Below are 115,343 nucleotides of genomic sequence, written 5' to 3'. Positions count from 1 at the left end.
ACATATTTAAACTCATATATAGCATCTTTAACTAAATCATAAGTTGCCTTAAAAGTTCCATTTTTCAACTTACTTAAAGTTCCTTCTTCAATATTCCAGTTGTTAAAATCTCCAACTACAGCGGCTGAACCAGCGTCTTTCGCTTCAATTGCAAATGTTACTTTACAAACTGGTTTTGTTTTTACAAATTGCTTTTTTAAAGACATAACTATTTCATTTTTAGATTTATACTCAAAGTTCGCAAATTCATTTGAGTAAACAATGTCCTTTAATACGATTTATGATTATAGCAATTAGAAGCGTTTTTTTTACAATATCACCAATTTAGACCTTTCCAAATTTATTAATTCGGATTTAAGGGCTGTTTTGATGTAATAATATTTATTCTAAGATAGCATGTTTTCAAAATAAATTATAACTTTATAATCTATTAGAATTAAATTATGGAAAAAGAAGTGCATGAACAATACGAGTATGCCCGTAAAAGAATCAGGCAAAAAAAAGGATTATATTTTCATTTTGTCCTTTTCCTGTTAGGAAGCCTGTTTTTATTTGTTGCTGATCATTTTTTTGGTTTTAGAATAGGAACTGAACAAAATTGGTGCATTTGGATTATTACTTTGTGGTGTTTTATTTTTATTTTGCACTTTATAAAAGTTTACATAACGGATAGATTCATGAACAAAAAATGGGAAAGAGAACAGATTGACCGCTTGGTTGCCCTTCAACAAAAAAGAATCAATCAATTGGAATCTTCAATCAATGATAATCCCGAAAATAAAATTTAGTTTTAGCATACTATGATTATAATAATAGCGGCTGTTGCCGAAAACAATGCTCTGGGGAAAAAAAACAAATTAGTTTGGCATCTTCCCAATGATTTTAAAAGATTTAAATCGCTTACCACAAATCACCATATTATCATGGGAAGAAAAACTTTTGAAAGTTTCCCAAAACCATTACCCAACAGAACACATATTGTAATCTCCCGTCAGGAAAATTATAACCCAGCGGGTTGTATAGTTGTAGATAGTATTGAAAAAGCTATTGCACTTTGTCCTGAAAATGAAGATTCGTACATCATTGGCGGAGGGGAAATTTATACTTTAGGATTACAATATGCTGATATAATTGAAATAACACGTGTTCATCATACTTTTGACGCTGACGCTTTTTTTCCTAAAATTAATGAGAGGGAATGGCAATTGGTAGAATCCGAACCCAATTTTAAAGATGATACCCATCTTTATGATTATACGTATGAAACTTACATCAAAAAATAAAAAAACATCCTCAATTTCTTGAGGATGTTTTTATTTAAATCCAATGATTAGAGCAATGACCTACTCCAGAAACAGTATTTGATAACATAAAATAAAAATTACAAATATTAAAAACACTCCTGAAAGAAATATTATAACATTTGATATTTTTTGAGAGTACATCTCAAAAAAACCCTTAATACCAAATACCACGAAGGTACTAAAGGCAAAGAAAATTAAAATTTCCAAAAACAAATTTAATCCTAAGAACGTATTTTGCGCTTTAAATATAATACTGCTCTCAAAAACAGTACTTTCAAAACAGCTTACAAGAACAAATGAGATGCTAAGCGCAAGGAGCACCCATTTGATTTGGGTCATTGTATCTCTATTTATCATTGAAAAAATATTAACATTTTTACAATGCTAAATTGACCATTAAATAGTTTACGCGCAATACCCACTTTTAGTGATTTTACAAAATAATTCCAGATGCCTGAAAAAAACATTTCTAACCTAATTAAGAAACACAATTGCAGTTAAATACTTTATGTTATATTTGCGTAAATAAAAAAAATGTCTGAAAAAATAACTCCATACAAAAACTCAACATTAGGCAAAAAAGAGCAGGTTGCACAAATGTTCGATACTATATCAGGAAATTATGATAGTTTAAATCGTGTAATTTCGTTTGGTATAGATGTAAAATGGCGTAAAAAAGTTTTGAAAATAGTTTCTGATTCAAAACCAAAGATAATACTTGATATTGCCACCGGAACTGGAGATCTTGCTATTTTAATGGCACAAAGCAATGCCGAAAAAATTATTGGTTTAGATATTTCTGCCGGAATGCTGGAAGTTGGCAGAAAAAAAATCGAAGATAAAAAACTATCAAATATTATTGAATTAGTTTTGGCTGATTCTGAAAACATGCCTTTTGAAGATAATTATTTTGATGCCATAACAGTTGGTTTTGGTGTTCGGAATTTTGAAAATTTAGAAAAAGGTTTTGCGGAGATTTTAAGAGTTTTAAAACCTAATGGTGTGTTTGTAATTCTGGAAACTTCGGTTCCTGTTAAAACACCTTATAAACAAGGATATCGTTTTTACTCCAAGTACATACTTCCAATTATAGGAAAATTATTCTCTAAAGATAATTCAGCTTATGGATATTTATCAGAATCTGCAGCTGTTTTTCCTTTTGGGGAAGCACTGAACAATATTTTGAGAAAAATTGGGTTTATAAATGTTGTGGCGATGCCTCAAACTTTTGGAGTTGCAACCATATATTCTGCTTCTAAAAAATAGTATGAAAAAAACAGTAGTCTTAATTTTATTAGTATTATCTACACAAGGATATTCTCAATTTGCTAAAGGTATATTTAGCAAAGATCCTATTATTAATCTGGAAAACTGGCAAAAACAGCGCCTATACTTCGGATATTATTTAGGTTTTAATAGCTTTGACTTTAAGATTGACTATAAAGAAGTTGTGCCACAAGATATTCAGGTCAAGAAAACGACAGGTTTTAATGTCGGGATTGTAGCAGATTTAAGACTTCAGGAATATGTTAATTTGCGTTTTGAGCCTGGTTTATATTACACAAAACGTGATCTGTACTTCCCTAATTTTACTTCAGAAAATGATTATTTAAGAGAAGTTAGCAGTACATATATTCATTTTCCCTTATTATTAAAATTTTCAGCTTTACGTACTGGAAACATCCGTCCTTTTTTGACAGGAGGACTTTCTACAACTTTAAATTTATCCAGCAACTCAAAATCTAAAGATGATAATTTCGAAGGAAAGTTCAGAGTAAAACCCTGGACCTCTGCTTATGAAATTGGTTTTGGTATAGATATTTTCTCTGAATACTTTATTTTCTCCCCTTCCATAAGAGGTATGTTTGGTATAAGTGATGAATTAATACGTGACAATAAAACTGCTCAAAATCCAAATAGTCCATGGACTGATAATATTGATTCTATGAAATCGAGAGCGATTTTAATAAATTTTACTTTTCATTAAAACAAAAGCCTAACTATTTCGTTTAAACTCACTAAGAACAATAGCGGTGGCAGTAGCTACATTTAAACTTTCCGTTTTTTGTAGTTCACCAAATCTGGGAATTGTGAGCCGGCTTGTTACCATTTTTTCAATTTCTGCAGAAATTCCATTGGCTTCATTACCCATAATAATGATTCCGTTTTGAGGTAATGCGGATTGATAAATGTTTTCACCATTCATAAATGTTCCAAATACAGGCAATTTTGTTTTTGCGATTAAAGCTTTTAAGTCAAGATAATTTACATTAACTCTGGCAACAGAACCCATTGTAGCCTGCACTACCTTTGGATTGTAAATATCAACAGTTTCTTTTGAACAAACAATTTGTTGAATTCCGAACCAATCGCAAAGCCTTAAAATGGTTCCTAAATTTCCCGGATCCCGGATGTCATCTAACGCTAAAATTAAACCCGAGTCAATTATCGGATTTTCGTCTGGAATTTTAAATACTGCCAGACAGGAATTAGGAGTTGACAAAGCACTTATTTTTTTAAGCTCTTGTTCTGTAATAGAAGTACGTTTTGAAAATTCGACCTTCTCAAAATCATTTTGTGTGGTGTATAAATGTTCTAATTCAAAATTGGATTGCAACAATTCCTGAATTACTTTTACTCCTTCTGCAAAAAATAACTGATTAGCAAAACGTTGCTTTTTTTGATGTAAACCTGATATAAGTTTTATTTGGTTTTTACTAATCATAAAATATAATGTACTTTTGAATTAAATATTTAAAAACACTTGAAAAAGATTTTTACAAAAATAACAGCATTTATTCTAATAGCAATATTTATTTGCGCTTGTAATGCTGTAAAAAGAGTTCCGGACGGAAAAAAGCTGCTTACAAAAAATGACATTATTGTAAACGGCAAATCTACAAATGACGAGGTAGCCTTTAATCAGATGTATCAAAAACCAAATGGTACTTTGTTAGGTTATCGCCTGCGTCTGAATTTATATAATCTGGCTAATTTAAATCCCGACTCAACTTATCAGGCAAAATTTAAAAACAATCCAGGCAAATATGAACGTCAATCCAAAATACTATCTGCTAAACAGGTTGATCGTCTTGGACAGTCTTTTTGGTATAAAGGAATTCACGAGTTCTTAAAAAGAACCGGAGAAGCTCCTGTAATTATTGACACTTCGAAAACAAAAAAAACGCTGCTACGCTTAAAATCGTATTATTTCAATAATGGTTATTTTAATGTCGCAACAAATTACAATATTGACACTACAGGATATAAAAAAGCAAAAATAAATTATAATATTACAACAGGAACTGTTTACACTTTAGATTCTATCAGAAATACTATAAGCACTCCGGCTTTAGACTCTTTGTACAAAAAAAATCCTGAAGCTTCTGTTTTAAAATCAGGCAATCAATATAAAACCAGTGATTTTGAAGAAGAAAAAAACCGCATTACTACCTACTTTAGAAATCATGGTGCTTACTTTTTTCAACCAACTTATGTTACTTTTGATATTGATACTATTGGCAAAAAAAACAAAGCTGATATCAATTTAATCATCAAAAACAACAGTATTCAGGAGAAAGATTCAAGCAGGACTGAACCTTTTAAATTGTATAAAATAAGCGACGTTAACATCTATACCGATTATTCTCCTACCCGTGCGAAAAGCCAGGTTAAAGACAGTACAACTTACAACAACTTTAATCTGTACAGTTATGATAAATTAAAATACAAACCACGTGCTATTACAGATGCCATTTTTATCACAAAAGGTAATACGTATGCTGATTTCAGAACTACACTTTCATCACGTTATTTAAACAATCTGAAAATTTTCAACTATCCTTCAATACAATATGAAGTTGATAAACGTGACCCAACAGCACAATCATTAATCGCAAATGTTTATTTAACACCCAGAAAAAAATATAGTTTTGGAGCTACTTTTGATTTAACTCATTCAAATATTCAGGATTTTGGAATTGGAGCCAGTATTTCAGAAACTATCAGAAATGTATTTAACAGAGCTGAAACTTTAGAAATTTCAACCCGTTTAAATATTGGTTCTTCTAAGGACATGGCAAATCCAAACAATAATTTCTTTAATGTTTCTGAATATGGGGTCGATTTAAAACTAAACTTTCCAAGAATCTTACTGCCTTTTGGAACTGAGAAAATTATTCCAAAAAGCATGATTCCTTCTACGGGTATAACTTCAGGTTTTTCTAAACAAAGGAATATTGGTTTAGACAAAGAAAGTTTTACAGGAGGCCTGTCCTATCTTTGGTCTCCAAAAAGATATAATTCTGCAAAATTAGATTTGCTTAACGCACAATATATTCGTAACCTGAATCCTGATAATTATTTTAGGGTTTATACTTCGTCTTATGATGAATTAAATAAAATTGCTGGTATTTATAACACTAATCCTGCTTATATTGAAAATGGAAATTTAACTATAAATGGGGGAACTACAGGCTTTACGAATGATGTTTTATCGGGAGTTATTCCTGCGTTAAAACCTGGAGATGAAGACTACAAAAACGTAAAAAGTATTGAAGAAAGAAGAGTCAGACTTACCGAAAACGACTTTATTTTAGCTTCCAGCTATACCTTTACTAAAACCACTAAAAAAGATTTAGCAGATAATAATTTTTATCAGTTCAAAACAAAATTAGAAAGTGCCGGTTCATTGTTATCCTTAATTTCTTCTGCCGGAAATTTTGCGAAAAATTCTAATAATAAGTACGAAATATTTAACCTCGAATATTCAGAATATATAAAAACCGAATTCGATTATATCAAACATTGGGATTTTGGTAAAGAAAAGGTATTAGCGGTAAGGTCCTTTTTTGGCATCGCAATTCCTTTTGGAAACTCAGATTACATTCCGTTTTCACGAAGTTATTATGCAGGGGGATCTAATGACAATCGTGCCTGGCAGCCGTATGCTTTAGGCCCGGGAAGCACTGATGCAGTAAATGATTTTAATGAAGCAAACATGAAAATCGCTCTTAGTGGTGAATTTAGATTTAAAGTTTTCGGAGATGTAAAAGGTGCCATTTTTGCAGACGCCGGAAATATCTGGAATGTACTTGATAATGTAACCGATGAAAAAGCAAAATTTAACAACTTAAACGATTTAGCTGAAATTGCTTTAGGTTCAGGATTTGGTTTACGATATGATTTAAGTTTTTTTGTTGTTCGCTTAGATTTAGGCTTCAAGACTTATAATCCGGCACATGAGCCGGGTAATCGCTGGTTCAAAGAATACAATTTTGGGCACTCGGTTTTAAATTTTGGGATAAATTATCCTTTCTAATGCTAATTAATTCTTATTTTTGCAACCTAAAAACCTAAAAACAACTAAAAAAAATTACAATGGCACACAATATTAAACCAGGAGTGGCTACAGGAGATCAAGTACAGGAAATCTTTAATTATGCAAAAGAAAAAGGATTTGCGCTTCCTGCAGTAAATGTAACAGGCTCAAGTACAATCAATGGAGTTCTTGAAACTGCTGCAAAACTTAACGCACCGGTTATCATTCAATTTTCAAATGGAGGAGCACAATTTAACGCTGGAAAAGGATTATCTAATGCAGGTGAAAAAGCAGCAATCGCTGGTGGAATTGCAGGAGCAAAACATATTCATACTTTAGCAGAAGCTTACGGCGCAACAGTAATTTTACATACTGATCACTGTGCAAAAAAATTATTACCTTGGATTGATGGTTTGTTGGATGCTTCTGAAAAACATTTTGCAGAAACAGGAAAACCATTATTCAGTTCTCATATGATCGATTTGTCTGAGGAGCCAATCGAAGAAAACATTGAAATCTGTAAAGAATACCTGGCCAGAATGAGCAAAATGGGTATGACACTAGAAATCGAGCTTGGTATTACAGGTGGTGAAGAAGATGGTGTTGACAACTCTGATGTTGACAGTTCAAAATTATATACGCAGCCGGAAGAAGTAGCTTATGCTTACGAAGAATTATCTAAAGTAAGTCCAAAATTTACTATTGCTGCAGCTTTTGGAAACGTTCACGGGGTTTACAAACCAGGAAACGTTAAATTAACTCCAAAAATCTTAAAAAATTCTCAGGATTTCGTTCAAAACAAATTCAAAACTGGTCATAATCCGGTAGATTTCGTTTTCCACGGAGGTTCAGGTTCTACACTTGAAGAAATCAGAGAAGGAATCAGCTACGGAGTTATCAAAATGAACATCGATACTGATTTACAATTTGCATTTACTGAAGGTATCCGTGATTATATGGTTAAAAATATTGACTATTTAAAAACACAAATCGGTAACCCTGAAGGTGCTGATGCTCCTAACAAAAAATATTATGACCCAAGAAGATGGGTTCGTGAAAGCGAAGTGACATTCAACGCAAGACTTGAACAAGCTTTTGCAGATTTGAATAACGTAAATACATTATAAAAAGTGATCAGTATACAGTTTTCAGTTTTCAGTTCAAAAATGCTGAAAATTTAAAACTGTTTATTAAAAACTGAACACTGAAGTTGATTACTGAACACTGAATACTATAAAGATGGCTTGGTTTAAAAGACAGGAAAAAGGGATTACGACCGCTACAGAAGACAAGATGGACGTTCCGAAAGGATTGTGGTACAAATCTCCTACCGGAAAAATTATTGATGCTGACGAATTGGCCAGAAACTTATTTGTTAGTCCTGAAGATGATTTTCACGTTCGAATTGGAAGCGCTATCTATTTTGAGATTTTATTCGACAACAACGAATTTGTTGAATTAGATAAAAACATGACATCTAAAGATCCTTTGCATTTTGTGGATACGAAAAAATATGCAGAGCGATTGAAAGATGTAATGGAGAAAACTCACCTTAAAGATGCTGTTCGTACCGGAGTGGGTAAATCTAAAGGAAAAGAACTTGTAATCTGCTGTATGGATTTTGCCTTTATTGGCGGATCAATGGGAGCTGTTGTAGGTGAAAAAATTGCCCGGGGAATTAATCACGCGATTAAAAACAAACTTCCTTTTGTAATGATTTCTAAATCTGGCGGAGCCCGTATGATGGAAGCTGCTTATTCGTTAATGCAATTGGCTAAAACGTCAGTAAAATTAGCACAGCTGGCAGAAGCTGGTTTACCATACATTTCCTTATGTACAGATCCAACTACCGGAGGAACAACTGCATCATATGCCATGTTAGGAGACATTAATATCTCTGAGCCAGGTGCTTTGATTGGTTTTGCCGGACCGCGTGTGGTTCGTGACACTACAGGAAAAGATTTACCGGAAGGTTTTCAAACTGCTGAGTTTCTTTTAGAGCATGGTTTCCTTGATTTTATTACGCCAAGAAAAGATTTAAAAGACAATATCAATTTGTATATCGACTTGATTCAAAATAACGAAATTAGATAGTTTCTAACTTCTAAATACACAAAATCCCATTTGCAAAAGTAAATGGGATTTTTTTATATCTTTATTTCAAATCTTAGTTTATGAAAAGAGTTTTTATTGGTTTTGTAATTTGCCTGTTTCTTTTGAATTGTACAAAAAAAGAAAAAAAGATTATCAAAAATAAGCCTTATATAATTTCATATGAAAACCAAAAACTTCAAAAATATAAAGACTCATTAAAAGAAAGTAAAAGTAAATTAGTCCTTCCATCAACAAAAGGATTTTATGGTGAAAGTCAGCTTATAATTGATAAAAAAGGTGATTTATATTATTATCAAAAAGAATATATTCAAATCCTATGTAATTACGGCCAAGAAAATGATACACTTCCCCATTTTCTAAATTTAAAACCAAAAGATATTGTCAAAGTTCCACAAAAAAGTTTAAATGATTTTATTTCAGAAAACATTCTAACAAAAGAGAAAAACAGACAAATTCTAATAATTGCTTCCCAAAATGACACTATTAAAAATGATTACTTATTAAATTTCTTAAAAAGCAACATCATTCAAACATATCACATTAGAAAAACCACCCAAGAAGAAGATACTGTTTTTAAATACAAGAAAAATGGTGAGTATTATGATTTTGAAAATATTAAATGGGATAAAACAAAAATCAAACTACCAAAATATAAAACTTAGAGCCTTAGCAACTCAGTATCTCAGAACCTCAGAAATTACATCCCTGTTCTAATCGCTTCAACCGGATCTAAATTCGCAGCTGAAATCGCAGGTAAAATTCCTGAAATTAATCCAATAAGGGCAGCCAAAGTTGTTCCCAAAACAATGTTTCCAAAACTCAAAACAAATTCAAAATCGAGTACTTTTGTCAAAATCAATGCAATGCCCCAAACCATCAGCAATCCTATAATTCCTCCAATTACAGAAAGAATGATTGCTTCGAATAAAAACTGAAATAAAATAAATCGGTTTTTAGCGCCAAGCGATTTCTGAATTCCTATTAAATTCGTGCGCTCTTTTACAGAAACAAACATAATGTTAGCGATTCCAAAACCTCCAACCAAAAGAGAAAATCCACTGATAATCCATCCTACAACATTCATCTGACCTAAAATTCCATCAATAAAATCAGTAAAACCTGAAAGTACATTGATGAAAAAATTATCCATCTCTCCTGCTTTCATTCCACGAATGGCTCTTAGTTTTTGTGCCACTTCGGCTTTATAAGCATCCATATCGATTCCTTTTACAGGTTTTAAAACAATTACAGGTGTCATTGCGTCGCTATCACCATACATTCTGCGTAAAAAATTAGCCGGAAAATAAACAGAAGTGTCATTACTATCACCAAAAAAACCTGCCCCTTGTTTTACCATCACACCAATAACGGTAAAACGTTGACCATACAAACGAATACTTTTCCCGATGGGATCGCTTTCTCCAAAAAGTCCATTAGCAATATCATATCCTAAAACAATTACAGGAGTTCCCGAATTTGATTCAGATTCATTGTAGAATCTTCCTTTTTCAAAACTTAATCCATCAATATCAACCATTTCAAATGAAGACGGAATCATATTTACATCTGCTACAGTTTTCGAATCATATTTTAGACTTTCATGATTTACAAAAAGCTGATAGCCGACCTGATCTGTGTTATTAAGAGAATTTTTTAAATTAATGTACTCGTCGTATTTTACATTCGGGAATTGTTCTCTTTTCCATTGCGGAATTTCCGACGGTCCAAAACAATATTTCATCAAATAAATCGTATTTTTATCTAAACTGCTCAAATCTTTAGAAATCTTTCGATCTAAAGAATCGACTGCTGCTAATACGGCAATAATCGAAAAAATACCAATAGTCACACCTAACAATGACAACAGAGTTCTCAATTTGTTATTTCGTAAAGCATTTATGGCAAAACTCAGACTTTCTTTTAATAACCTTAGATAAACCAGCATATAATCGTATTTTTCAATAAAGTAAAATTCAATAAATTAAAAACAAAAACCTAATAAAAGTTAACTTACTCATCAGTAGATTTTTTTAGCATAATGTTACAAGAATTCCTTTAAATATATTATCAAAAAAAACTACTTTTGCAGTCTGAAAATTATAACTACACAATGAGCACAACTAAAACAATACAATCAGCATTAATATCTGTTTTTTCGAAAGATGGATTAGAGCCTATCGTTAGAAAATTACATGAACAAAACGTTACACTTTATTCAACCGGAGGAACTGAAGATTTCATCAAAAACTTAGGGATTCCTGTCGTTCCTGTTGAAGATATCACTTCTTTTCCTGAAATTCTTGGTGGAAGGGTAAAAACATTACACCCAAAAATTTTTGGCGGAATTTTGAATCGTCAGGATAATGAAAGTGATGTACAGCAAATGAAGGAATTTGATATTCCGCAGATTGATTTGGTAATTGTTGATTTGTATCCATTTGAAAAAACAGTTGCTTCAGGTGCAAGCGAACAAGATATTATTGAAAAAATTGATATTGGCGGAATTTCATTAATCCGTGCCGGTGCAAAAAATTTCAAGGATACGGTAATTGTTGCTTCGGTAAACGAATACAGTTTGCTTTTAGATTTGATTACAGAACAAAACGGAGCAACAACTCTTGAAAACAGAAGATTATTTGCTACAAAAGCTTTTCACGTTTCTTCTCACTATGACGGAGCTATTTTTAATTATTTCAATACAGATGAAACTATCTATAAAGAAAGTATTGACAATGGCCAGGTTTTACGTTACGGTGAAAATCCTCACCAAAAAGGATTCTTTTTTGGAGATTTTGATGCAATGTTCAAAAAAGTTCACGGAAAAGAGTTATCTTACAACAACTTACTTGATGTTGATGCTGCTGTAAACTTAATTAATGAGTTTAAAACTGACGGACCAACATTTGCTATTTTAAAACATAATAATGCTTGTGGCTTAGCTTCAAGAAAAACAATCAGCGAAGCTTATTTAGCTGCTTTGGCTTGCGATCCAACATCTGCTTTCGGTGGTGTTTTAATTGCAAATACTAAAATAGATTTAGCTACAGCCCAGGAAATAAATAAACTATTTTGTGAGGTCGTGATTGCTCCAAGTTATGATGACGATGCAATTGCTGTATTACAGGAAAAGAAAAATAGAATTATATTAGTTCTAAACGAAGTTGAATTGCCATCACGACAAGTTAGGACATGTCTTAACGGATTGTTAATTCAGGACAGAAATAATATTACAGATACTAAAGAGCATTTAAAAACCGTTACAATTACAGAGCCTACCGCTTCTGAAATTGAAGATTTAATATTTGCTTCAAAAATTTGTAAAAACACAAAATCGAACACAATTGTTTTTGCAAAAAACGGAACATTAATTTCATCAGGAACTGGTCAGACTTCAAGAGTTGATGCTTTAGTCCAGGCTGTTGATAAGGCAAAAGCTTTTGGATTTGATTTAACCGGAGCTTCTATGGCAAGTGATGCATTTTTTCCTTTTCCTGATTGTGTAGAATTAGCCAAAAAAGCAGGAATTACAGCAGTAATTCAGCCCGGAGGTTCAATAAAAGATGAATTAAGCATAAATTATTGCAACGAGAATAATCTTGCAATGGTATTTACAGGAACACGTCATTTTAAACATTAATTTGTTTAACTTTGTTGGATAAATTATTTATAACATTTTAAACCCCTAAAAAACTTATGGGATTTTTTGATTTCATGACCGAGGATATTGCGATAGACCTTGGTACCGCAAACACTTTAATCATACATAATGATAAAGTTGTTATTGATAGTCCGTCGATCGTTGCACGTGATAGAATATCAGGCAAAATCATTGCTGTTGGTAAGGAAGCCAATATGATGCAAGGTAAAACACATGAAAACATCAAGACCATAAGGCCTTTGAAGGATGGTGTAATTGCTGATTTTGATGCTTCAGAAAAAATGATCAATATGTTCATTAAAAGTATTCCGGCATTGAAAAAAAGAATGTTTACTCCAGCTTTAAGAATGGTAGTATGTATTCCGTCCGGTATTACTGAGGTTGAAATGCGTGCAGTAAAAGAATCTTGTGAGAGAGTAAACGGAAAAGAAGTTTATTTGATTCATGAACCAATGGCAGCAGCAATTGGTATTGGTATCGATATCATGCAGCCAAAAGGAAACATGATTGTAGATATTGGTGGTGGTACAACTGAAATTGCCGTTATCGCATTAGGCGGAATTGTATGTGACAAATCTGTAAAAATTGCAGGTGACGTTTTTACAAACGATATTGTTTATTATATGCGTACACAACACAATCTTTTTGTTGGAGAAAGTACTGCTGAGAAAATAAAAATCCAGATTGGAGCTGCTATCGAAGATTTAGACGGTCCTCCAGAAGACATGTCAGTTCAGGGTAGAGATTTACTTACCGGTAAACCAAAACAAGTAGATGTTTCATACCGTGAAATTGCCAAAGCGTTAGATAAATCGATTCAACGTATTGAAGATGCCGTAATGGAAACTTTATCTCAAACTCCTCCTGAATTAGCAGCAGATATTTACAATACAGGTATTTATTTAGCTGGCGGTGGATCTATGTTAAGAGGTTTAGACAAACGAATTTCGCAAAAAACAGATTTACCTGTTTACATTGCTGAAGATCCATTAAGAGCAGTTGTTCGCGGAACCGGAATGGCACTTAAAAACATTGCAAAATTTAAAAGTATCTTAATTAAATAAGATTCTAAAAATACAATCAATATCTTTATTAGAGTTGAATCTATCCATTTGACTCTAATAAACTTTGAACCCAAAAGCATATCCTGAAACAAAATAACCGAACAAGAAATGCAGCAAATTTTTAATTTCATTATAAGAAACAGTAATCGATTGCTGTTTTTGCTGCTTTTAGGTATTTCGTTGGCACTCACAATCCAATCCCACTCTTTCCACAAAAGCAGAATTGTAAGCTCTGCTAACTTTATAAGTGGCGGTGTTTATGAAAAAATCAACAACGTTAATGAGTATTTGAATTTGAGAACCGAAAATGACGAGCTGATACTTGAAAACGCAAGATTAAAAAGTCTTTTATTTAGTATAGAAGACACAACCAAAGCACCAATGATTGATAGTCTTAAAGGTGTTAAACCTGCTGACATCATTGTTTCAAAAGTAATTCATAATACATACAATACGCACGAAAACTACATTACTTTAAATTCCGGAGCAAAAGAAGGAGTAAAACAGGATATGGGTGTAATAAATAGTTTAGGTATTATTGGTATTGTAGATAAAACTTCTGCTAATTATTCCACAGTGGTAAGTATTCTGAATATGGAATCGCATATCAATGCTAAGATCAAAAAATCAAACCACTTTGGGTCATTAACGTGGAATGGAAAAAGCACGGGATTTGTTCAATTAGTGGATGTTCCAAGGTTGGCTTCGATTAAAAAAGGCGATACTATTGTTACTGGTGGACAATCTGAAATTTTTCCTGAAGGAATTAATATCGGGACTGTTGAGAAGATGTATACACAGGACAAAACAAGTTTTTATGTTATAGATGTTAAATTATTTAACGACATGACCAATTTAGGACATGTATATATTATTAAAAGTAAAGACAGAGAAGAACTTATTAATTTAGAAAAAAAGGAGAAAAAATGAATAGCGCATTGTTAGTCAATATTTTTCGATTTATTATGTTCCTGACAATTCAGATTGTTATTTTTAATAATATGAATTTTTTAGGTTACATAAGCCCTTTCCCATATATTTTATACATCATTTTATATCCTGTAAACAGTAACAGGTCAGGTTTAATAATTTCCAGTTTTTTATTAGGCCTTACTATGGATATGTTTTGCAATTCAGGAGGTGTTCACGCTGCAGCCTGTGTATTATTAGCCTATTACAGACCTTATATTTTTAAATTTTCTTTTGGATTAAGCTATGAATACCAAACAATCAAATTAAACGAATCACTAACGCCCGAGCGCTTTTCATTTATTTTGGTTTCAGTTTTATTACATCATATCGTTTTATTTATTCTGGAAGCTTTCCAATTTAAATATATTTGGGATATTTTACTCCGAACTTTATTCAGTTCTGTTTTTACAATACTCACTTCAATAATAATCATATATCTTATTAAGCCAAATAAACGATGAGAAAAGTCCTGCTGCCCACTTTAATTATTATTGCAGCATCTTTGCTAGTGATCAGGATATTTTATTTACAGGTTATTGATGATTCTTTCAAATTAAAATCAGAAAATAATGCCATCAAAATAAAATACGATTATCCTGAGCGCGGATATATTTTTGACAGATACGGAAAGCTCCTTGTCGCAAATCAGCCTTCTTATGACATCATGGTTATTCCCAGGGATATTAAAAAAGATTTGAATGTTGCCGAATTTTGCGAATTATTAGATATTACAAAAGAAGAATACAACAAAAGAATAGCTAAAGCAAAAGTTTATAGTCCGAGATTACCATCTGTTTTTTTAGCACAGCTTAACAAAACTGAATTTGCTGCTTTCCAGGAAAAAATCAGAAAATTTGAGGGTTTTTATTTCCAAAAACGTTCCCTTCGTGATTACGAAGTAGATTACGGTGCAAATATTTTTGGATTTATAACGCAGGTAAACGAAAGTCTGATTGCCAAAAACCCTTATTACAACAGTGGTGATTTAATTGGAAAACAAGGTGTTGAACAAAGCTACGAGGAAGTTCTAAGAGGTATAAAAGGAGTAAAATACATTCAAAAAGACAAATACAATCGTGAGATTGGTTCTTATAAAGATGGAAAATACGACACTATTGCTGTACAGGGAGAAGACATTAATTTGACTATTGATGCTGAACTTCAAAAATATGGCGAAGAATTAATGATTAATAAACGAGGTGGAATTGTAGCCCTTGAACCAAAAACAGGGGAGATTTTAGCACTTGTAACTGCACCATCTTATGATCCCGCTATTCTGGTTGGAAGACAGCGTTCTAAAAACTATACGCTTTTATATCATGATTCTATTGCAAAACCACTTTACGACAGAGGACTGTTAGCAGAATATCCTCCAGGCTCCCCTTTTAAAATTATGACGGGGCTTGTAGGCCTACAAGAAGGAGTTGTAGATGAAAGCACTACTTTTATTTGTAATCATGGTTTTGCGTATGCTCCCGGCAGATTTCAAAGATGCCATTGTGGTGGTGGCGTTCGTGATCTCCACGTTGGAATCTATAAATCATGTAATGCCTATTTTTCGAATGTTTACTTACGAACTATTAGTAAATACCCAAGTGCTCCTAATGCCGTAGATGTCTGGAGCAATCATATAAAAAGTTTTGGACTCGGACAATTTATGGGCTATGACTTACCAATTGGTAAAAGGGGGAAAATTCCAAATTCAAAAACCTATAAAAAAATGTATCCTGATTGGGGTTGGAGCGGAAAAACAATTATATCTAATGCCATTGGTCAAGGAGAAGTCCTTATGACTCCAATTCAACTTGCGAATATGATGTCGGCTGTTGCCAATGAAGGTTATTATTATACCCCTCATATCATCAAGAAAATTAAAGGCGAAAAAATTGATGCCCGGTTTACAACAAAGCACGTAACCACAATTGACAAAAAATATTTTAAACCTATGATAAGTGGTTTATTTGATGTTTATAATTTTGGAACGGCTTATGCGCTTAAAGTTGAAGGCATTGATATTTGTGGAAAAACAGGTACAGCAGAAAATTTCGCTAAAATTAACGGAAAAAGAACACAACTTAAAGACCACTCTATCTTTGTGGCTTTTGCACCAAAAGACAATCCAAAAATAGCCATCGCTATTATGATTGAAAACGGTGGTTTTGGAGCAACAATTGCAGGACCAATTGCCAGTTTAATGATTGAAAAATATTTAAAAAGAAAAATTTCAAGAACGGATTTAGAAGTTAGGGTTTTAAATAAGAGCCTGGCGTCTGAATATGCCAAATTAGGAGGTCTCACCGAAGCTAGTCTTATAGAATCTACTCCAAAGGATTCTGTTATGAAAGCTAAAATAGTGACCCCAAAAGTCATTACGCCAAAAACAGAAATTAAGAAGACAACAATAGACACTACAAAAAAACCATAACAAGGATTATTTCAAATGAAAAATCAAAGTGTAAAAAAAAATATTGATTGGATAAGTGTTATTATCTACAGTGTTCTGGTGATTCTGGGCTGGCTAAATATATATTCCTCTTCCTTATCCTCAACAGAAGGAACTTATGAAAAACAGCTTATATTTATAGCCTGTACTATCCCATTAATTTTTATTGTCTTATTTGTAGATGGAAAATTCTACGAAAAATATGCAAGTATTATTTTCGGAGTCTCTTTATTATCACTGGCAGGTTTATTTCTTTTCGGAAAAACGATTGCCGGACAAAGATGCTGGTATGCTATCGGAAGCTTTACTTTACAACCTTCAGAATTTGCAAAAGCCGCAACATCATTAGCATTGGCTAAATATCTAAGTGATACACAAATTAACCTTAAGGAAGTTAACCGGCAAATTCAGGCGCTTGCAATAATATTTTTGCCTGTAATTTTAATTTTACCGCAACCGGACCCGGGAAGTGCCTTAATTTATAGTATTTTCATTATTGTTCTGTACAGAGAAGGATTACCTTCCTGGTATGTGTGGACAGGTTTTATAACTATTTTATTATTTGTTTTAACACTTATTTTAGAACCATATGTAGTAATTCTGATCGCATTGCTGGTGTTGATAATAATACATTTTAAAGGGCGTGTTGTAGATAGAAACATTATTTTAAGCGGAATACTGCTTGCCATAATTTCTGCTTTTGTTTTTTCAGTAAATTATGTATTTGAAAATGTTTTTAAACAACATCACAGAGACCGTTTTAATATTTTGCTTGGAAAAAGTGTCGATATGAAAGGTATCGGATACAACACCAACCAATCTGAAATTGCAGTTGGTTCCGGTGGATGGATTGGAAAAGGTTTTTTAGAAGGAACACAAACAAAAGGAGGATTTGTACCGGAACAACATACAGATTATATTTTTACAACTGTTGGTGAAGAATGGGGCTTTGCAGGATCATTTATTGTTATTGCCCTTTTTGTCGGATTGCTTTTAAGAATAATTTATTTAGCCGAAAGACAAAAAACAAAATTTAGCAGGGTATATGGATATTGTGTTGCCGGAATTTTATTCATCCACTTTTTTGTTAATATCGCAATGGTTATTGGTATTTTTCCAACAATCGGCGTACCTCTTCCCTTCTTTTCTTACGGAGGTTCAGGGTTATGGGGGTTTACAATTTTATTATTTATCTTTTTAAAAATGGATGCTAATAAAGTAAATGAATGGTAGCTTAAAATATGTAAAAAAAAATCCGAAGATAACTTCGGATTTTTTTTTACATATAACTTAAAATTTCTTTTTTATAAGTATCATATTCTCCTTGAAGAATCAAACCGTTATCTAGTAACTTTTTATAATTCTGCAATTTATCAAAAAGCTCTTCTTTCGACAACTCACTTAATTTACGTTCACCAGTCAAAGTTTGAGTTTGTTGGATTGGTTCAAATGTTTCATATGAAGTTGTTGCCGGCAATATTTCAGCAAAATTTGTTACTTCTTCTGTTTCAATTTCTTCTACATCATCAAAATCATTTTCTGTCTCAATTGAGTTTACAACCTCAGGAGCAGAAACTATTGTGCCGGTTTCAGGATTTTTAAGCAAATCTAATTGCTCTTTTGCATAAGTATATATTTTTCTTGCCTGAATTTTCGGAATGTAATCTATGGAAATAGACAAATCTGTATTAGTGTTAAATGAAAATTCAGAACCCAGGATATTTTCCTTTACAAAAGTGGCTGCAATATCATCCCAGGTATAATCCGTAAAATCCATAGAAAGTCCAAGATTTTTAGGCTTACAGATGATAATTCGTTTGTTTGTTAAGATAATACTATCCGGAAAAACAGTAATTGCTGGCTTTTTCTGAACTGCAATATATCCAATTTCTTCATTTCTCATCAATAAATCATTGAGTTTTGAAGTGATTTTCTCAATAGCTTTTGGGTCTTGTTCCTCGTTCAGAAATTTTTTAAATTGTTCTTTCATGTTTTTATAAGTTGCTAAGTTACACTGTAACTGAGTTGCTAAGTTTGTTGTCTTACTCTACAAATGTAATGCCTAATTTTCTAATTCAATAATTTCATTCTGAATTTTCTTCGTCAAACTTTTGAAAACCAATTCATAGGAATGATCGATCAATTCTTTTATAAAACTTGTTGGTAAATTTCCGTTTAAAGCTATTGTATTCCAGTGAACCTTACTCATATGAAATCCCGGTTTTATCTCTTCATATTCGGCTCTTAATTCCTGAGCACGTTCGGGATCACACTTTAGATTAACAGAAGGTTCGTTTTTTTCCCATTGTAATAATGAAGATAACGCAAACATTTTTCCTCCAACTTTAAACACTAAAGTATCTTCATCAAACGGAAAATGTTCAGTAACTCCTTTTTTCGAAAGGCAATATTCATAAAAAGTTTCTAAATTCATAATTTAAAATTTATTTTTTATTCAATTTCTCAAATATTCAATTTCTCAAATATTCAAATTAGTATTAAAGAAATAAATGGCAAGGTATATTAAAACTTATTTTTTACCAATTTCACCAAGATGAGTGTATTTAAAACCTGTTTCATATTTTAAACCATAGCCAAAAATACGATCCATAGCAGCATGCGAAAATAAAATTATGCCAATTAACTGAACAATTTCAATCCTTAGATAACAGCCTAAAATATAAACCAAAACGGCAACTCCCCTATGATGAAATAAATTATACAAAAATGCCCCGGTTTTAGTATTAATTATATAGCCAAACATTGATAAGTCCGGAGCTAAAATCAAGATCAGAAACCACCACCATTGATAATTCAGCAGACTGAATAAATAGACCCCGAGAATAAATAAACCTAACTCTTCTAATTTGATAACTGTTTTCATTTCACTACTTTTTCCATCATTTTTTCAGGATGATTTAATACTGTAAATCCAAATTTCTTATATAAAAAATGAGCATCGGTCGTTGCCAATCTCCAGATTTTAATTTCTTTTAATTGTGGTTCATTCATCATATTTTCAATTAAAATAGAAGAATAACCTTTTCCTCGATGTTCTTCGGCAATAAAAACATCCATAACATAACCAAAAACCACATAGTCGGTTATCACTCGTGCAAAGCCAATTTGCTTGTCATCAAGATAAATTCCAAAGCAAACTGAAGCATCAATTGTTCTTTGCACTTCTTCTATTGTACGTCCCGCAGCCCAATAAATATCTTTTAAAAAATCTTGAATAAACGGAACATCAAGTTTACTTTTATCAGTCGAAACAGTAATCATATTTTATATAAAACAGGTTTTGATGGACTTGCGTCATTCTCAAACGAAGCAATTTGTAAATTCAGAATATAATCACCGTCTTTAACTTCGTCGATAACAAAAATCATTTCAGTAATTGTTGCATTTAGGCGTGCATCAGGATTTAAATGAAGCGTGTCTTGTACATTCCAGAATGCCTTATGCGCCAATAATTTTCCTTCGTCATGTTCTTTATCAACACTTGGCAAATCGATTAATAAATGCTCTATTTCGCTTTCTCGGATAAAAATAGCAGCATCTTCAGACAAATAAGGTGGATTTGTATTCGAATATTTTCTTGATTTCTTTTCTTTTTGATTCGGAAGCGTTCTAATAATTAAAGCTTCGACTATAATACCAGCCGAAGTTGTCACATTGTGCGAAGTCAAAATGCTCATTGCTTTTTGAATTTGATCTTTAGTAATAACCAAGTCTTCTCCAATCGTTTCAGGTTCAACAGTAATCAATCTGGCCAAAAAGAAAAACTGTTTTAAAGATTGATTAATACTGTAAAAATCATTTGTAATATGTCCTAAACATTCGGTGTGCGTCCCGTGTCCGTGTGGATTGAAAAAAATATTATTAAAATTCGTTGATGATTTCCCTTCAGAAACTTTCCCGATCCAATCTCCAAAAACTACAGGTTCAATAATTGGTTTTTCAATATACCAGGCAATCGGATTTTCATCAGTATTCGTTAACGGAATCGAAATATCAATGGGTTTTGATAAGTCAATTTCGAATATTTGATTTTTATGTTGAATCGTAGCTTTCACAAATTCTGGTTTTAATTTTCTTCCTTAATATACTTTGTGGTAAAAATCTATTCCAAATTTAGATAAAACAAATCACTTGCTATTCCATCAGTCAAAAATTTTCCTTTTGCAGTTGGTCTTAAAATATTATCTGAAATATAAACTAATTCGTCATTTAAGAATTTCTGTGCTTGTTTATTCAGATAATCTAAATATTCAGAACCAAACTCATTTTCGATTCTTTCTAAAGAAACACCCCAAATAGTTCGTAAACCCGTCATAATATATTCGTTATAACGATCTGATTTAGATAATATTTCAGTTTCTATTGGCAGAATATCATCTTGAATAGATTTTAGATAAAGTGAATTATTTGCTACATTCCAACCTCTTTTTTCGCCATCGTAACTATGTGCCGAAGGACCAATTCCGATATATTTTTTGCCAAGCCAATAGGCAGAATTATTTTTGGAGAAATAATTCTCTTTACCAAAATTGGATAATTCATAATGAATAAAACCATTTTTTTGAAGTGTATCAACTAAAATCATAAAATGATTCGAAGCCACCTCGTCTTGAGGTTCAGCAATTTTTCCGGTATCAATCAGTTTTTTTAAAGCTGTTTTAGGCTCAACCGTCAGGGCATAGCTTGAAATATGCGGAATCCCGAAACTTAAGGCTGTTTCAATATTTTGTTTCCACATTTCATCGTTCATTCCGGGAATTCCGTAAATTAAATCGAGTGAAATATTATCAAAATATTTAATGGCTTCTTGTAAACATTTTATGGCTTCCGCCGAATTATGAGCGCGATTCATCATCTTTAAATCTTCTTCAAAAAAAGACTGAATTCCGATGCTTAATCGGTTGATTCCTATTTCACGATAATTTTCAAAAATAGTTCTCGACTCCGCTCGAACTGACAAATCAGTTAAATCATCAGGATTGGCTTCAAGTGTAATTTCCGGATTTTCAGAGACTTTATAATTTTCATAAACTGTATCAATCAAAAACTTCAACTCCGAATTCTCCAGGACAGAAGGAGTTCCGCCTCCGAAATAAATGGTTTCTACAATTTCGTTAGCGAACTCATTTTTACGTAGCTGGATTTCTTTGGCTAAAGCCAAAACCATCTCATCTTTCTTTTTCATCGAAGTCGAAAAATGAAAGTCACAATAATGGCAAGCCTGCTTGCAAAAAGGAATATGAATGTAGATACCGCTCATTTTTTTTAATTAGAAAATGTGTCAATTAGAAAATTAGATACTATCATAATTGGTCAATCAGAGAATGAAAAAATTAAAAGAATATTGAATATTTTTCATAAAATATCAATTCAAGGATTATCAAATTTTCTAATTGACACATTATCTCATTTTCTAACCTTATCTTCATTCTGTTTCACAAAAGCATCCCAACCCGAATAACTTTTACCGGCCACAATTTTTCCGGAATTAAAAAAGTGACAAACGGCTGCCGCCAAACCGTCTGTAGAATCGAGATTTTTAGGTAACTCTTTTAAGCCTAAAAGCTGTTGCAACATTTTGGCTACCTGCTCTTTACTGGCATTTCCGTTTCCGGTAATAGCCATTTTAATCTTTTTAGGTTCGTATTCCGTAATCGGGATATCTCTCGAAAGTCCTGCAGCCATGGCAACGCCTTGTGCGCGTCCAAGTTTCAGCATTGATTGTACGTTTTTACCAAAAAAGGGAGCTTCGATAGCAATTTCGTCGGGATGATGTGTTTCGATTAATTCGATAGTACGTTCAAAAATGATTTTAAGTTTCTGGTAATGATTGTCATATTTTGACAATTGCAGTTCGTTGAGCTGCAAAAATTCCATTTTTTTATTGGTGACTTTAATCAATCCAAAACCCATGATTGTTGTTCCCGGGTCAATCCCTAATATGATGCGTTCTTTTGTCATTTTTTATTTGAGTTACATAAAGTATCACCAAGTTACACACAGAGATTCACAAAGTTTTTTAATCTCGCTGACTATCTTTGTGACTGCTTCGTGAATCTTTGCGAAATAGCTTTTTTGCAATAGTTTCCTTTACTTTGCAGCATGATTTCAATTCCTCACAAAGCTAAACAATTCCTCGTTCTTCTGGTCAAACTTTTGATTGTTGGCGGCGCATTTTATTTTATTTATGATCAATTGGCACACAATGAAAAACTCGACTGGCAGAAATTCATTACTTTATTTCGTAAAAACCAATCCGTTTTAGGAATTTCATTCATTTTGCTTTTGAGTGTTCTAAATCGGTATTTCGAAATCCTGAAATGGCAGAATCTTGCCAAAGTTATTAATGAAATTTCAGTTTCAGATGCAACAAGAGAAGTTCTGGCAGCTTTGACAGCAGGAATTTTTACACCAAATGGTTTGGGAGAGTATGCAGGAAAAGCATTATTTTACCCAAAATCAGAAGCCAAAAAAGTAGTTTTCTTAAATTTGATCTGCAATGGAATCCAAATGATTTTAACGGTTGTCTTCGGAACAATTGGCTTATTAATACTCGGATACTGGAAATGGGTTTTAGCAATAATCGGAATATCTATTCTCTTTTTTCTATTTTCTTTCTTTTTTAAAAAAATAAAAATCAAAGGTTATTCGATAGAGAAACTACTTCATAAGATTAATGAAATATCAAAGCCAATTCATCAAAAAAATATTCTTTTGGGCATTTGCCGTTATTTGGTTTTTTCACATCAGTATTACTTTTTGTTTCTGGCTTTTGATGTTGATTTGTCTTATTTTACGTTAATTGCTACAATTTCGGTAGTTTACTTTTTAGCTTCTTCATTACCTACTTTTCAATTTTTAGATTTTGCAGTAAAGGGAAGTGTTGCCATTTATTTCTTCGGAATTTTAGGCGTAAACGAATGGATTGTCGTTTTTATCTCGACCTTAATGTGGTTTTTAAATGTTGTTCTACCGGTGATTTTTGGAAGTTATTATGTGTTGAATTTTAAAACTAAAATTGCAAAATGAGTCTGGTTTTGTTCATCATATTAAAAATTTACGTGATTACAATCGGCCTGCTTGTTTATGGTTTTACCAGAGTAAAAAAATATAAAAAAAAGGGTTTGGAACCTCGAACCAGCTTCACGATTATAGTTCCGTTTAGAAATGAAGCAGAAAATTTACCTAATCTTTTAATCAGTTTTTCCAAGCTTAATTACCCAATCGATTTGTTTGAAGTAGTTTTGGTTGATGATGATTCTCTTGAAAAATTTCAAGTTTCAAATTTCAAACTTCAGATTACAATAATTGATAATATCCGAATTTCATCTTCTCCAAAAAAAGATGCTATTTCGACTGCGATGAAATATGTAAAAACCAATTGGGTTATTACAACAGATGCCGATTGTATTGTACCTGAAAATTGGCTATTGACTTTTGATAATTATATTCAGGAAAATCAGGTTTCTATGCTTGCCGGCGCAGTTACTTATAATTGTGAAAATTCATTTTTGCATCATTTTCAGCAATTAGATCTTACTAGCCTGCAAGGCGCAACGATAGGAAGTTTCGGAATCAAAAAAGCTTTTATGTGCAACGGGGCTAATTTTGCTTACAAGAAAACATTGTTCGAAAAGCTAAATGGTTTTGAAGGAAACAATAAAATTGCCAGCGGTGATGATGTTTTTTTACTGCAAAAAGCGGCAAATTTATTCCCAAATGAAGTTCATTATTTAAAAGCCAAAGAATCGATTGTCAGTACAAAACCAACTCAGGATTGGAAATCATTATTTCACCAAAGAGTACGCTGGGCTGCTAAAACGAGTTCCTATCAAAGCAATTTTGGTAAGTTGTCAGGATTGATTGTTTTCTTTGGAAACTTGTGTTTTGTGATTGGATTTATATTTTTTCTTTTTGGAATTTGGTCCTGGCAGCTTTTAGCCTTATTCACTTTTTTGAAGTTTGTCGTTGATTTTATATTACTTTATATTACAAATCAATTTTTGAAAAACACCCGAATAAAACACTTTATTTTAAGTAGTCTGGTGTATCCTTTTTTTAGCAGTACGGTGGCTTTGTATAGTTTATTTGGTTCTTATGAATGGAAGGAACGACGTTTTAAAGTGTAATTTTCTTGTGAAACCAAAGCCCTAGCCCAGATGGAAGCGGCATCCTTTTTATTTTTTCTTTAAAAATAAAAAGATATAGCGGACAGCTGGAAATAGCTCCTCATAGACAGACTGATTGCAATTTAAGATAATCTATTTGTCGCTTTTTTCTTTTAGGATTACAGGCAGAACAAATTGTGTTTTTACCGGAATTCCGCGTTTGATAGCAGGATTTACTTTTGGGAAATCAACTAAACGAGCATGAAGGATACTGTCTATTTTTATGGTATCGTAAGCCACAGAATCTTTAGGAAATAGTGGTTCGAATTTCATCGTAGAGTTTGGAAACACAGTCACTTTAACTTCTATAGTATCTAACTCAGGATATAAGATAGAAAGTGTATCGAGATCTAATTTTTCCTGAATAAGTTTCGACATAACCTCAAAAAAACATTGTTGACGCTGTTTTTTATCACTGACCTTTTCGCAATCTGCAACAGAGGGGTATTCATCAACTTCATTCCAGTTGATAGATTTTAATTCTTTTTGAAGTAATACTTTTTCAGAAGGAACCTGCTTGTCAAAATATTGACAAGAATTAAAAAATAAAAAAGCTAAAAGAGGAAAAAACTGTTTCAAGATCTTGATGTTGATTGACTAAACTAATATTATGGTATAAAAATACGATATATTTTTTGGAAATTTTAGTATCTCAAAAATCTTCAGATTTTTCTGTGAAATTTATTTTCCCTTGGAAAGAACATTATAATCATTATTTTAATTCAAAAAAGTGGTATCAATTTTCTTGCTATAGAAATTACAACTTTTTTCTTATTACTTTTATAAATGCTGTTCTAAATAGAGCGCTAATTTCAAATTTACAAAAAATATTATGGATTTACTGTTAGTATTATTAGGTTTTATATGCATGATTATTGGCATTTTTGGCAGTTTCATACCTGTTTTACCGGGTTTATCCAGTTGTTGGGTTGGTTTATTATTACTGTATCTGACAAAAGCAGTTGAAAATAATTACTGGGTTTTAGGTATTACTTTTATAATTACGATTGTTATTACGATTTTAGATTATACCATCCCGGCAAAAGGAACAAAACACTTTGGTGGCAGTTCTTACGGTGTTTGGGGGACTAACATTGGTTTAATTATTGGTATTTTTGCTCCTATTCCGTTTGGAGTAATTATTGGACCTTTTGTTGGTGCTTTTGTTGGGGAAATAATTTACGATTCGAAAAATCACAAAAGAGCAATAAAAGCAGCAACGGGATCATTGCTTGGTTTTTTAGCATCGAGTTTTATAAATTTCTTATTTTGCATTGTTTTTTTAGGGCTTTTTCTGAATATAATTTGGCAAAACAGAGGTTTTTTGTTTTAATTACTTCAACTAAATTTAAGCTTTTTCCTATTTTTTAAAAACTTTACCACAAAGTAAAAAATATTTTTTAAATCATTACTGCTCTCTTTTGAGTACTAAGCAGTTATATTTATTGAATATATATTTTTTTGCTCATTAAATTGCAAAAAAACACGAACCAAAATATTTAACTTTATTTTTGGATATGTTAATAAATTTTATATTTTTATCCCGATAAACGATAAAATACCACATTTAATCGATTATTTACAGCGAATATTAATTAATCCAGTAATACAATTATGACCCCAAATCTACAAATTGAACTACGCCGCTTTATTTCTTCAAATGTCATTTCTAAATTAAACAAATTCTATTATGAAAATGATGCTTTACTTATCAAAGCAATTGATGTTTCATTAGGAACTGTTTTAATGGGATGTTACAATAATTTTGATGAAAAATCATTAGAAGAAATGACTGAACTTGTCCAGAATTCGATATTTTACAAAGAAATCGATTTTACTTCTGCCCGAATTTTATCTGTCGATGAAAACTACAAATTAGAAGGAAATTCATTTTTAGAACAGATTTTCACTAATAAAAAAGCCAGGATTACCGAAATGATTTCGAATGAGGTAGGTATAAAAAGTGAAACAGCCCGTGAAGTTCTAAATTTTTCAACCCTATTAATTATATCTTATTTAAAATGTAACGCACAGCTAATTTCAGGTTTAAAATTACTTTTAGACGACCAGAAAAGGGATATCTTAAACAGTATTCCTCCCGGGATTAAAATTATTTTAGGTTTTTCATATTATGAAACTGTAGAAGAAAAAAGCAATACTACTACAACACGTTTTACCAAATCTATTTTTAATCTTTTCGGAAATATTAATTCTTAGTTTTCAATAAATTAAAAACTATATTTTTTCAATTGGTCTTTTCTTTAAAAGTTTTAATAAAACAGGGAATGTCGAAATGATTACGATGATAACAATAATATATTCAATATGTTGTTTCAAATCAATTCCTTGTTTTAAAAACACGCCGTATAAGTAATGCCCGGAGAAAATCAATACAAATGACCATAAAAAGGAACTCAAAATATTGTAAAACATGAATTTCTTTTTATCCATAGAAACTATGCCTGCAATGATTGGAGCAAATGTTCTGAAAATTGGTAAAAACCTTGCATAAATAATTGCTTTACCTCCATACTTTTCGAAAAAATCTTTCGACTGTAAAAGGTATTTCTTCTTGAACCAGAAAGTATCTTCTTTTTTAAACAAATAGTAACCACTTTTTGCGCCAAACCAATATCCTGTCATATTACCAAAGACTCCCATTATTGCTACAGCAATTGAAAGCAAAAGCACATTTAAAAAATCACTTGGAATATAAAAAACATTCTGAATTAAGTCACGGCTGTAAATTCCTGCCAAAAAAAGCAAACTATCTCCCGGTAGAAAAAAACCTGCGAAAAGTCCTGTCTCAGCAAAAACAATAAACAAAACAATAAAAAGACCAATTTGAAAACCTCCGATACTTAAAGTAATATAAAATTCAGGGTTAATTAATTGAGACCAATCAAAATTATTCATAAAATGGTTGGGTTACATTTATAGTTGGTGAAAGTAACAATAATTTACTTTAACCACAATAAAATACGGTATTTTAAAGATAAATTAACTATTAAAAAAGCCCAGGTTTGATAACTTGGGCTTTAGATTATTAATCTCTTTCGTATTTACAACAAGTATGCAAATTATCATAATCTGCCTGAGTCGCTTTGACTTCTTTTGTATCGTGACCAACTTTGGCAATAGCCATATTTAAATCAGCCGGTGATGATTTTTCTTCGTTTAAAATTACAGATAATTGATGTGAAGTAATATCCCAATTGGCTGTTTTTACACCGGGAACGCCATAAGCTGCTTTTTCAATTCGCTTTTTACATTGTTCACAATTACCGTTTACTTCTGTAGTATATTTTAAATTCTTATTTTTTTTACTTTGAGCCTGAGCGGAAAATCCTAAAAAAGTTATCATTGCAATTAAAATTAAATGTTTCATTTTATTAATTATTTATTGTTATTGTAATTGATTTTTGAAATTGATATTGTCTTTTTATTTTATTTTAAATCGTAATCCTGCATAATACATTTGCCCAAAAATTGGAGCGTATGCTATTGAAGCATCAAAGTTAGGGCCAAATGGGTCTTCAGAACCCAAAATAGCTTTTTGCTGTTTATAATTACCTATATTTTCTCCTCCAATATAGACTTCAAAAACAGGCGAAAAAACTCGTGTAACCTGAACATTCATTACAGCATATGAAGGCGAAAAATCAGAAAATTGATCTTCTGGAGAATTTGAAGCCGTATATGGCAATTGTTGTTTTCCTGACCAGTTAAAAGTATAATCAAATTTCCATTGTCGGTTATTATTCAAATTGGTTTCATATTCAAGATTTCCTAAAAAACGATGCTTGGCCTGTAATGGACGCTGAAAAGTACCTCTTAAATAATCAGTCTGAATATCATAATATTTGTAAGCTGTTCGCAAATTCAGATTATGGATCAACTCATAGTTAAACTCAACCTGTAAGCTATTTGCAAATGAATTCCCTTTTAAATTATAGAACAAAACTTCCTGAGGACTTTGCATCAAATCAACAATCGCCTGATTTTGAAAATCAGTTCGATAGAAATCAAAACCTGCTTCTGCATTTTTATTAAAAAGTTTAAATTTCTGAGAAAAACTCAAACCGTAGTTCCATGCAATTTCAGGATTTAAACCATAAATTTTTCCGTTATTATCTAAAATCGAAAAAGTTCTTGAACTCGCGAATAGCTGCTGATTTTCTGCAAAAATATTAGCTGAACGTTTTCCTCTTCCTGCTGAAAAACGAAGTACCCCATCTTTCCATGGATTATATCGCATGCGCAGGCGTGGCGTTACAAAAAAACCTAATCGGTTATGATTATCAACTCTTCCTCCTAATATTAGACTAAAATTGTCTGTGTTGTCATAAGTGTATTCAAAAAATGCTCCAATAGAATTATCAATTCTGTTATAATCATTTGCATTCACAAATTCCTGATATTGATCATATGTAAAATTTAATCCTGTCGTAAATTTATGCATCGTATTATTGATAATCGAATTAAAAATTAAATTCGAATAATAACTGTTTTGCTTAATATTATATTGGTTTAATCCAAAGTAAGATTCCTGGTTATGACTATTAAAAGCATTCTGAAAACCAATGCTCTGATATGGCATATCCTTAAAAACATACCCGATTTTTGTCGAAACATCAAACCGTTCTGTATTGATTTCTGAACCCCAATAATTAGTTGTGCCTTTGTCTCTGTCTTTATCAAAATCAACTTCACCGGTTTGCTTTTTATCATTCATATATCTGAAATTGATAAAACTCACCAAGCCACTTTCCGGATCATAATATTGATACCTGTTTAAAATGTTGATTTGTTTGCCTAATGGATTATCCAAAAACCCGTCATTATTCATATCATTCTTTGCAACACGGGTATTTCCATGAAGAAACAGGCTCGTTGCCCATTTATCAGATATTTTTTTGTTGAAATGTGTATTCAATTCAAAACGGGAATCAGTGGATCCGTAGGCGTTCAAAAAAAATGGAATATCGCTTAAAGGCTTTAAAAGTTCTGTGTTTATTTGGCCTGAAATACTTTCGTAACCATTAATAACACTTCCGGCCCCTTTGGTTATCTGAACACTTTCGATCCAGGTTCCGGGGGTAAATGATAATCCGTAAGCCTGTGAAGCCCCGCGAACCGAAGGAATATTCTCTTCGGTAATCATTAAATAAGGACTCGTCAGCCCTAACATTTTTATTTGTTTTGTTCCTGTTAAAGCATCTGAAAAATTCACATCAATGGATGGGTTTGTCTCAAAACTTTCAGCCAGATTACAACAAGCCGCTTTTAGTAATTCTTTACTTGTAATTACAGTCGTGTTAGCTGTAAGCGTATAGGATTTTTTAATTCCTTTTTGCTTTTTTGTGATTTTCACTTCCTCCAGATTTTCTTGTGAAAACACAGAAACAGAAAGCAAAAACAGGACAAAAAGCACTATGTTTTTTTGCATAAAAAAGATTTTAATGTTATTAGAAACTGTTCTTGAAAATTCTTACTAAGAATAAACAAGCAGCATATACAAGCCATAATTACAACTTGATTCTAACCATTAAAAATCAGGAATAAAAAATATATTGATTATATAACTTAAATAAAGGAGGCGCATTCGCATCAGAATAATACGAAATGATTTGATTTCTCTTGAAATTTGAAATTGCAGGTGAGGTAATTGGTTTGAATTGCTGAATTCCTGCAAGGAAAGCAATTTGAAAAAAGAATATTTTAAAAGTAGCATCATCAGATTTTTTTTCAAAATGAACTACTTTGTCTTTGCAACAAGATGCTTTTTTTTCAGATACACCGCAACATTTTTTTTCAGGAGAAGCTGAGGCTGTTGTATTTAAAGATACTGATGCAATTTTTCCTCCACAATAATGCACATCAAAAGCAAATCCAATGTTGGAAACCAACAAAAGGAACGCTAAAAATAATCCGGTGCATTTTTTTAAATTCATACTGCAAAATTATCTAAAAAAGCTTCAAAAAATATCTAATAAAACGTTATTTTTTTTGATTTTGTTGCTGATAATAAAAAGCCGGAATAAATAACAAGACAAATACTGGCTGAATTATAAATCTTCGGACATAAAAAAGAAGCCAGCTTCCATCAGGATAACATTTAAGGATTAAAAAAAACATCCCGAAAAGTATCACTAAAAAAAACAGATACAAAAATACCGTGAACCTGATAATTTCAGTATCCTTAAACAAAGCGTAGATAAGGGTTACTGATAAAATACCATTTAAAGCATATCGAAATAAAAGTCCTCCAAAAAGTTTAAAAAAATCAACCTCAGGAAAAGGTAAACTTTTAAAATCTGAATCAAAATAAATCAAAAAAGGGTCATAAAACAGCTCTTTTTCAAAAGCCCTCACAGCTCCAAAGCAGATTACAATAAAAATTGCAATTATAATTTTGAATTTATGCTCTCTGATTTTATTTAGCATATTTTGAAAATTTATTTACCCATATAACCCATAAAATAAAGACCAGTCCATAAATAATTAAAGGAAAAAGAACTCCGTGTAAAATATGTTCCTTTTCAGGATAACGAAATAATAAAACTGTCAATAAAGCAATTCTAATCACATTTAAAACATAAATAAAAAGAACTCCTGACAAAATAAAAAGCAATGTGGTTTTAAATTTTCCTGAAAAAGCAATCACAAAAGAAATAAATAAAATAATGACACTTACAGCATTGCAGCCTTCTACGATTTTTAAAATGAAATGTTTATTATACCAAACCTCTAAATATGGCTCCGATAAACTTTTCTGAATTAAGATATCACAATTAAACAAATGCATCAAGGAACCAACATTATGGCCAACAACATTTGTTATTCCATCAATATCATTCGTCGAAAAACTGTTCAAATAGAGCTTATAAACTACTGTAAGCAAGATATAAGCGGCAAAAAAAGTACCTATAAAAATAAGGAATGGCTTAAATTGTACTAAATATTTTTTCAAGAGATTTTTTTTTCAAATTTATGTATTTTTTGAGTTCAGCTTTAAATACTTTTGTATAAAATTTTCATATTATGACTTTTCAGGAATTACAACCAAAAATAAGCACTATTGTAGCTGATACAAATAGCAACAGAGATGAAAAACTACTAGCTATTTGCCAATTATTAAACGAAAACGTAGAATATTATAATTGGGTAGGTTTTTATTTTGCCAATCATGAGAACAAAACTTTACATTTAGGTCCATACGTAGGTGCTGAAACAGACCATACCGTAATTCCTTTTGGAAAAGGCATTTGTGGCCAGGTTGCAGAAAGTAATGCAAATTTTGTAGTTCCGGATGTTGCTGCTCAAGACAATTACATCGCATGCAGCTTTACAGTAAAATCTGAAATCGTAGTTCCTTTATTTGTTAACGGAAAAAACATTGGTCAGATTGATATTGACAGTCACGTTATAGATCCTTTCACGGAAGCTGACGAGCGATTTTTGGAGTTTGTTAATCAAGAAGTTGCTAAGTTATTCCAGAAGACCTATTTTTAATGTATAAAAAATAGATCTGAATGAAAAAAAATATATTCATCATATTTCTTCTTGTAAGTTCAGTCAGTCTATTTGGGCAAATTAATATTGTTTCAAAGAAAATTTTTCTTGACTCATTAAATCGTGAAGCTACACCCGAAAATTATGTTTATACCAGAGTAATTAGTAATTATTCTCAAAAAAGCGAACGCTACGTTGTAACCGATTTTTACAAAAACGGAAGAAAGAAAATGACGGGCTGCACTTTAGATAAAGATATTTTAAAAAAGGATGGCGAATTTATTTATTATTACAAAAACGGATCAAAGGAATCTGTTGTAAATTATTCAGAAGATCATAAATCAGGCAAAGAAATTAATTGGTATGAAAACCAAAGTAAAAAGTCTGAGAAACAGAATATCTGGAATCAAAAAACGAAAACTTCTCAAACTTTAATTCTTAATTTTTGGGATGAAAATAAAAATCAAATCGTAACTGATGGAAACGGAGAATATGAAGAAACAGATAAATTTATAACACAAAAAGGATTTCTTAAAAACGGTTTAAAACAAGGTATCTGGCAGGGAAATGATACTGCACGTAAAATTTCATTTACAGATAATTATGATCGGGGAATTTTAATTACGGGAGAAAGCATAGACGAAAACAACGTAAAATTGTCCTATTCTTCTTTAAATGAAAAACAAACTGGCAAAAAAGTTCAGAAATTAAAATAAATTGTCGTTTGAAATTAATCTTAAAAACCACTACAAATAGGTGTTTTTAAAAATCAAACACCCTTAAAATCAACAAAAAAGGATTAATTTTATCTAAAATTGTTTAATCTTTAAATTTTTCAATCTTTAAATTTATTTTTTCGAAAAAAAGATGTATTTTTGCACCCGTCTTACAAAAGTTGTATGACATACATAAAAATCATTAAATAATATTGGAATGTATTTAACTAAAGAAAAGAAAGAAGAGATTTTCGCTCAACACGGTGGAGCAACAAACACTGGAAGCGCAGAAGGTCAGATTGCATTGTTCACTTACAGAATTTCACACTTAACTGAGCACTTGAAAAAAAATCGTCACGATTACAACACTGAGCGTTCACTGGTACTATTAGTAGGTAAAAGAAGAGCTTTGTTGGATTACTTGAAAAAGAAAGAGATCAACAGATATCGTGAGATTATCAAAGTATTGAATATCAGAAAATAATCAATATAAAAAAGAGGTGCGAGAGTGCCTCTTTTTGTTTTTACATTACAAGCATTTTACACTAAAAAAAGTTTGGTTTTTCATTGGGTTTTAGAAACAACAACTACACACAACAACTACAACACAACTAAAACCCATTTATAACCAATAAGGAAAAAATTTATGATTCCACAATTATTTGTAGAAAAAATCGATTTAGGTGATGGCAGAAGCATCACAATCGAGACAGGACGTTTAGCCAAACAAGCTGATGGTTCTGTAGTAGTAAGAATGGGCGACACGATGATACTTGCAACTGCAGTTTCAGCACGTAGCGCCAACCCAGCGGTAGACTTTTTACCATTAACAGTAGATTACCGCGAAAAATTTGCAGCCGCTGGTCGTTTTCCAGGTGGTTTTTTCAAAAGAGAAGCTCGTCCAAGTGATAGCGAAGTATTAACAATGAGATTGGTAGACCGTGTTTTACGTCCGCTTTTCCCAGACGATTATCATGCTGAAACACAAGTTATGATTCAGTTAATGTCTCATGACGAAGAAGTTATGCCGGATGCATTAGCTGGTTTAGCTGCATCAGCAGCATTAGCAGTTTCAGACATTCCGTTTTATAACTTAATTTCTGAAGTACGTGTTGCACGTGTTGACGGGAAATTTGTAATCAACCCAAGCAGAGAAGACTTAGCAAAATCTGATATCGATATGATGATTGGTGCTTCTATGGATTCTGTGGCAATGGTTGAAGGTGAGATGAAAGAAATTTCAGAAGCAGAAATGGTTGAGGCCATCAAATTTGCTCACGAAGCTATTAAAGTTCAGATTCAGGCACAACTACGTTTACAGGCCGCTTTTGGTAAAAAAGAAATTCGTACTTACGAAGGTGAGAAAGAAAACGAAGAAATCTACAAAAAAGTAAAAGCTGCTGCATACGATAAAATATATGCTATTGCAAAAGTCGGTTCAGCTAAACATGAAAGAACTGCAGCATTTGCTGAAGTTAAAGAAGAAGTTAAAGCTTTATTTACTGAAGAAGAATTAGCTGCTGATGGAGATTTAGTTTCTAAATATTTCTACAAAACAAACAAAGAAGCTGTTCGTAACGTAGTATTAGAATTAGGCGTTCGTTTAGATGGCAGAAAAACTACAGATATCAGACCAATCTGGTGTGAAGTTGATTATTTACCAAGAGTTCATGGTTCTTCTTTATTTACTCGTGGAGAAACTCAGGCTTTAGCAACAGTTACTCTAGGAACTTCCAGAGAAGCTAACCAAATTGATTCTCCATCTGAACAAGGTGAAGAGAAATTCTACTTACACTATAACTTCCCTCCTTTCTCAACTGGTGAAGCAAAACCTCTAAGAGGAACTTCAAGAAGAGAAGTTGGTCACGGTAACTTAGCTCAAAGAGCTTTGAAAAATATGATTCCTGTTGATTGTCCTTATACTATCCGTATTGTTTCTGAAGTTTTAGAATCTAATGGTTCTTCTTCTATGGCAACTGTTTGTGCCGGAACAATGGCTTTGATGGATGCTGGGGTTCAAATGGTAAAACCGGTTTCCGGAATTGCTATGGGATTAATTACTGATGGCGAGAAATTTGCTGTATTGTCTGATATTTTAGGTGATGAAGATCATTTAGGGGATATGGACTTTAAAGTAACAGGAACTGCTGACGGTATTACTGCTTGTCAAATGGACATTAAAATTGATGGTTTACGTTATGATATTATGGAGCAGGCTTTAGGGCAGGCGCGTGAAGGACGTTTACATATTTTAGGAAAATTAACTGAAACTATTGCTGCACCAAGAGCTGACGTAAAAGCACATGCGCCAAAAATTATTACCAGAACTATTCCTGGAAACTTTATTGGAGCATTAATTGGACCTGGTGGAAAAGTAATTCAGGAATTACAAAAAGCTACCGGAACTACTATTGTTATCAATGAAGTTGATGAACAAGGTGTTATTGAAATCTTAGGTACAGATCCTGCGGGAATTGAAGCGGTATTGGCAAAAATCCAATCTATTACTTTCAAACCTCAAATGGGAGAAGCTTACGAAGTTAAAGTAATTAAAATGCTTGATTTTGGAGCTGTAGTAGAATATACGGCTGCACCAGGAAATGAAGTATTGCTTCACGTATCTGAGCTAGCTTGGGAACGTACTGAAAATGTTACAGATGTAGTTAATATGGGTGATGTTTTTCAAGTTAAATATCTTGGTCTTGATCCAAAAACCAGAAAAGAAAAAGTATCAAGAAAAGCACTTCTTCCAAGACCTCCACGTGAGGAGAAAAAAGAGTAATCAGATCTTAGTTTACTAAAGGTTTATTTATAGAAAACCCCAATTCAAATTTATGAATTGGGGTTTTTCGTTTAAAAAAACAAATCGTTTTATTACAATTTAACAGAAATACACAAAATTTATAACATTTTTTTAATACTTTTGAAACAGCCAAAACAACTATTAAAACCATAAATCTTTGAAAAATTATCAAAAAAAATCTACATTACTTGTTTTATTTGGATTATTCTTAAGCATTTACTCAATTCACAGCCAAACCAATAATGACATTACTACCTATAATTGGTTTGATAAAACAATAGGGAGAAAAAATTTAGATATTGTTAATGGCATACCACATACTAATCCTTACAGAACTGTTGAAGGCAATCATTTGTATTATATTGATCAATATGAATTAGGAAATATTACCTATGAAGGACAATCTTATTATAATGTAAAACTGAAATATGACATTTACAGAGACATTTTAGTTTTGAATCCTTTTGGTGAATCAGAAAATATTGGAATCAATGTTATTACTGCTAAAGTGGAATCTTTTTCTATTAAAGACAAAAATTTCGTTAACATCGACAAAAAAGATCCTACTGTTCCCGAATTTACACCTGGTTATTACGAAGAAAATAAAATCGCCCCTGATTTTATATTTTATATTAAACATCATAAAGACCAACAAAAAGTTGTTACTGAGGGGATGTTATTTTATACATTTAAAGAGAATACTTCATTTTATCTGAATCTAAAAAATAAAATATATCCAGTCAAAAATAAAAACAACATTATTAAACTGTTTCCGGAACAAAAAAAACAAATCAATGGGTTTTATTTAATGAATAGAGAACTTAAGAAATCTGACGAAAATCAATTTATGGGAAATTTGATGAAATACATTAACAATTCTCTTTCAGTTCAAACCAAATAAAACAAATGAAAAAATTTATACTTGCTTTAGTTATTTTATTCTCATTTCAATTATCGGCTCAAAACTCGAATGAGAAAATATCAATTACATTTAAAGATGACACTTTAGAAAGTGCCCTAAAGGCAATCGAAGCCTCAACTTCTTATAAATTCTATTTTGATCCGACTTGGGTTGGCTCAAATAAAGATTTGATCACTGGAACTTATACTGATATTAAAATTGATGAGTTATTGGATAAAATTTTAAGCAAAACTGATTTAAATTTTATTATCCTGAAAAGCAAAGTGATACTGACATTAAACAGTACAATTCACGATGATCTGCCAGCTAATTATTTTCCTGATGCTCCAATAGAAACAATAAATAATGAAGCCAATTCTACTGATAATCCTATTTTTTATCAACAGTATGATTCATTAAACAGTTACAGCGTTACAAAAAAAACTTCTATAATTTTTATTGGCAAAGAAAATAAAAACTTAACGAAGAAAAATTTCACCATTTCAGGATCTGTAAAAAATGCCGAAACAGGAAAACCTGAAGCTAATATCTATATTAAAGTAAAAAACAAAAACATTAGTACTTCTAGTGATTCTTATGGAAATTATACCTTACAACTTCCTCGCGGAATAAATGTTATCGAAATAAAATCGCTAAGCCATAAAGAAGTAACAAAAACTTTAATGGTTTATGACGATGGTACTTTTGATGTTAATGTAAATGACAAATCAAATCAGTTAGATGAAGTCGTAATTAATAAGAAAGGAAAAAAACAAACCGAAACTACGGTTTCAGGTTTAGTATCAATTGACATTGAAGGAATAAAAAATGTACCGTTAATTCTTGGTGAAAGAGACATTTTAAAAGTTGCAACTACTTTTCCCGGTATTAAAACTACCGGTGAAGGATCGGCTGGATTTAATGTTAGAGGTGGAAAAGATGATCAGAACCTGATTCTTTTAGACAATGCTGTACTTTATAATCCTCAGCATTTTTTAGGCTTTTTCTCTGCTATAAATCCTTATACAGCAAAAAAAGCTGATATCTACAAAGGGAGTATTCCTGCCGATTTTGGAGGAAGATTATCTTCTGTTTTTGATATTACAACAAAAAATGGGAATCCGGAAAAATTTTCGGGTGAAGGAGCTATAGGGCCAATTACATCAAATCTTACACTTAGTTTACCAATCCAAAAAAACAAATCGAGTATTATTTTTGGTGGACGTGCAACATACTCTGATTGGATTTTAAAATCTTTGGATGATGAAAACCTAAAAAATAGTCAAGCTGGTTTTTATGATGGAATCCTTAAATACAACAATGCAATTAATAGCAATAATAATATTGAGGCAACTGCCTATTATAGTCATGACCGTTTTAGTTTAAGTTCAGACTCTATTTACAAATACAGCAATAGACTTGCATCTTTAAAATGGGATCATACTTTTAACAAAAAAAGCAAAGCTTCCTTGATTTTTACAAATAGTGAATATAAGTTTAATATTGATTATGATGCAGATGATATTAATGCTTTTGATTTTGGTTACAAAATAAACGAATCACAATTGCAGTTAAAATTCAATTATTTACTTACTCCAAAACATACTTTATCGTACGGTATTGCCAGTAAATTATACAATATTTCCCCAGGATATCAACATCCTAAAAATCCTGATGCTACCTTAATTTCGAGAGATATTGAAAAAGAAAGAGCTTTGGAATCAGCTGTTTATTTAGCAGACAGTTTTAAATTTAGCGATAAATTACTGATTGATTTAGGCTTAAGATATTCTTATTACGCAGCTTTGGGAGAGGCCAATGTAAATACTTACCAAGATGGTTTGCCACTTAGCGACGAAACTATAACAGGAACAGAACATTATAAGAAAAATGAAGTTATAAAAACCTATGGTGGACTTGAGCCTCGTTTGGCGGCACGTTATTTTATTACCGAAGATTTTTCGATAAAAGCCGGTTATGATATGACGAGACAATACATTCATCTTTTATCAAGTAATACAACACAATCACCAACAGATACCTGGAAATTATCTGATACAAACGTAGCTCCTCAAACAGCACAACAGGTTTCATTAGGTCTTTTCAAAACTTTAAAGGATGAGGAATATGAAGTTAGTTTAGAAGGATATTACAAAAAGTCTAAAAACATTCTTGATTATAAAGTTGGGGCACAAATCGTATTAAACGAGAATGTTGAAACTGAATTATTACAAGGTGAAGGAAAAGCGTACGGGATTGAATTTTTATTAAAGAAAACAACAGGAAGATTAAACGGTTGGATTGGATATACCTATTCTCGTACAATGATTAAACTTAACAGTCAATTCAGTTCAGAAATCGTAAATAATGGTAATTTTTTTCCTGCGAATTTTGACAAACCTCATGATTTGAGTGCTATTTTGAATTATAAATTTACAAGACGTTATAGTTTATCGACTAACTTTTTATACCAAACCGGAAGACCTATAACGTACCCAATTGGAACATTTCATTATGGAGATGCAGATTATACATTATATAGTGATCGAAATGCTTATAGGATACCGGCCTATATTCGTTTAGATATTGGAATCAACATTGAAGGAAATCACAAAATAAAAAAACTTGCACATAGTTTTTGGAATATATCGGTTTATAATGTTTTAGGAAGAAATAATCCATATTCTATTTATTTTGTTACTGATCAAAGCGGAAAAGTGAAGGGATATAAAACATCTATTTTCTCAATACCTGTACCAAGTATTACGTATAATTTTAAATTTTAACAACATAACAAATGGATTTAAAAAAAATAAAAACCATCTATATATATCAAACATTTCTATTATTGATTATAAGTTCAATTGTTGTTGGTTGTAGTGAAACATATAATTTACAAACCAATAATTATGAAGAATTATTAGTCGTAGAAGCAACGATAACTAACGAACTAAAAAAACAAGAGATAAAAATTACTAAGACATCTAAGTTTGAAGATGAAGATGTTAAAGTAGAACTTGGAGCAAGTGTAAATGTTTATGACAACAAGGGTAATAATTATATATTTAATGAAGAATCCGGAATTTATGTCTCTGAAAATGAATTTCAGGCGGAACCCAACACACTATATAAACTTAATATCATTACCTCCAATGGAAAAAGATATGAATCATCAAACCAAAATTTAACTACAGAAAACGAAATAGAAAGTATTAACCCAGAGATTGTTAACAAAAATGAAGGAAGAGGTGTAGAAATAAATATAAAAAGTTATGACCCCACAAACACTTCAAAATATTACAGATATAAATATGAAGAAACTTACAAAATAATTACTCCAAGATGGAGTGATAAAAAAGCAGTTGTAATTGGTCCACAAGAAATTGCCTTGGAAGAAAATTCCCTAAATACTAAAACCTGTTACACTACCAAAAAATCAAATGATATAATTTTAACAAATACTGTAAATTTAAATGAAGATAGAGTGAATTTTCCCGTAAGATTCATTAGTGATCAAAACTATATTATTAGTCATCGATATAGCATACTTGTGACACAGTATGTACAAAATTTTGAATCTTACAATTTTTATAGAATAATGAAAGAAATATCAAGTAATGCTAGTGTTTTATCACCAAGACAGCCTGGCATACTTAATGGTAATATTAAATGTCTAACTAATAATGATGAAAAAGTAATAGGCTTTTTTGATGTTTCATCTGCGTCGTCGAAAAGAATATTTTTCAATTATAAAGACTTATTTCCAGGAGAAGAAATTCCTCCATACTTCACTGACTGTACATTATCTAATTACAAATTTTGTTTTGGTTTTGGAGATCCTCCTTGTATGGGGTATGCATTAATTAATGGATTGAAGAGTAATAGTATAACGTATTTTTTTTTAAATCCTGAAATAGACTATATTATGGCACCAGTAGAATGCGGGGACTGTACATCATTTTCATCTAACATAATACCACCATTTTGGACAGAATAAAACACCTAATTGTATTGTTTGTACTCGTAAGTACACAATTCAGCAGCGCACAACAAACCATCACTTTAGATGAAACTGTTTTCATTCACGCCAATGCTACTACATTTGTTTCGGGTGAAACTTTATTGTATAAAATTTATTGTTTAAAAGCAACAGACAAAACGCCAAGTAATATTAGTAAAGTTGCTTATGCAGAACTTGTAGACAACAATAAAAAATCAGTTTTTAAGACTAAAATTTCCTTAGAAAATGCAAATGGTCAGGGTGATTATTTTATTCCTACGACTTTAAAAACCGGAAACTATAAGTTAATTGGTTACACTAACTGGATGCTTAACAAACGCGTTTCTGAACTATTTCAAATAGACATCAATATCATTAATCCTTATAAAACAACAGAAAAAGATTTAGGTGAAAATATTTTAAATGTGAATGCTGAAGCATTAGGCAATACTGAAAATACGCCTATAAAAACAAGCACCACTAATGAAAACATCAGTTTTAAATTCAATAAAAAAACATTTACAAATCGTGAATTAGTCGATTTAAAAATTGAATCTTCAAATGTGACTTTCGAAAATGGGAATTATTCTTTGTCAGTAAGAAAACTAGACAACATCCCATCAAAAAGTCAAATCTCTGCTATAGATTTTAGCGAAAAATTATCCTATCCAATAGTATTGGATTTACAGAATAACCAAAAAATAATTTTACCTGAACTTAGAGGAGAAATTATTTCAGGAAAAATTTTGTCAAGAAATAATAATGTTAAAATTGAAGACGTGAGCGTTTGTTTATCTCTTCCTGGCAAATCGTTTGCTTTTAAAGTAGTTAAAACAGATCATGACGGAAATTTTATTTTCAATATAAGCAAAACTTATTATACGCCAGATATCGTTGTTCAGATTATTGATGAAAAAGCCTCCAATTACGACTTGATAGTAAACAATGCGCCTGCAATAGACTATGCACAATTATCTTATGGGCAAAACAAAAATTTATCATACGCCATTAAAGAAAGTCTTTTAGACAGATCGATTTCCAGTCAGGTTGAAAATGCATATTATCATAAAAAGGCAGATAATATTAAGAAAACACCAACACTTGAAACTTTTTACTATCCTCTTGCTAAAGAGTATGTTTTAGACGATTTTACCCGATTTAAAACTTTAAAAGAAACTATAACTGAAGTTACTACAGAGATTTATCACAAACAAAAAGATGATAAACTATATCTGCATGTAAATGATCCAAGTGTTTTTCCTCAATTACCTGAACCTGCATTAGTTTTGGTTGATGGATTATACTTAGAAAATCAAAATGATTTGATTAATTATAGCATGAAAAATATTTATAAAATTGATGTTATCGTTGGAAGATATTATGCAGGTTCAAAATCTTTTAATGGTTTAATTAGTTTTACCACGTTTGATAAGGATTTTAAGAGCACACAAAGCGGAAGTTCAATAGCAAAACCTATTGTGTTAAGACCGCAACCAAAAAAAACATACAACAAAATCGAATATAGTAACTTAGCTGATAACGCAAGAATTCCTGATTTTAGAAATCAATTATTCTGGAATCCGGAAGTTAAGTTAAATAGCCAAAGCAATAATTCATTTTACACTTCGGATCTTTCCGGAACATATGAAATAAGACTTGAAGGTTTCGCAAACAATGGATTGCCGGTTTCTTTAAAAGAAATTATTGAAGTGAAAGATTCAACTTCAAATTAAAACTCTAATTATTAAATAAAAATTTCCGTTTCAATCCTATCTGATATGGGAATTTTTATTTTTTTCTAAACCGTTGTAACTTTTTAGACACTTCTTACGTATAACCATTTGTACACTTTAAAAAATAGGGAGACAACAACATGAGACAACTTAAAATCACCAAGCAGGTAACCAATCGTGAAACTGCATCGTTAGACAAATATCTACAAGAAATTGGAAAAGTTGACCTAATTACCGCTGATGAGGAGGTAGAATTAGCACAAAGAATAAAGGCCGGTGATCAAAGAGCTTTAGAAAAACTTACAAAAGCCAACCTACGTTTCGTAGTATCGGTGGCTAAACAATATCAAAATCAAGGATTAACTCTTCCAGATTTAATTAATGAAGGAAACTTAGGTTTAATTAAAGCAGCACAACGTTTTGATGAAACTCGTGGTTTCAAATTCATTTCTTACGCTGTATGGTGGATTCGTCAATCGATTCTTCAGGCTTTGGCTGAGCAATCACGTATTGTACGTTTACCATTAAACAAAATTGGTTCTATCAATAAAATCAACAAAATGTATGCTTTATTAGAACAATCTAATGAGCGTCCACCTTCTGCTGAAGAAATTGCAAAAGAACTTGACATGACCGTAAATGACGTAAAAGAGTCTATGAAAAACTCTGGCCGTCACTTATCTATGGATGCACCTCTTGTTGAAGGTGAAGATTCTAACCTTTATGACGTATTACGTTCTGGAGAATCTCCAAACCCGGACAGAGAATTAATCCACGAATCATTACGTACTGAAATTGAGCGTTCATTAGAAACATTAACTCCAAGAGAAGCTGATGTTGTTCGTTTATATTTTGGTCTTGGTGACCAACACCCAATGACATTAGAAGAAATTGGAGAAACTTTCGACTTAACCCGTGAACGTGTACGTCAGATTAAAGAAAAAGCAATCCGCAGATTAAAACATACTTCAAGAAGTAAAATTCTTAAAACTTATTTAGGTTAATAAACCTTAAAGTTAGAAAGTTTTTAAAGTCTAAGGTCTTTTGGCTTTAAGACATTTGACTTTCAACTATACAGTAAACAACAGTTTGATTGACTGTTCGTTTTTTGATTGATGATTGAAACTCCGGCTGATTACCGGAGTTTTTTATTTTTTATAATTACCTTTGCAAAAAACAAACTACTAGACACACTGCTGTGTGCCTCTACATTAAACAACTACACAATGAAGAATACACTTATAGCTCCTTCTGTTTTAGCAGCTGATTTTGCCAATTTACAACGAGATATCGAAATGATCAATAACAGCGAGGCTGATTGGTTTCACATTGATATTATGGATGGAGTTTTTGTTCCTAATATTTCTTTTGGAATGCCGGTTTTAGAAGCAATTTCAAGACATGCCAAAAAAACAATTGATGTACATTTAATGATTGTTGATCCTGATCGATATATTAAAACTTTTGCTGACTTAGGCGCAAATATTTTAAGTGTACATTACGAAGCCTGCACACATTTGCACAGAACATTACAAGCCATCAAGGCAGAAGGAATGAAAGCAGGAGTAGCTATTAATCCTCACACCAATATTGACTTGTTAGAAGACGTTATTAACGACATCGACCTGGTTTGTATTATGAGTGTGAATCCTGGTTTTGGAGGACAATCCTTTATAGAGAACACTTACGATAAAGTAAAAAAACTAAAAGCTTTAATTACACGTAAAAATGCTTCAACGCTTATCGAAATTGATGGTGGTGTTACTAATAAAAATGCAAAGCAACTAGTAGAAGCCGGAGCAGATGTTTTGGTTGCAGGAAGCTTTGTTTTTAAAGCAGAAAATCCAATAACAACAATTGCCAACTTAAAAGTCCTTACTGCTTTTTAAATTTTTTAAATTAGGAAAGAAATCAATTTTCGTCATTTTTTCGATAGTTTCAATAGGAACTACAAAATCATAAATTGACTTATCGCTATTTTCATTCGGAACCAAAAAAGCAATTGCCTTATTTTCCTTTCCTGATTTAGCTAAAATGATTTTATAAAAATATTTAGGAACAGCAACTTCTTCTGTTCCTATTTTTTTATCTGAATCTTTCAAAACCCCACCTGTCACAACATAAATATCATTATATTTTCCTGCCCAATAGCGCGTTTTTTGTTCTATTCTATTCCAAATCCCACTATTGAAATCGTGCTTTTGTGGTGAAATATTCGATGTATAAAAAGTATCATTATAAGCTTTTTCATCAAATTCCATATCACCTGCAGGGCAAAGATGACCTTTATCATAACCTGACTTTTTGTAATTTCTCCAATCAGCTGAACCAGTTGTCACTTTTGGATCTTCAATAAAATAAGGCCTTTTAAAATCATTATTTTTTAAATATTCTTTTTTCAACTCATATGCTACCCATTCAGCCTGTTCAAATTTTTCATTATATGAAAGTGTATAATAATCGTGTTTTATAATTTGATGTGTTGTCGATATCGGCAAGTAATTTGTTGAAAATTTAGACTCAGTTGTATTTTGATATTGCCCGACAAAAGTATTTGTTCCCTGAATTATTTCTTTTTTTTCATTCTGATCTTTTTTGCATGAAAAAAGCACCAGACTAATCAAACCAAAAATGATATAATTTTTCATATTTTCAATAAAATTCAAAAAAAAAAACGTTCCAAAATTTTTGATTATGGAACGTTTGATCTTATTTGTTTAATTATGATTTTGCTAACTTATCTCTTTTCATTTTAGGAGTAATAGCGCTTCTTGAATTACCTTTAGTCTGCAAGTCATCTAAAACATTTAAAGCTTCTTCAACATATACATCTTTAGATAATGCCTGATGCCAAATTGAGCGTTTTTCTTTTAAAACTCCATCATTAGCCATTTCAACTTCTTCATAAGGCAAAGATTTAAAAACCAAATTATTTTTATAATCCGCAATTGGTTTGTATTTTTTTCCTTCGCTTTCTACTTGTTCTTGCGTTGCCTTAAAGTTTTTAATATTTAAGCTATATGTATTTTCTTTGCTTTTAACATCAATCCATTTTGCATTATCTTCAATTAATTTAAATTGAGGATTCCCGGCAATTCTCAATTTACTATTTGTCAATGCCTGATTAAAATTTTCATTAGAGCTCCATACATTATACTCTGCCGGATCTATTTTATCCCATGGCATTGCATTATCAATATCACGCTCTCCCATTTTTAAATATGCATAACGGTCAGGCATTACAATATCACTTTTCACACCTTCTAACTGAGTCGAACCACCATTAATTCTATAAAATTTTTGGGCAGTAGCTTTCAAGGCTCCAAAATCTCCAAATTCACTATTACGAACAAACTGATTTAAATCAATAACTGTTTGCACAGTACCTTTTCCATAAGTTTGTTTACTGCCAATAATAACACCACGTTTATAATCCTGAATTGCTGCGGCTAAAATTTCTGAAGCTGATGCAGAAAAACTATTTACCATTATTACAAGTGGTCCGTCCCATTCAATTTTTTTATCTTTATCATATAAGACTTCTTTCTTTTTTCCAGCTGATTTCACCTGAACAATTGGTCCTTCTTCAATAAATAATCCTGCTATATCGACTACTGTAGAAAGTGAACCTCCTCCATCATCACGAACGTCAAGCACTATACCGTTTATATTTTCTTTTTTAAGTCTTTCAACCTCTAAAGCAATATCTTTACCGGCATCTCTTCCGTCTTTATTTTCAAAATCGATATAAAATTTAGGTAAATAAATCACCCCGTATTTTAGTCCATTTTTCTCAACTATACTTGACTTTGCATAAGTTTCTTCAATTTCGACAACATCTCTGATTATTGAAATTACTTTTATGCTTCCATCAACTTTTTTCACTGTAAGTTTGACTTCAGTACCTTTATGTCCCTTGATTTTTTTCACAACATCATCCAGACGCATGCCTACAACATCTACAGGTTCTTCATTTCCTTGTGCCACTTTCAATATTAAATCTCCTGCTTCCAATTCTTTTCCTTTCCACGCAGGGCCTCCGGAAATCAATTCATCTATCTGAGTAAAATCATTTTTCTTAGTCAGACGAGCACCAATTCCTTCTAGTTTACCACTGATATTTACATCAAAACGATCTTTTTCTTCCGGAGCAAAATAACTTGTATGTGGGTCAAAACGAGCCATAATTGAATTTACATAAACAGAAAACCAATCCTCTTTATCCAAATCTTTTATTAAACTAAAATTATCGTCTAACGATTTTTGTGAACTTTCACGTGTTTCTTTTTCTAAAGCCTCAAAAGATTTCATTTTATATGCCGGATCATTTTTCTTTTTATCTTCCTCTAACTTTTGTTTTGTTACAAGAGATGAAAGCGTAGACAATTTAATTTGTTTTCTCCATCTTTCATTTATTTCTGCAGTATTTTTTGCATAAGGAATCTTATCATAATCTGCATTAAAAGTCTCATCAATATTATAATTGAACGGCTGCGCTAAAAGAATTTTATATCTTTTTTTACTTTCTTCCATACGTTTCATCAATCTCGTATAGGTAAGATTAAAGAACGTCAGGTCTTTATTAATGAACTGATCATCAAGCATTAACTCATATTGCTTAAACTCATCAATATCAGACTGCAGGAAAAAACGCTTAGAAGGATCTAATGCATCAATATAATCTTTAAAAATCCCCTTAGAGAATGTATCGTCTATAGGCGGAGGACTGTAATGCCCTTTTTCGATAACAAATGCCAGTAATTCTAAAAGCATTTTATCTTTATTAGGGTCTGGATCTATTGTTTTATCTGCATTTATTTTGAATGCAAATAAGGTTACAGACAAACATAATATGGCTATGAGGATTTTATAATTTCGTTTCATAAATTTAATAATAGCATTCATCAATTTTTTAATCTAAGTTATGGTAAAAACCGAGCCAAAAAAGCCAAGTCTACTATAATTTTTTGTTAAAGATATAAAAATCTTTGGATCACTAAAAACTTAGATAATTTAGTTGACAAATTTTAATTTATTTGTTAGTATTCTAAGAAAATCTGTACCTACATTTGTTCTGAAAAATCTATATTCGTAATTAATCCTAATTTATGAAAAACCAAAAACCCTTAATATTAGTCACTAATGATGATGGTGTTTCTGCTCCCGGCATAAGAGCCTTAATAAATGTTATGGCAACCATTGGCGAAGTCATTGTTGTGGCTCCGGACAAACCTCAAAGTGCGATGGGCCATGCCATAACAATAAACAGCACCTTGTATTTAAATAAAATTTCGAAAGAAAACGATATTATAACAGAATACAGCTGTTCCGGAACTCCTGTAGATTGCGTAAAATTAGCAGTCAATGAAATTTTGAAAAGAAAACCTGATTTATGTGTATCAGGAGTTAATCATGGTTCAAATTCCTCAATTAATGTAATTTATTCCGGAACCATGAGTGCTGCTGTTGAAGCCGGAATTGAAGGGATTCCAGCTATTGGTTTTTCGCTATTAGATTACAATTGGAATGCTGATTTTGAACCTGTAAAGTCTTTCATTAAAAAAATAGTTTTAGAGACCCTTGAAAAAAAATTACCGGAAGGAGTTATTTTAAATGTTAATTTTCCTAAATTGAAGGAAAAAGAAATTAAAGGCATTAAAATTTGTCGTCAGGCAAAAGCACTGTGGGTAGAAAAATTTGACAAAAGACAAACACCATTTGGAAAGGATTATTATTGGCTTTCCGGAGAATTTGTTAATCAGGACAAAGGAAACGACACCGATGAATGGGCATTGGAAAACGGATACATTTCTGTGGTACCTGTTCAATTTGATTTAACAGCACATCATGCTATTCAACAATTAAACAGCTGGAATTTATGAATAAAAAAGACATTTTTTTAGGTTTTATAATCGGGATTTTCACTTCTTTACTTGGGAGTTATATGTTTATTACTTTCTTTACCAAATTTGATATTTCTTCCGGAATTCAAACTATAAAAGAAAATGGCTATTTAGGAAAAGTAATAACGTTAGGCACAACTTTAGATCTTGCCGTTTTTGCTATCTTATTAAAAAAAGATAAAGAATATATGGCCAGCGGAATCATTCTGGCTGTCATTGTTTTAGCAATTTCGACTTTGCTAATTTAAATCTTATCTTTGTGTCGCAATTTTGACCTTTACCAAATCAAAGGCAAATTCTCAAAACCACGATCTAAAATCACTATAATTCCTAATATTAGAATTGTGTGATATAAAAAAGAAATATTAGCTACGTATGAAATATTACATTATTGCAGGTGAAGCTTCCGGAGATCTTCACGGGTCTAATTTAATGAAAGCCTTATATGAGGAAGATCCTCATGCGGAAATTCGTTTTTGGGGCGGTGATTTAATGCAAAAAACCGGTGGTACTTTAGTTAAGCATTATCGTGAATTGGCATTCATGGGATTTATAGAAGTGGTTTTTAATTTGAAAACTATCTTAAATAATATTAAATTCTGCAAAAAAGACATTTTAGAATTCAGACCGGATGTTTTAATTTTTATTGATTATCCGGGATTTAATATGCGGATTGCTAAATGGGCAAAAGCGTTACATTACAAAACACATTATTATATTTCGCCTCAAATTTGGGCCTGGAAAGAAAATAGAATTACAGCAATCAAAAATGATGTTGATAAAATGTTTGTGATTTTACCTTTTGAAAAAAGTTTTTACGAAGACAAACATCACTTTCCTGTCGAATTTGTAGGGCATCCATTAATTGATGCTATTCATAATCAGCCCGTTTTTGATGAAACTGTTTTCAGAAAAGAGAATCAATTGAGCGAAAAACCGATTATAGCTGTTTTACCGGGAAGCCGTAAACAGGAAATCACCAAAATGCTGAGTGTAATGCTTAGCGTTGTTGACGATTTTAAAGAATATCAATTTGTAATTGCTGGTGCTCCAAGTCAGGATTTTGAGTTTTATCAAAAGTTTATTTCAAATAAAAACATTCAATTTATTTCAAATAAAACCTATGATTTACTTCGTTGCTCAACAGCTGCATTAGTAACATCCGGGACAGCGACATTAGAAACTGCACTTTTTAAAGTTCCCGAAGTAGTGTGCTATAAAGGAAGCTGGGCTTCATATCAAATTGCAAAACGTATTATTACATTAAAATACATTTCGCTTGTTAATCTAATTATGGACGAAGAGGTCGTAACTGAATTAATTCAAAATGAATGCAATACAGAACGAATTAAAGAAGAATTACAAAAATTATTAGAACCTGATTATCGTCAAAAACTATTAAATAATTACAATATTTTAGAACAAAAATTAGGTGGAACAGGTGCAAGCAAAAAAACAGCAAAACTTATTGTCGCCGATTTAAAATAATAGATTCGTTTTGAAAAAAATACTTCTTTTTATATTATTCACCACACTTTTGGCTTCCTGCAAATCAGGATCATCAACTGTAAATAAAAAAGAAACAAAACGAGAGACTAAATATGTTGTAGATAATTTGGTTAAAACGGCTACTGATAATATTGGTATTCGTTACAAAGCTGCGGGCACAACCAAAAATGGATACGATTGTTCAGGATTAGTATTCTCTACTTTTGAATCAGAAGGCATAAAACTACCCCGAACTTCTTATGAACAATCAAAAATTGGAAGGTTAATCAAAGTTGATGATGCCAGAAAAGGAGATTTAATTTTCTTTAAAACCAACAACAGTAAACAGATTAATCATGTTGGACTTATTACTGAAATCAGTCGTGAAGAAATAAAATTTATACATTCTTCTACTTCAAAAGGTGTGATTATTTCTTCTACAAAAGAACCGTATTATAAAAATTCATTTGTTCAAATTAATCGAATTATTGAATAATTTTAAAAATTAGCGTTTTTCTTACAAATTTTTAATACTTTTAAACCATGAAAGTATTAAATTTTCCTTTAACAAAAATTACAATCAGTTTTATAACCGGCATTATTATTTCTTATTATTTTCAACCGAAAATATTTATTGTTATCTCAGCCCTTACGATTACCACAATTCTCTTTTTGATTACCTTTTTTTCATATAAAAAAAACAAAATCCTATTTGGCATACTCTCCTGTTGCTTTTCTTTTTTTATTGGGGCAATAACTTTATTATTTCATACGGAATCTTTACAGAGAACCAATTATATACATTTTGAAAAAGCATTTGAAAAATCTCAATTTGTAACGCTTACCCTAAATGAGAAATTAAAAAGCAACGATTATAACGATAGGTATATTGCTGTTTTTAATCAAATCGGAAAAAAATCCTGTTCAGGAAAAATTATCTTAAACATTCAAAAGGATAAAACTCCCAATTTACTTATAATTGGAAACATCATTCGTTTAAAAACTATTTTACAGCATAATAGTACGCCTAAAAATCCTAATCAATTTGATTACAGCCAATACTTAAAAGACAAACAGATTTATGCACAGATCTATGCAGTAAAATCAGAAATAAGTGTTAACCGAATAATAAAAAAAGATATCTGGTACTATACCGCAAAATTACATTGCCGGATAATACATAATCTTGAAAAAAGTCATTTTAATTCGAATGAAATGAATGTAGCTTTAGCCCTTATTCTTGGACAAAGACAAGAAATATCAACTGATATTATTCAGGATTATCAATTTTCAGGCGCTACACACATACTTTCAGTTTCAGGATTACACGTAGGTTTTATAATGTTATTTATCTCATTTATTTTAAAACCCATACCGAATACACGAAAAGGTTCTTTCATAAAATTAATTGTTATTTTAATTTCACTGATTATATTCGCCATAATATCAGGTTTATCTCCCTGTGTATTGCGTTCTGTTGTTATGTTTTCATTTTTGGCAATTGGAAATCATTTACGCAGAAATGGTAATATTTACCATACACTATTAGTTTCTATTCTATTGATCTTACTTTGCGAACCTTATTTCTTGTTTGATATTGGCTTTCAACTCAGTTATCTTGCTTTGTTTTCCATTCTTTGGCTACAACCAATATTAAAAAGCATATGGAATCCGAAAAATAAAATTATTATTAATATCTGGAATGCTTTAACTGTTTCATTTTCAGCACAAATTGGCACTCTGCCACTATGCCTATATTATTTCCATCAATTTCCGGGACTCTTTTTTGTAACCAATCTTATTATTATTCCGGTTTTATCTTTTATCATGATTGCTGGAATAATCGTAATGATTCTGGCCGTTTTTATTGCACCTCCACAATTTTTAATTCAAATATTTGAAAAAAGTATTTATATTTTAAATAAGCTCATACATTTTGTAGCGTCCTTTGATTCATTTGTGATAAGAGAAATCAGTTTCAATAATTACTACTTATTTGCATTTTACTTATGGATCATTTTCACGTTTATATGGCTGGAAAAGCCTAATTATTTAAAGTTGATTGGCGTTTTAAGCACAACAATCATATTACAACTTTCCTTTATATATACAAAAAAAGAAATGCAGACTCAACAGGAAATGATTGTTTACAATGTAAAGAAAAAAACAATTATCACTGAAAGAAACGGAAAAGACATTAACCTTTTTTGCAATGATGATCTTTTAAAAAAAACATCAAAAAACAGCATTATAAATTCTTATTTGGTTGGTAATTTTAGTAATGTGAAGAAAAAAACAAAAATTAAAAACATTTTATTTTTTAATAAAAAAAGAATCTCTATTATTGACAGCACCGGGATTTACCTTAAAGATAAGCAACCTGATATTTTACTATTGATTGAATCTCCAAAAATTAATCTGGAACGCATTATAAAAAATTTGCATCCTAAAATAATTATTGCCGATGCGTCTAATTCTTACTCCATTCAAAAATATTGGAAAACGACTTGTATGAAACAAAAAATCCCTTTTCATTCCACGAATGAAAAAGGATATTATAAATTAAATTAAAAGTTTACTCCGTTGGATGCAAAATAGCCTCTGATTCAGATATCCATACTTTAGCACCTCCTGGCACATAACCAATTTTACCAAGTGCCTGAAATGTAGTTTTGTTTTTTCTGACTGAAGCACTGGCGAAACAAACTTCAGGTAAATTTTCAACACCAAATGCATTTTTAAGTTTGATATTTTGTTCTTTATCACCATCTGATGTATTAATATCAGATAAATCTAATTTGACCAAAATGACGTTATCTCTTGACCAAACTGCAAAATCCGGTGTTTTAAAAACTTCATTTTGGAGATTATTTGGAGCATTTGAGGCAGTAAAAAAAATCAACATTGGTTTACTCTCTTCATTACTTGCAGCAATAGCAGCATCCATACTGGTCTTCCAAACTATATTTTGGGCTTGGAAAGAAATTGACCCTAAAAAGAAAATTAGCAGAAGTAGTTTTTTAATCATAACATGTAAATTTGGTTTAGTTAGCAAAACGAAATTAACAATATATTTTAATTGTGCAAGATTTTTTAGCACTAAAATTACATAATATGTTTTTTTATTTACAATATTTTATTAAAATAAAATATTCCACAATCTAACCAGGAAATTAACAAATACTTTTCTTACTAAACAAAAAAACCTCACAATTTTCATTGTGAGGTTTTCTTTATTTATTTGAAAAAATATTACATTTTTTGAGATTTAATTATTCCGTCAGCAACTGCTAACCAGGCTTTTGGACCGCCTGCAACATAACCCGTCTGACCAAGACCTTTAAAATTTACTTTACCATCTTTACTTTCTGCATTCGTAAAATATACTGTAGGAAATCCTTGTATCCCGAAAGCCTGCTGTAATTCGGCATTTTGATTTTTTACTTCAGGTGTCTGAGCAGTTCTTCTTGGATAATCCAACTCTACTAAAATTACATTTTCAGCAGCCCACTTTTGAAACTCCGGTGTTTTTAAAACTTCGTTTTGTAAACGAATACACCAACCACACCAATCACTTCCTGTAAAAAACATTAGCAACGGTTTTTTTTCTTTATTACTAACAGCTATTGCTTCTCTTACATCTGTATGCCAATTTAATTGCTTCGCCTGTTCGCTTACGCTCGAGCCTTGAGCTTGAACAGCAAATGAACCTATTATAAAAAATGCTATTATAAATATTTTTTTCATGTCATTAATTTTTTTCAAATTTAAACAAAAAAACAACTTCAAAATGTCGTCTATTTTACTTCCTGCATTAATTTTTTAATAAATGGAGAAATTGCTATTAAAATCACACCGGCAACCAACGAATAAACAGCCAATTGATAATACCCGTCTGTGTATGACTGCAACTTAGACATTAAAGTAGTTCCTGTATTCGATTTAGAAATTTCTGCACCAAGTTTTCCTGCAAATAACTGCCCAAATGCAGTTGCCAAAAACCATAATCCCATCATCATTCCGAATAATCTTTTTGGAGACAGTTTCGTAATAATTGACATTCCGATTGGCCCCAGGCAAAGCTCCCCAAGAGTTGTCACCAAATAAGCAAATGTGAACACATTCAGGGAAGTAATTCCGTTAACATCTGCAAAAAATTTAGTGTAATAGAAAATATAAAAAGAAGCTGCTAAAAACAAAAATCCAATCCCGAATTTAATCAGCGTATTAGGTTCTATCTTCTTTTTAGCCAGCCAAAGCCAAAGCAATCCAACCAAAGGACTAAAAATAACAACAAATAATGTATTTGAACTATTGTTTACAGCATTGGGATCAATGGTAAATCCAAGTAGATTGTAACTTAAATTATCTTTGGCAAACAACGACAACGAACCCCCGCTTTGTTCATAAATTGCATTAAATACTAAATAAAAGAAAATAAACGTAAAAGCTGCAATCATCTTTTTTTGCAATTTTATATCTCCTAATTTTATCACTTCGTATATAAAATAAATCATAGCAATTATACCAATCGTATACATAAAATAATCTGTATAATCTGTATTTTTTACCATGATAAAAATAAAAGGAATACTTAATAATGAGCCTAAGTAAACAGCTATTTCTTTAATTTTCCTTTTATTCGGTTCTAAATGCAACAATGGAGAATTTCCAATAGGCCCAAGATGTTTTTTAGTAAACAAAAAAGTCAACAATCCAAAAATCATGACAAGTGCTGCCGAAAGAAAACACAGTTGCCAGGAATAATATTTCCCTAAATAGATACACAGGATTCCTCCAAAAAAACCGCCGATATTAATTCCGGCATAAAACATTCCATAACCTGCATCTCTTCTGTGATCACTTTCATGGTAGAGTTCTCCCACCATTGAAGAAATATTGGGTTTAAAAAAACCTGTTCCAATTATAGAAAATGCCAAACCATAATAAAATAAATGTTGTGGAGCAAAAGCAATAAGCAAATTCCCCAAAATCATAACAATTCCTCCAAAAAATAATGACTTTTTAAACCCTAAAACTTTATCTGCAAAAATTCCTCCAACAAAAGTAAAAGCATACACAAATGCCTGAATAGCACCATATTGTAAATTAGCCGCTTCATCTTTAAGTAAAAGCTGATCTACCATAAAAAAGGTTAAAACGCCCCGCATCCCATAAAAACAAAATCGCTCCCACATTTCAACAGTAAACAAATACCACAATTGCTTCGGATATTTTCCTTTAAAATTTTGTATTTGTTCTAAACTTAAACCTTCTTCCATTTATTATTATTTTAAGTACATCAATAAAAAAGCATCATCTTCAATTAATTCAAAGATGATGCTTTTAGTATATTTTTATTCCGTTAAATTATCTAACACCATGCATCATTTTTTTCAGGAATGGAGTCAATGCAAATAAAATCAATGCTGCAAGTCCTGTAATAACAACAAATACCATGAAAAACTCATATAGGTTATGAATTATAAAACCTGCAAAATCAGGATAATGATCACTTATCTGATGTTTATCCAATAATTCCAACTGAGCTGGAGTTAATGTAATCTTTTTATCTAAAACTGCTTGTAAATCAATTCCTAATTCCTGCGCTTTTTTATATTTATCGCCAGTTGCAGGTAAAATTGAGCCTAAAGTTCCTCCCAAAGCATAACCTGATGCATTCGACAAGAAAAATACTCCATATAATAAAGAAGAAAAACGCTTTGGAGACAATTTACCAACTAAAGATAATCCGATTGGAGATAGACACAACTCCGCACAAGTATTTAAGAAATACAATAAAATAAGCCATTTAACCAACAACAATCCTGAAGTTCCAATGTATGAAACCTGAGTTGCAATCATGAAAAAACTAATTGTAATAAGAACCAGACCAACTGCTAATTTTACTGGCGAAATTGGCTCCCTGTCTTTTGCCCTTAAATAATCCCATAGAATACTAAAAGGAACAGCCATTACAACTACAAACAATCCGTTGAATATTTGCACCATTGATGGTGGCATTTGAAACCCAAAGAAATTTCTATCAGTCTGATTATTAGCAATAAAAGTTAATGATGAACCAGCCTGTTCAAACGCAGCCCAGAAAAATATAATAAAGAAAGAAACGATATAGATTACAATAATTCTATCTCTTTCTATTTTTGTCAATGATGTATCAGATATAATCAATCCGGCCAAAGCCAAACCACTCGAATAGATTAATGTATAAATTAAATTCTGTCCAAAAACAAAATGAAAAATTACACCTAAAATTAAAAATGCAATTCCTGCACCAACTAATGCTTTTGGAGAAAAATTAGCCTTTTGAGCCTCTCCTTCTTCAAAATCAGCTGCTACATTTTTAGATGGCAAACCTCCTAATGGTCTTCCTTCCGGAGATACTACGTATTTATTTTTTAAAAAGTAAAAAAGAACAGTCCCTACAAACATTGCACCTGAAGCTGCCAGGAATCCCCATTTAAAAGCGTGAATATCCCTAACACCACCTCTATCAACAACATCTCCTAATAACGGACAAATAGATTGACCTAAGAAGGCCCCCATATTAATTCCCATATAGAAAATCGTAAAAGCTGTATCTAATTTTGTCTTCTCTTGCTTTGGATACAAACTTCCCACCATACTGGAAATGTTTGGTTTAAAAAATCCATTACCAAAAACAATAGCACCTAATCCGCAATACATAACAGTCGTTGCAAGACCTAAGTTAGAACCAAAAATGCTGCCGCTTGTAAATAATAACAACTGTCCAACAGCCATTGTTAATCCGCCTAACAAAATACAATTTCTATTACCTAAAAAACGATCGGCAATAAAACCTCCTAACATTGGTGTTAAATAACAAAGCCCAAGAAAACCTCCATAAATCAAGGAAGCTTCTTCTTCCTTCATTAATAACGAGTTCACAAGAAATAAAGTTAATAAAGCCCGCATTCCATAAAAATTGAACCGCTCCCACATCTCCGTTCCGAACAATACCCAAAGTCCTTTTGGATGCGCCGATTTTACTTGAGTTTCTCCCATATTTTGTTGTTTATTTAAAGTTAACTAGAGTTGTTTTATAGATTTTCTTTGATAAAATTCGTCATTTTATTATAAAGCTGAATTCTCGTTTTCCCGCCGTAAATACCGTGGTTTTTATCCGGATATATCTGAGAATCAAACTGTTTATTTGCCTGGATTAAGGCTTCCATCATCTGCATGGAGTTTTGCACATGAACATTATCATCCCCAGATCCGTGAATCAATAAAAACTTACCTTTTAACTTATCAACATGATTTATTGGAGAATTTTGATCATAACCACTTGCATTTTCCTGTGGCGTCTGCATGTATCTTTCTGTATAAACACTATCATAAAAACGCCAATTTGTTACCGGAGCAACTGCAATTGCCATTTTGAAAACATCATTCCCCTGAAAAATACAGTTAGAAGCCATAAATCCGCCGTAACTCCATCCGAAAATTCCAATTCTCGAAGCATCAACGTAAGGATAAGCCCCAATTACTTTTGCTGCATCAATTTGATCTTCTACTTCGTACTTTCCTAATTCTTTTTGTGTCATTTTTTTGAAATCTGCACCTTTAAAACCAGTTCCTCTTCCATCTACACAAGCTACAATATAACCTTGTTGAGTAAGTGAAAGAAACCAATAATCGTCAGTATTATTCCAATCATTATTTACCTGCTGTGAACCCGGACCGGAATATTGGTACATGAAAACAGGGTATTTTTTTGAAGGATCAAAATCTTTTGGTTTTAAAATCCAGGCATTTAATTCGTTTCCTTTTGATGTTTTTAAAACAAAAAATTCTTTTACAGGCAAATTATAACCTTTTAATTTAGCTGAAAGTCCCTGATTGTTCTCGATAACCTGTAGTTCTTTACCTGTTTTTGACTCATTTAAAGTGTACGTTGTAGGCTGAGAAGCACTGGAGAAAGTATTAATGAAGAATTGGAAATTAGGGCTGAAAGTCGCCACATTAGTTCCTGTATTTTTAGATAAAGCTACTTTATTTTTTCCGTCTAATCCAACTCTGTAAATAGCTCTGTTAATTGAACCATTTTCTGTAGACTGATAGAAAATAGTTTTTGATTTTTCGTCGAAACCGTAATATGAAGTTACTTCCCAGTTTCCTTTTGTGACTTGATTTTTAAGCTTTCCTGTTTTATCATACACATAAATATGATTAAAACCATCTTTTTCGCTTGTCCAGATAAAGCTGTTGTCTTTTAAAAATGTCAAATTATCAGTAACATCAATATAAGCTTTATCTTTTTCATTAAAAATTACTTTCGCAGCTGCCGTTGTACCATCTATAAATAACAAATCAAGATTGTCCTGATGGCGGTTTAAAACCTGTGCCGATAAAACATTATTATCATTTGTCCATTGTAATCTTGCAATATAAAAGTCATTATAATTCCCTAAATCAACTTTTTTAGTTGCATTATTAGCCACATCGCAGATATGTAATGAAACTTCTGAGTTCTTCTCTCCCGCTTTAGGATATTTAAAAGTTTCAATTGTCGGATATAAATCTTTGTGAAACATTGACATTGAAAATTCAGGAACTGCAGTTTCGTCAAAACGAATATAAGCCAGTTTTTTACTGTCTTTACTCCAGTCAAAAGCCCGGACAAAAGCAAATTCTTCTTCATAAACCCAATCCGTAATACCATTTATGATTGCATTTTTCTTTCCATCAGATGTAATTTCAGTCGATTTTTTTGAAGCAACATCATAAACGTATAAATTATTTTCTTTTGCATAAGCAATTTTCGACCCATCAGGTGAAAAAGTTGGCTCCTGAACCTGAAAATCAAAAAGTTTGGTTAGTGATTTAGCAGTTATATCGTATAAAAAATAATCTGCTGTAAAAGAGTGGCGAAAGATTTGATTTGTATTACAAGCAATCAAAATCTTTTTTTCGGAAGCATCAAACGTATAACTGTCTATTCCGTCTGCAAGTTCCTTGTAATTTTTAGTATCGATTAAATTTGATACTTTTTTTAGTGTTGCAAAATCATACAAATCAATCTGCATACTTCTGCTGGCCTGGTCAACATTTAAAACGGTGTATTGATCCGTATTTTTTAACGATTGCAATTCATCCATTCCTTTAGCACGAAATGCCCCACTGTAAATATTTTCGACAGTTATTTTCTGTTGTCCAAAAACAGTAGCAACCAAAAATAAAAGAACAAGAGTAATTTTACTTGTATTCATTAGCATTTAATTTAAATATAAAAAAGAGTTCAATTTTAGTGAAAAAAATAAACATAATACACATTTTAACTGTTAAATGTTAAAAAAATAATATTTTATCGCCTTCCAAATTCTAAATAGATTATAAACAAAACTCTTAAATTGGTATCTTTGTCGCAACATTATTATTTAATATACTGAGAATGAACAACGCTGTTGCCGGATTTTCTAAATTATCCAAAAAAGAAAAAATAAACTGGATTGCCAAAGAATATTTTTCAAACCCCGAAGAGGCACTTAATATAATAAGAAATTACTGGAATTCAGATGAAAAGCTTCAGCAGCTGCATGATGAATTCATAGAAAATACGATCACCAATTTATACATTCCACTTGGAGTTGCCCCAAATTTTTTAATCAACGGAAAATATAAAACCATCCCAATGGCAATTGAAGAAAGTTCTGTTGTTGCAGCTGCTTCAAAATCAGCAAAATATTGGGCAACCCGTGGCGGATTTAAAGCAACAGTAATTGATACCGAAAAAATAGGCCAGGTACATTTTACTTTTAACGGAGATGCTGAGAAATTAGAATCATTCTTCAACCAAATAAAACCGAAATTTTTCTCCGATACGCAAAACATTACCAAAAATATGCAACAGCGTGGCGGTGGAATTCTGGATATACAGCTAAAAGACAAAAGGAATTTACTTGATAATTATTTTCAGCTGCATGCAACTTTTGAAACCAAAGACAGCATGGGAGCAAATTTCATCAATTCATGTCTGGAACAATTTGCAACAACTTTAAAAGAAGAAGCTCAAAATTCTGATTTAAATATTCAGGTTGTAATGAGCATTTTGTCTAATTACGTCCCAAATTGCATTGTCAGAGCTGAAGTTTCCTGTCCAGTCGAAGACTTAACAGAAAAACATATTTCTAATCCTCAGGAATTTGCCCAACGTTTTGTACAGGCAGTTCAAATTGCCGAAGTTGAACCTTTTAGGGCAGTAACACACAACAAAGGCATCATGAATGGTGTCGATGCAGTGATCCTTGCCACCGGAAATGATTTTAGAGCTGTAGAAGCAGGTGTTCATGCCTATGCTTCAAAAAACGGACAATATTCAAGTTTATCTCATGCTAAAATCGAAAATGGAATCTTTACTTTTTGGTTAGAAATCCCATTAGCTTTAGGAACTGTCGGTGGTCTGACTTCATTACATCCGTTAGTAAAATTATGCTTAGAGATTCTCGAAAAACCTTCAGCCAAAGAACTAATGGAAATAGTTGCCGTTGCAGGCTTAGCTCAAAATTTTGCCGCGTTACGTTCGTTGACAACGACCGGAATCCAGGAAGGCCATATGAAAATGCATCTGAACAATATCATTAACCAGTTTGAAGCCAACGAAGAAGAACGACATTTAATTAAAACACATTTCAAGAAAAATGTTGTCTCACACAGTGCTGTAGTGGCGTTTATTGAAAATTTAAGAAAATAATACATTCTCCTGAATACCTTTTTTATTGTTCAGGAGCTATTCCCGCTGTTCACTATATCTTTTGTGGCGAACCCCGCCACAAAAGGATACCGTTACCATCGGGGCTAAAAAATAAAGCATGAAAACAACCTTTTACAGTAACGGAAAACTCTTAATCACAGGCGAATACCTAGTTCTTGACGGCGCCAGAGCTTTTGCATTACCTACGAAATTTGGTCAAAATTTAATTGTTGAAGATGGCATAAATCAGGAAATTACCTGGAAAAGTTACGACTATGACAATCGTCTTTGGTTTGAAGACATTATTACTTTTTCTGAAATCATAAACAACCCTGTAACTAAAATAGAAACTGTAAAAACAACGCTAATCAATATTTTACACGAAGCTTATATTCTAAATCCGGATTTTATTAATTCTTCTGAGGGTTACAAAATCAGTACTCAGCTTACTTTTCCTAAAAACTGGGGACTGGGGACATCATCAACTTTATTAAACAATATAGCGCAATGGACTAAAATTGATGCTTTTACATTACTCAAAAACAGTTTTGGAGGTAGTGGTTACGATATTGCATGTGCTCAAAATAATACACCGATTGTATATCATTTAGAGCAGAATTTACCTATTGTAGAAATTACTCATTTCAATCCTGATTTTAAAGAGAATATTTATTTTATCTACCTTAATAAAAAACAAAACAGCAAAACTGCTATTAATGCCTACTATAATAACAAAAATGAACATTTAACCAAAAGCATTGTAGAAAACAACAAAATCACCGAAGCTATTTTAAATGCTAAAACAGTAAAAGAATTTGCATCAGCTCTCGAAAAGCATGAAATTCATTTAAGTGATATTTTAGAAACACGAACGATTAAAGAAAATGTTTTTTCAGATTTTAATGGAGTAGTAAAAAGCCTTGGCGCCTGGGGAGGTGATTTTGTAATGGTAGTTTCAAAAGAAAATCCTTCAGCATATTTTGCTTCAAAAGGATATGAAACGATACTTACCTATGATGAAATGATATTATAGGAGGATTTTTATATCTAAATATTTAAAACAAATCTCAATTGAAATTTACTTTCTTATTTTTATTATGTTTTGTTTCAAGCTGGCGAACTATTTGATTATCCTGCTCATTTGATTCAATAAGAGTATTATGTAAACGCTCTGCCATTTTTTCTATACTGTTTGTAATAGAATCGTACACCAGTTCCATTCTGCGGTGTTTTTCTTCTTTTACAGCTTTCAAAACATCTTCAACAAAAATTTTATCATATTTTTCAGCAACAGAATCACGTGTATTCGTCAATCGTATTACATTATCATTCCCTAATATAGTGACTTTAAAATGTTGCTCTTCATTACTTAAATAATATTTCCCTCCTAATTCATCACAATTGATGTCGGTAGCGCTAACTTTTAACAACTCACTAATTATTCCAAAAATATGATTTTCAATTTTGGAATATACTTTGGGTTTCTTCTTAAAAAACCTAAACATACAAATTATTATATGTTAAAACCTTCAAGTAATTTTTCTTCATTTTTTTCTACAATTTAAATTACACATGCTTGCTGTCTTCGAACGTAAATTCAAATTCTTCGGAAATTTCGAACAAATTAACAGTATTTTTTTAAATAACGCAAACGTTTGCATAATAATCATAATCCATACAAATCTATTAAGAAGCTGATCTTGAATTTTCTATCAAACCAAAAACTGAATTTTAGGCTAAAAACCTGAGATAATGGTACAAAAAAACCCGATACTTAAGTTTAAAAGTATCGGGTTTTATTTTTTAATTTATGTACTAAAAACTAGTAGTTAAATTGTAATCTGTTATCTTCAATTTTAGCGTTAGTTTTCAATGCCGGTAAAATTCTGCTGGCATCAGAAGTACTTTGTGCTTTTAATTTAGCAACATAAGCAGCATGATTAGCAATTGCCGGAGCTTTAACTGTGCTAATATTTTTTACAACATACACACCTGTATTTCCTTCAATTGGAGCAGAAACTTTATTTGCGGATAAAGCAAATGCATTTCCGACAACTTTAGGCTCTTGCCCAACTCCTCCTGGTAAAACAGGATTATCCATAGTAACATTTGTTGCTTGTTGTACTGCAACACCAGCACTTTTAGCGATAGCTTCAATACTTGAACCGGTCATTTTAGCTTTTAATATCTCTGCTTTTTTCTTGTTTTTCAAGATTGGCTCAACATAAGGTCTTGCAAGTGTAACTGATACTAAACCAGATTTGTTTTCGCTTTTGTATTGTGCAATTACATGACCAACATTTGCAATTTCAAAACGTTTTACATCTCCTTCACTTGTTTCTTTATCAAATGCCCATCTTATAATTGAACGTTGATTTCCTAATGGACCAAAAGCCTCATCCATTGCTTTTGCTGTTACAGGAGCTGCAACTTTTAATCCTAATTGTTTAGCTGTAGCATTAAAATCTTTGTCGGCAGCTTCCATTTCAAATTTAGTTGCCAATGTAAATACTTTATCAGAAGTAGCTTCAGAAGGCTGTATTTTTTGAGCAATTGTAGCTAAACGAATACCGTCTTGTTTGTCTGTAATTTTGATAATGTGAAAACCGAAAGGTGTTTCAACCAAACCAACTTTCCCAATTCCGTTATTGAATACAAAATCATTGAATGGTTTTACCATTTGGTTTGGACCAAAATATCCTAAATCACCACCTTGTTGTGCAGATGAGTCATCAGAACTTGTAAATGCAAGCATCATGAAACTATCCGGATTAGCCTGAACCTGAGCCAAAATACCTTCGGCTTTAGCTTTAGCTTCTTCTTTAGTTCTTTTTTCTTTTTGGTTTGGCGTCTGAGATCCTTCATAACCAATTAAAATATGGCTTGCTTTTGCATTAACACCTGCTTTAAATCCTAAAGATTTAGAAATAGCATAGTATTTTCCAAAAACATATGGTCCATAAATTTGACCCGGAGCTAAACTGAATAATTTATCTGCATCAACTGCAGGCAAAGAATTTTTAGCAATGTAAGTTGAGTCGTAAGGAACATCAGAATTAGCGTTTACAAATTCAGCAATGTTTGTTGCATTTCTAAAACCTGGTAATGTATCATTTGTTTTAGTTTTTGCATTGTACTCCACTCTTCCATTTAAAAGAGCAGTAATTTTTGCTTTAATTTCAGCCTCATCTTCTTTTGAAGGTTTGTCTTCAACTAACACATATTGAATTTCACGAGTAGCATCTGCCTTAAATTTTTTCTCGTTTTTCTTCATATAGTCAACAATTTCAGAATCTGAAATTTTTACTTCACTATCTTTGATAGAAGAATATAAAGCTCCTGCATAAGCAAAGTTTACTTTATTGGCTTCCATTTCATATTTCAATTTTCCTTCACTGGCAGTTGTATAAAGTCCTGCTTTTACAAGTGTATTATAAATTTGAAATTTTGCATTTAAAGTAGCTTCTTTCTCTTTTTCAGTAATAAACTGGGCTGCTTCCGGATTTGATTTGAAATATTCTTTGAATTTAACAATATCAAACATGCCTGCTGCATTTAAGAACATTGGATTTTTACCAATATTTGGATCAGCTTTTAAAACTTCCAAAAGGTGTTTTTCTCCAACTCTCAATCCTAATTTATCAAATTGAGCTGACAATAAAGCGATTGAAACCTCTTGATCCCATACTCTGTTTGCAGCTTCAGTGGTAGTAACTCCTTGTCCACTTTTTTCGACATTACTCACTTTAACTCTAAAGTCTTCAAATGAAATATCCTTTCCATCGATGCTTCCCACATCTTTTGAACTTTGACTAAATGTTCCTTTACCTATAAGATCTTGTATTATAAATGCAAATAATGCAAGTGCAATAACTCCTATCAATAATGCGGAACGCTGTCTAATTTTTGCTAAAACTGCCATTTTTATTATCGTTAATTTTATATTCAGTTTGCGAAAATACAATTATCTAGTTAATAACAATACAACTAGCCTTTTATTTTACGCAATTTTTTTAATTAGTAAAAAAAAATCACTCTTTTATAGACATTTTTACTAATTCTATTTTCTTGTTTGAGCATTCTTCTATCGAGAAATGATAATTCCCGATGGTTATTTTTTCGCCTTTTTGAGGAATATCTTTTGTAAAATCTACAATAAACCCACCTAAAGTTCCATAAGAATCATCTTCCGGGATTTCTAACTTATATGTTTCATTCAAGTATGTCACATCTAACCTTGTTGAAAAAAGATACTTCCCTTCTCCTAATTCCTGTTCGATCAATTCTTCGTCTGAATCATGCTCATCTTCGATTTCACCAAACAATTCTTCTACAATATCTTCAATTGTAATAATACCGGAAGTTCCTCCGTATTCATCCAAAACAACGGCTACATTTTTTCTTTTTTTGATAAGTAAACTCAAAGCATCTTTTATTAAAATCGTTTCCGGCACAAATTCAACTGCCATTAAAACTGATTTTATGGTTTTTGGTTTTTTAAACAAATCAAAAGAGTGTACATAACCCACAATATCATCAAGTGAATTTTGACTTACAACAATCTTAGAGTAGCCCGTTTCTATAAATAAGGATTTAAGATCCGAAATACTGTCAAACAAATCCACATCTACAATCTCTGTCCGGGGCGTCATAATATCACGTGCTTTTAAGCCTGAAAACTCTAATGCATTCTGAAAAATCTGAATTTCTGAATCAACTTCTTCATTATCTTCAACAGTACTCATTTGTTCTGTAATATAATTTCCGAGTTCAATTTTACTAAAATACAACTGTACCTGATCTCCTTCGGTTTTAAAAAATTTCCTTAAAACAAAATCGGAAATCCAGATAAAAAAAGTGGAAATATAATAAAACAACCGATAAAAAATATAGGCTGGAACAGCAAAAATCCTAATTAAGGAATTGGCGTAAATTTGAAAAAGAACTTTCGGAAAAAACTCGGCAGTTACCAAAATAATAAAAGTCGAAACTAAAGTCTGAATAAATAAACTTGTATAATCTGAAAATTGATATCCAAGATGAATAACGCATTTCAGAATCAGATCACCTGTAAAAAACCCATAAACAACCAATGCTATATTGTTTCCAATAAGCATTGCAGCAATAAATTTAGATGGTTTCTCAGTAAGTCTGGTGAGTATTTTGGAAATAAAATTATCTTGTTTCTTTTCAATTTCAAGATAAATCTTATTTGAGGAAATAAAGGCTATTTCCATTCCTGAAAAAAAGGCTGATAGTATTAAACACAGTATTATAATACTAATTTCCATTTTCTACTGTTTTTTATAATGATCGTCAAATTTCTTAGAAAATTTTCTTCTGAAAAAAAACATAAAAACACTTACACCTGCAATCAAAAAACTAAGCCAGGGAGTTCCATCAGGCTCATTTAGCTTTGTAATTCCATCATAAATAAAAGCAACTGCAATTAATAAGTAAACGTATTGTGTATATTTTAAATAACCCATAATTTATATTTTATTCTTCATTGGCTTCAATTTCACCGCTTACCCGTTGTGAATTTATCACTTTAAAATCTTTACTAAAATCTATTCCCTGACCATGAGAAACACCTTTTGCATCAGTAAGCTTAAACTTTCTTTCTGTATAAAACCACTCATTTTTCTGATCAAAGTATAATTGTTCTGTTTCCAGCATTTGTCCTGCCTCAGAAGTGATTTTTACTTTCCCCTGCAAATCAATTATACCGGTTTTTTTATATGAAACCGCATAATTTGCTACTATAAAAGTACGTTTTTGTTTTTTATCATATAAGGTAACATCAATCCCTTTGGGAAATTCCGTAAAAGGAAACTCAACACTGGAATAATCCAACATTTTACGACTTTTTAAAACACCGGTTATTCGTCCCGAATCTGTATATTTTATATTGACCGTATCTGCATCAGTCCCTGGAATAAATTCTGAAAAGTTAATTTTCTGAACTTCTTTAAAATTGCTTTCGCATCCAAAAAACAGTGTCACAGCAAAAACTGTGACAACGGTTATAATATTATGTCTTTTTGGTAAATTCATTTGCCAAATGTAGTAAATTGTAGCGAGCTTAAAAAAGCATATTTTTTATACTTTTAATTGAATTTATTTTTCACAAACCATCTATCATTAAAAGAGAAGCTAAGGCTGAAATTTATATAATTCTCCTGAATCAAGCCTGAAGAAACTGTTCCTTTTTTTCCATATTCAATTCCAAAGTTAACATTTGAAAATGATCCTGTAATAGGAAATCCTGCACCTAAAGTAACTCCTACATCTTTTATCGACTCATTATTAACCACCAATCCTATTTTTTCATATTTCATACCTGCTCTTAACGTTATTCTGCTGAAATAACTTGAGAATGATGTATAGTTCGGTATAAAATATCCTCCAATAGCATATTTAGAATAATTTTCATAACGAACTTTATCAGTGGTATTATAATAGTTCTCAAATTTTCCGCTGCCATGAAAAGCCAAAGTAGTACCGACCAACCATTTTCTTGCTTCTCCAATACCTGCACCAATAGTTAATCTGTTTGGTAATTGCAAAGTATTATTAACCGAAGCAAATACTACAGGATCCGGATCACCATCAACATCAATCGTTCTTTCACTTGTTGATTTTAAATTGCTCGAAAAGGTGTAGCTTAAACTGGTAAACAAGTTGATTTTTTTATGAATTTCGGTTTGATACATTGTCCCAATATTAAAATTGGCACCTGACAATTCTGAAGTATTAACCTCTCTTGTTCCATTTGAAACCCCTGTGATTACCTCCAGACTTGTTGTTTCAATTTTTCCAAAATTATATTGCAAATCAGCACCAACACTCCAGTTTGGCTTTATTTTATATCCTAATCCAAAGAAAACTTTATTTAAACCTCCTTTTCCTTCAAACTGATTACTTAGTGCCCCATCAGTAGCAGTATTATCATTTCGAATTTTATATCCAACTGAAGAAACCGGGATTAATCCGAAACCAAAACCAAATTTACCCATTGGTATCCCAAGAAGTAAATAATCAAAGGTTGATCTTTTGGCACTCGCATTTTCAGTATCCGTTTTTAATTTAGATGTACCATAAGTACCTCCTACAGTAAAAGTAGTTAGTTTCAAACTCGCATAACTTGAAGGATTTTCAACATTCATGTGAACACTATCCTGCTCCACCGAAACACCTGCCATCGATCTGTTTTCTATGGTTCCTTTAAATCTCATATCACCAATTCCATAAAAAGAATAAGGAGAGGATGTACCTTGCTGAGCTAATGAAACGAACGAGATAAGCAAACAGACGCTTAGTATAATTTTTTTAATCATTGTTGATTTTATATTGAAATGTTTGGTTCAAACTCTCAAGCAAGAAATTTGAATTGGCAAATATGGTATTTTTTAATCGTTTAGCCAAAAAATCTGTATCTCCGCCCGTTAAAATTATTATAAAATTTGAAAAATTTGCACGATATTCATCGATAAAACCGTCAATCTCATAGACGAAACCATTAACAACACCCGAATGTATAGCTTCTGCAGTAGTGTTTCCTATATATGATTCAGGCGCCTCCAAAGCCAGCAAAGGCAGTCTGGCTGTATAATTATGTAACGTTTCATAACGCAATCGAAGCCCAGGAGAGATTGCTCCTCCCAGATAATTATCAAATTCGTCGATAAAATCGTAGGTAATACAAGTTCCCGCATCAATAACCAATCTGTTCTGCTTTGGAAATTGCAAAGTTGCGCCGGAAGCCAAAACCATCCTGTCGATTCCTAAAGTTTTTGGAGTTCCATATTTATTTATAAACGGAAAAACATCTTCATGTGTCAAAAAATGTACATTAAGTTGATTTTCGAAAGCCAAAAAAGATTGTTTTTCGACATTTCCGACTGATGCAACAACCAAATCAGAGCAATTTTGAAATTTTTTTAAAATATTTTCAATTTTTTTTTCGAGCTCTTTTTTCTCAAAAACAAAATTTTCCAAAACAGTACTTCCCTCAAAGACAGCCGCTTTAATTCGAGTATTACCAATATCAATTGTTAAAACCATATTTTTTTATTTACCAATGCGAAGGTACGAATTGATTTTTTTTAAAAAATGTTTTGGATAAACTAAAAATCATTCTATATTTGCACCCGCAAACACGTTCACCCAACGCTATGAAAATAGAGATAAAGTGAGATAATTAGCATGGTGCCTTAGCTCAGATGGTAGAGCAATGGACTGAAAATCCATGTGTCCCTGGTTCGATCCCTGGAGGCACCACCAAAACCCGAATAGCAATATTCGGGTTTTTTGTTTTTATCAACTTCCTTCCCAATATTTTCAAAATCTCTCTTTCTTCCTTAAAAAATGAAGCCAAATTTCACTCAAAAAACAAATTGTCAATAAATAATCACTATTTGTTAAAAAAGTAGCAATTGAATAAATAAATATCTTTTATATTCGTAAAAAAATATTTTAAGTATTTATTTATTATCAATGACATATTAACAAGTTTATGAGTAAAACATCTACAAAAGGCATTTGGAAAGTGATTTCTGCCTCTTCAATGGGAACAATGATTGAATGGTATGATTTCTATATTTTTGGAAGTTTAGCTGTTGTGATCTCAACCAAATTTTTTCCAAGTGACAATCCCACCGCCGCGTTTCTGTCTACTTTAGCCACTTTTGCTGCCGGATTTGTAGTCCGCCCTTTTGGGGCTTTATTTTTTGGAAGACTTGGTGACATTATTGGCCGAAAATATACTTTTATGGCTACCTTATTATTAATGGGAGGTTCTACTTTTTTAATAGGATGTATTCCGAGTTATGAAACTATTGGTTTTTTAGCTCCTTTATTGGTTCTTCTCCTGCGTTTGCTACAAGGTTTAGCTCTTGGAGGGGAATATGGCGGAGCGGCCACTTATGTAGCTGAACATGCTCCTGCAGGACAAAAAGGATATTGGACATCATGGATTCAAACCACGGCAACTGTAGGTTTATTTATTTCGTTAATGGTAATTTTGGCAACAAAAACTGTTCTTTCGAGCGAAGAATTTGATACTTGGGGATGGCGTGTTCCGTTTTGGGTTTCAATAGTAATGGTAGGCGTTTCTTACCTGATCCGAAAAAACATGGATGAGTCTCCTGAGTTTGCAAAAGCGAAAAAAGAAGGCACAACCAGTACAAATCCGTTAAAAGAAAGTTTTGGTAATCGTTATAACTTAAAATTTGTTTTACTTGCTCTGTTTGGAGCTACCATGGGACAGGGAGTAGTTTGGTATACCGGACAATTTTACGCCATGAGCTTCATGAAAACCGTAATGAATATCGATTCTTCACAGGTTGATAGTTTATTAGGGATTGCTCTTTTGTTAGGAACTCCATTTTTTATTGTCTTTGGATGGCTGAGTGATAAAATTGGACGTAAATATATTATGATGGGCGGAATGTTGCTTGCTATTTTGCTTTACAGACCTATTTATAAAGCAATGTACACTACAACAGATACCAATCTTAAAACTGAAATTACAGAAAAAACAAAAATTACAAATGAATTAACCAAAACGAAAGATTCTGTTTATACTACTTATAAAGAATTTACCGACGGAACTGTATCAGTAGAGAAAAAAACTCTTTTTGCAACCAAAAAGGAAGCTCAGGTTACCACTTCAATTACAATCAATTCAGACGATGAATGGGCTTTAATTTTCTTAGTATTTGTACAGGTTTTATTTGTTACAATGGTTTACGGGCCAATTGCTGCCTTTTTAGTTGAAATGTTTCCGGTTAAAATCAGATATACGTCAATGTCACTGCCTTACCATGTTGGAAACGGAATTTTTGGAGGTTTGCTTCCTGCAATTTCTACTTATTTTGTAACTCATGCTAAAGATTCCGGCAAAACCGATTTTTATCTGGACGGTCTTTGGTATCCAATCGTAATAGCTTCTGTCTGTTTTGTAATTGGAATGATCTATATCGATAATAAAAATAAAACTACTCACCTCTAATTAAGATACTGATTATGAATCTAATTAAAAAAATATTAGGCATATTGTGGATTGTACTGGCAATTGCCGCAGCTTATTTTTGCATTTTTGAATTTGGTTTGCCAAAATTTCTTTCAGATAAACAAGATGATTTAGTATTCGGAATCATCATTCTGTTCATCTTGACTCCATTAATTGTTTTAGGATTGGGAACGTTTGGATATTTTGCTTTAATTGGAGAATACGATAAAGAAAAATAAATTATAAATAAAAGGGCTGTCTCGAAATAGACAGCCCTTTTGCATTACTAACCAAACCAAAATTTTAAAATCTGTTAATCTATTCTTTAATAAACTTCATTACTTGTATTTTGCTATTAGCATTCAGTGCTTTTACAATATATAAACCCGATTTTAGATCGCTTACGCCAAATTGAAAATCCGGATTCTCATTGGTTGTAAAACTTTTTACCAATTGACCGGAGATAGCATAAATTTCAACTTTTACAGAAGCAATGTTCAGCGTAAAATAATTTGAAACAGGATTTGGATACAAATTAACTGTAGTTCCTTTTTCAAAATCGGCAATAGCCAAACTAGCCTGCTTATTTCCGTAAACTCTAAATTCTCCTGCCGGAATACTTATCAAAGCATTAACATCTGTAACATTTATTGTAGTATTGTCCATTAAATTATACCACGTTCCAGGATATGAAAAACCTGTTGCAACGTTCTGTGTGGTTACATTAAAGTTGCCTAAAATCAATACATCCTTAAGTTGACCTGAATCTAAACTTGCATTCGTAATTTTAATATTTGCATACAAAGAACTTGTATTTGCCATTGTTGTTGTTCCCAAAAACACAGGCTCTTTCGTTTTTAACGCAATCATTTTGGCCCAATCGTAGTAAATTTTATTTCTGCCTGAATCTGACAACCAGCTTCCTGTCCATTGAGGCTGTGGTTTAGTGTCTAATTTACAATCTCCGGTAATAGTCGCCGAAGCATCATTTACGGTTCCATTATTACAAGTAAAAATAGAAGAATCCCAACCTAAGTCTCCAAAATGCCAAATCATTTTTGGCCCGGGAACTAACAATGAAACTGCTCCAATAGCTGACATTCTTGACAAAGCTGTACTTAATGTTTTTACATTATGTGCTGAATTTGCCGAATTTCCGTATTGAATATTTTTATACATCAGGCGTTCTTCGTCATGACTTTCTGCATAACCCATTAACCTATTTGTAGTAAAACCGTGACTTGAACCCGTCATTCTCGAAATATTACTTGTATATCCCATAGACAACTCATTATAAGCAGCATTCATATTACCCCACATCATGATTCCTTTGCTTGGCGATTCGGTAATTTTATAATTTGCCCATTGCTGCTCTTCTAAATCAGTCCCTAAATGTTCAAAAATAGTATAATGTGTAGCGTCTAAACTCCATGAATAATCTGCATACGATTTCAAAACATCAACTCTGTCCTGTTGATAAGCATTAGTACAACTTTCATCTGAAGCAGTGCAATTTTGAGTAAATCCTTTGGTTAAATCCCAACGTAAACCGTCAATTTTATACTCCTCAACCCATTGTTTGATTACACGTTTTACATAATTTTGAGTTTTAAGAGACTGGTGGTTAAAATCTTCACCAACGCTATAACTGTGTTTTGCAACGGTATTAAAATAAGGATTTTCAGTAGTTGGCGATCCAAAACCATCTCCGTCAGGATCATTCATCCACATTCTCACCATCGGATTTCTTCCAAAAGCGTGATTCAAAGCCACATCCAGAATAACTGCAATTCCGTTTTGGTGACATAAATCGATGAGTTCTTTTAATTTATCAGAACTGCCATAAAATTTATCCAAAGCCATATGAAAAGAAGTATTATAACCCCAACTCTCATTGCCTTCAAATTCCATTACAGGCATTAATTCGATAGCATTAATTTTAAGATTTTTAAAATAATCGATTCTGTCAATTAAACTTTGGTAATTTCTGTTTGCATCAAAATCACGAACCAAAACTTCATACACAACTAATTTATCTTTTTCGGGTTTTGTAAAATTGGTTACCTGCCAGTTATACGATGTTTGTCCGGTTTTTAAAACGGTTACTTCAAATTGCTGTCCTGATGGATAAACCGGCATATTTGGATAATTTATCGCTGGAATCGAAGCATCATCATAAGGAGATAAAACCAACGTAGAATAAGGATCGGCTGTTTTAACCAATGAAGGCGAATTTACTAATGGTGTCGCATCTCCTACCCAATATTGATAAGTATTATTCACTCCTAAAACCAGGCCCGATAATTCTAACCAAAATTTTCCTGAAATTGGGTCTTTTTTCATGGCAAATGCCGATGTAGGCTGCCAATTATTAAAACTTCCTGCAACGTAAACAAAATCTTTTAAAGGCGCATCCAAAACTAAAGTGGCTTTGGTAAAATCTGCTGAATTATAATTAATTCCATCAACCAAACCTGCTGGCATAGCCTCTGAAACTGTATTTGGATTTACCACAACCGAAAACTTTTTAGAGATTGTTGTCGCTCCTTGTGTCACCAATAATTCGTAACTCTGATTAGTCGTTATATTGGTGTGATTAAATGAATAGCTCACAGTACTTGTATTGGTATTGATAGTATTTCCGTTTGATTTTAAAACATAACCGGCAACACCATTTGTATTTGTGGCAACAATATTAAAATTAGAACCTGATGCTAAAATTGCAGTGCTGTTTTCTATAGGAGAAGTAAGTGCAACCTGAAAAGTACCTACTTCGGCTAAAATATCCTGTGATTTTTTATCTCCGGTTCCGTCTTTTGTTTTAACCAAAAAACCAATTCTGCCAATTCCGGTTGCATTGTAATAAGTAGCCGGTGTTATGGTTTTTGTATAGGTATCTGTTCCTGCGTTGTATGTAAATATACTCGCTGCGCTGGAAGCTGTCCACGTACCGTTGTTTGGTGTTCCTTTTGCAGTAGTGTCATTGGTATCAAAAGCCCATGCCCATAAATACAATTCATGAGTTCCAATAATTCCCCATGTAGTTTCATTGATGCTGTTTCCGTTAATTGTTATGGTTACGGCATCAGTTTCTTCAAAAGTAGCCGGACTTACGGAATATGTGACGGTTTGTTGCTGTGCAAAAACAATTACCGTAAATAAACTAAAAATTAAGAGTAATGATTTTTTCATAGTTTCGTTTAGTTATTAAAAAAGGCTATCCGCAGATAGCCTTTAATTTATTGGAACTTAAAAAATTAGTCTAATGTGATTGTTTTTGCAACATTGTCAATTTTCAAAACTCTGGATCCTGTTGGTCCTGTATATTTGAAATTGCTGTCGCCATCGCCAGCATTTACCAATTCTGAATCAATAGTATAACCCAATCCTGAATAATAAGTATAATTATGACTGGCATCCCAGTTACCATCACCTGTAAAGTTATTTCCTAAAAACTCTCTGAAAGCTTCTCCACTTTTAAGAACAACAGTTACCTGGTAAATATTTGTCTGACCAATAACTAAAGGAAATTCTGTTTCAGCATCGCCTGCCCATGTCCATCCTCCCGGAGTTGCAGCTCCTACCAACCAGTGAGAAGTAGCTAAAGGAACGTGGTAAGGAGTAGCCGTGAATGTATAAATATTAGAATATTGAGGCAAACCTGAAGCTCCTACAACCGATTTAATACGGATGTCTACTTTATTTTCTTGCTTTTCAACAAAACCTCCATTAACTAATGCTGAATTTAGTTCAGCTACCGTTAAAGCTTTAAATCTTGCAGTTGTATTTGATACTACGACCGGTGAAGCAAAATTAGTTCCTGCTTTACCAACTTCGATAACATAATTTACAACAGTTTCTGTTCCTTCATATTGAGCGTCATCCCAAACTACGGTTGTAGCAATATTATTTTCTGTTTCTTTAGAAAGAACAATACTAAAATCAGATTTTGGCGTTAATAACACTGGAGCAGTTGCTGCTTCAATAACTGGTCTGTCTTCTACATCATCTGCATTACATGATACTGCCAGTACACCAATGAATGCGATTAAAATTTTATATATATTTTTCATTTTTATTAATTTATAAGATTAGTTAGTATCCGGTATTTTGTTTTAAAGTCGGGTTTGCCTGAATATTTCTTGCAGGAATAGGCATTAAGTCTCTGTATGAGTCGGTAGCGCTACCATTTATAGAACCACCTTTCCACTGCCAGATTTTTGATCCTCCTGTAAATTTTCCAAAACGAATCAAATCAGTTCTTCTGTGACATTCCCAGAATAATTCTCTTCCTCTTTCGTCTAAAATAAAATCAAGCGTTAGTTGTGCAGTCCCAATAGTTGCTGCATTTGCCCTGGTTCTGATTTTGTTCACATAACCTAAAGCTGTTCCAATATTTCCTGTTGTAGCTCCTCTTAAAGTTGCCTCAGCATACATCAAATAAACATCAGTTAATCTGAACATTGGGAAATCGATATCCGGGATATCATTTCTTTGAGCTGCAGAACCATCAGAATTTTTATTGATGTATTTCGTTACAGCATAACCGTCTGTAAAAGTTCCAACATTTTTAATGTCTTTTGATTGACCGTTGGTATAAAATGTTCCTCTTTTATCTGCAATTGCATTTTCGTCAGGAAAAAGATTTACAAACTCTCTACGAGTTCTAATACCTTGCCATCCACCGTCCATACCTCTGGATGCTGCATCCATACTACCTCCAATAGAAGCGTGCATGATAAAACTCATTCCTCCTCCTATAGCTCTGATAGCATTACCATCGCCTATAATTGGAAAAATAACTTCAGTTTGAGCACCATTTCTGTCATTATCCGCAGAGAATAAATAACTGTAAGGAACTTCTGCAAAAGTATATCCTGAACCAGTAATGATTTCATTACACAATGTAGCAGCTTCGTTATTTCTTTCTACTCCTGTATATACTTTAGAATTTAGATAAATTTGTGCCAATAAAAATTTAGCGGCAGTTTTGTCTACCCTCCCATACTCGTTTGTTTTTGAGGCAGCTAAACTATTGTCTAAATCCTTTAATTCAGATTCTACATAAGCAAAAACTTCTGCTCTTGATTTTTGTACCGGATAAAAGAATCCCACAGGATCATTTTCTGTAGTGATTGGCACATTTCCAAATAAATCCATTAAGTTGTAATAGGAGAAAGCTCTCATAAAACGAGCCTCTGCCCTAAAAGTGGCAATTTCAGCTTTCAAATTTGCATCCACACCTCTGGCAGTTAGTTTCTCATCAGTAGTTTGTCTTAAAAACTCATTTGCTACACTAATGTGATAAAACGCTCTGGAGAATGTCCCTTCCAAAAATTCATTTGCAGGCGACCAGGTCTGAGCATTTAATGTTGGCAAAGTACCATCGGCCCAGGCAATAATAGCTTCATCTGTTGTAAACTCCTGTGTTACAAAAAGCAAACGTAAATAACTGCTAAAATCACCTCCAAGTCCGGCAATATCTGCAGAACCGTCGCCATCATTACCTCCTACATACAAACCTGCATATAATTTTGCCAATACTTCTTTGTATGATGCTGGATCCTGGAAAAAAGTTTCAGATAAAAATTCATCATCATCACCTGGCGTAACATCCAGATCGCTCGTACATGAAGTAAGCGTCATACTTAATCCTAAAATAAATAGGAGAAAATAAGATATATATTTAAATGATATTTTCATTTTGTTTATTTTTAAATTGTTTTAAGTGCCTTATTAGAAATTTGCATTTACTCCAAACAAGAAAGTTCTGGCTCTTGGGTAAACATTATTGTCAATTCCATTAAATTTCTCCGGATCTAAACCACCGTATTTCGTAAGTACAAAAACATTTTGAACTCCAGCTGTAAATCTTAGAGATGCTGCTTTTAATAACGTTTTATCAAAAGTATATCCAAGTGTAACATTATCTAATTTTATAAAAGAAGCATCTTTCACAAAATAGTTAGACAAATAACGTTGTGTCCCATTATCTTCAAAAGTGAAACCAGTGTTATAATAATCTGAACTCACATTAGACAAATCTGTTTGTCTTCTTAAGCCTGCATCAGAATATCCATAATTAGAACTTACGTTATCAAAAATATAATTTCCTAAACTTGCTCTCCAGTTCATTGTAAAATCAAACTTTTTGTAGTTTAAAGTAGAAAATAGACCAAAAGTATAATCCGGTGCTGGTTTATGGTATCTGTAACGATCACCTGCATCAATTTTTCCGTCTCCATTTCTATCAGCATAAGCGCCGGCAATTGGTCTTTTGTCAGCATCGTACAATTGCTCAAATACAAAAAATGAGTTTGGTGTAAACCCTACTGAATTAATCTGGATTTTATTTCCATTTCCACCGGCTATATTATCTCCTGCCAAATAACCTTGAAAACCCGGAACAGTAATTCCCAACTCAGAAATCTTTTGATCAACATAAGTAGTATTAAAAGCTACATTCCAGGTCAGGTTATCATTTTTAACGATATCAGACTGAATACTAAACTCAACCCCTTTTGTTCTTACACTACCAATGTTAAAAAAACCTTGATTTCTAATATTTGCTCCATCAGGAACTGCAATATCTGCTAATAAATCAGTTGATTTTTTATCAAAATAATTAATCGTTCCTGTAATCCTGTCATTAAAAAATCCGTAATCAATGCCTACGTTCATCTCAGCTAATTCTTCCCATTTGATATTTTCGTTATATCCTTCTGGTCTGGCTGTTGTATAAATAGTATTACCAAAAATGTATTGCGAATTAATTGTTCCTAAAGTTACCCGACGTAAATAGTCATACTGCGCCGTAATATCTTGTTGGCCGGTAGTACCGTATCCAACTCTTAATTTTAAAGTTGAAAGAGTTGCGTTGTCTTTTAAAAATTCTTCTTCAGTAACATTCCAGGCAAAAGCACCTCCGGCAAAATTCCCCCATCTGTTATCTTCAGAAAAACGAGAAGTTCCGTCTCTTCTATAATTTAAAGTCAATAAATATTTACTGTCATAACCTAAATTCAAACGTCCAAAGAAAGATTGTAAGTTGATATCCGGATCAGTAGCAATATCTTCATTAGGGTTTGGCTGTCTGGTTTCTCCTGATGAGTATTTTTCTTTTTGAAATAACTGGTAGTTATAACCTGTAGTTGCATCAATTTTAATTTTTCCTAAATCTTTAGTATAATTAAAATAAGCATTTAAGTTTTTATTTTGCAGCATATCTGTATAGCTGCTATAGTTTCCTAAATTCACATAACCAGGATCACTAAATGGTTTTGGCTGATATCCTAAAACGCTTTGAGTACTTACCTGAGTGTATCCACTGCTATCAAATCTATCAATACCTGCCTCAACAACAGCTCTCAAATCTTCAAAGAAATGAAACTTATAGTCCAGTCTGATATTTCCCCATTTTCTTGTCGAAGTAGCTCTGCGCTCATCCTGATTTAATCTTGCAACAGGGTTTCTTGCCGGTAATAATGGTAAGTTACCTGTAGGCTCCAACCATTCAAAATATCCTCCATAACGGGAACCCGCTTCGTAAACCGGCTGCGTTGGATCAAATCCGATTGCACTGCTGATTACCGGACCTTCATCCTGAAATTGATTTTTCCCAAATGATAAATTCCCGCTAATATCAATTTTTAAATGGTTATCAAATAAAACCGGGTTTAATGATATCGATGTCGTAGTTCTTTCAAAAGAAGTATTTCTTAGAATTCCCGGATTATCAACGTTACCGACAGATAATCTAACAGGCAATTTATTAAACAATGAACCACTTACAGAAATATTATTGTTAGTTGTAAGCGCTGTGTGAAAAATTTCATCCTGCCAATTTGTATTTGCAGTACCCAACAAAGCTTTTTGAGCCGCTGATCCTTTGGTATTTACTAATTCACGAAATTGATCTGCACTCATTACATCAACTGTATTTGCTACTGTATTGATACCAACCTGAGAACTGAAATTTACTTTTACAGCTCCTTTTGTTCCTTTTTTAGTTGTAATAACGATTACACCATTTGCTGCTCTTGATCCGTAAATTGCAGCAGCAGATGCATCTTTAAGAACCGTAAAAGATTCAATATCATTAGGATCAATTGTAGATAAAATACTTGTAGCTCCACTCGGAACCGCGTTGCTTAGAGGAAGTCCGTCTAAAACGATTAACGGCTCATTAGAAGCATTTAAAGATGACCCTCCACGAATTCGGATATCCGCTTTTGCTCCCGGAGCACCTCCTCCTGTTACGTTAACACCCGAAATACGGCCGCTGATTAAACTTTCGGGAGTTACATTAATTCCTTTATTAAATTCTTTTGAAGAGATTTGCGATACAGAACCCGTTGCGTCTTTTTTCTTAACGGTACCGTAACCTACCTGTACCACAACCTCTTTAAGTTGATTAGTATCTTCTTCCAGTGAAATATTTAGTGTTTTTTGACCATTATAATCAACGGTAGCGGTTTTGTATCCAATAAAAGAAACCGTAATTTTGTTTCCATTTCTTACATTAGACAGCTGAAAATTACCGTCAAAACCTGTCGATGTCCCTCCGGGAGCACCTTGTACATTTATATTTACTCCCGGGATTGGTTGTCCCGTTGCTTTATCGACAACAGTACCGTTTAAAGTGCTCTGAGCAAGCATACAAAATGGTAACAGCAGGAATAAAAATAACAACTTTTTGGAAATTGTTTTCATACTTTTTGTTTAAATTAGTTTGAGTTTTTGATTGTTAGTTAAGCTTTTAATTTTACTTCGAATTTCAAAATTAGAAATTAATTAACATGCTCAACATGAGGCAGTTTTTATTGGTTTACGAAAACGTGGTAGTGTTGAAAACTTTATATTTTATGTCGGTTTTTTAAGGATAAAATTGTCATTTTATAAAATTAAGCATACCTTTATTATCAATAACATTTTTTCCAAATTAGCATTATGAAGCGAAAAGTAACCCTGAAACAGATTGCAAAAGAGCTGGATGTGTCTATTTCAACAGTCTCAAAATCATTGCGAAACAGCTCTGAAATTGGCGAAGAAACACGTTTAAAAGTTCAGGCCTTTGCAAAGTTTTATAACTATAAACCCAACAACATTGCCCTTAGTTTAAAAAACCGAAAAACCAAAAGTATTGGCATTATCATTCCGGAAATTGTACACTATTTTTTCTCTACTGTAATTGACGGAATTGAACAGGTTGCCAACGAAAATGGTTATAGTGTAGTAATCTGTTTGTCGGATGATTCTTTTGATAAAGAAGTATTAAATATGGAAATGCTGGCCAACGGAAGCATTGACGGTTTTATCATGTCTCTTTCTAAAGAAACACAATTCAAAGGGGATTTTCACCATATTACCGAAGTTATCAATCAGGGAATGCCTGTAGTGATGTTTGATCGTGTGACTAATGACATTTTATGTGATAAAGTAATTATTGATGATAAAGCTGCTGCTTACGAAGCCGTTCAGAGTTTGATTGATAATGGAAGAAAAAAAATAGCTCTGGTGACTACTGTTGATTATGTAAGCGTTGGAAAACTAAGAACGGATGGTTATGAAAAAGCTCTTTTAGACAATGGATTACCATTTAACGAAGATTTGATCATAAAAATTGAAGATGTAGATACCTGCGAAATTACAATCAGCCAGCTTTTACACGATAGGGCCTTTGATGCCGTTTTTGCCGTAAATGAGCTTTTTGCCGTCACAATTATTAAAACTGCCAGCAAAATGGGACTTAAAGTTCCTGAAGATCTTGCTGTAATTGCTTTTACTGACGGAATTATCTCGAAATACTCAACACCAACGATAACAACAGTCAGCCAAAGTGGAAAAAAGATGGGTAATAAAGCAGCTAAAATGCTTATTGAAAGACTCGAAGCAGACCATAATGATGATGATGAAGAAAACGAAAATTATACCACTGAAGTTATTGAAACACATCTGATAAAAAGAGAATCAACAGACTAATTTTTAAACTATGAAAAATCAAAAGTGATAAAAACAACCTAAACTTTTAATTTTGCTTTCCACTTTTATCACTTTCCATTTTTAAGCAGCACTTTTTTCTTATTTAATTCATTACTACAACCTTGTAGTTAAAAATGTTTGGTCATATTTGTTTTTAGAAAACAAAAAATTGAAATATATTTATATATTTACAGCCAATTCAAAGCTTTTACTTTTACTTCGAAAAAAATAGTAGGTTTTGATAAGCAAAGCGCTTATCGTATAATTTTTACAAATTACGATAATGGAAAAGCGTAAATTAAGTTTCTGGGAAATTTGGAACATGAGTTTCGGTTTCTTGGGAATACAAATGGGATTTGCACTTCAGAATGCAAATGCCAGCAGAATTCTTCAAATTTTTGGTGCCGACGTACATGAGTTATCATGGTTTTGGATTATTGCTCCCCTGATGGGATTAATAGTGCAACCCATCATTGGACATTACAGCGATAAAACCTGGGGGAAATTTGGAAGACGAAAACCATTTTTTCTTGTAGGTGCTATTCTGGCTTCAGTTGGTTTAATCTTAATGCCTCAGGCTAATATTTTTATTTCAGTCTTGCCTGCTTTATGGGTTGGAGCAGGAATGTTAATGATTATGGATGCTTCTTTCAATATTGCCATGGAGCCTTTTCGTGCTTTAGTTGGTGATAATTTAAGAACAGATCAGCGTACATCAGGTTTCAGTATTCAAACTTCCTTAATTGGTTTTGGCGCTGTAATTGGTTCGGCTTTGCCTTACGTTTTAACCAATTATTTTCACATTTCAAACAATGCCGTTCCAGGAAGTATTCCTTTAAATCTGAAATTATCATTTATAATTGGAGCTGCAGTTTTAATTGGTTCAATTCTAGTGACGCTTTTTACCACAAAAGAATATACTCCGGAAGAATTAGCCCATTTTGAAGATCCGCAAAGTGAAACTGACATTCCTTCAGAAGAAAAATCAAAACTCACAGACATTTTTACAGATTTTGCAAAAATGCCAACTACAATGCGTCAGTTAAGCTGGGTACAATTTTTCTCCTGGTTTGGGCTCTTCGGAATGTGGGTTTTTACAACTCCGGCCATTGCACATCATATTTATGGTCTACCGCTAAGTGACACTTCAAGTCAGCAATATCAGGATGCGGGAGACTGGGTCGGAATTCTATTTGGAGTTTATAATTTCGTTTCTGCAATAATCGCATTGTTTTTCTTACCGTACATCGCAAAAAAAATTGGCAGAAAAGCGACACATTCCCTTTCATTAATCATTGGAGGAATTGGATTAATCTCAATCTATTTTATGCCAAATGAAGACTGGGTTGTATTCCCAATGATTTTAATTGGAGTTGCCTGGGCAAGTATTCTGGCCATGCCATATGCCATTCTTGCGGGATCAATTGCTCCTAAAAAAATGGGGGTTTACATGGGGATTTTTAACTTTTTCATAGTTATTCCACAAATTGTGAATGCACTTATTGGGGGACCAATTGTAAAATACCTTTACAATGGCGATGCAATTTATGCCTTAATTACAAGTGGTGTTAGTTTTTTAATTGCCGCTGTTTTAGTCTACAAAGTAAAAGATGTAGATGATATTTCTATAAAATCTTAAAATAAGAATTCCTCTTATAATGAACAAAAAAGCATTCATATTCGACCTTGACGGAGTCATTGTTGATACTGCCAAATATCACTTTTTGGCCTGGAAAAAAATTGCAAAAGCACTAGATATAAACTTTACACCAGAACATAACGAATTACTAAAAGGTGTAAGCCGTGTACGTTCGCTGGATATAATACTTGAATTAGGAAATATTCAGGCTTTTCAGGAAGATAAAGACCAATGGCTAATTCAAAAAAACGAAGATTATTTATCTTATTTAGTTGATATGAACGAAAGTGAGATTCTTCCGGGAGTTTTTAAAATTCTACAGCTATTAAAAGAAAAAAATCAGGGAATTGCATTGGGTTCTGCCAGCAAAAATGCAAGACCAATCCTTGAAAAAACAGGAATTCTTTCGTATTTCGATGTTATTGTCGACGGAAACGATGTTACCAATGCAAAACCAGATCCGGAAGTTTTCCTTAAAGCGGCTCAATTATTAAATATTGACCAAAAAAATGCCATTGTATTCGAAGATTCGGTTGCAGGAATTCAGGCTGCTAATATTGCAGGCATGATAAGTGTCGGAATTGGTGAGGAAACAATTTTACATGAAGCGGATTATATTTTTAAAGATTTTACTGAAATAAACACAGCGTTTATTGAGAAACTAATCAATTAGAAAATGTGTCAATGAGGCAATTAGATAATTTTTCCAAACTTGGATTATCTAATTATCACATTTAAACAATTAACTGATAATTTAAAAATATAAATCATCTAAATTAAAAAGTAAAATAGTAAAACAACGAGCAATTAATCGGATAAATTGAAAAAGGAATAGCCAAAAACAAGTAATTATCTAATTATCAAATTGGCACATTTTCTAATTATCTACTTGCCAAATTATCAAATTAAAAAAAATGAATCAAGACTATATAAAACCGGACAACTGGTCCATCATAGAAGAAGGATTTGATGCAGAAAGCGTAAAACCTTCTGAAAGTCTTTTCAGTCTTGGAAACGGAGCAATGGGACAGCGTGCCAATTTTGAAGAAACATATTCCGGTGAAACTTTTCAGGGAAGTTACATTGCCGGAATTTATTATCCTGATAAAACTAAAGTAGGCTGGTGGAAAAACGGGTACCCGGAATATTTTGCAAAAGTTCTAAACGCACCAAACTGGATTGGAATTAATATTGAAATTAACGAAGAAAATCTAGACCTGAATACTTGTATTGAAGTTCGAAACTTCCGCAGGGAATTGAACATGAAAGAAGGCTGGTACAATCGTTCTTTTGAAGCTACGCTGAAAAACGGAACTGAAATCGCAGTAAACGTACGCCGTTTTCTTTCTTTGGATCTGGATGAAATTGGAATTATAAAATACGATGTTTCGCCTCTAAACAAAGATGCAAAAATCGTTTATAAACCTTACATCGATGCCAGTGTAACCAATGAAGATGCTAATTGGGATGAAAAATTCTGGAAGCCTTTAGAGGTAAAAAAATCAAATAGTGAAGCTTATGTGACGGCACAAACTTTTAAAACGCATTTTAAAGTGACTACTTTTATGCACAATACGATTTTGGCCAATGGAGAAAACGTAAATATTTCTCCTTCTTCAATTGATTCTACTATTGATAAAGTACAATTTACTTACGGAACTATTATTGCAAAAGGACAAACCTCATCGATTCAGAAAATTGGCGGATATACCGTTTCTTTAAACCACGAAAATACTTTGGCTGCAGCCGAAAAATGTATCAAAGCTGCCGTTAATTTAGGATATGATGCTTTGCTTCAAAATCAAATTGAGGCTTGGGCAAAAATCTGGGAAATGTCAGACATTACAATTGAAGGTGATGTAAAAGCACAACAGGGAATTCGTTTCAATATTTTCCAATTAAACCAAACCTATTCAGGAAAAGACAGCCGACTGAACATTGGTCCAAAAGGTTTTACCGGAGAAAAATACGGCGGATCCACATATTGGGATACCGAAGCATATTGTATTCCGTTTTATATGGCAACTAAAGATCAGCATGTTGCAAGAAACTTATTGACATACCGTTTCAATCAATTGGATAAAGCGATTGAGAATGCCAAAGATAATTTAGGTTTCAAAAATGGCGCTGCTTTGTATCCGATGGTTACTATGAACGGTGAAGAATGCCATAACGAATGGGAAATCACACACGAAGAAATCCATAGAAACGGGGCGATTGCTTTTGCGATTTTCAACTACCATCGCTATACTGGAGATTATTCTTATATTCCTGAAAAAGGTCTGGAAGTTCTAATCGGCATTGCGCGTTTCTGGCACCAAAGAGCTTCTTTTTCTAAAGAAAAAAGTCAATATGTGATTTTAGGAGTTACAGGTCCAAATGAGTACGAAAACAACATCAACAATAATTTTTACACCAATTATATTGCAAAATGGTGTATTGATTATACTGAGGAACAAATTAAAAAGATTGCTTCAGAATATCCGGAAGACCATAAACGTATTATAGAAAAAGTAAATCTTTCTACTGCAGAAATTCAGGAGTGGAAAAAAGTAGCTGATGATATGTATTTTCCAACTTCTGAGGAGTTAGGAATTTATCTGCAGCAGGATGGCTTCTTAGACAAGGATTTAGTTCCTGTAAAAGACTTAGATCGTTCACAACGCCCAATCAATCAAAAATGGTCCTGGGATCGCGTTTTGCGTTCGCCATACATCAAACAAGCCGATGTTTTACAATGTTTTTATTTCTTTGAAGATCATTTTTCAAGAGAAGAATTAAAACGCAATTTCGAATTTTACGAGTCATTTACTGTTCATGAAAGTTCCCTTTCGCCTTGCGTACACTCGATTCAGGCAGCCGTTTTGGACAAAATGGATATGGCGTATACATTTTATCTAAGAACTTCCCGTCTTGATCTTGATGATTATAACAAAGAAGTTGAAGAAGGTTGTCACATCACTTCTATGGCAGGAACATGGATGAGTATTGTGGAAGGTTTTGGCGGAATGCGTGTCAAAAATAACCAGCTTCATTTTTCTCCAAAAATTCCAAAAGAATGGAAAGGTTATTCCTTTAAAATTAATTTCAGAAATCAAATTTTGAAAGTAACTGTAAGTCATAAAGAAACCACTTTTACTGTAGATGGCGATCAGGATTTAACAATTATAGTAAATGGAAAACCAATAATAGCCACAAAATTGGCAACAGCTTAAAATTATTAAACACAAATTTCACTGATTTGACAATATTGTCATTTCGACGAAGGAGACTCGAGCGTTAGCGAACAGACGAAGTAAATCACACAAGCCAAGCACACAGTTGCAGAATATTAGATGTGATTTCTCCCAAAAGGTCGAAATGACAAAAAAGAAAAATGTTCTTTCTAAATAAAATCAGTGCTAATTAATGAAATTCGTGTTTAACTTTTAAAGCAGAAATAATTTGAATTAATTACTTTTAAATAAAAAAATATGAAAAACTTATTTTTCGCAAGTTTAATCTTGTTTGCATTTTGCTCAATTACAAATGCACAGCAATTAAAATCCCCGGAAGGAAAATTTGTAATGGAATTTTCGCTTCAAAATGACGGAACTCCAACTTACAATTTAAAATATAAAAATAAAGAAGTTGTAAAAACGAGCAAACTTGGTCTTGAACTTAAAGATGATAAAAAATCTTTATTGAATGATTTTACGGTCGTTGATACAAAAACTTCCACTTTTGACGAAACCTGGAAACCGGTTTGGGGAGAAGTTGACAACATCAGAAATCATTATAACGAATTAGCAGTTACTTTAAATCAAAAAGGAACCGACAGACAAATCATAATTCGTTTTCGTTTATTTGATGACGGTTTAGGATTCAGATATGAGTTTCCAACACAAAAAAACCTTACTTATTTCATAATCAAAGAAGAAAGATCCCAATTTGCAATGGCGGGCAACCACACTGCATTCTGGATTCCGGGAGATTATGACACTCAGGAGTACGATTATACCAAATCGAAATTATCTGAAATCAGAGGTTTAGCTGAAAAAGCATATACTGCAAATGTTTCTCAAAAATCATTTTCCCCAACAGGAGTCCAGACTTCTTTGATGTTAAAAACGAATGACGGAATTTACATCAACTTACACGAAGCAGCTTTGATCAATTATTCCTGTATGCACCTGAATCTGGATGACAAAAACATGATTTTCGAATCCTGGCTGACACCGGATGCAAAAGGGGACAAAGGATATATACAGGCGCCAAGCCATTCGCCTTGGAGAACGATTATGGTAAGCGATGATGCCAGAGAAATTTTGGCTTCAAAAATGACTTTAAACCTAAACGATCCATCAAAAATCGATGATACTTCGTGGATTAAACCTGTAAAATATGTTGGAGTTTGGTGGGAAATGATTACAGGAAAAAGTTCCTGGTCGTATACAAACGATTTCCCAACAGTACAATTGGGTGTTTCTGATTTCTCAAAAGCAAAACCAAACGGCACACACGGAGCAAATAATGCTAACGTAAAAAAATATATAGATTTTGCTGCTGCAAATGGTTTCGACGCTGTTTTGGTTGAAGGCTGGAACGAAGGCTGGGAGGATTGGTTTGGACATTCAAAAGATTATGTTTTTGATTTTCTGACACCTTACCCGGATTTTGATGTAAAAGGTTTGCATGAATATGCAAAATCAAAAGGAATCAAAATCATCATGCACCATGAAACTTCCGGCTCTACCCGTAACTACGAACGTCACATAGACAAAGCATACCAATTCATGAAAGACAACGGATATGATGCTGTAAAAAGCGGTTACGTTGGAGATATTTTACCTCGCGGCGAAAATCATTACGATCAATGGATTGTAAACCATTATCAATATGCAATCGAAAAAGCAGCTGATTATAAAATTATGGTAAATGCACACGAAGCCGTTCGTCCAACAGGAATCTGCAGAACGTACCCTAACTTAATTGGAAACGAAGCTGCGAGAGGAACAGAATATCAGGCTTTTGGAGGCTCTAAACCAAATCACGTAACCGTTTTACCGTTTACACGTTTAATTGGAGGTCCAATGGATTATACGCCTGGAATTTTCGAAATGGATATCAGCAAAATGAATCCTCAAAACACTTCGCATGTAAACAGTACACTTGCAAACCAATTGGCATTATACGTTACCATGTACAGTCCTTTGCAAATGGCTGCTGATACTCCTGAGAATTACAACCGTTTTCCGGATGCTTTCCAGTTCATTAAAGATGTGGCAGTAGATTGGTCTGAAAGTAAATATATCGAAGCAGAACCAGGTGATTTTATTACCGTTGCCCGTAAAGCAAAAGGAACAAACAACTGGTTCGTTGGAAACGTAAACGGAGACAATTCCCGTACATCAAACATCGATTTCAGCTTTCTTGAAAAAGGTAAAAAATACACAGCAACAATTTATGCTGATGCAAAAGACGCGCATTACAAAACAAATCCGCAGGCTTACACCATCAAGAAAATTGCTGTAACCAATAAATCAAAATTATCACAGTTATCTGCTCCGGGCGGAGGTTATGCAATCAGCATTATCGAAACTAAATAATTTCAAAGGCAAGTAATTTTCCCAAAGATTACTTGTCTTTTTTTTAATCGTCAATAATTCCTAACAGGTCTTCAAGACCTGTTAGGAAACCTCACAATATCCTAACAGATTTTTTTTATAACCTGTTAGGTATCTAATACATAAGATTATGAATATCCAAAAAACAACATTCAAAATAAACCATATACTGTATAGAATAATCCTCTTTGTTCTATTATTTTCCACTTCCGCGAAAGCACAAATCCAAAAAACAGAACCGCCATTTTGGTACGCAGGAATGAAAAATACTGAGCTGCAGATTATGTTCTACGGAAAAAATATTGCACAATATGAAGCTTCCGTTTCGAATAATGTAACGATTAAAAATGTAGAAAAAACAGAGAATCCAAATTACCTTTTTGTAACGATTGATACACAAAACCTAAAAGCTTCTGAATTAATTTTTTCTTTTAAAACCAAAAACAAAGTTGCTTTTACACAAAAATATTCGATTAAAGAAAGAAGAGCAAACTCAACAGACCGAAAAAGTTATGATGCATCGGATATGATTTACTTGATCATGCCGGATCGTTTTGCTAATGGAAATCCGAAAAATGATAGCGATGCTTCTTTAACAGAAAAAGGAAACCGTCAGGATCCAAGTGGGCGTCACGGCGGAGATATTGAAGGAATTATCAAAAATCTGGATTATATTTCTTCTCTTGGTGCAACAACAATTTGGAGTACGCCTTTATGCGAAGACAACGACAAACAACATTCCTATCATACTTACGGACAATCTGATGTTTACAAGATTGATCCGCGTTACGGAACCAATGATGATTATGCTCGTCTTTCTGCAGAAATGCATAAAAAGAACATGAAACTGGTTATGGACTATGTAACCAATCACTGGGGAATTACACACTGGATGATGAAAGATATTCCGACCAAAACCTGGTTCAATCAATTCGAAAATTTCACACAAACGCATCACCGTCGCGAAGTGATTACAGATATTCACGCTTCAAAAACAGATCAGGAAATTTGTATTGATGGCTGGTTCGTTCCTTCAATGCCGGATTTAAATCTGAGAAATCCTTTGGTTTCAAAATACCTGACTCAAAATGCCATCTGGTGGATTGAATTTGCGAATCTTGACGGATTTAGAGTAGATACTTATAATTATTCTGATCCAACAGCTATGGCAAATTGGGCAAAATCTGTTACCAATGAATACCCAAACTTTAATATTGTTGGGGAAATCTGGATGCACAATCAGGCAAGTTTGGCCTATTGGCAAAAAGACAGTAAAATTGGTGCAATCGAAAACTATAATTCGAATTTACCAAGTGTAATGGATTTCACACTGCAAGATCAGATTGGTTCTGTTTTTAATGAAGACACACCCAATTGGGATAGTGGCCTGATTAAATTCTACAACAATTTTGCTTTGGATTATTTATATTCAAATACCAATAATCTTTTGGTTTTTGCCGAAAATCACGACACCAATCGTATAAACGATCTCTATAAATATGATTTTACCAAGTATAAAATGGTGATGACTTTAATAGCAACCATTCGTGGAATTCCTCAAGTATATTACGGTTCAGAAATTGGAATGGGCGGAGACAAAAGCAAAGGCGATGCAGACATTCGACAGGACTTCCCAGGAGGATGGAATGGTGATAAAAATAATGCTTTTACCGCAGCAGGAAGAACAGCTGAACAAGCAAAATATTTCGATTTTACTTCGAAATTATTCAACTGGAGAAAGTCAAATGAAGTGGTTCATTTTGGAAAAATGACACATTATATTCCGGAAAACAACACCTATGTTTATTTTAGATACACAGATAATAAAACGGTAATGGTAGTTTTCAATAATAATGCAAAAGAGCAAATTGTAAAAACCAATCGTTTCAAAGAAAACATCAAAAACTATACATCAGGAAAAGATATTTTGACTGGAAAAACATTTGATTTAGCTACTGAAATTACATTGGAACCAAAATCGGCTTTGGTTTTAGAATTGGAGTAAAACAAATTGCAATGTTAGACGCACTGCTGTGCGCCTCTACAATATAACGCATACACGTAGAGACGCACAGCAGTGCGTCTCCGCAACAATATTCGCCGCAGATTAAAAGATATTAATACAGATTTTCAAAAATCTTTTTAATCCTTTAATCTGTGGTTATTTTTTTTTAGGCTATAAAGTTGAGAAACAATTATTTTCTTTCTTTGCGCCTTTGTACCTTTACCTCTTTGAAACTTCATAAAATGAACAAACTGCTAAAAATAGCACATCGCGGTGCGAAAGGATACGAACCCGAAAATACTTTAAAAGCTTTCCAAAAAGCATTAGATTTAAATGCTGACGGAATTGAACTCGATGTTCACCTGAGTGCAGACGCACATTTAATCGTAATGCACAACGAAACCATCGACGAAATGACCAACGGAAAAGGGTTTATAAATACCTTATCTTTGCCTGAATTAAAATCGTTTTTGATTAATGGACAATATGAGATCCCCACATTAAATGAGGTTTTTGATTTGGTTGATAAAAAATGCCTGATTAATATAGAATTAAAAGACTCTAAAACTCCTAATAAAGTTGTCGCCTTAATTGAAGAATATATTTCTGAAAAAAACTGGAATTACAAGCATTTTATTGTTTCGAGTTTTGACTGGAACTCTTTACAGGAAGTTCATAATCTAAATTCAAATATTCCGATTGGGGTTTTAACGGAAGAAGATTTAGATGCATCTTTGGCTTTCGCCGAAAAAATAAAAGCAAAAGCGATTCATCCGGATTATCAATTACTGAATCTGGAAAATACCGGAAGAATGCAGGAACGAGGATTCCTTGTTTTGCCTTGGACAGTAAATAAAGCAGAAGATATTCAAAAAATAAAAAGCTACAATGTAGACGGAATCATAACTGATTTTCCGGATAGAATTAGTGTGAATCTCTAATTAATATTTAAAAAAACAGCCACGAATTACATAAATTAATCACGAATTTTTTAATTGTTCAAAGCAAAAAATTAAACCTTAATTCGTTAAATTAGTGTAATTCGTGGCAAAAAATAATATGATCAAAAATTTCGACATAATTATTGTTGGCGGAGGTGCTGCAGGTTTTTTTACGGCTATTAATATTGCAGAGAGAAATCCGAAACTGAAAATTGCCATTTTAGAAAGAGGAAAAGAAGTGCTTTCTAAAGTCCGTGTTTCCGGCGGTGGAAGATGCAATGTTACGCACGCTTGTTTTGAACCGAATGAATTGGTTAAGTTTTACCCACGAGGCGAAAAAGAACTTCGCGGTCCTTTCCATCAGTTCTGTTCCGGAGACACGATTGAATGGTTCGAAAAACATGGTGTCGAATTAAAAATCGAAGATGACGGACGAATGTTCCCCGTTTCAAATTCATCACAAACCATTATCGATTGTTTTTTAAAAGCAACCGAAAAACTAGGCATAAAAATACTGACAGGACAAAGCGTACAATCGATCTTCAAAGCTGAAAATCACTGGAAAATTGAAACTCAGGACGAAAAATATACTGCAGAAAAATTAGTAATGGCAACCGGAAGTAATCCGAAAATTTGGGAAATGCTCCAAACATATGGTCACGCAATTGTAAGTCCTGTTCCTTCTCTATTTACTTTTAATATCAAAGATCCCCGCATTAAAGAATTACCCGGCGTTGCTGCACAAGTGACCGTAAACGTAAAAGATACAAAATTAGAATCTACGGGACCATTGTTAATCACACATTGGGGAATGAGCGGTCCGGCAATTCTGAAACTTTCGGCTTGGGGAGCACGAATTTTATTCGACAAAAACTACCAGTTTACCATTTTTGTAAATTGGTTAAATGATGTTGATACCGAAGATGCCGAAAAAATCCTGAAAGACTTAAAACAGGAACACGCAAAAAAAGCCGTTTCTAAAAAATCACCTTTCGACTTCCCTAATCGTTTATGGGAAAGTTTGGTTTTGGCTTCCGGAATTGAAATTGAAACAAAATGGGCCGATTTATCTAAAATCCAATTACAGAATTTAGCTTCTCAACTCACAAAAGCAACATTTCAGGTAAACGGAAAAAGTACTTTTAAGGAAGAATTTGTTACAGCCGGCGGAATCGATTTAAAAGAAATCAATTTTAAAACCATGGAAAGCAAATTGCATCAAAATCTTTATTTTGCGGGCGAAATCGTAAACATTGATGCCATTACCGGAGGTTTCAATTTTCAGAATGCCTGGACAAGCGGGTTTATTTTAGCAAACAATATTTAATTAGAATGAAATACAAAGGAATTATTTTTGATTTAGACGGAACATTAGTAAACTCATTAGAAGACATTTCAGATGCAATGAATTCTGTACTTACAGGTCTAAATTACCCTACTCATACCTATAATGATTATCAATATTTTATTGGAAGCGGTTTGCGAAATTTGGTAAGCAAGGCCTTGCCGGCATCAAACAATTCTGAGGGTCAAATTGAAACCTGCTTCGAAAGTATGGTTACGGAATATCGTGAAATTTGCACGCTAAAAACAAAACCGTACGAAGGTATTATCGAATTATTGGATAATTTGGTCTCACGAAATATCAAACTAGCAGTTTTTTCAAATAAGGCTGATGAACTTACTAAAAAAATAACAGCAGAAATATTTCCTGATTATTTCGATTCTGCTATAGGTTTGAGTATTGAATCACTTAAAAAGCCCAATCCATTTGAAGCAGTAACCATAGGTGAAAACTGGAATTTAAAAACAGAAGAGATACTTTTCGTAGGAGATTCTGATATTGATATGCAAACCGCCACTAATGCTAATATGTTTGCCGTTGGCGTTACATGGGGTTATCGCACGGAAGAAGAATTAATAGCCAGCGGTGCTAAATTGGTAATCAATAATCCTTTGGAATTGATTCAAATATTCTAAGCATTTAGTCTCAGTTTTCAGTTGGAGTCTGTGTTGTATAAATTGAAACTGTGACTGAAAACTGAAAATGTTTTACCTATTCAGCCACCAGATACTCGCATTCAAAATTGCAGCAAAACCTACCCAGGCCATATAGGGAATCAATAAATAACCTGCTGTTTTATTAATTTTGATAAATTTTAAATACGTCTCATAAATCATTAGCCATAAAAGCGCAATTTCGATTAAAGCCAGCATTGGATTTTTTAATCCGAAGAATAAATAGGACCAGATTGCATTCAAAGCCAATTGAATCAAAAAGAAACCCAAAGCTTTTTTAACTTCTGCATTTTGTTCCTTTATTTTATCCCAAATCAATCCTGCAGCAATTCCCATTAAAACAAAAAGTAATGTCCATACAGGCATAAAAACCCAATTTGGCGGATTAAAAACTGGTTTTATGATAGTGGGATACCAGGTTTCTACACCTGATTTAGTAACGGTTGAAGAAGAATATCCTACTGTTAAACAAACGATTACAGCAATTGCAATTCGGGTTATTTTGTTCATTTTATTTGAATTTTTATCCAAAAATAGTCAAAAAGCAAGCTTAAACCATATAAGTCATGTAAGTTCATTTTAGTTTTAGTCTCACTTACATTTTCTTATATAACTTATATGGTGAAATATTTTAAAAACTATCTTTGCCAAAATTTTATATTTCATGTTTACAGCAGCTGATTTTATTCCTAAAACATATTCTTCGACTATCGAAAACGGAAATTTTGAGTGGAGCGCTCCCAGCAATATTGCATTAGTAAAATATTGGGGGAAAAAAGACAATCAAATTCCGGCTAATCCATCGGTAAGTTTTACGCTTAGTAATTGCAAAACGATTACTAAATTAGGTTTTGAAAAAAAAGACATTTCGACTTCGCTCAATGTAACAAATGATTCCTTTTCATTTGATTTACTTTTTGAAGGCGAACCAAAAGAAGATTTCAAGCCAAAAATCAAGAAGTTTTTAGAAAGAATTGAAGTGTATTTGCCTTTTTTGAAAGATTATCATTTTACGATTGATACGCAAAATACATTTCCGCATAGTTCAGGAATTGCTTCGTCGGCTTCGGGAATGGCGGCCCTGGCTATGAATTTTATGAGTTTGGAAAAAGCATTAAACCCTGAAATGACAGACGATTATTTTTACCAAAAAGCATCTTTTTTAGCCCGTTTAGGTTCCGGAAGTGCGTGCCGAAGTGTAAGAGGAAATGTAGTGGTTTGGGGAAATCAGGCGAATATTCAAGGAAGTACGGATTTATTTGGTGTTGAATTTCCATATACGATTCATGAAAATTTCAAGAATTATCAGGATACTATTTTGTTGGTAGACAAAGGCGAAAAACAAGTTTCAAGCACTGTTGGCCACGATTTGATGCACAACCATCCGTATGCCGAAAGACGTTTTGCACAGGCACATGAAAATCTGGATCAATTAATTAACATTTTTGAAAGTGGAAATTTAGATGAATTCATCAAGGTAGTCGAAAGTGAAGCTTTGACTTTGCACGCAATGATGATGACTTCGATGCCTTATTTTATTTTAATGAAACCAAATACATTACAGATTATAAATACCATTTGGAAATTTAGAAATGAAACTAAAATTCCGGTTTGTTTTACGCTTGATGCGGGAGCAAATGTTCATGTTTTATATCCGAAAAATGCAACTGATAAAGTATTACAATTTATTAAGAACGAATTAGTTGGCTATTGTCAAAATGGTCAGTACATTTGTGACGAAATTGGAGAGGGTGCAATTAAGCTATAATTTTTTGTATCTTTAGTTAAAAATTCAGATTATGGGCATTCAATTAGAAAAACTCGAGTTGATTAAAATGATTATAGAAACTAACAATCCTATAATTTTAAGAAAAATTAGAGATATTCTAACAAAAGAAGAAAAAAGAAAATCTTCTTCATCAAATAAAATTAAGAAAGACATTAAATAAATTATATGAAAGGACCATTATTTTATTCAAAAATATTACTCTTTGGAGAATACGGAATTATCCGTGATTCAAAAGGACTTTCTATTCCTTATAATTTTTACAATGGCGCGCTAAAGAAAGATGAAAACCCTTCTGCAGAAGCTATTGCCTCAAATGCAAGTTTAAAACGATTTGCAATTTACCTTGAAACATTACAAACCGAACAGCCTGATTTGGTTGCTTTTGATTTGGCAACTTTAAAAAACGATGTTGAAACTGGAATGTATTTCGATTCCAGTATTCCACAAGGGTACGGAGTTGGAAGCAGCGGTGCTCTAGTTGCTGCTATTTATGATAAATATGCTACTCATAAAATTACGGTTTTAGAGAATTTAACTCGTGAAAAACTGTTACAACTTAAAAATATTTTCTCTCAAATGGAAAGCTTTTTTCATGGAAAAAGCTCAGGCTTAGATCCTTTAAACAGTTATTTGAGTATTCCGATTTTAATCAATTCTAAAGATAACATCGAAGCAACCGGAATTCCGACTCAAAGTTTTGACGGAAAAGGTGCTGTATTTTTACTAGATTCCGGAATTGTTGGCGAAACGGCTCCAATGGTGAATATTTTTATGGAAAACCTGAAAGACAAGGGTTTCCGTGCGATGCTTAAAAACCAATTTGTAAAATATACGGATGCCTGTGTAGAAAACTTTTTGCATGGCGACATGAAATCGTTGTTTACCAATACTAAAAAGTTGTCAAAAGTCGTTTTAAATAATTTCAAACCTATGATTCCTGAACAATTTCATGGAATCTGGCAACACGGAATTGATACAAATGATTACTATTTAAAACTTTGTGGCTCTGGCGGTGGCGGCTATATTCTAGGCTTTACCGAAGATTTAGAACGTGCCAGAATATCTTTAAAAGATTATAAATTAGAAGTCGTCTATCAATTTTAATTGAAAAAATCTTAAAACAAAAAACTTTTATTTTCCGGGTAATTTCGGTTTAAAAATCTTTTTCCCTAAACTTAAACTTCTACAATGTTGAGCAGACAGCACAAGCTTTTGGTAATGAAAATTGTTAGTTTGTTCTCTGTGGTAAGAGGTTACAATATTCCTATTATTGTTTTGGCACAATATTTATCAGCCATTTTTATATTAGCCCCTGAAAAAAGAGCTCTGGATATTTTACTTGATTTCAACTTATTTTTGATTGTTTTTTCTTCTGCAATTACTATTGCTTCGGGTTATATAATTAATAATTTTTATGACAGTAAGAAAGATTTAATCAACAGACCAAATAAATCAATGTTGGACAGATTGGTTAGTCAGAAAACAAAACTGTCGGTTTATTTTACTTTGAATTTTATGGCCGTTTTAATGGCTTTTATTGTATCCTGGCGTGCATTTTTGTTTTTTTCAGCTTATATTTTCCTTATTTGGTTTTACTCTCATAAAATAAAGAAATATGTGGTTGTTGGTAATCTAACTGCTGCTTTTCTGGCAGTTTTACCCTTTTTTGCCATTTTATTATATTTTTACAACAAAATATCATTTGAAGAAATAGAGAATCACAGAAGCCAGTTTGTTGTAATTTCATCACATGCAATGTTCCTTTTTTTATTGTTGCTGATTCGTGAAATGATAAAAGATTTAGAAAATTTAAAAGGAGATTTAGCCAACAATTACCAAACCATTCCGATTCTTTATAACGAAACGGTCTCTAAGCAGATCATTACAATATTAACGTTTCTGACAATATTTCCTGTTTATATCCTAATCAGCATTTATGATGTTGGTTATATGGATATTTATTTTTACATATGCTTTATAGCATTACTTTTTTTTCTTCTTTATCTCTGGAAATCAAATTCAAAAGAGCAGTATTTGTTACTTCACAATGTCTTGAAATTCCTGATTGTTTCCGGGGTATTCTGTATTGTTTTGATTAACCCGAGTGTTTTGTGGCATGGGAAAAGTTTGCTTTCCAGATTTTAATGGTTATTACACAGAAATTCACGAAGATTTCGCAAAGGTTCACAGAATAATTTTTAATAAAACTTTGTGTAACTCCATCTAAATTTTGTGAATCTTTATGTAACAATCTGTTTTTAAAATATTTAAAAGAAGCCAATTGTCTGAAACCAACCCCGATAGAGGCGATATCCTTGTGGAGTTTACGGAACAAGATAAAGCCGAAAGCGGGAATTTTTGCTTAAAAAAAGCCAATTGAGATGTTCCGGAAAAACACTAAAAATTAAGGCTATTAATCTAAGAACATTGAACTTAAGATTATTTAGCAAGAATAAACTATCTTTGCACAAATTACAGAATTTATGAATAACAAGGAAGGCAATAATAAGAGAGGTGGTTCTAAGCCAAATAGCTCGAGATCAAACTCTAACAAGCCAAAACCTGCCATGCAAAAGCGTGCTCAAGGGCCTAAAAAAGTGAAACCTGCTGTTAAGGCAGCTGAAGAAGAAGCGGCACAAAAACTTAAAAAACAGAATCAGGCTCCAAAAAGACAAAAAGCGGCTGACGAAATTCGTCTGAACAAATTTATCTCAAATTCAGGTGTTTGTTCGCGTCGTGATGCCGATATATACATTCAGTCCGGGAACGTAAAAGTAAATGGTGTACCGGTTACCGAAATGGGTTATTTAGTAAAACTTACAGATGTTATCAATTTTGATGGTGCTATTTTGACTCCGGAGAAAAAAGAATACATCTTGCTGAACAAACCTAAAAACTTTACTACTGCGCTTGACGAAGGTCAGGAATACCGTAACGTTTTAGAATTGGTTCGTGGTTCTACAACCGCTAAAATTGCTCCGATCGGCAGAATGGATAAAAACACAACAGGGTTGTTGTTGTTTACAAATGATACTGATATGATTCGTAAATTTACTTTACCGAGTCAGAAATCATCTAAAATCTATCAGGTTTCATTAGACAAAAACTTAAAATTTGAAGATTTAGAAAAAATCAGCAAAGGTTTGGTTCTTGACGGACACCGCGTTTTTGTTGAAGAAATCAGTTATATCGAAAAAGAAGCAAAAAGCGAAGTTGGTCTTAAATTACGTTCATCGAATGTAAAAGTAGTTCGTGCAATTTTCGAAAACTTTGATTATGATGTTTTACGTATTGACCGTGTTTCATTTGCCGGTTTAACCAAAAAGAATTTACCAAGAGGTAATTGGCGTTTTTTGACTGATCAGGAAATCATCAATTTGAAAAACGTTTAAAATATTTTTCCAAAAAAACTAAAAAATCCTATTCTACGAAAAAGTAAAATAGGATTTTTTTTATTAGTAAATTTTTAGAATTAAAACGTCGCCTTTTGTTTTTCCACAAAATTATGTGCCTGCAATTCTAACAGCTCTGTTGCTTTTTTGCGTTGCAAATTATAGAGTTCTCTGTCTTCAGAAATATCTGCGTAAACTTTATCATGCATTGAAGCACTGGTTTTAACCAATAAATCACGCTGGTATTTGTTTTGTTCTAAAGTAGCTTTCATAGCTGTTTCAGCTTCTTCCTGTTTGATATCGAATTCACCTTTCGGCGCTAATAATTTTGCAATAATTGGAGAAGTTTCGATAGCCAAAAACAACAGCATTATAAAAAATGATGGCAGCCATGGTAATTTATTCAGAGCATTAATACGTGCCATCAAACCATCAAAACCTTCTATAATCGGTTGTGTTTGCAATACTTTTTTATCTAAATCTGCCTGAAGCTGTTTTCCTGTTTTTTCTTTTTCAGCGATTTTGGCTTCGTTTGTTGCTTTTAGTGTTTCAAATTCTTTTAGAGATGCATCGTGTTTTTCTCGTTTTTCTTTATAAACCGGACCTTTCCCTAATTTCTTAGTTCCTGCAGTTCCTTCGGCTTCGGTGATGTACGTTGAATATAAAGCGTTGACTTCTTTTTCTTTTTTCAGGATATCATTTTTCAAAGCAGTGATCTCAGCCTTGTTTTTATCCAAATCAGATTTGAAATAATTGCCAACTTGTTTTTTATTGGCTAATTCCATTTCATTTTTTTCTTTCAATAAAACCGTATTGATTTCTTTTTCGAAAATTTTGATCTCCAATGGTTTCGAAATAACGATTGCAATGATAATCGCCAACATAATTCTGGGAGTCGCTTGTAGAAATTCATCCATAAAACGATCTCTTTTCTTAATTGTAGAAACGATAAACCGATCCAGATTGAAGATAAGTAAACTCCACACAAATCCGAAAATTATAGCCGGATAAATAGAGTCAAAAACAGTAAAAAGCGCATAAGCACTGGCTAAAAAAGCCATAACTGCAGTAAAAAAAACGGTGGCACCAATACCAACATATTTGGTTTGTTCGCCTTCTGAGCAGCCTTCGAGAATATCCCGATCAGTTCCGGAGCAAAGGATAAAAAATTGTTTTAACATGATTGATGATTTTTGATTGTGATTGATAGGGCAAATTTAACGCCAAAAATTTAATTCTGATGTAAATACTTGATTTGTTTTTACTTGTGCTTCAAATATTTAATGTTTCAAATGTTATTTAAAGATTAATTCGGTTAACAATTAAGTCATAATCATAACAGTATGTTAATTTTTTTTAACGTGTTTAATAATACTAAGGTTCTAGTTTCGCACAAAATCAAACCAAAAAACAATGAAAAAGTTTTATTTAGCAGCGACACTCTTTTTAATAACCATATCAGGTTTTGCGCAAAAAGCAATAATCTCCGGAAAAGTATTAGATGCAGATGACAAATTGCCTTTGCCGGGAGCAATGATTCAAATTGTAGGCGAAAACAAATACACAGTTTCAGATTACAATGGTCGTTTTGAATTACTTAACATTAATGTTGGAACATACCAGATTCAGGTAAAATATATAGGATATACAGCCACAACTCATGAAATCACAGTCGAACAAGGAAAAAACAACGTAATTGATTTCTCTCTTAAAACTTCCGGAACAGAGTTGAATGAAGTTATTGTGGGAGATATTTTAAAAGGTCAGGCCAAAGCATTAAATCAACAAAAAAATAATAAAAATATCGGAAATGTAATTTCATCTGACCAGGTAGGTCGTTTCCCTGATGCTAACGTTGGAGATGCTCTAAAACGTGTACCGGGTATTACTATGCAGAATGATCAGGGTGAAGCCCGTAATATTATCATCAGAGGTTTGGCCCCATCATTAAACTCTGTAACTTTAAATGGGGACCGAATCCCATCAGCTGAAGGAGATAACAGAAATGTACAGATGGATTTGATTCCGTCCGATATGATTTCGACTATCGAGATTAACAAAACACTGACTTCTGATATGGATGCTGATGCTATTGGAGGTTCTGTAAATTTAATTACAAGAGCTACTCCAAATGGCGAAAGAATCTCAGCAACTCTTGCCGGTGGTTATATGCCAATACGTGAGAATGCTACCTATACTGCGGGTTTAGTATATGGAAATCGTTTTTTTGATAATAAATTAGGAGCTGTTTTCAGCGGATCTTATAATAATATTGATTATGGTTCTGATAATATTGAAAACGAATGGGTAAAAGATGATTTTAGAAATGAATATTTGCAGGCTGCAGAAATCAGAAAATATGATGTCCAACGTATTCGCCGCAGCGGATCTGTTGCTTTAGATTATAAATTTGATGATAACAATACCATTTTTGCAAATGCTATTTACAATTGGAGGGATGACAGGGAAAACCGTTTCAGAACGACTTACGATGATATAGAACCTATTTATAATGGTGAAGAAATTACCGGTTTTGAAGGTCGTGTAAAACGCCAGACAAAAGGTGGAGTTGACAACAGCAGGAATAAAAACAGAAGATTGGAAGATCAGCGTGTACAAAATTATTCTATTCGCGGAGAGCATTTAATCAACTCCAAATTAGATCTGGACTGGTCAGCAAATTACGCGAAAGCTAGAGAATATCGCCCGGGAGAACGTTATATCGAATACCGTCAGAAAGGTTTGGAAATGACCGAAGATTTATCTGATTTGAGATTTCCTTTAATCACAACAACGGGAGAAGCTGTAGATGAATTCAAATTTAATTCGGTTACTGAAAATAAAGACGAGACAAGCGAAAGTGAATTTGGCGCCAAAATAAACATCCGGTTTCCTTTCACCATTATTCCATCTCAAAAAGGAAGGCTTAGAACGGGTCTTAGACTTCGACTGAAAGAAAAAGAAAGAAATAATATTTTCTATTCTTATGAACCGACAGGTAGCGGAATGGAGTTATTATCAGAAATTCAGACAAGTACTTTTGATGGCAAAAACTTCAATCCGGGAAGTAAATATATTCCTGGAACTTTTGCTTCAGCAGCTTACTTGGGAAGTTTAGATTTGAATAATTCAGCATTATTTGATAAAGAAGCAGATGCTGCAGAATATTTAGCAGTAAACTACAATGCCAAAGAAAGTATTTACGCTGCTTATGTAAGATGGGATCAGGATTTTAATGATAAACTATCGATGGTTTTAGGTTTCCGTGTTGAAAATACGCATATCGATTATACCGGAAATCGTGTCCTGGATGAAGAAGAATTAGAAAGTAAAATCAATAATACAAACTCTTACACGAATGTATTACCAAGTATTTCTGTTCAATATAATGCTACAAAAGATTTAGTTTTAAGAGCTGCTGCTACGACTGCTTTGGCTAGACCAAACTATTATGCACTGGCGCCTTATGTAAACAATATTGCTGCTGATAAAGAAATTACAGCAGGAAATCCTGATCTTGATGTTACCTATTCTTATAACTATGATTTTATGGTAGAGAATTATTTCAAATCGGTTGGTTTGATTTCCGGAGGTGTTTTTTACAAAAAATTAAACGACTTCATTTACAACTACAGCGACAACCAATACACAACTGAAAAATTCGCTAATGATTTTCCAAATCAGGCAAATCCTGTTCCGGTTGGCGAAAACTGGTCATTTGTACAATCCAGGAATGGAGATAATGTTGATGTCTACGGATTTGAAGTGGCACTTCAGCGTCAGTTAGATTTCTTACCAGGGAAATTCCTGAAGGGTTTTGGTGTTTATTTGAATTACACTTACACCAAATCTAAAGCAAAAGGAATTTCCGATGAAGACGGAAATGAAAGAAAGAACATTAGTCTTCCGGGAACTACTCCACATATGTTCAACGGATCTTTATCTTGGGAAAACAAACGTTTTTCTGCGAGAATCTCAACTAATTTTACTTCAGATTATTTAGATGAATTAGGTTCAGAATCATATAAAGACAGTTATTATGACAAGCAATTTTTCTTAGACGCAAATGCCTCTTTCAAAATCACGTCACACCTTCGCATTTTTGCCGAAGCCAACAATTTAACCAACCAGCCATTACGCTACTACCAAGGAGTAGAAGCACATACCAAACAAGCCGAATACTATCAGGCACGATATAATTTCGGTTTGAAGTTTGACTTGTAATAATCAATTTATAAAATTCTTAAATTAGACAGAACTTGACTGTTTTGTCTAATTTTATTAAAATGAAAAACATAATGACAAACAAATCTATACTCACTTTTCTATTTTTAAGTATTTTATTTATTGCTTGTAAAGGTGATAAATTAGCGCCTGTTGCCAAAAATGCTCTAAAACCAACAGTTGTTACTGAAGCTTTGCCTCATGATACAGATGATCCGGCAATCTGGATTCATCCAACAGATGCTTCAAAAAGTATTATTGTAGGAACTGATAAAGACTCAGATGGCGGTTTATATGCTTTTGATTTAAATGGAAAAATTCTAAAAAAATCAATTCCATTAAAACGACCAAATAATGTTGATATAGCTTATGGATTAATCATAGACGGAAAAAAAGTTGATATAGCTGTAACGACTGAACGCGAAAGTAATATGATAAGAGTTTTCAGTTTACCTGATTTAAAACCAATTGATAATGGCGGCATTCCGGTTTTTGAAGGTGAAGAATTACGCGATCCAATGGGAGTTTGTTTGTACACACGTCCGGGCGACGGTAAAATATTTGCTGTTGTTGGAAGAAAATCAGGTCCTTCCGGAAGTTACTTATGGCAATATGAACTTTCTGGTTCAGGAAAATTTGCTACGGCAAAAGTGGTTAGAAAATTTGGAGCTTACAGTGGAAAGAAAGAAATTGAAGCTATTGCAGTTGACAACGAATTAGGAACTATTTACTATTGTGATGAACAATTCGGAATCAGAAAATACAAAGCTGATCCTGCTTTAAACGATAATAAAGAATTGGCTCTTTTTGGAAAAACCGGTTTTAAAGCCGATAATGAAGGAATCGCAATTTACAAAAAAACAGATTCTACAGGTTATATTTTAGTATCGAATCAACAAGCGAATACTTTTATGGTTTACCCGAGAGAAGGCGCAAATGGCAATCCAAACAATTATCCTTTATTGGCAGAAATTCCAACTTCTACAATTGAATGTGACGGAGCAGATGTGACCAGCATTAATTTAGGTGGAAATTACCAAAAAGGCCTTTTCGTAGCCATGAGCAACGGAATGACGTTTCATTATTATGCCTGGGATTTAATGCAAAAACGTATTGACGTTAAAAGATAAGTGTTCAGTCACAGTTGCTGCAGTATTCAGTTTCTAAACTGTGCCCGAACCCTACTGTCAGGCTTAGCGGAGTCGAAGCCCTCGCCTGCTAAAAAGCTCTTCGATTCCGCTCAGAGTGACATTCTAAATAGACTGCTCAGGGTGGTGCTATAGATTTCAATTTCACCAGGACATAAAAAAAGAGCTATTCGTGATGACGAACAGCTCTTTTTCAATTTTGAATTAGTAATTTTCCTTATTCTGTTATTGGCGCGCCAGCCAAAATTTCGGCATTGGCAAACTCTTCAAATTTGGCAAAATTAGCTTTGAATTTCTGAGCTAATTCAATTGCCTTTTTATCGTATAAATCTTTGTCTTCCCAAGTGTTTCTCGGATTTAAAATTTCACTTGGAACATTAGGGCAAGATTGTGGTTTTGCAATTCCAAATACTTTATGGTTTACGTATTCTACATTATCCAATTCACCGTTCAATGCAGCAGTAATCATGGCTCGGGTATATTTTAGTTTCATACGGCTTCCCGTTCCGTACGCACCACCTGTCCAACCTGTATTGATCAACCAAACTTTTACATCTGCATCTTTCATTTTTTTAGTCAGCATTTCAGCATAACGTGTTGGATGCAAAGGCATAAATGGTGCTCCAAAACAAGCTGAGAAATTAGGCTGTGGTTCTGTAACTCCGGCTTCTGTTCCGGCCACTTTTGCCGTATATCCTGAAATAAAATGGTAAGCCGCCTGACCAGGTGTCAGTTTTGAGATTGGAGGCAAAATTCCGAAAGAATCTGCCGTTAAGAAGAATATATTTTTAGGATTGTGTCCGATTGAACCAGGCTGAATATTATCTATATGAGTTATCGGGTAACTTACACGTGTATTTTGAGTAATCGATACATCATCATAATCAACTTCATTGGTTCCCGCTTTGAAAACTACATTTTCTAAAAGTGCTCCTTTTTTGATTGCCCTAAAAATGTCCGGCTCATTTTCTTCCGTTAAATTAATAACTTTAGCATAACAGCCACCTTCAAAATTGAAAACAGTGTTTTCGCTGGTCCATCCGTGTTCATCATCACCAATTAATTTACGTGCCGGATCTGCTGATAAAGTTGTTTTTCCCGTTCCTGATAAACCAAAGAAAATTGCAGTATCTCCAGCTTCCCCAACATTCGCGCTGCAGTGCATTGGTAAAGTATTTTCGAAAACCGGTAAAATGAAGTTTAATGCAGAGAAAATTCCTTTTTTCATCTCTCCGGTATAACCTGTTCCTCCAATAAGAGCTACTTTTTTAGTAAAATCTAAAATCGCAAAATTAGGCTGTCGTGTTCCGTCAACTTCCGGATCTGCCATAAAGCCTGGTGCACAAATAACCGTCCATTCCTGAGTAAAATTTGCTAATTCAGCTTCTTCCGGTCTTAGAAACATATTGTAGCAAAACAAATTAGACCAGGCGGTTTCTGTTACTACCCGAACATTTAATCTGTAATTTGCATCAGCACAAACATAAGAGTCTCTAACAAAAACTTCCTTATTAGATAAATAGGTGGTTACTTTATTATATAGTTTTTCAAAGGCATCAGACGAAAACGGAATATTTACTTTTCCCCACCAAACTTTATCTTCTGTAATACTATCTTTTACAATAAAGCGGTCCTGTGGAGATCTTCCGGTAAATTCGCCGGTATTAATTGCCAATGCTCCTGTCGAACTTTCAACACCCTGACCTGATTGCAACGTAATCTCATGCAATTCATCTGCTGACAATTGATATCTAACGATTGCATTTTCAATTCCTAATTCTTTTAACGAAATCGATTGCGAGAAAAGTGTGTTAGTGTCCATAATTTTTTAAAATTGTATATTATAACCGAGTTTTAAATTTCAATTTATAAATACAATCGGCTTCATTTGCTTGTTATATTGTTTATACATTAAAGTGAATAATGCTAAAAAATAACACATATAAAGATTCATGTTATATATACAACAAAATTAGGAATTAATTTTCAGATAGGGTTTTTAAAATTCAATTTTGTGAATTTTTCTTAAAAATTGTAACAAAAAGAACAATCCAAGCGAAGATTAATAGGAGTCCGCCTATTGGAGTTACGAATCCTATAATTTTAAAGTCAACTGAAGTTACATTTTTAGTCGTCAGTAAATAAATAGAACCTGAAAAGAAAAGCACACCGGTTAACACTAAATTATATATTACTTTCAGCGCTTTTAAAGACAATTCTTTTCTGGAAGCAACAAAAAACAAAAAGAAAGCATGATACATTTGATAGCGAACACCTGTTTCAAAACTTGTCAACTGTTCTGGAGATAATACTGCTTTCAAAGCATGTGCGCCAAAAGCACCTAAAATAATAGCCAATACTCCAAGAAAAGCAGCTGTCAAAATTATTTTTCTTTCCATTTTATCTGTTTTTATATCACAAAAATAGTCTTAATTCAATTAAACAAAAAACATTTCAAATACACTTTTCAAAAAAAACCGATTTACTTTGTTCTTTTTAAATTAAAATATTTCAAACCATCAATTGTTATTTTTATAACAATTTAGTATGTTTGTGTTAAATATATAAATAATGAGGCGAATTCTAATAATTGGAGCCGGAAGATCAGCATCGTCTTTGATTCGCTATCTTTTATCAAAATCAGAGAGCGAAAACCTACATCTTGTCGTGGCAGATTTATCTTTGGCCCTAGCCGAAAAAAAGGTCAATAATCATCCTAATGCCACTCCAATAGCTTTAGATATTTTTAATGCAACTGAAAGAAAAACTGCTATAGAAAATGCTTCGATAGTGATTTCGATGTTGCCCGCACATTTACATATTGAAATCGCAAAAGATTGTTTAGAATTTAAAAAACATCTCGTAACTGCATCATATATAAGTGATGCGATGCAGTGCCTTGATACAGAAGCCAGAAAAAACAATTTGATTTTCATGAACGAAATTGGTCTTGATCCCGGAATTGACCATATGAGCGCCATGAAAGTTATTGATGAAATCAGGGAAAAAGGTGGCAAGATGTTGCTTTTTGAATCCTTTTGTGGTGGTTTAGTCGCTCCCGAATCCGATAATAATTTATGGAATTACAAATTTACATGGGCACCAAGAAATGTAGTTCTGGCAGGGCAAGGCGGAGCTGCAAAGTTTATTCAGGAAGGAACTTACAAATACATTCCGTATGGTACTTTATTTCGCAGAACTGAATTTCTTGAAGTCGAAGGCTACGGAAAATTTGAAGCATATTCAAACCGGGACTCTTTAAAATACAGGTCAATTTACGGTCTGGATGATGTTTTGACTTTATATAGAGGAACAATCAGGAGAGTAGGATTTTCGAAAGCCTGGAATATGTTTGTACAGCTTGGAATGACTGATGACAGTTATATCATGGAAGACTCTGAAAACATGAGTTATCGTCAGTTTACAAACTCTTTTTTACCTTATCATCCAACGGATTCAGTTGAAATAAAAATGCGTTTGATCTTAAAAATAGATCAGGACGATATTATGTGGGACAAACTTTTGGAACTTGATCTGTTTAATCCTGACAAAAAAGTCAATTTAAAAAATGCAACTCCCGCACAAATATTAGAAAAAATACTTTCCGACAGCTGGACACTTGAACCTGACGATAAAGATATGATTGTGATGTACCATAAATTCGGATATGAATTGAATGGAGAGAAAAAGCAAATCGATTCTAAAATGGTTTGTATTGGAGATGACCAAACCTATACTGCAATGGCAAAAACAGTTGGTTTGCCGGTTGCAATTGCAACGCTATTAATTTTGAATAAAAAAATCACAGCTCCCGGTGTTCAGCTTCCTATAAAAAAAGAAGTTTATTTACCTATTTTAAAAGAATTAGAAGAGTATGGTGTTGTTTTCAACGAACAAACCATGCCTTATTTTGGATACAATCCTGACTTATTTTAAGTGGATTTATTTTTAGTTTTTGAATTTTTTTGGTTTAATCCGCTTCTAGAATTTAGAAGCGGATTTTTTATTTTTTTATTAAAGTATTTAATTGGCTGATTGAATAGTTAATAGGTGTCTTGGTAGACATTTATATTTTTATGAATTCAACTATTTTATTTGCAATTTCATTTTGTCCATTTTCGCTAATCAGATAAGTTCTGTCATTTTCATTTGATAAATAGCCAATTTCTACTAATAATGCAGGGCATTTTGAGTTTTTGAGCACAAAATAGTTTGCATCTTTAACCTCTCCTCTAGCAAGTTTTTCGTTTGAGATTTTATCAACTAAATTTTTAGCACTTTCCTTCGATTTTTCATAAAAACCATTTTGTTTTGAAACATAAGCATTTACTCCATTTTCATTCAGATTTTTTGAAGTATTTACATGTAAAGAAATTACTAAGCTCGGGTTTATTTTGTTTATTTTCGATACTCTTTCACTTAATTCAATAAAACTATCGTCTTTTCTAAGCAAAATAATTTCAATGTCATCTTTACCATTCAGTAAGTTTATTTTATTTGCAATATTTTCTACAATTTTCTTTTCTTGCTCGGCACTAATTTGTGCTCCAATATCTTTTCCTCCGTGTCCAGCATCAATTACTATAGTTTTTTTGTTGCTCAATGGTAATGGTTTGAAAGCAAATGATAAAAAGATTGTTAAAAGGCCCAAAACAGCTAAAGATTGCATTATTAGAGCTCTTGTTTTTGAAGTGATTTTTGTCATCATGATAAGTCGTTTTTTTGTTGTTAAAAAATTTAAATTACTGGTTAATAAAAAAGGTTGGGAGGTACTTACTTTGTTTAATAAAAGGTTTTGATAAAAAGAGACATCATGATGTGTAGATATTACATTTTCATCTGCCAAAAATTCATGATTAAGCTGAATAGCTTTTTTGTAAAAAATAAAAATAGGATTGAACCAAAATAATGTTTTCAAAATTTCTATAAAAATCACATCAAGAGTATGTTTTTGCTTTACATGGGCAATTTCATGCGTAAACAATTCTTGTTCTATTTGTCGATTTTTAAAATCATTTTGATTTATGTAAATGGAATTCCAAAAAGAATAAGGTAAAGTTTCTTCTGAGAGTAAAACCATTCTTATATTTTGATACACAATGATTTTAGACACTTTAGTCTTGGACGTGATTATATAAATATTTTGGATAAACCGATAGCTTAGTATTAAAGTAATTACTATATAAGTTATCCATAAAAATGGAAGCCAATAATTGGTTTGTTCTTCAGAGCTTATGCCTGTTTCTGTTTGAATCGGATGGGTATCTGTCGTTATAGTCTGTTGTGGTATTATGTTATTGTATGTAACTGGAATATTTTGTTGGATTTCAAAAGATATAAACGGAACAGTTATTGAAAACAATAAACTGACTAATAGAAAATACCTGTTGAAGCGAAACATTTTTTCTTTTTCTAAGAGCAGATGGTATACAACCAAAAAAACACTTAAGCTAACTGTCGATTTTATTAAAAAGTCAATCATTTTTTCCTTTTTTGAATTTCACTGTCTATTATTGTTTTGAGTTCTTCTAATTCCGATGCTGATAAATTAGTTTCGGTGGTAAAAAACGAAGCAAACTGGGATGCCGAGTTATTAAAAAAGTTACTTATTAATCCATTTACATGTTTAGAGAAATAAACTGTTTTTTTAACCAGCGGATAATATTCGCGTGAATTACCGAATTCATTATAAGCCACGAATTTCTTGTCGATCATTCTTTTTAAAAGCGTTGCAACGGTTGTTGTTGCAGGCTTTGGTTCCGGATAAGCTTCGAGCAAATCTTTCATGAAGGCTTTTTCAAGCGTCCAAAGATGCTCCATTAATTGTTCTTCTGAATTTGATAATTGCATTTATTTAAGGTTTAAGGTTCTGAGTTGTTAAGACTCTAAGATTTTTAAATGATTATTATTTAGACGCACTGCGGTGCGTCTCTACTATTTTATTTCTTGTTCCGAAATCAGTTCGCCCTTGCTGTATTTTTTAATCTCTGTTAATTTTCCTCTATCCGAATAAAATTTCCAGTCACCAAAATAAAACCAATGCATTTCTTTTGAATCGATTTCGATTTTTGTTTTTCCTTTCGATTGCAGTTTTCCGTTTTTGTAATAATATTTTACGATACAAATTCCATTTTTATACTTTTCGGTTTTGTAGATTTTTCCGTTGATGTAGGATTTCCATTTTTTTACCGGTTCATCATTTTTATAATTTTCAACCGACTTGTATTTGATACTATCCTGTTCATAATTATCAATCCAAACTCCTTCTTTTTTCTTATCAACCATTTGATTGATCGGTTTGCTTTTGCATCCGGAAAGAAGAATTCCACAAAATAATAATATAAAAATTTGACGCATTTTGATATTTTTAACTCTACATTTATAGTTTATGCTCTACAAATGTAGAGTTAATTTTTTAATACGCAAGTTTTTTTGAAAATTTTTTAAAACTGTAAGTTTCTAATTCACTGATGGTTTAGCTTTGAAAGTTCTATTTACCCGGGATTGCGTTAGGGATAGAGGCGGTATCTCCCGATTTAGAAAAACAAGGCATTTTAGCTGTAGTTTTTGTTAATCGGGAATTTAGCCGAAAGCCCGGCCGAAGGTAACGCCCATAAAAAAATCCGCTCATTGCTGAACGGATTTTGAATTTATATAATTGGAACGAATCTCAACTCCGCTCGATTTGACAACTTTTCTACTTCGAAAGCTCTACAAAATACTTGTAAAACAACGGAATAGTTTCGATTCCTTTTAAGTAATTGAAGATTCCGAAATGTTCGTTTGGAGAGTGAATAGCGTCACTGTCCAAACCAAAGCCCATCAAAATTGTTTTACTTTTCAGTTCTTTTTCAAACAATGCCACAATCGGGATACTTCCTCCGGAACGAACCGGAATTGCAGGAACTCCAAACGTTTCGGTATACGCCAGATTTGCTGCTTTGTAACCAATACTGTCAATTGGCGTTACGTAACCCTGACCTCCATGATGTGGCGTGACTTTTACGGTAACTCCGGCCGGGGCAATATTGATGAAATGTTTCGTGAAAAGTGCTGTGATTTCTTCCCAATCCTGATTTGGAACCAAACGCATAGAGATTTTTGCAAAAGCTTTACTCGCAATAACCGTCTTTGCTCCTTCTCCCTGATATCCGCCCCAGATTCCGTTTACGTCTAATGTTGGGCGAATCGAATTGCGTTCGTTCGTTACATAGCCTTTTTCGCCGTAGACATCATTTAGGTTTAAGGCATTTTTATATTTCTCTAAACTGAAAGGCGCTTTGGCCATTTCGGCTCTTTCTTCTAATGATAAGTCCTGAACTTTATCGTAGAATCCCGGAATGGTAATACGATTGTCTTCGTCATGAAGTGAAGCGATCATTTTTGCCAGAATATTAATTGGGTTCGCCACAGCTCCGCCGTATAAGCCTGAATGCAAATCACGGTTTGGACCCGTAACTTCGACCTCAACATAACTCAAACCGCGTAAACCTGTTGTTATTGACGGCTGTTGATTAGAAATCATTCCGGTATCCGAAATTAGTATCACATCGTTTTTCAATTTTTCCTGATTGCGTTCTACGAACCAGCCTAAACTTTTAGAACCAACTTCTTCTTCTCCTTCGATCATGAATTTTACGTTACAAGGCAGTGTATTGCTTTGCACCATATATTCCAATGCTTTTACGTGCATGTACATTTGGCCTTTGTCATCACAGGCACCACGGGCGAAAATAGCTCCTTCGGGGTGAATTTCAGTCGTTTTGATAACGGGTTCAAATGGCGGTGATGTCCATAATTCCATTGGATCCGGCGGCTGAACATCATAATGTCCATAAACTAAAACGGTAGGCAAATTAGGGTCAATTATTTTCTCTCCGTAAATAATTGGGTAACCAGGAGTATCGCAAACTTCAACTAAATCGCAGCCTGCTTTTTCTAAACTTACTTTTACAGCTTCGGCCGTATCAATTACATCTTGCGAATAGGCAGTGTCGGCACTTACCGACGGAATTTTTAATAATTCGATCAATTCATTGATAAACCGATCTTTATGTTGTTGAACGTATGCTTTTATGTTTTCCATTTAAATAATTTTTTATACAATCTCAAAAGTACAAAAAAGAGAATAAATATTTTTTTGCAAAATTGCTTTGAAAATTCGAAGTTATGCTTATCTTTGCACCCACAATTACGCGGATATGGTGAAATTGGTAGACATGCCAGACTTAGGATCTGGTGCCGCAAGGCGTGTAGGTTCGAGTCCTATTATCCGCACTGAAAAAGCTTCTGATTTCTCAGAAGCTTTTTTGTTTTAGTTACTTCTGAGTTTTATTTCAAAATCTTCCCGAAAACAAAATAACTGTAATCAACTACAAATCAGGTAAATAAATACAAAACGGTTACCATTTTAAAGAATTCTTCCTTAACTTTGATAAGCTCAAAAACGCTACAATAAATTCGTCTATTCACCTACAAGGAGACAAATTCCCCCAAATTTTGCTTCGGTTATAAAAGTTAACCGTTATTACTTTAATAACGCTGCTAATTCAAATAAATCTTTCATTTAAAAAACAAACCAAATGGAACCACAACTTCAAGAAATACGTGAACAGCAAAAAGCAGCCTGGAATAAATTTTCTCCCGGTTGGAAAAAATGGGATTTTGAAATTCTAAACTTTATGCAACCTTTTGCCGATGAAATTATTGCTCTGATAAATCCTAAAGGTTCAGAGGTAATTCTGGATGTTGCCGCAGGAACCGGTGAACCCGGTTTGAGCATTGCATCTATGCTTTCGAGCGGAAAAGTAATTATTACTGACCTTGCATATGATATGCTCACGATTGCCCGCGAAAATGCGATTAAAAAAGAAATATCAAATGTTGAATTTCATGCCTGCGATGTAAGCGAACTTCCTTTTTCTGACAACACATTCGACGCTATTAGCTGCCGAATGGGTTTTATGTTTTTTCCAGATATGCTTTTGGCTGCTCAGGAAATGTTTCGGGTTTTAAAACCTGGCGGCAAAATTGCAATCGCAGTTTGGAATGTTCCTGAGAAAAATTTCTGGGTAACTGCCGTTGGCGGAACCATTAACCGAAACATGCAATTACCTCCGCCTGCGCCCGAAGCTCCAGGAATGTTTCGTTGTGCAAGAGCTGGTTTAATGATGGATATTTTTAGTCAGGCTGGTTTTAAACATATTTCTGAAAAAGAAGTAATTGGCAAATTAAACTGCGGAACAGCCGATGTTTACTGGAACATGATGACCGAAATTGCAGCGCCTTTTGTTGCCGCTCTCAGCAATGCCGATGATGCTATGAAAGAAAAAATAAAACAAGAAGTTTACAGTTTGATTAATGAGAGATATCCTGAAGGAAACGTAATAATAGATGGAGATGCACTTATAATTTATGGTGAGAAATAACATTTCTAAAATAAGGATTTCACTTGGGGTTTGGTACCGCAAGACCGTTTAGCTTTGAGTCCTGTTATCCACACTAAAAAAAGCTTCTGGTTTCTCAGAAGCTTTTTTGTTTTTTAGGCTTTCACCAAATTTTATCCATATTTTGAACCATATAAATTCATTTTAGCAATCATTAAATCTTTGTCAAAGATAAAAACACAAAGTAACCCCAATATTGTCATTCAGAGGAACGATACGTAAACTCTCTTCACTCAACATCCAGATAAGGATCTAAAGCTTCCGCTAATCTATTCATACAATAAAAACTATTTTCAAGATTCCTAATTTCAGATTGTACGGTTTCGCGTTCTCTCAATGTGTTTAAAGCCAGCATATAATTTACTTGCCGTATTGTCTTAGCCATATCTTTAGGGTCTATAACATTGGTAAAAAACTCTGTTAGTCTGGTTTCAGTTTCTTTTGAGAGATGTTTTATAGCCATTATCTTATTTTTTTAATTCTTCAAATATAATACTTTTAGGCTCATATATGTGACCATGTGAAAAATAAATCTTATGACTTTTGAGATATGGATATTTCAGAAGAAACTTTTATTGCAAATCTTGGCGTTCACATTAGACAACTACGTGAAAAAAAAGGCTTGTCTCAACAAGATTTAGCTAATGATTGCGATATCCCTAAGACCCAGATAGGCAGAATAGAAAGAGCTGAAATAAATACAACTGTAAAAACTCTTGTAAAAATCGCCAATGCTTTAGATGTTGAACCAAAAGAATTACTTAATTTTCCTTTGAAATAAAAATTATTTTTCACTCATATTAATTGAACTTGGAAATCTTACCTCTAAAAATAGAATTAGCTTCAAAATGGATGAAACTTTATCCATTTAGCGTTTGTTTAGATGAAATCTACTTTAGAGAAAGAGATAATGAAAATAATTTAGTTTATGAGTTGGAATTAACTACACACCAATTTGAATTCATAATTGATCATTATTACTCAAACTTTAGAGAACTGAATCCAGAAAGTTTGATATATAAATATCATTCTGAAGAATATGCAATTTTAAATGATCCAATAGCGCAAGAAAGAGAATGTTATAGAGTAAAGGAGTTTAATGACCAATTAATAAACATCCGAGAAAAAGTAGTTCAAGAAAACAGTGGTGCTGAAGAAGCACTTGATGAATTAGTTAAGATTTGTGAATCTGCAATGACAAATAAAAATAAACTTTACATTTTCAGCGATTATTTATAAAACGCAATTTTAGGTTATTCTGAAAATAATGAATTGCTTAACATTCGGCTAAAGCCATTCTCTTTTCAAACATAAAAAAACCTCCAGTTAAAACTGGAGGCTATTCAAATTATGCCCGTTTATTTAAATGGACTTATATTTCTTATAGGATTTAAAATTTTACAAATCTCTTTTTACTTTTCACAAATAACCTAAGCTTTCAATAATTCCAAAACCTTCTCAACATTTATTTCGCTGTAATCATTAATATAAAAATTACATGGCGGAAGTTGTTCTTTTGTATGCGTACTCAACACCCCAACCACTTTCATTCCTGCATTTAGTGCAGCTGAAACTCCTGAAAAAGAATCCTCAAAAACGATACAATGAGATGGGGCAACACCAACACGTTCTGCAGATTTCAGATACACTTCCGGATCAGGTTTATGGTGTTTTACGTCTTCGCTTGACATCATAGAATCCATTTCGTCTTCGATTTTCAGAGCCTTTATAATCAGGTCGAGATTGGCTCGCGGCGCAGAGGTGGCAACAGCAGTTTTAAAGTTACGGGATTTCAGTTGGTTTAAAAACTTCAAATAATGCGGAATTGTTTCGACTTTGTCTTTATAAATCTCACGAAATATCGATTCTTTTTCGTCTTCGAGTTTTTTAAGTTCATCTCCCACAACCGAACGCTTAAAGAAATGAGACATTATATACCCATTATGTTTTCCGTACATATGTTCTTCAAACTCTTCTTCTGAATAAGGAACTTTATAATTATCGAAAAACACCTCAAAAGCTTTTACATGATGTGGATTAGTGTGACAGATTACGCCATCCATATCAAAAATAACACATTGTTTCATTATATATTTTATTTAACGACCGCAAGATACTGATAAGTCTTACTTACCACAAAATTGCACAAAAGTTTCTCGCAAAGATTTTTATTTCACGCAGATTTTAAAAAGATTAAAGCAGATTTGGGCAGATCAATTATTAAAAAAATAAATCTGCTTTAATCTGCCAAAATCTGCGTGAAAAAACATATAAAACAA

Annotated in this window: 102 protein-coding genes and 2 tRNA genes (1 of these 104 running past the window's edge); 59 read left to right on the top strand and 45 right to left on the bottom strand. The window is 32.7% G+C overall.

Annotation, left to right across the window (positions count from 1 at the left end; translation table 11 throughout):
- On the bottom strand, positions 1-206 hold the 5' portion of the coding sequence (locus tag PMI10_RS04195) for an isoamylase early set domain-containing protein (protein ID WP_007804851.1). The gene continues 91 nt to the left of window position 1, outside the view; only the first 206 of its 297 coding nucleotides appear in the window; it begins with the start codon at positions 204-206; its stop codon lies off the left edge, out of view.
- Between the two features lie 237 nt (positions 207-443).
- On the opposite strand from PMI10_RS04195, the gene PMI10_RS04190 reads away from it, so the two are divergent.
- From PMI10_RS04190 to PMI10_RS04170, 4 genes are all read left to right on the top strand, one after another.
- Entirely contained in the window at positions 444-788 is a 345-nt protein-coding gene (locus PMI10_RS04190) for a 2TM domain-containing protein (protein WP_007804848.1), read from the top strand.
- A gap of 12 nt (positions 789-800) precedes the next feature.
- Positions 801-1,283, top strand: coding sequence for a dihydrofolate reductase (locus PMI10_RS04185; protein WP_007804845.1), 483 nt, complete (start codon positions 801-803; stop codon positions 1,281-1,283).
- A gap of 555 nt (positions 1,284-1,838) precedes the next feature.
- Positions 1,839-2,570, top strand: a complete 732-nt coding sequence (gene ubiE / locus PMI10_RS04175; protein ID WP_007804841.1) for a bifunctional demethylmenaquinone methyltransferase/2-methoxy-6-polyprenyl-1,4-benzoquinol methylase UbiE — start codon at positions 1,839-1,841, stop codon at positions 2,568-2,570.
- Position 2,571: 1 nt separating this feature from the next.
- The gene (locus PMI10_RS04170; RefSeq protein ID WP_007804838.1) at positions 2,572-3,291 is read left to right on the top strand and encodes a type IX secretion/gliding motility protein PorT/SprT; all 720 of its coding nucleotides are present in this window, start codon (positions 2,572-2,574) and stop codon (positions 3,289-3,291) included.
- A gap of 9 nt (positions 3,292-3,300) precedes the next feature.
- Here the strand turns inward: PMI10_RS04170 and PMI10_RS04165 are convergent, their stop codons facing one another.
- Positions 3,301-4,029, bottom strand: coding sequence for a TrmH family RNA methyltransferase (locus tag PMI10_RS04165; protein ID WP_007804836.1), 729 nt, complete (start codon positions 4,027-4,029; stop codon positions 3,301-3,303).
- A 39-nt stretch (positions 4,030-4,068) separates the two neighbouring features.
- Here PMI10_RS04165 and PMI10_RS04160 point away from each other — a divergent pair, with 39 nt between their 5' ends.
- The 4 genes from PMI10_RS04160 to PMI10_RS04145 all read left to right on the top strand — a co-directional run bounded on the left by PMI10_RS04160 (position 4,069) and on the right by PMI10_RS04145 (position 9,401).
- On the top strand, positions 4,069-6,624 hold the full coding sequence (locus PMI10_RS04160; protein ID WP_007804834.1) for a translocation and assembly module lipoprotein TamL: 2,556 nt from the start codon (positions 4,069-4,071) through the stop codon (positions 6,622-6,624).
- 59 nt (positions 6,625-6,683) lie between these two features.
- On the top strand, positions 6,684-7,751 hold the full coding sequence (fbaA, locus tag PMI10_RS04155; protein WP_007804832.1) for a class II fructose-bisphosphate aldolase: 1,068 nt from the start codon (positions 6,684-6,686) through the stop codon (positions 7,749-7,751).
- A gap of 112 nt (positions 7,752-7,863) precedes the next feature.
- Entirely contained in the window at positions 7,864-8,718 is an 855-nt protein-coding gene (gene accD / locus PMI10_RS04150; RefSeq protein WP_007804830.1) for an acetyl-CoA carboxylase, carboxyltransferase subunit beta, read from the top strand.
- 122 nt (positions 8,719-8,840) lie between these two features.
- Positions 8,841-9,401 (top strand): hypothetical protein, encoded by a 561-nt coding sequence (locus PMI10_RS04145; RefSeq protein WP_157489705.1) that lies wholly within the window; start codon positions 8,841-8,843, stop codon positions 9,399-9,401.
- A gap of 35 nt (positions 9,402-9,436) precedes the next feature.
- Here the strand turns inward: PMI10_RS04145 and PMI10_RS04140 are convergent, their stop codons facing one another.
- The gene (locus PMI10_RS04140) at positions 9,437-10,684 is read right to left on the bottom strand and encodes an ABC transporter permease (protein WP_007804826.1); all 1,248 of its coding nucleotides are present in this window, start codon (positions 10,682-10,684) and stop codon (positions 9,437-9,439) included.
- A gap of 165 nt (positions 10,685-10,849) precedes the next feature.
- On the opposite strand from PMI10_RS04140, the gene purH reads away from it, so the two are divergent.
- From purH to rodA, 6 genes are all read left to right on the top strand, one after another.
- Positions 10,850-12,376, top strand: a complete 1,527-nt coding sequence (gene purH, locus PMI10_RS04135) for a bifunctional phosphoribosylaminoimidazolecarboxamide formyltransferase/IMP cyclohydrolase (protein WP_035631339.1) — start codon at positions 10,850-10,852, stop codon at positions 12,374-12,376.
- Positions 12,377-12,432: 56 nt separating this feature from the next.
- Positions 12,433-13,461 carry a rod shape-determining protein gene (locus tag PMI10_RS04130; RefSeq protein ID WP_007804822.1) on the top strand — a complete coding sequence of 343 codons (1,029 nt, stop codon included), beginning with the start codon at positions 12,433-12,435 and terminating at the stop codon, positions 13,459-13,461.
- A gap of 108 nt (positions 13,462-13,569) precedes the next feature.
- Positions 13,570-14,391 (top strand): rod shape-determining protein MreC, encoded by an 822-nt coding sequence (gene mreC / locus PMI10_RS04125; RefSeq protein WP_007804820.1) that lies wholly within the window; start codon positions 13,570-13,572, stop codon positions 14,389-14,391.
- A complete protein-coding gene (locus PMI10_RS04120; RefSeq protein ID WP_007804818.1) occupies positions 14,388-14,894 on the top strand; it encodes a hypothetical protein in 507 nt (168 codons plus the stop codon). Before mreC ends, PMI10_RS04120 begins: the two co-directional genes overlap by 4 nt.
- Positions 14,891-16,858 (top strand): penicillin-binding protein 2, encoded by a 1,968-nt coding sequence (gene mrdA / locus PMI10_RS04115; RefSeq protein ID WP_007804816.1) that lies wholly within the window; start codon positions 14,891-14,893, stop codon positions 16,856-16,858. Before PMI10_RS04120 ends, mrdA begins: the two co-directional genes overlap by 4 nt.
- A gap of 15 nt (positions 16,859-16,873) precedes the next feature.
- A complete protein-coding gene (gene rodA / locus PMI10_RS04110; RefSeq protein WP_007804814.1) occupies positions 16,874-18,109 on the top strand; it encodes a rod shape-determining protein RodA in 1,236 nt (411 codons plus the stop codon).
- A 46-nt stretch (positions 18,110-18,155) separates the two neighbouring features.
- Here rodA and PMI10_RS04105 read toward each other — a convergent pair whose 3' ends face one another.
- The 7 genes from PMI10_RS04105 to ruvC all read right to left on the bottom strand — a co-directional run bounded on the left by PMI10_RS04105 (position 18,156) and on the right by ruvC (position 22,858).
- Complete coding sequence (locus PMI10_RS04105) at positions 18,156-18,866, bottom strand: PH domain-containing protein (protein WP_007804812.1); 711 nt, start codon at positions 18,864-18,866, stop codon at positions 18,156-18,158.
- Positions 18,867-18,938: 72 nt separating this feature from the next.
- On the bottom strand, positions 18,939-19,310 hold the full coding sequence (locus PMI10_RS04100; protein WP_007804810.1) for an MmcQ/YjbR family DNA-binding protein: 372 nt from the start codon (positions 19,308-19,310) through the stop codon (positions 18,939-18,941).
- Between the two features lie 96 nt (positions 19,311-19,406).
- Positions 19,407-19,760, bottom strand: coding sequence for a DUF4260 domain-containing protein (locus PMI10_RS04095; protein ID WP_007804809.1), 354 nt, complete (start codon positions 19,758-19,760; stop codon positions 19,407-19,409).
- Positions 19,757-20,158, bottom strand: coding sequence for a GNAT family N-acetyltransferase (locus tag PMI10_RS04090; RefSeq protein ID WP_007804807.1), 402 nt, complete (start codon positions 20,156-20,158; stop codon positions 19,757-19,759). Before PMI10_RS04090 ends, PMI10_RS04095 begins: the two co-directional genes overlap by 4 nt.
- Positions 20,155-20,952: a cyclase family protein gene (locus PMI10_RS04085; RefSeq protein WP_007804806.1), complete on the bottom strand. Its 798-nt coding sequence runs from the start codon at positions 20,950-20,952 to the stop codon at positions 20,155-20,157. Before PMI10_RS04085 ends, PMI10_RS04090 begins: the two co-directional genes overlap by 4 nt.
- Before the next feature lie 47 nt (positions 20,953-20,999).
- Positions 21,000-22,157, bottom strand: coding sequence for a radical SAM family heme chaperone HemW (gene hemW / locus PMI10_RS04080; protein ID WP_007804804.1), 1,158 nt, complete (start codon positions 22,155-22,157; stop codon positions 21,000-21,002).
- 146 nt (positions 22,158-22,303) lie between these two features.
- Entirely contained in the window at positions 22,304-22,858 is a 555-nt protein-coding gene (gene ruvC, locus PMI10_RS04075) for a crossover junction endodeoxyribonuclease RuvC (protein WP_007804801.1), read from the bottom strand.
- 141 nt (positions 22,859-22,999) lie between these two features.
- Here ruvC and PMI10_RS04070 point away from each other — a divergent pair, with 141 nt between their 5' ends.
- On the top strand, positions 23,000-23,926 hold the full coding sequence (locus tag PMI10_RS04070; RefSeq protein WP_007804799.1) for a hypothetical protein: 927 nt from the start codon (positions 23,000-23,002) through the stop codon (positions 23,924-23,926).
- Positions 23,923-25,026, top strand: coding sequence for a glycosyltransferase family 2 protein (locus tag PMI10_RS04065; RefSeq protein ID WP_007804797.1), 1,104 nt, complete (start codon positions 23,923-23,925; stop codon positions 25,024-25,026). Before PMI10_RS04070 ends, PMI10_RS04065 begins: the two co-directional genes overlap by 4 nt.
- A 132-nt stretch (positions 25,027-25,158) precedes the next feature.
- Here PMI10_RS04065 and PMI10_RS04060 read toward each other — a convergent pair whose 3' ends face one another.
- Complete coding sequence (locus PMI10_RS04060; RefSeq protein WP_007804795.1) at positions 25,159-25,644, bottom strand: hypothetical protein; 486 nt, start codon at positions 25,642-25,644, stop codon at positions 25,159-25,161.
- A 253-nt stretch (positions 25,645-25,897) separates the two neighbouring features.
- Between PMI10_RS04060 and PMI10_RS04055 the strand changes: the two genes are divergently transcribed.
- Together PMI10_RS04055 and PMI10_RS04050 are read left to right on the top strand one after the other, a co-directional pair.
- A complete protein-coding gene (locus tag PMI10_RS04055) occupies positions 25,898-26,398 on the top strand; it encodes a DUF456 domain-containing protein (RefSeq protein WP_007804793.1) in 501 nt (166 codons plus the stop codon).
- A gap of 281 nt (positions 26,399-26,679) precedes the next feature.
- Positions 26,680-27,282: a DUF937 domain-containing protein gene (locus tag PMI10_RS04050; RefSeq protein WP_007804791.1), complete on the top strand. Its 603-nt coding sequence runs from the start codon at positions 26,680-26,682 to the stop codon at positions 27,280-27,282.
- Positions 27,283-27,300: 18 nt separating this feature from the next.
- On the opposite strand, the gene PMI10_RS04045 is transcribed toward PMI10_RS04050, so the two are convergent.
- The 6 genes from PMI10_RS04045 to xrtF all read right to left on the bottom strand — a co-directional run bounded on the left by PMI10_RS04045 (position 27,301) and on the right by xrtF (position 32,038).
- On the bottom strand, positions 27,301-27,981 hold the full coding sequence (locus PMI10_RS04045; protein WP_007804789.1) for a DedA family protein: 681 nt from the start codon (positions 27,979-27,981) through the stop codon (positions 27,301-27,303).
- Between the two features lie 130 nt (positions 27,982-28,111).
- Entirely contained in the window at positions 28,112-28,453 is a 342-nt protein-coding gene (locus PMI10_RS04040) for a heavy-metal-associated domain-containing protein (RefSeq protein WP_007804787.1), read from the bottom strand.
- A 54-nt stretch (positions 28,454-28,507) separates the two neighbouring features.
- Positions 28,508-30,514, bottom strand: coding sequence for a TonB-dependent receptor plug domain-containing protein (locus tag PMI10_RS04035; RefSeq protein ID WP_007804784.1), 2,007 nt, complete (start codon positions 30,512-30,514; stop codon positions 28,508-28,510).
- Between the two features lie 106 nt (positions 30,515-30,620).
- Positions 30,621-31,019 (bottom strand): HYC_CC_PP family protein, encoded by a 399-nt coding sequence (locus tag PMI10_RS04030; protein WP_007804782.1) that lies wholly within the window; start codon positions 31,017-31,019, stop codon positions 30,621-30,623.
- Between the two features lie 46 nt (positions 31,020-31,065).
- Positions 31,066-31,512 carry an exosortase F system-associated membrane protein gene (locus PMI10_RS04025; RefSeq protein ID WP_007804780.1) on the bottom strand — a complete coding sequence of 149 codons (447 nt, stop codon included), beginning with the start codon at positions 31,510-31,512 and terminating at the stop codon, positions 31,066-31,068.
- Entirely contained in the window at positions 31,502-32,038 is a 537-nt protein-coding gene (gene xrtF, locus PMI10_RS04020; RefSeq protein ID WP_007804778.1) for an exosortase family protein XrtF, read from the bottom strand. The genes PMI10_RS04025 and xrtF overlap by 11 nt, the downstream gene beginning before the upstream one ends.
- Before the next feature lie 71 nt (positions 32,039-32,109).
- Here xrtF and PMI10_RS04015 point away from each other — a divergent pair, with 71 nt between their 5' ends.
- From PMI10_RS04015 to rpe, 10 genes are all read left to right on the top strand, one after another.
- Positions 32,110-32,580: a GAF domain-containing protein gene (locus PMI10_RS04015; protein WP_007804776.1), complete on the top strand. Its 471-nt coding sequence runs from the start codon at positions 32,110-32,112 to the stop codon at positions 32,578-32,580.
- A gap of 20 nt (positions 32,581-32,600) precedes the next feature.
- On the top strand, positions 32,601-33,296 hold the full coding sequence (locus tag PMI10_RS04010) for a hypothetical protein (protein WP_007804774.1): 696 nt from the start codon (positions 32,601-32,603) through the stop codon (positions 33,294-33,296).
- 217 nt (positions 33,297-33,513) lie between these two features.
- Positions 33,514-33,780 carry a 30S ribosomal protein S15 gene (gene rpsO, locus PMI10_RS04005; RefSeq protein ID WP_007804772.1) on the top strand — a complete coding sequence of 89 codons (267 nt, stop codon included), beginning with the start codon at positions 33,514-33,516 and terminating at the stop codon, positions 33,778-33,780.
- Between the two features lie 162 nt (positions 33,781-33,942).
- Positions 33,943-36,078, top strand: a complete 2,136-nt coding sequence (locus PMI10_RS04000) for a polyribonucleotide nucleotidyltransferase (protein ID WP_007804770.1) — start codon at positions 33,943-33,945, stop codon at positions 36,076-36,078.
- A gap of 178 nt (positions 36,079-36,256) precedes the next feature.
- Positions 36,257-37,000, top strand: coding sequence for a hypothetical protein (locus PMI10_RS03995; RefSeq protein ID WP_007804768.1), 744 nt, complete (start codon positions 36,257-36,259; stop codon positions 36,998-37,000).
- A gap of 5 nt (positions 37,001-37,005) precedes the next feature.
- A complete protein-coding gene (locus PMI10_RS03990) occupies positions 37,006-39,786 on the top strand; it encodes a TonB-dependent receptor (protein ID WP_007804765.1) in 2,781 nt (926 codons plus the stop codon).
- Between the two features lie 11 nt (positions 39,787-39,797).
- A complete protein-coding gene (locus PMI10_RS03985) occupies positions 39,798-40,997 on the top strand; it encodes a DUF4249 domain-containing protein (protein ID WP_007804763.1) in 1,200 nt (399 codons plus the stop codon).
- A complete protein-coding gene (locus tag PMI10_RS03980) occupies positions 40,985-42,733 on the top strand; it encodes a hypothetical protein (RefSeq protein ID WP_035631338.1) in 1,749 nt (582 codons plus the stop codon). Before PMI10_RS03985 ends, PMI10_RS03980 begins: the two co-directional genes overlap by 13 nt.
- Before the next feature lie 140 nt (positions 42,734-42,873).
- On the top strand, positions 42,874-43,737 hold the full coding sequence (locus tag PMI10_RS03975) for a sigma-70 family RNA polymerase sigma factor (protein WP_007804760.1): 864 nt from the start codon (positions 42,874-42,876) through the stop codon (positions 43,735-43,737).
- A 222-nt stretch (positions 43,738-43,959) separates the two neighbouring features.
- Complete coding sequence (gene rpe, locus PMI10_RS03970) at positions 43,960-44,622, top strand: ribulose-phosphate 3-epimerase (protein WP_007804748.1); 663 nt, start codon at positions 43,960-43,962, stop codon at positions 44,620-44,622.
- Here the strand turns inward: rpe and PMI10_RS03965 are convergent.
- Together PMI10_RS03965 and PMI10_RS03960 are read right to left on the bottom strand one after the other, a co-directional pair.
- Complete coding sequence (locus PMI10_RS03965; protein WP_007804746.1) at positions 44,599-45,381, bottom strand: DNA/RNA non-specific endonuclease; 783 nt, start codon at positions 45,379-45,381, stop codon at positions 44,599-44,601. The two genes, rpe and PMI10_RS03965, sit on opposite strands and share 24 nt — an antisense overlap.
- Before the next feature lie 73 nt (positions 45,382-45,454).
- Positions 45,455-47,638, bottom strand: a complete 2,184-nt coding sequence (locus tag PMI10_RS03960; protein WP_007804743.1) for a carboxy terminal-processing peptidase — start codon at positions 47,636-47,638, stop codon at positions 45,455-45,457.
- Positions 47,639-47,841: 203 nt separating this feature from the next.
- Here PMI10_RS03960 and surE point away from each other — a divergent pair, with 203 nt between their 5' ends.
- From surE to PMI10_RS03935, 5 genes are all read left to right on the top strand, one after another.
- On the top strand, positions 47,842-48,615 hold the full coding sequence (surE, locus tag PMI10_RS03955) for a 5'/3'-nucleotidase SurE (RefSeq protein ID WP_007804741.1): 774 nt from the start codon (positions 47,842-47,844) through the stop codon (positions 48,613-48,615).
- Positions 48,612-48,884, top strand: coding sequence for a hypothetical protein (locus PMI10_RS03950; RefSeq protein ID WP_007804739.1), 273 nt, complete (start codon positions 48,612-48,614; stop codon positions 48,882-48,884). Before surE ends, PMI10_RS03950 begins: the two co-directional genes overlap by 4 nt.
- A gap of 127 nt (positions 48,885-49,011) precedes the next feature.
- On the top strand, positions 49,012-50,124 hold the full coding sequence (gene lpxB / locus PMI10_RS03945; protein WP_007804737.1) for a lipid-A-disaccharide synthase: 1,113 nt from the start codon (positions 49,012-49,014) through the stop codon (positions 50,122-50,124).
- A gap of 10 nt (positions 50,125-50,134) precedes the next feature.
- Positions 50,135-50,620 (top strand): C40 family peptidase, encoded by a 486-nt coding sequence (locus PMI10_RS03940; protein ID WP_007804734.1) that lies wholly within the window; start codon positions 50,135-50,137, stop codon positions 50,618-50,620.
- Positions 50,621-50,667: 47 nt separating this feature from the next.
- Complete coding sequence (locus tag PMI10_RS03935) at positions 50,668-52,695, top strand: ComEC/Rec2 family competence protein (RefSeq protein ID WP_007804732.1); 2,028 nt, start codon at positions 50,668-50,670, stop codon at positions 52,693-52,695.
- Positions 52,696-52,699: 4 nt separating this feature from the next.
- On the opposite strand, the gene PMI10_RS03930 is transcribed toward PMI10_RS03935, so the two are convergent.
- The 5 genes from PMI10_RS03930 to PMI10_RS03910 form a co-directional block, all read right to left on the bottom strand.
- Positions 52,700-53,152 (bottom strand): hypothetical protein, encoded by a 453-nt coding sequence (locus PMI10_RS03930; RefSeq protein WP_035631337.1) that lies wholly within the window; start codon positions 53,150-53,152, stop codon positions 52,700-52,702.
- Positions 53,153-53,376: 224 nt separating this feature from the next.
- Complete coding sequence (locus PMI10_RS03925; protein ID WP_007804728.1) at positions 53,377-53,871, bottom strand: thioredoxin family protein; 495 nt, start codon at positions 53,869-53,871, stop codon at positions 53,377-53,379.
- Between the two features lie 50 nt (positions 53,872-53,921).
- On the bottom strand, positions 53,922-55,406 hold the full coding sequence (locus PMI10_RS03920; RefSeq protein ID WP_007804725.1) for a peptide MFS transporter: 1,485 nt from the start codon (positions 55,404-55,406) through the stop codon (positions 53,922-53,924).
- 88 nt (positions 55,407-55,494) lie between these two features.
- Positions 55,495-57,171, bottom strand: a complete 1,677-nt coding sequence (locus tag PMI10_RS03915; protein WP_007804723.1) for a peptide MFS transporter — start codon at positions 57,169-57,171, stop codon at positions 55,495-55,497.
- 35 nt (positions 57,172-57,206) lie between these two features.
- Positions 57,207-59,378: a S9 family peptidase gene (locus tag PMI10_RS03910; RefSeq protein ID WP_007804720.1), complete on the bottom strand. Its 2,172-nt coding sequence runs from the start codon at positions 59,376-59,378 to the stop codon at positions 57,207-57,209.
- Positions 59,379-59,560: 182 nt separating this feature from the next.
- Between PMI10_RS03910 and PMI10_RS03905 the strand changes: the two genes are divergently transcribed.
- Positions 59,561-60,859, top strand: coding sequence for a hydroxymethylglutaryl-CoA reductase, degradative (locus PMI10_RS03905; RefSeq protein ID WP_007804718.1), 1,299 nt, complete (start codon positions 59,561-59,563; stop codon positions 60,857-60,859).
- A gap of 118 nt (positions 60,860-60,977) precedes the next feature.
- On the top strand, positions 60,978-61,892 hold the full coding sequence (locus tag PMI10_RS03900; protein ID WP_007804715.1) for a GYDIA family GHMP kinase: 915 nt from the start codon (positions 60,978-60,980) through the stop codon (positions 61,890-61,892).
- A gap of 34 nt (positions 61,893-61,926) precedes the next feature.
- On the opposite strand, the gene PMI10_RS03895 is transcribed toward PMI10_RS03900, so the two are convergent.
- The 7 genes from PMI10_RS03895 to PMI10_RS03865 all read right to left on the bottom strand — a co-directional run bounded on the left by PMI10_RS03895 (position 61,927) and on the right by PMI10_RS03865 (position 68,926).
- A complete protein-coding gene (locus PMI10_RS03895) occupies positions 61,927-62,364 on the bottom strand; it encodes a hypothetical protein (protein WP_007804714.1) in 438 nt (145 codons plus the stop codon).
- Positions 62,365-62,681: 317 nt separating this feature from the next.
- On the bottom strand, positions 62,682-64,781 hold the full coding sequence (locus tag PMI10_RS03890) for a peptidylprolyl isomerase (protein ID WP_007804711.1): 2,100 nt from the start codon (positions 64,779-64,781) through the stop codon (positions 62,682-62,684).
- 109 nt (positions 64,782-64,890) lie between these two features.
- Entirely contained in the window at positions 64,891-66,150 is a 1,260-nt protein-coding gene (locus PMI10_RS03885; RefSeq protein WP_007804709.1) for a hemolysin family protein, read from the bottom strand.
- A gap of 3 nt (positions 66,151-66,153) precedes the next feature.
- Positions 66,154-66,348, bottom strand: coding sequence for a hypothetical protein (locus tag PMI10_RS03880; RefSeq protein WP_007804708.1), 195 nt, complete (start codon positions 66,346-66,348; stop codon positions 66,154-66,156).
- Between the two features lie 10 nt (positions 66,349-66,358).
- Positions 66,359-66,916: an LPS export ABC transporter periplasmic protein LptC gene (lptC, locus tag PMI10_RS03875; RefSeq protein WP_007804706.1), complete on the bottom strand. Its 558-nt coding sequence runs from the start codon at positions 66,914-66,916 to the stop codon at positions 66,359-66,361.
- Between the two features lie 53 nt (positions 66,917-66,969).
- Positions 66,970-68,199 (bottom strand): hypothetical protein, encoded by a 1,230-nt coding sequence (locus tag PMI10_RS03870; RefSeq protein WP_007804703.1) that lies wholly within the window; start codon positions 68,197-68,199, stop codon positions 66,970-66,972.
- Positions 68,192-68,926, bottom strand: coding sequence for a type III pantothenate kinase (locus PMI10_RS03865; protein WP_007804702.1), 735 nt, complete (start codon positions 68,924-68,926; stop codon positions 68,192-68,194). Before PMI10_RS03865 ends, PMI10_RS03870 begins: the two co-directional genes overlap by 8 nt.
- Positions 68,927-69,069: 143 nt before the next feature.
- Here PMI10_RS03865 and PMI10_RS03860 point away from each other — a divergent pair.
- The 3 genes from PMI10_RS03860 (at position 69,070) to PMI10_RS03850 (ending at position 71,113) form a co-directional block, all read left to right on the top strand.
- Positions 69,070-69,145, top strand: a tRNA-Phe gene (locus tag PMI10_RS03860).
- Between the two features lie 232 nt (positions 69,146-69,377).
- Positions 69,378-70,874, top strand: a complete 1,497-nt coding sequence (locus PMI10_RS03855) for an MFS transporter (RefSeq protein WP_007804701.1) — start codon at positions 69,378-69,380, stop codon at positions 70,872-70,874.
- A 14-nt stretch (positions 70,875-70,888) separates the two neighbouring features.
- Positions 70,889-71,113 carry a DUF6814 family protein gene (locus tag PMI10_RS03850; protein ID WP_007804699.1) on the top strand — a complete coding sequence of 75 codons (225 nt, stop codon included), beginning with the start codon at positions 70,889-70,891 and terminating at the stop codon, positions 71,111-71,113.
- 79 nt (positions 71,114-71,192) lie between these two features.
- Here PMI10_RS03850 and PMI10_RS03845 read toward each other — a convergent pair whose 3' ends face one another.
- The 4 genes from PMI10_RS03845 to PMI10_RS03830 form a co-directional block, all read right to left on the bottom strand.
- A complete protein-coding gene (locus tag PMI10_RS03845; protein WP_007804697.1) occupies positions 71,193-74,066 on the bottom strand; it encodes an alpha-amylase family glycosyl hydrolase in 2,874 nt (957 codons plus the stop codon).
- Between the two features lie 65 nt (positions 74,067-74,131).
- Positions 74,132-74,947 carry a SusE domain-containing protein gene (locus PMI10_RS03840; protein ID WP_007804695.1) on the bottom strand — a complete coding sequence of 272 codons (816 nt, stop codon included), beginning with the start codon at positions 74,945-74,947 and terminating at the stop codon, positions 74,132-74,134.
- A gap of 22 nt (positions 74,948-74,969) precedes the next feature.
- Positions 74,970-76,577, bottom strand: coding sequence for a RagB/SusD family nutrient uptake outer membrane protein (locus tag PMI10_RS03835; RefSeq protein ID WP_007804693.1), 1,608 nt, complete (start codon positions 76,575-76,577; stop codon positions 74,970-74,972).
- A 33-nt stretch (positions 76,578-76,610) separates the two neighbouring features.
- Positions 76,611-79,586: a SusC/RagA family TonB-linked outer membrane protein gene (locus PMI10_RS03830; protein ID WP_007804690.1), complete on the bottom strand. Its 2,976-nt coding sequence runs from the start codon at positions 79,584-79,586 to the stop codon at positions 76,611-76,613.
- 237 nt (positions 79,587-79,823) lie between these two features.
- Between PMI10_RS03830 and PMI10_RS03825 the strand changes: the two genes are divergently transcribed.
- The 9 genes from PMI10_RS03825 to PMI10_RS03785 all read left to right on the top strand — a co-directional run bounded on the left by PMI10_RS03825 (position 79,824) and on the right by PMI10_RS03785 (position 93,026).
- Positions 79,824-80,855, top strand: a complete 1,032-nt coding sequence (locus tag PMI10_RS03825) for a LacI family DNA-binding transcriptional regulator (protein WP_007804688.1) — start codon at positions 79,824-79,826, stop codon at positions 80,853-80,855.
- 283 nt (positions 80,856-81,138) lie between these two features.
- Positions 81,139-82,494 carry an MFS transporter gene (locus tag PMI10_RS03820; RefSeq protein WP_007804686.1) on the top strand — a complete coding sequence of 452 codons (1,356 nt, stop codon included), beginning with the start codon at positions 81,139-81,141 and terminating at the stop codon, positions 82,492-82,494.
- A 19-nt stretch (positions 82,495-82,513) separates the two neighbouring features.
- Complete coding sequence (pgmB, locus tag PMI10_RS03815; protein WP_007804684.1) at positions 82,514-83,167, top strand: beta-phosphoglucomutase; 654 nt, start codon at positions 82,514-82,516, stop codon at positions 83,165-83,167.
- Between the two features lie 241 nt (positions 83,168-83,408).
- Entirely contained in the window at positions 83,409-85,709 is a 2,301-nt protein-coding gene (locus tag PMI10_RS03810; protein ID WP_007804682.1) for a glycoside hydrolase family 65 protein, read from the top strand.
- Between the two features lie 258 nt (positions 85,710-85,967).
- Entirely contained in the window at positions 85,968-88,082 is a 2,115-nt protein-coding gene (locus tag PMI10_RS03805) for a glycoside hydrolase family 97 protein (RefSeq protein ID WP_007804680.1), read from the top strand.
- A gap of 148 nt (positions 88,083-88,230) precedes the next feature.
- A complete protein-coding gene (locus tag PMI10_RS03800) occupies positions 88,231-90,105 on the top strand; it encodes a glycoside hydrolase family 13 protein (protein ID WP_007804677.1) in 1,875 nt (624 codons plus the stop codon).
- 242 nt (positions 90,106-90,347) lie between these two features.
- Positions 90,348-91,046, top strand: coding sequence for a glycerophosphodiester phosphodiesterase (locus PMI10_RS03795; protein ID WP_007804675.1), 699 nt, complete (start codon positions 90,348-90,350; stop codon positions 91,044-91,046).
- A gap of 118 nt (positions 91,047-91,164) precedes the next feature.
- Complete coding sequence (locus PMI10_RS03790; RefSeq protein ID WP_007804673.1) at positions 91,165-92,373, top strand: NAD(P)/FAD-dependent oxidoreductase; 1,209 nt, start codon at positions 91,165-91,167, stop codon at positions 92,371-92,373.
- A gap of 5 nt (positions 92,374-92,378) precedes the next feature.
- The gene (locus tag PMI10_RS03785; protein WP_007804671.1) at positions 92,379-93,026 is read left to right on the top strand and encodes an HAD family hydrolase; all 648 of its coding nucleotides are present in this window, start codon (positions 92,379-92,381) and stop codon (positions 93,024-93,026) included.
- Between the two features lie 72 nt (positions 93,027-93,098).
- Here PMI10_RS03785 and PMI10_RS03780 read toward each other — a convergent pair whose 3' ends face one another.
- A complete protein-coding gene (locus PMI10_RS03780) occupies positions 93,099-93,575 on the bottom strand; it encodes a TspO/MBR family protein (RefSeq protein WP_007804668.1) in 477 nt (158 codons plus the stop codon).
- Positions 93,576-93,729: 154 nt separating this feature from the next.
- Here PMI10_RS03780 and PMI10_RS03775 point away from each other — a divergent pair, with 154 nt between their 5' ends.
- From PMI10_RS03775 to PMI10_RS03760, 5 genes are all read left to right on the top strand, one after another.
- Positions 93,730-94,833: a diphosphomevalonate/mevalonate 3,5-bisphosphate decarboxylase family protein gene (locus tag PMI10_RS03775; protein ID WP_007804667.1), complete on the top strand. Its 1,104-nt coding sequence runs from the start codon at positions 93,730-93,732 to the stop codon at positions 94,831-94,833.
- A 31-nt stretch (positions 94,834-94,864) separates the two neighbouring features.
- A complete protein-coding gene (locus PMI10_RS21995) occupies positions 94,865-95,014 on the top strand; it encodes a hypothetical protein (RefSeq protein WP_007804664.1) in 150 nt (49 codons plus the stop codon).
- A gap of 5 nt (positions 95,015-95,019) precedes the next feature.
- Positions 95,020-95,958 carry a mevalonate kinase family protein gene (locus PMI10_RS03770; RefSeq protein WP_007804662.1) on the top strand — a complete coding sequence of 313 codons (939 nt, stop codon included), beginning with the start codon at positions 95,020-95,022 and terminating at the stop codon, positions 95,956-95,958.
- Between the two features lie 84 nt (positions 95,959-96,042).
- Positions 96,043-96,999 (top strand): geranylgeranylglycerol-phosphate geranylgeranyltransferase, encoded by a 957-nt coding sequence (locus PMI10_RS03765; protein WP_007804660.1) that lies wholly within the window; start codon positions 96,043-96,045, stop codon positions 96,997-96,999.
- A gap of 338 nt (positions 97,000-97,337) precedes the next feature.
- Positions 97,338-98,246 carry a pseudouridine synthase gene (locus PMI10_RS03760; RefSeq protein WP_007804657.1) on the top strand — a complete coding sequence of 303 codons (909 nt, stop codon included), beginning with the start codon at positions 97,338-97,340 and terminating at the stop codon, positions 98,244-98,246.
- Between the two features lie 80 nt (positions 98,247-98,326).
- Here the strand turns inward: PMI10_RS03760 and PMI10_RS03755 are convergent, their stop codons facing one another.
- Complete coding sequence (locus PMI10_RS03755) at positions 98,327-99,427, bottom strand: DUF4407 domain-containing protein (protein ID WP_007804656.1); 1,101 nt, start codon at positions 99,425-99,427, stop codon at positions 98,327-98,329.
- A 232-nt stretch (positions 99,428-99,659) separates the two neighbouring features.
- Between PMI10_RS03755 and PMI10_RS03750 the strand changes: the two genes are divergently transcribed.
- Both PMI10_RS03750 and PMI10_RS03745 read left to right on the top strand, forming a co-directional pair.
- Positions 99,660-102,470: a TonB-dependent receptor gene (locus tag PMI10_RS03750; protein WP_007804654.1), complete on the top strand. Its 2,811-nt coding sequence runs from the start codon at positions 99,660-99,662 to the stop codon at positions 102,468-102,470.
- Positions 102,471-102,544: 74 nt separating this feature from the next.
- Complete coding sequence (locus tag PMI10_RS03745; protein ID WP_007804652.1) at positions 102,545-103,600, top strand: phytase; 1,056 nt, start codon at positions 102,545-102,547, stop codon at positions 103,598-103,600.
- 235 nt (positions 103,601-103,835) lie between these two features.
- Here PMI10_RS03745 and pckA read toward each other — a convergent pair whose 3' ends face one another.
- On the bottom strand, positions 103,836-105,440 hold the full coding sequence (gene pckA, locus PMI10_RS03740) for a phosphoenolpyruvate carboxykinase (ATP) (protein WP_007804650.1): 1,605 nt from the start codon (positions 105,438-105,440) through the stop codon (positions 103,836-103,838).
- 184 nt (positions 105,441-105,624) lie between these two features.
- On the bottom strand, positions 105,625-106,017 hold the full coding sequence (locus PMI10_RS03735; RefSeq protein WP_007804647.1) for a DUF423 domain-containing protein: 393 nt from the start codon (positions 106,015-106,017) through the stop codon (positions 105,625-105,627).
- 172 nt (positions 106,018-106,189) lie between these two features.
- Here PMI10_RS03735 and PMI10_RS03730 point away from each other — a divergent pair, with 172 nt between their 5' ends.
- Positions 106,190-107,554 (top strand): saccharopine dehydrogenase family protein, encoded by a 1,365-nt coding sequence (locus PMI10_RS03730; protein ID WP_007804645.1) that lies wholly within the window; start codon positions 106,190-106,192, stop codon positions 107,552-107,554.
- Positions 107,555-107,684: 130 nt separating this feature from the next.
- Here PMI10_RS03730 and PMI10_RS21530 read toward each other — a convergent pair whose 3' ends face one another.
- The 4 genes from PMI10_RS21530 to PMI10_RS03705 all read right to left on the bottom strand — a co-directional run bounded on the left by PMI10_RS21530 (position 107,685) and on the right by PMI10_RS03705 (position 111,704).
- Positions 107,685-109,100: an N-acetylmuramoyl-L-alanine amidase gene (locus PMI10_RS21530; RefSeq protein ID WP_007804643.1), complete on the bottom strand. Its 1,416-nt coding sequence runs from the start codon at positions 109,098-109,100 to the stop codon at positions 107,685-107,687.
- The gene (locus PMI10_RS03715; RefSeq protein WP_007804641.1) at positions 109,097-109,468 is read right to left on the bottom strand and encodes a BlaI/MecI/CopY family transcriptional regulator; all 372 of its coding nucleotides are present in this window, start codon (positions 109,466-109,468) and stop codon (positions 109,097-109,099) included. Before PMI10_RS03715 ends, PMI10_RS21530 begins: the two co-directional genes overlap by 4 nt.
- 84 nt (positions 109,469-109,552) lie before the next feature.
- Positions 109,553-109,975: a hypothetical protein gene (locus PMI10_RS03710; RefSeq protein ID WP_007804639.1), complete on the bottom strand. Its 423-nt coding sequence runs from the start codon at positions 109,973-109,975 to the stop codon at positions 109,553-109,555.
- 340 nt (positions 109,976-110,315) lie between these two features.
- A complete protein-coding gene (locus tag PMI10_RS03705) occupies positions 110,316-111,704 on the bottom strand; it encodes a dipeptidase (protein WP_007804637.1) in 1,389 nt (462 codons plus the stop codon).
- A 109-nt stretch (positions 111,705-111,813) separates the two neighbouring features.
- Here PMI10_RS03705 and PMI10_RS03700 point away from each other — a divergent pair.
- Positions 111,814-111,895 (top strand) — tRNA-Leu (locus PMI10_RS03700).
- A gap of 305 nt (positions 111,896-112,200) precedes the next feature.
- Positions 112,201-113,046, top strand: a complete 846-nt coding sequence (locus PMI10_RS03695) for a class I SAM-dependent methyltransferase (protein WP_007804635.1) — start codon at positions 112,201-112,203, stop codon at positions 113,044-113,046.
- A gap of 247 nt (positions 113,047-113,293) precedes the next feature.
- Here PMI10_RS03695 and PMI10_RS03690 read toward each other — a convergent pair whose 3' ends face one another.
- Positions 113,294-113,527 carry a hypothetical protein gene (locus PMI10_RS03690; protein ID WP_007804633.1) on the bottom strand — a complete coding sequence of 78 codons (234 nt, stop codon included), beginning with the start codon at positions 113,525-113,527 and terminating at the stop codon, positions 113,294-113,296.
- A gap of 87 nt (positions 113,528-113,614) precedes the next feature.
- Between PMI10_RS03690 and PMI10_RS03685 the strand changes: the two genes are divergently transcribed.
- Together PMI10_RS03685 and PMI10_RS03680 are read left to right on the top strand one after the other, a co-directional pair.
- Positions 113,615-113,845 carry a helix-turn-helix domain-containing protein gene (locus PMI10_RS03685; protein WP_007804631.1) on the top strand — a complete coding sequence of 77 codons (231 nt, stop codon included), beginning with the start codon at positions 113,615-113,617 and terminating at the stop codon, positions 113,843-113,845.
- 29 nt (positions 113,846-113,874) lie between these two features.
- Complete coding sequence (locus PMI10_RS03680; protein ID WP_007804629.1) at positions 113,875-114,303, top strand: hypothetical protein; 429 nt, start codon at positions 113,875-113,877, stop codon at positions 114,301-114,303.
- Positions 114,304-114,494: 191 nt separating this feature from the next.
- Here the strand turns inward: PMI10_RS03680 and PMI10_RS03675 are convergent, their stop codons facing one another.
- Positions 114,495-115,151, bottom strand: a complete 657-nt coding sequence (locus tag PMI10_RS03675) for an HAD family hydrolase (protein ID WP_007804627.1) — start codon at positions 115,149-115,151, stop codon at positions 114,495-114,497.
- Positions 115,152-115,343: the final 192 nt, after the last annotated feature.

Origin of the sequence: Flavobacterium sp. CF136, assembly GCF_000282055.1 — a bacterium.
GTDB lineage: Bacteria > Bacteroidota > Bacteroidia > Flavobacteriales > Flavobacteriaceae > Flavobacterium.
The sequence above is the reverse complement of the archived record's forward strand: the minus strand, read 5'-3'. Positions and strand labels throughout refer to the sequence as shown.

Bases quoted from the DNA above. Each gene is read 5' to 3' on its own strand.
- PMI10_RS04190 (WP_007804848.1), top strand. From the start codon at position 444: ATGGAAAAAGAAGTGCATGAACAATACGAGTATGCCCGTAAAAGAATC.
- PMI10_RS04185 (WP_007804845.1), top strand. From the start codon at position 801: ATGATTATAATAATAGCGGCTGTTGCCGAAAACAATGCTCTGGGGAAA.
- ubiE (WP_007804841.1), top strand. From the start codon at position 1,839: ATGTCTGAAAAAATAACTCCATACAAAAACTCAACATTAGGCAAAAAA.
- PMI10_RS04170 (WP_007804838.1), top strand. From the start codon at position 2,572: ATGAAAAAAACAGTAGTCTTAATTTTATTAGTATTATCTACACAAGGA.
- PMI10_RS04165 (WP_007804836.1), bottom strand. From the start codon at position 4,029: ATGATTAGTAAAAACCAAATAAAACTTATATCAGGTTTACATCAAAAA.
- fbaA (WP_007804832.1), top strand. From the start codon at position 6,684: ATGGCACACAATATTAAACCAGGAGTGGCTACAGGAGATCAAGTACAG.
- accD (WP_007804830.1), top strand. From the start codon at position 7,864: ATGGCTTGGTTTAAAAGACAGGAAAAAGGGATTACGACCGCTACAGAA.
- PMI10_RS04140 (WP_007804826.1), bottom strand. From the start codon at position 10,684: ATGCTGGTTTATCTAAGGTTATTAAAAGAAAGTCTGAGTTTTGCCATA.
- purH (WP_035631339.1), top strand. From the start codon at position 10,850: ATGAGCACAACTAAAACAATACAATCAGCATTAATATCTGTTTTTTCG.
- PMI10_RS04130 (WP_007804822.1), top strand. From the start codon at position 12,433: ATGGGATTTTTTGATTTCATGACCGAGGATATTGCGATAGACCTTGGT.
- mreC (WP_007804820.1), top strand. From the start codon at position 13,570: ATGCAGCAAATTTTTAATTTCATTATAAGAAACAGTAATCGATTGCTG.
- PMI10_RS04120 (WP_007804818.1), top strand. From the start codon at position 14,388: ATGAATAGCGCATTGTTAGTCAATATTTTTCGATTTATTATGTTCCTG.
- mrdA (WP_007804816.1), top strand. From the start codon at position 14,891: ATGAGAAAAGTCCTGCTGCCCACTTTAATTATTATTGCAGCATCTTTG.
- rodA (WP_007804814.1), top strand. From the start codon at position 16,874: ATGAAAAATCAAAGTGTAAAAAAAAATATTGATTGGATAAGTGTTATT.
- PMI10_RS04105 (WP_007804812.1), bottom strand. From the start codon at position 18,866: ATGAAAGAACAATTTAAAAAATTTCTGAACGAGGAACAAGACCCAAAA.
- PMI10_RS04100 (WP_007804810.1), bottom strand. From the start codon at position 19,310: ATGAATTTAGAAACTTTTTATGAATATTGCCTTTCGAAAAAAGGAGTT.
- PMI10_RS04095 (WP_007804809.1), bottom strand. From the start codon at position 19,760: ATGAAAACAGTTATCAAATTAGAAGAGTTAGGTTTATTTATTCTCGGG.
- PMI10_RS04090 (WP_007804807.1), bottom strand. From the start codon at position 20,158: ATGATTACTGTTTCGACTGATAAAAGTAAACTTGATGTTCCGTTTATT.
- hemW (WP_007804804.1), bottom strand. From the start codon at position 22,157: ATGAGCGGTATCTACATTCATATTCCTTTTTGCAAGCAGGCTTGCCAT.
- ruvC (WP_007804801.1), bottom strand. From the start codon at position 22,858: ATGACAAAAGAACGCATCATATTAGGGATTGACCCGGGAACAACAATC.
- PMI10_RS04070 (WP_007804799.1), top strand. From the start codon at position 23,000: ATGATTTCAATTCCTCACAAAGCTAAACAATTCCTCGTTCTTCTGGTC.
- PMI10_RS04065 (WP_007804797.1), top strand. From the start codon at position 23,923: ATGAGTCTGGTTTTGTTCATCATATTAAAAATTTACGTGATTACAATC.
- PMI10_RS04055 (WP_007804793.1), top strand. From the start codon at position 25,898: ATGGATTTACTGTTAGTATTATTAGGTTTTATATGCATGATTATTGGC.
- PMI10_RS04050 (WP_007804791.1), top strand. From the start codon at position 26,680: ATGACCCCAAATCTACAAATTGAACTACGCCGCTTTATTTCTTCAAAT.
- PMI10_RS04045 (WP_007804789.1), bottom strand. From the start codon at position 27,981: ATGAATAATTTTGATTGGTCTCAATTAATTAACCCTGAATTTTATATT.
- PMI10_RS04040 (WP_007804787.1), bottom strand. From the start codon at position 28,453: ATGAAACATTTAATTTTAATTGCAATGATAACTTTTTTAGGATTTTCC.
- PMI10_RS04035 (WP_007804784.1), bottom strand. From the start codon at position 30,514: ATGCAAAAAAACATAGTGCTTTTTGTCCTGTTTTTGCTTTCTGTTTCT.
- PMI10_RS04030 (WP_007804782.1), bottom strand. From the start codon at position 31,019: ATGAATTTAAAAAAATGCACCGGATTATTTTTAGCGTTCCTTTTGTTG.
- PMI10_RS04025 (WP_007804780.1), bottom strand. From the start codon at position 31,512: ATGCTAAATAAAATCAGAGAGCATAAATTCAAAATTATAATTGCAATT.
- PMI10_RS04015 (WP_007804776.1), top strand. From the start codon at position 32,110: ATGACTTTTCAGGAATTACAACCAAAAATAAGCACTATTGTAGCTGAT.
- PMI10_RS04010 (WP_007804774.1), top strand. From the start codon at position 32,601: ATGAAAAAAAATATATTCATCATATTTCTTCTTGTAAGTTCAGTCAGT.
- rpsO (WP_007804772.1), top strand. From the start codon at position 33,514: ATGTATTTAACTAAAGAAAAGAAAGAAGAGATTTTCGCTCAACACGGT.
- PMI10_RS04000 (WP_007804770.1), top strand. From the start codon at position 33,943: ATGATTCCACAATTATTTGTAGAAAAAATCGATTTAGGTGATGGCAGA.
- PMI10_RS03990 (WP_007804765.1), top strand. From the start codon at position 37,006: ATGAAAAAATTTATACTTGCTTTAGTTATTTTATTCTCATTTCAATTA.
- PMI10_RS03985 (WP_007804763.1), top strand. From the start codon at position 39,798: ATGGATTTAAAAAAAATAAAAACCATCTATATATATCAAACATTTCTA.
- PMI10_RS03975 (WP_007804760.1), top strand. From the start codon at position 42,874: ATGAGACAACTTAAAATCACCAAGCAGGTAACCAATCGTGAAACTGCA.
- rpe (WP_007804748.1), top strand. From the start codon at position 43,960: ATGAAGAATACACTTATAGCTCCTTCTGTTTTAGCAGCTGATTTTGCC.
- PMI10_RS03965 (WP_007804746.1), bottom strand. From the start codon at position 45,381: ATGAAAAATTATATCATTTTTGGTTTGATTAGTCTGGTGCTTTTTTCA.
- PMI10_RS03960 (WP_007804743.1), bottom strand. From the start codon at position 47,638: ATGAATGCTATTATTAAATTTATGAAACGAAATTATAAAATCCTCATA.
- surE (WP_007804741.1), top strand. From the start codon at position 47,842: ATGAAAAACCAAAAACCCTTAATATTAGTCACTAATGATGATGGTGTT.
- PMI10_RS03950 (WP_007804739.1), top strand. From the start codon at position 48,612: ATGAATAAAAAAGACATTTTTTTAGGTTTTATAATCGGGATTTTCACT.
- lpxB (WP_007804737.1), top strand. From the start codon at position 49,012: ATGAAATATTACATTATTGCAGGTGAAGCTTCCGGAGATCTTCACGGG.
- PMI10_RS03935 (WP_007804732.1), top strand. From the start codon at position 50,668: ATGAAAGTATTAAATTTTCCTTTAACAAAAATTACAATCAGTTTTATA.
- PMI10_RS03930 (WP_035631337.1), bottom strand. From the start codon at position 53,152: ATGATTAAAAAACTACTTCTGCTAATTTTCTTTTTAGGGTCAATTTCT.
- PMI10_RS03925 (WP_007804728.1), bottom strand. From the start codon at position 53,871: ATGAAAAAAATATTTATAATAGCATTTTTTATAATAGGTTCATTTGCT.
- PMI10_RS03920 (WP_007804725.1), bottom strand. From the start codon at position 55,406: ATGGAAGAAGGTTTAAGTTTAGAACAAATACAAAATTTTAAAGGAAAA.
- PMI10_RS03915 (WP_007804723.1), bottom strand. From the start codon at position 57,171: ATGGGAGAAACTCAAGTAAAATCGGCGCATCCAAAAGGACTTTGGGTA.
- PMI10_RS03910 (WP_007804720.1), bottom strand. From the start codon at position 59,378: ATGAATACAAGTAAAATTACTCTTGTTCTTTTATTTTTGGTTGCTACT.
- PMI10_RS03905 (WP_007804718.1), top strand. From the start codon at position 59,561: ATGAACAACGCTGTTGCCGGATTTTCTAAATTATCCAAAAAAGAAAAA.
- PMI10_RS03900 (WP_007804715.1), top strand. From the start codon at position 60,978: ATGAAAACAACCTTTTACAGTAACGGAAAACTCTTAATCACAGGCGAA.
- PMI10_RS03895 (WP_007804714.1), bottom strand. From the start codon at position 62,364: ATGTTTAGGTTTTTTAAGAAGAAACCCAAAGTATATTCCAAAATTGAA.
- PMI10_RS03890 (WP_007804711.1), bottom strand. From the start codon at position 64,781: ATGGCAGTTTTAGCAAAAATTAGACAGCGTTCCGCATTATTGATAGGA.
- PMI10_RS03885 (WP_007804709.1), bottom strand. From the start codon at position 66,150: ATGGAAATTAGTATTATAATACTGTGTTTAATACTATCAGCCTTTTTT.
- PMI10_RS03880 (WP_007804708.1), bottom strand. From the start codon at position 66,348: ATGGGTTATTTAAAATATACACAATACGTTTACTTATTAATTGCAGTT.
- lptC (WP_007804706.1), bottom strand. From the start codon at position 66,916: ATGAATTTACCAAAAAGACATAATATTATAACCGTTGTCACAGTTTTT.
- PMI10_RS03870 (WP_007804703.1), bottom strand. From the start codon at position 68,199: ATGATTAAAAAAATTATACTAAGCGTCTGTTTGCTTATCTCGTTCGTT.
- PMI10_RS03865 (WP_007804702.1), bottom strand. From the start codon at position 68,926: ATGGTTTTAACAATTGATATTGGTAATACTCGAATTAAAGCGGCTGTC.
- PMI10_RS03855 (WP_007804701.1), top strand. From the start codon at position 69,378: ATGAGTAAAACATCTACAAAAGGCATTTGGAAAGTGATTTCTGCCTCT.
- PMI10_RS03850 (WP_007804699.1), top strand. From the start codon at position 70,889: ATGAATCTAATTAAAAAAATATTAGGCATATTGTGGATTGTACTGGCA.
- PMI10_RS03845 (WP_007804697.1), bottom strand. From the start codon at position 74,066: ATGAAAAAATCATTACTCTTAATTTTTAGTTTATTTACGGTAATTGTT.
- PMI10_RS03840 (WP_007804695.1), bottom strand. From the start codon at position 74,947: ATGAAAAATATATATAAAATTTTAATCGCATTCATTGGTGTACTGGCA.
- PMI10_RS03835 (WP_007804693.1), bottom strand. From the start codon at position 76,577: ATGAAAATATCATTTAAATATATATCTTATTTTCTCCTATTTATTTTA.
- PMI10_RS03830 (WP_007804690.1), bottom strand. From the start codon at position 79,586: ATGAAAACAATTTCCAAAAAGTTGTTATTTTTATTCCTGCTGTTACCA.
- PMI10_RS03825 (WP_007804688.1), top strand. From the start codon at position 79,824: ATGAAGCGAAAAGTAACCCTGAAACAGATTGCAAAAGAGCTGGATGTG.
- PMI10_RS03820 (WP_007804686.1), top strand. From the start codon at position 81,139: ATGGAAAAGCGTAAATTAAGTTTCTGGGAAATTTGGAACATGAGTTTC.
- pgmB (WP_007804684.1), top strand. From the start codon at position 82,514: ATGAACAAAAAAGCATTCATATTCGACCTTGACGGAGTCATTGTTGAT.
- PMI10_RS03810 (WP_007804682.1), top strand. From the start codon at position 83,409: ATGAATCAAGACTATATAAAACCGGACAACTGGTCCATCATAGAAGAA.
- PMI10_RS03805 (WP_007804680.1), top strand. From the start codon at position 85,968: ATGAAAAACTTATTTTTCGCAAGTTTAATCTTGTTTGCATTTTGCTCA.
- PMI10_RS03800 (WP_007804677.1), top strand. From the start codon at position 88,231: ATGAATATCCAAAAAACAACATTCAAAATAAACCATATACTGTATAGA.
- PMI10_RS03795 (WP_007804675.1), top strand. From the start codon at position 90,348: ATGAACAAACTGCTAAAAATAGCACATCGCGGTGCGAAAGGATACGAA.
- PMI10_RS03790 (WP_007804673.1), top strand. From the start codon at position 91,165: ATGATCAAAAATTTCGACATAATTATTGTTGGCGGAGGTGCTGCAGGT.
- PMI10_RS03785 (WP_007804671.1), top strand. From the start codon at position 92,379: ATGAAATACAAAGGAATTATTTTTGATTTAGACGGAACATTAGTAAAC.
- PMI10_RS03780 (WP_007804668.1), bottom strand. From the start codon at position 93,575: ATGAACAAAATAACCCGAATTGCAATTGCTGTAATCGTTTGTTTAACA.
- PMI10_RS03775 (WP_007804667.1), top strand. From the start codon at position 93,730: ATGTTTACAGCAGCTGATTTTATTCCTAAAACATATTCTTCGACTATC.
- PMI10_RS21995 (WP_007804664.1), top strand. From the start codon at position 94,865: ATGGGCATTCAATTAGAAAAACTCGAGTTGATTAAAATGATTATAGAA.
- PMI10_RS03770 (WP_007804662.1), top strand. From the start codon at position 95,020: ATGAAAGGACCATTATTTTATTCAAAAATATTACTCTTTGGAGAATAC.
- PMI10_RS03765 (WP_007804660.1), top strand. From the start codon at position 96,043: ATGTTGAGCAGACAGCACAAGCTTTTGGTAATGAAAATTGTTAGTTTG.
- PMI10_RS03760 (WP_007804657.1), top strand. From the start codon at position 97,338: ATGAATAACAAGGAAGGCAATAATAAGAGAGGTGGTTCTAAGCCAAAT.
- PMI10_RS03755 (WP_007804656.1), bottom strand. From the start codon at position 99,427: ATGTTAAAACAATTTTTTATCCTTTGCTCCGGAACTGATCGGGATATT.
- PMI10_RS03750 (WP_007804654.1), top strand. From the start codon at position 99,660: ATGAAAAAGTTTTATTTAGCAGCGACACTCTTTTTAATAACCATATCA.
- PMI10_RS03745 (WP_007804652.1), top strand. From the start codon at position 102,545: ATGACAAACAAATCTATACTCACTTTTCTATTTTTAAGTATTTTATTT.
- pckA (WP_007804650.1), bottom strand. From the start codon at position 105,440: ATGGACACTAACACACTTTTCTCGCAATCGATTTCGTTAAAAGAATTA.
- PMI10_RS03735 (WP_007804647.1), bottom strand. From the start codon at position 106,017: ATGGAAAGAAAAATAATTTTGACAGCTGCTTTTCTTGGAGTATTGGCT.
- PMI10_RS03730 (WP_007804645.1), top strand. From the start codon at position 106,190: ATGAGGCGAATTCTAATAATTGGAGCCGGAAGATCAGCATCGTCTTTG.
- PMI10_RS21530 (WP_007804643.1), bottom strand. From the start codon at position 109,100: ATGATTGACTTTTTAATAAAATCGACAGTTAGCTTAAGTGTTTTTTTG.
- PMI10_RS03715 (WP_007804641.1), bottom strand. From the start codon at position 109,468: ATGCAATTATCAAATTCAGAAGAACAATTAATGGAGCATCTTTGGACG.
- PMI10_RS03710 (WP_007804639.1), bottom strand. From the start codon at position 109,975: ATGCGTCAAATTTTTATATTATTATTTTGTGGAATTCTTCTTTCCGGA.
- PMI10_RS03705 (WP_007804637.1), bottom strand. From the start codon at position 111,704: ATGGAAAACATAAAAGCATACGTTCAACAACATAAAGATCGGTTTATC.
- PMI10_RS03695 (WP_007804635.1), top strand. From the start codon at position 112,201: ATGGAACCACAACTTCAAGAAATACGTGAACAGCAAAAAGCAGCCTGG.
- PMI10_RS03690 (WP_007804633.1), bottom strand. From the start codon at position 113,527: ATGGCTATAAAACATCTCTCAAAAGAAACTGAAACCAGACTAACAGAG.
- PMI10_RS03685 (WP_007804631.1), top strand. From the start codon at position 113,615: ATGGATATTTCAGAAGAAACTTTTATTGCAAATCTTGGCGTTCACATT.
- PMI10_RS03675 (WP_007804627.1), bottom strand. From the start codon at position 115,151: ATGAAACAATGTGTTATTTTTGATATGGATGGCGTAATCTGTCACACT.